Annotated in this window: 82 protein-coding genes (2 of these 82 cut by a window edge); 60 read left to right on the top strand and 22 right to left on the bottom strand. The window is 40.8% G+C overall.

Annotation, left to right across the window (positions count from 1 at the left end; translation table 11 throughout):
• The 7 genes from ACE01N_RS11965 to ACE01N_RS11935 form a co-directional block, all read left to right on the top strand.
• Positions 1-1,754, top strand: the 3' portion of a protein-coding gene (locus ACE01N_RS11965) for a malectin domain-containing carbohydrate-binding protein (RefSeq protein WP_380589010.1). Its footprint begins 1,750 nt before the window's first position; 1,754 of the gene's 3,504 nt are visible here — the last part of the coding sequence; its start codon lies beyond the left edge, outside the window; it ends in the stop codon at positions 1,752-1,754.
• A 32-nt stretch (positions 1,755-1,786) separates the two neighbouring features.
• Complete coding sequence (locus ACE01N_RS11960) at positions 1,787-2,947, top strand: 6-bladed beta-propeller (protein WP_380589008.1); 1,161 nt, start codon at positions 1,787-1,789, stop codon at positions 2,945-2,947.
• Between the two features lie 194 nt (positions 2,948-3,141).
• Positions 3,142-4,287 (top strand): 6-bladed beta-propeller, encoded by a 1,146-nt coding sequence (locus ACE01N_RS11955; protein ID WP_380589005.1) that lies wholly within the window; start codon positions 3,142-3,144, stop codon positions 4,285-4,287.
• Between the two features lie 261 nt (positions 4,288-4,548).
• Positions 4,549-7,269, top strand: a complete 2,721-nt coding sequence (locus ACE01N_RS11950; protein ID WP_380589002.1) for an FN3 associated domain-containing protein — start codon at positions 4,549-4,551, stop codon at positions 7,267-7,269.
• Between the two features lie 205 nt (positions 7,270-7,474).
• Positions 7,475-8,470 carry a LacI family DNA-binding transcriptional regulator gene (locus ACE01N_RS11945; RefSeq protein ID WP_380588999.1) on the top strand — a complete coding sequence of 332 codons (996 nt, stop codon included), beginning with the start codon at positions 7,475-7,477 and terminating at the stop codon, positions 8,468-8,470.
• 109 nt (positions 8,471-8,579) lie between these two features.
• The gene (locus ACE01N_RS11940; protein WP_380588996.1) at positions 8,580-9,584 is read left to right on the top strand and encodes a hypothetical protein; all 1,005 of its coding nucleotides are present in this window, start codon (positions 8,580-8,582) and stop codon (positions 9,582-9,584) included.
• Positions 9,578-10,360: a hypothetical protein gene (locus tag ACE01N_RS11935; protein WP_380588993.1), complete on the top strand. Its 783-nt coding sequence runs from the start codon at positions 9,578-9,580 to the stop codon at positions 10,358-10,360. Before ACE01N_RS11940 ends, ACE01N_RS11935 begins: the two co-directional genes overlap by 7 nt.
• A 10-nt stretch (positions 10,361-10,370) precedes the next feature.
• Here the strand turns inward: ACE01N_RS11935 and ACE01N_RS11930 are convergent, their stop codons facing one another.
• From ACE01N_RS11930 to ACE01N_RS11920, 3 genes are read right to left on the bottom strand one after another with little or no spacing between them, the layout of a single operon-like run.
• Entirely contained in the window at positions 10,371-13,205 is a 2,835-nt protein-coding gene (locus ACE01N_RS11930; protein WP_380588990.1) for a glycoside hydrolase family 95 protein, read from the bottom strand.
• 11 nt (positions 13,206-13,216) lie between these two features.
• On the bottom strand, positions 13,217-14,386 hold the full coding sequence (locus ACE01N_RS11925) for a glycoside hydrolase family 88/105 protein (protein ID WP_380588987.1): 1,170 nt from the start codon (positions 14,384-14,386) through the stop codon (positions 13,217-13,219).
• A gap of 16 nt (positions 14,387-14,402) precedes the next feature.
• Complete coding sequence (locus tag ACE01N_RS11920; protein WP_380588984.1) at positions 14,403-15,980, bottom strand: glycoside hydrolase family 28 protein; 1,578 nt, start codon at positions 15,978-15,980, stop codon at positions 14,403-14,405.
• A 647-nt stretch (positions 15,981-16,627) separates the two neighbouring features.
• Between ACE01N_RS11920 and ACE01N_RS11915 the strand changes: the two genes are divergently transcribed.
• From ACE01N_RS11915 to ACE01N_RS11780, 28 genes are all read left to right on the top strand, one after another.
• Positions 16,628-17,773, top strand: a complete 1,146-nt coding sequence (locus ACE01N_RS11915; RefSeq protein ID WP_380588981.1) for an iron-containing alcohol dehydrogenase — start codon at positions 16,628-16,630, stop codon at positions 17,771-17,773.
• A gap of 3 nt (positions 17,774-17,776) precedes the next feature.
• The gene (locus ACE01N_RS11910; protein ID WP_380588978.1) at positions 17,777-18,697 is read left to right on the top strand and encodes a dihydrodipicolinate synthase family protein; all 921 of its coding nucleotides are present in this window, start codon (positions 17,777-17,779) and stop codon (positions 18,695-18,697) included.
• Complete coding sequence (gene pdxA, locus ACE01N_RS11905) at positions 18,694-19,734, top strand: 4-hydroxythreonine-4-phosphate dehydrogenase PdxA (protein WP_380588975.1); 1,041 nt, start codon at positions 18,694-18,696, stop codon at positions 19,732-19,734. Before ACE01N_RS11910 ends, pdxA begins: the two co-directional genes overlap by 4 nt.
• Positions 19,735-19,745: 11 nt before the next feature.
• Positions 19,746-20,915, top strand: coding sequence for a four-carbon acid sugar kinase family protein (locus tag ACE01N_RS11900; protein WP_380588972.1), 1,170 nt, complete (start codon positions 19,746-19,748; stop codon positions 20,913-20,915).
• Positions 20,915-22,480, top strand: a complete 1,566-nt coding sequence (locus tag ACE01N_RS11895; RefSeq protein ID WP_380588970.1) for a sodium:solute symporter family protein — start codon at positions 20,915-20,917, stop codon at positions 22,478-22,480. The genes ACE01N_RS11900 and ACE01N_RS11895 overlap by 1 nt, the downstream gene beginning before the upstream one ends.
• Positions 22,481-22,564: 84 nt before the next feature.
• Complete coding sequence (locus ACE01N_RS11890) at positions 22,565-25,717, top strand: DUF6298 domain-containing protein (RefSeq protein WP_380588968.1); 3,153 nt, start codon at positions 22,565-22,567, stop codon at positions 25,715-25,717.
• A 7-nt stretch (positions 25,718-25,724) separates the two neighbouring features.
• Positions 25,725-27,113 carry a glycoside hydrolase family 140 protein gene (locus ACE01N_RS11885; RefSeq protein ID WP_380588965.1) on the top strand — a complete coding sequence of 463 codons (1,389 nt, stop codon included), beginning with the start codon at positions 25,725-25,727 and terminating at the stop codon, positions 27,111-27,113.
• A gap of 26 nt (positions 27,114-27,139) precedes the next feature.
• Positions 27,140-30,475, top strand: a complete 3,336-nt coding sequence (locus ACE01N_RS11880; RefSeq protein ID WP_380588962.1) for an MGH1-like glycoside hydrolase domain-containing protein — start codon at positions 27,140-27,142, stop codon at positions 30,473-30,475.
• Positions 30,476-30,493: 18 nt separating this feature from the next.
• On the top strand, positions 30,494-31,153 hold the full coding sequence (locus ACE01N_RS11875; RefSeq protein ID WP_380588959.1) for a DUF3826 domain-containing protein: 660 nt from the start codon (positions 30,494-30,496) through the stop codon (positions 31,151-31,153).
• A gap of 237 nt (positions 31,154-31,390) precedes the next feature.
• The gene (locus tag ACE01N_RS11870) at positions 31,391-32,476 is read left to right on the top strand and encodes a sialidase family protein (protein WP_380588956.1); all 1,086 of its coding nucleotides are present in this window, start codon (positions 31,391-31,393) and stop codon (positions 32,474-32,476) included.
• A gap of 7 nt (positions 32,477-32,483) precedes the next feature.
• Positions 32,484-33,893, top strand: a complete 1,410-nt coding sequence (locus ACE01N_RS11865; RefSeq protein ID WP_380588953.1) for an alpha/beta hydrolase family protein — start codon at positions 32,484-32,486, stop codon at positions 33,891-33,893.
• A 142-nt stretch (positions 33,894-34,035) separates the two neighbouring features.
• Positions 34,036-36,855, top strand: coding sequence for a glycoside hydrolase family 2 TIM barrel-domain containing protein (locus tag ACE01N_RS11860; RefSeq protein ID WP_380588950.1), 2,820 nt, complete (start codon positions 34,036-34,038; stop codon positions 36,853-36,855).
• 9 nt (positions 36,856-36,864) lie between these two features.
• Positions 36,865-38,880: a right-handed parallel beta-helix repeat-containing protein gene (locus ACE01N_RS11855; RefSeq protein WP_380588947.1), complete on the top strand. Its 2,016-nt coding sequence runs from the start codon at positions 36,865-36,867 to the stop codon at positions 38,878-38,880.
• Between the two features lie 46 nt (positions 38,881-38,926).
• Positions 38,927-39,625: an L-rhamnose mutarotase gene (locus ACE01N_RS11850; RefSeq protein ID WP_380588944.1), complete on the top strand. Its 699-nt coding sequence runs from the start codon at positions 38,927-38,929 to the stop codon at positions 39,623-39,625.
• 103 nt (positions 39,626-39,728) lie between these two features.
• Positions 39,729-42,440, top strand: coding sequence for an alpha-d-galacturonidase (locus ACE01N_RS11845; RefSeq protein ID WP_380588941.1), 2,712 nt, complete (start codon positions 39,729-39,731; stop codon positions 42,438-42,440).
• A gap of 261 nt (positions 42,441-42,701) precedes the next feature.
• Positions 42,702-44,972 (top strand): glycoside hydrolase family 31 protein, encoded by a 2,271-nt coding sequence (locus ACE01N_RS11840; protein ID WP_380588938.1) that lies wholly within the window; start codon positions 42,702-42,704, stop codon positions 44,970-44,972.
• A 398-nt stretch (positions 44,973-45,370) separates the two neighbouring features.
• Positions 45,371-45,757, top strand: coding sequence for a GxxExxY protein (locus ACE01N_RS11835; protein ID WP_380588935.1), 387 nt, complete (start codon positions 45,371-45,373; stop codon positions 45,755-45,757).
• A 363-nt stretch (positions 45,758-46,120) separates the two neighbouring features.
• Complete coding sequence (locus ACE01N_RS11830) at positions 46,121-47,185, top strand: uroporphyrinogen decarboxylase/cobalamine-independent methonine synthase family protein (RefSeq protein WP_380588932.1); 1,065 nt, start codon at positions 46,121-46,123, stop codon at positions 47,183-47,185.
• Positions 47,186-47,196: 11 nt separating this feature from the next.
• Positions 47,197-48,276 (top strand): Gfo/Idh/MocA family protein, encoded by a 1,080-nt coding sequence (locus ACE01N_RS11825; RefSeq protein WP_380588929.1) that lies wholly within the window; start codon positions 47,197-47,199, stop codon positions 48,274-48,276.
• Between the two features lie 73 nt (positions 48,277-48,349).
• Positions 48,350-49,093: a phytanoyl-CoA dioxygenase family protein gene (locus tag ACE01N_RS11820; RefSeq protein WP_380588926.1), complete on the top strand. Its 744-nt coding sequence runs from the start codon at positions 48,350-48,352 to the stop codon at positions 49,091-49,093.
• Positions 49,094-49,117: 24 nt separating this feature from the next.
• A complete protein-coding gene (locus ACE01N_RS11815; protein ID WP_380588923.1) occupies positions 49,118-50,791 on the top strand; it encodes a sodium:solute symporter in 1,674 nt (557 codons plus the stop codon).
• Between the two features lie 14 nt (positions 50,792-50,805).
• The gene (locus tag ACE01N_RS11810) at positions 50,806-51,708 is read left to right on the top strand and encodes a sugar phosphate isomerase/epimerase family protein (RefSeq protein WP_380588921.1); all 903 of its coding nucleotides are present in this window, start codon (positions 50,806-50,808) and stop codon (positions 51,706-51,708) included.
• A gap of 230 nt (positions 51,709-51,938) precedes the next feature.
• A complete protein-coding gene (locus ACE01N_RS11805) occupies positions 51,939-52,604 on the top strand; it encodes a DUF3826 domain-containing protein (RefSeq protein WP_380588918.1) in 666 nt (221 codons plus the stop codon).
• Positions 52,605-52,624: 20 nt separating this feature from the next.
• Positions 52,625-53,293, top strand: coding sequence for a cobalamin B12-binding domain-containing protein (locus ACE01N_RS11800; RefSeq protein ID WP_380588915.1), 669 nt, complete (start codon positions 52,625-52,627; stop codon positions 53,291-53,293).
• 1 nt (position 53,294) lies between these two features.
• A complete protein-coding gene (locus tag ACE01N_RS11795; RefSeq protein ID WP_380588912.1) occupies positions 53,295-54,638 on the top strand; it encodes a uroporphyrinogen decarboxylase family protein in 1,344 nt (447 codons plus the stop codon).
• The gene (locus tag ACE01N_RS11790; RefSeq protein WP_380588909.1) at positions 54,638-55,534 is read left to right on the top strand and encodes a CobW family GTP-binding protein; all 897 of its coding nucleotides are present in this window, start codon (positions 54,638-54,640) and stop codon (positions 55,532-55,534) included. Before ACE01N_RS11795 ends, ACE01N_RS11790 begins: the two co-directional genes overlap by 1 nt.
• On the top strand, positions 55,531-56,217 hold the full coding sequence (locus tag ACE01N_RS11785; protein ID WP_380588906.1) for a vitamin B12 dependent-methionine synthase activation domain-containing protein: 687 nt from the start codon (positions 55,531-55,533) through the stop codon (positions 56,215-56,217). Before ACE01N_RS11790 ends, ACE01N_RS11785 begins: the two co-directional genes overlap by 4 nt.
• A 218-nt stretch (positions 56,218-56,435) precedes the next feature.
• Positions 56,436-57,383, top strand: coding sequence for a glycoside hydrolase family 43 protein (locus ACE01N_RS11780; RefSeq protein WP_380588903.1), 948 nt, complete (start codon positions 56,436-56,438; stop codon positions 57,381-57,383).
• A 64-nt stretch (positions 57,384-57,447) separates the two neighbouring features.
• On the opposite strand, the gene ACE01N_RS11775 is transcribed toward ACE01N_RS11780, so the two are convergent.
• The 5 genes from ACE01N_RS11775 to ACE01N_RS11755 form a co-directional block, all read right to left on the bottom strand.
• A complete protein-coding gene (locus ACE01N_RS11775; protein WP_380588900.1) occupies positions 57,448-59,154 on the bottom strand; it encodes a S41 family peptidase in 1,707 nt (568 codons plus the stop codon).
• A gap of 193 nt (positions 59,155-59,347) precedes the next feature.
• Positions 59,348-60,649, bottom strand: a complete 1,302-nt coding sequence (locus ACE01N_RS11770) for a type II toxin-antitoxin system HipA family toxin (protein ID WP_380588897.1) — start codon at positions 60,647-60,649, stop codon at positions 59,348-59,350.
• A complete protein-coding gene (locus ACE01N_RS11765) occupies positions 60,643-60,996 on the bottom strand; it encodes a helix-turn-helix domain-containing protein (protein WP_380588894.1) in 354 nt (117 codons plus the stop codon). The genes ACE01N_RS11770 and ACE01N_RS11765 overlap by 7 nt, the downstream gene beginning before the upstream one ends.
• A 311-nt stretch (positions 60,997-61,307) precedes the next feature.
• Positions 61,308-61,760 (bottom strand): PaaI family thioesterase, encoded by a 453-nt coding sequence (locus ACE01N_RS11760; protein WP_380588891.1) that lies wholly within the window; start codon positions 61,758-61,760, stop codon positions 61,308-61,310.
• Positions 61,761-61,841: 81 nt separating this feature from the next.
• Entirely contained in the window at positions 61,842-62,387 is a 546-nt protein-coding gene (locus tag ACE01N_RS11755) for a hypothetical protein (protein ID WP_380588889.1), read from the bottom strand.
• A 236-nt stretch (positions 62,388-62,623) separates the two neighbouring features.
• Between ACE01N_RS11755 and ACE01N_RS11750 the strand changes: the two genes are divergently transcribed.
• Positions 62,624-63,226, top strand: a complete 603-nt coding sequence (locus tag ACE01N_RS11750) for a transposase (protein WP_380588886.1) — start codon at positions 62,624-62,626, stop codon at positions 63,224-63,226.
• A 67-nt stretch (positions 63,227-63,293) separates the two neighbouring features.
• Here the strand turns inward: ACE01N_RS11750 and ACE01N_RS11745 are convergent, their stop codons facing one another.
• From ACE01N_RS11745 to ribB, 8 genes are all read right to left on the bottom strand, one after another.
• Positions 63,294-64,244, bottom strand: coding sequence for a transketolase family protein (locus tag ACE01N_RS11745; protein ID WP_380588883.1), 951 nt, complete (start codon positions 64,242-64,244; stop codon positions 63,294-63,296).
• 40 nt (positions 64,245-64,284) lie between these two features.
• On the bottom strand, positions 64,285-65,139 hold the full coding sequence (locus tag ACE01N_RS11740; RefSeq protein ID WP_380588881.1) for a transketolase: 855 nt from the start codon (positions 65,137-65,139) through the stop codon (positions 64,285-64,287).
• 34 nt (positions 65,140-65,173) lie between these two features.
• Positions 65,174-66,589 carry an L-fucose/L-arabinose isomerase family protein gene (locus tag ACE01N_RS11735; RefSeq protein WP_380588878.1) on the bottom strand — a complete coding sequence of 472 codons (1,416 nt, stop codon included), beginning with the start codon at positions 66,587-66,589 and terminating at the stop codon, positions 65,174-65,176.
• 109 nt (positions 66,590-66,698) lie between these two features.
• On the bottom strand, positions 66,699-68,189 hold the full coding sequence (gene glpK / locus ACE01N_RS11730) for a glycerol kinase GlpK (protein WP_380588875.1): 1,491 nt from the start codon (positions 68,187-68,189) through the stop codon (positions 66,699-66,701).
• Positions 68,190-68,306: 117 nt separating this feature from the next.
• Positions 68,307-68,699, bottom strand: coding sequence for a HEPN domain-containing protein (locus tag ACE01N_RS11725; protein ID WP_380588872.1), 393 nt, complete (start codon positions 68,697-68,699; stop codon positions 68,307-68,309).
• Entirely contained in the window at positions 68,696-69,013 is a 318-nt protein-coding gene (locus tag ACE01N_RS11720) for a nucleotidyltransferase domain-containing protein (RefSeq protein WP_380588869.1), read from the bottom strand. The genes ACE01N_RS11725 and ACE01N_RS11720 overlap by 4 nt, the downstream gene beginning before the upstream one ends.
• A 72-nt stretch (positions 69,014-69,085) precedes the next feature.
• Positions 69,086-69,847 (bottom strand): DeoR/GlpR family DNA-binding transcription regulator, encoded by a 762-nt coding sequence (locus tag ACE01N_RS11715; protein ID WP_375729891.1) that lies wholly within the window; start codon positions 69,845-69,847, stop codon positions 69,086-69,088.
• A gap of 11 nt (positions 69,848-69,858) precedes the next feature.
• Positions 69,859-70,485 carry a 3,4-dihydroxy-2-butanone-4-phosphate synthase gene (gene ribB / locus ACE01N_RS11710; RefSeq protein ID WP_380588864.1) on the bottom strand — a complete coding sequence of 209 codons (627 nt, stop codon included), beginning with the start codon at positions 70,483-70,485 and terminating at the stop codon, positions 69,859-69,861.
• A 386-nt stretch (positions 70,486-70,871) separates the two neighbouring features.
• Here ribB and ACE01N_RS11705 point away from each other — a divergent pair, with 386 nt between their 5' ends.
• Positions 70,872-74,264: a glycosyl hydrolase 115 family protein gene (locus ACE01N_RS11705; protein WP_380588861.1), complete on the top strand. Its 3,393-nt coding sequence runs from the start codon at positions 70,872-70,874 to the stop codon at positions 74,262-74,264.
• Between the two features lie 124 nt (positions 74,265-74,388).
• Here the strand turns inward: ACE01N_RS11705 and ACE01N_RS11700 are convergent, their stop codons facing one another.
• From ACE01N_RS11700 to ACE01N_RS11685, 4 genes are all read right to left on the bottom strand, one after another.
• Positions 74,389-77,175, bottom strand: coding sequence for a LamG-like jellyroll fold domain-containing protein (locus ACE01N_RS11700; RefSeq protein WP_380588858.1), 2,787 nt, complete (start codon positions 77,173-77,175; stop codon positions 74,389-74,391).
• 256 nt (positions 77,176-77,431) lie between these two features.
• A complete protein-coding gene (locus ACE01N_RS11695) occupies positions 77,432-77,902 on the bottom strand; it encodes a heme-binding domain-containing protein (RefSeq protein WP_380588855.1) in 471 nt (156 codons plus the stop codon).
• A gap of 32 nt (positions 77,903-77,934) precedes the next feature.
• On the bottom strand, positions 77,935-78,327 hold the full coding sequence (locus tag ACE01N_RS11690; protein WP_380588852.1) for a heme-binding domain-containing protein: 393 nt from the start codon (positions 78,325-78,327) through the stop codon (positions 77,935-77,937).
• A 281-nt stretch (positions 78,328-78,608) separates the two neighbouring features.
• Positions 78,609-81,638, bottom strand: coding sequence for a LamG-like jellyroll fold domain-containing protein (locus tag ACE01N_RS11685; RefSeq protein ID WP_380588848.1), 3,030 nt, complete (start codon positions 81,636-81,638; stop codon positions 78,609-78,611).
• A gap of 513 nt (positions 81,639-82,151) precedes the next feature.
• Here ACE01N_RS11685 and ACE01N_RS11680 point away from each other — a divergent pair.
• From ACE01N_RS11680 to ACE01N_RS11660, 5 genes are all read left to right on the top strand, one after another.
• A complete protein-coding gene (locus ACE01N_RS11680; RefSeq protein WP_380588845.1) occupies positions 82,152-84,050 on the top strand; it encodes a fasciclin domain-containing protein in 1,899 nt (632 codons plus the stop codon).
• 103 nt (positions 84,051-84,153) lie between these two features.
• Entirely contained in the window at positions 84,154-85,989 is a 1,836-nt protein-coding gene (locus ACE01N_RS11675) for an NPCBM/NEW2 domain-containing protein (RefSeq protein WP_380588842.1), read from the top strand.
• Between the two features lie 55 nt (positions 85,990-86,044).
• A complete protein-coding gene (locus tag ACE01N_RS11670) occupies positions 86,045-88,876 on the top strand; it encodes an NPCBM/NEW2 domain-containing protein (RefSeq protein ID WP_380588839.1) in 2,832 nt (943 codons plus the stop codon).
• 38 nt (positions 88,877-88,914) lie between these two features.
• Entirely contained in the window at positions 88,915-91,338 is a 2,424-nt protein-coding gene (locus ACE01N_RS11665) for a glycoside hydrolase family 2 TIM barrel-domain containing protein (protein ID WP_380588836.1), read from the top strand.
• 333 nt (positions 91,339-91,671) lie between these two features.
• Positions 91,672-93,183: a DUF4301 family protein gene (locus ACE01N_RS11660; RefSeq protein ID WP_380588833.1), complete on the top strand. Its 1,512-nt coding sequence runs from the start codon at positions 91,672-91,674 to the stop codon at positions 93,181-93,183.
• A 219-nt stretch (positions 93,184-93,402) separates the two neighbouring features.
• Here the strand turns inward: ACE01N_RS11660 and tnpA are convergent, their stop codons facing one another.
• Positions 93,403-93,858 carry an IS200/IS605 family transposase gene (tnpA, locus tag ACE01N_RS11655; RefSeq protein WP_375729876.1) on the bottom strand — a complete coding sequence of 152 codons (456 nt, stop codon included), beginning with the start codon at positions 93,856-93,858 and terminating at the stop codon, positions 93,403-93,405.
• Between the two features lie 542 nt (positions 93,859-94,400).
• Here tnpA and ACE01N_RS11650 point away from each other — a divergent pair.
• The 18 genes from ACE01N_RS11650 (at position 94,401) to ACE01N_RS11565 (ending at position 113,579) form a co-directional block, all read left to right on the top strand.
• Positions 94,401-94,652: a hypothetical protein gene (locus tag ACE01N_RS11650; RefSeq protein ID WP_380588829.1), complete on the top strand. Its 252-nt coding sequence runs from the start codon at positions 94,401-94,403 to the stop codon at positions 94,650-94,652.
• 219 nt (positions 94,653-94,871) lie between these two features.
• Positions 94,872-95,705, top strand: coding sequence for a nitrogenase iron protein (nifH, locus tag ACE01N_RS11645; RefSeq protein ID WP_375729875.1), 834 nt, complete (start codon positions 94,872-94,874; stop codon positions 95,703-95,705).
• A gap of 27 nt (positions 95,706-95,732) precedes the next feature.
• The gene (locus ACE01N_RS11640) at positions 95,733-96,053 is read left to right on the top strand and encodes a P-II family nitrogen regulator (protein WP_380588825.1); all 321 of its coding nucleotides are present in this window, start codon (positions 95,733-95,735) and stop codon (positions 96,051-96,053) included.
• Between the two features lie 18 nt (positions 96,054-96,071).
• A complete protein-coding gene (locus tag ACE01N_RS11635) occupies positions 96,072-96,449 on the top strand; it encodes a P-II family nitrogen regulator (RefSeq protein WP_375729874.1) in 378 nt (125 codons plus the stop codon).
• Between the two features lie 25 nt (positions 96,450-96,474).
• Complete coding sequence (gene nifD / locus ACE01N_RS11630) at positions 96,475-98,118, top strand: nitrogenase molybdenum-iron protein alpha chain (protein ID WP_380588821.1); 1,644 nt, start codon at positions 96,475-96,477, stop codon at positions 98,116-98,118.
• A gap of 17 nt (positions 98,119-98,135) precedes the next feature.
• Positions 98,136-99,524 (top strand): nitrogenase molybdenum-iron protein subunit beta, encoded by a 1,389-nt coding sequence (nifK, locus tag ACE01N_RS11625; RefSeq protein ID WP_375729872.1) that lies wholly within the window; start codon positions 98,136-98,138, stop codon positions 99,522-99,524.
• A 102-nt stretch (positions 99,525-99,626) separates the two neighbouring features.
• Entirely contained in the window at positions 99,627-100,964 is a 1,338-nt protein-coding gene (nifE, locus tag ACE01N_RS11620; protein ID WP_380588819.1) for a nitrogenase iron-molybdenum cofactor biosynthesis protein NifE, read from the top strand.
• Positions 100,965-100,966: 2 nt separating this feature from the next.
• Positions 100,967-102,358 carry a nitrogenase component 1 gene (locus ACE01N_RS11615; RefSeq protein WP_380588816.1) on the top strand — a complete coding sequence of 464 codons (1,392 nt, stop codon included), beginning with the start codon at positions 100,967-100,969 and terminating at the stop codon, positions 102,356-102,358.
• A gap of 161 nt (positions 102,359-102,519) precedes the next feature.
• Positions 102,520-103,770 (top strand): radical SAM protein, encoded by a 1,251-nt coding sequence (locus ACE01N_RS11610; RefSeq protein ID WP_380588813.1) that lies wholly within the window; start codon positions 102,520-102,522, stop codon positions 103,768-103,770.
• A gap of 49 nt (positions 103,771-103,819) precedes the next feature.
• A complete protein-coding gene (locus tag ACE01N_RS11605; protein WP_375729868.1) occupies positions 103,820-104,125 on the top strand; it encodes a (2Fe-2S) ferredoxin domain-containing protein in 306 nt (101 codons plus the stop codon).
• Positions 104,126-104,466: 341 nt separating this feature from the next.
• A complete protein-coding gene (locus tag ACE01N_RS11600; protein WP_380588808.1) occupies positions 104,467-105,594 on the top strand; it encodes a homocitrate synthase/isopropylmalate synthase family protein in 1,128 nt (375 codons plus the stop codon).
• Positions 105,595-105,634: 40 nt separating this feature from the next.
• Positions 105,635-106,015 (top strand): hypothetical protein, encoded by a 381-nt coding sequence (locus tag ACE01N_RS11595; RefSeq protein ID WP_380588805.1) that lies wholly within the window; start codon positions 105,635-105,637, stop codon positions 106,013-106,015.
• Positions 106,016-106,171: 156 nt separating this feature from the next.
• A complete protein-coding gene (locus tag ACE01N_RS11590) occupies positions 106,172-107,734 on the top strand; it encodes a sigma-54-dependent Fis family transcriptional regulator (protein WP_380588802.1) in 1,563 nt (520 codons plus the stop codon).
• Positions 107,735-107,738: 4 nt separating this feature from the next.
• Positions 107,739-108,212 (top strand): GNAT family N-acetyltransferase, encoded by a 474-nt coding sequence (locus ACE01N_RS11585; protein ID WP_380588798.1) that lies wholly within the window; start codon positions 107,739-107,741, stop codon positions 108,210-108,212.
• 146 nt (positions 108,213-108,358) lie between these two features.
• A complete protein-coding gene (locus ACE01N_RS11580; RefSeq protein ID WP_380588795.1) occupies positions 108,359-110,842 on the top strand; it encodes a tetratricopeptide repeat protein in 2,484 nt (827 codons plus the stop codon).
• Positions 110,843-110,849: 7 nt separating this feature from the next.
• Positions 110,850-111,635 (top strand): LytR/AlgR family response regulator transcription factor, encoded by a 786-nt coding sequence (locus ACE01N_RS11575; RefSeq protein ID WP_380588792.1) that lies wholly within the window; start codon positions 110,850-110,852, stop codon positions 111,633-111,635.
• A gap of 239 nt (positions 111,636-111,874) precedes the next feature.
• The gene (locus tag ACE01N_RS11570; protein ID WP_380588789.1) at positions 111,875-112,885 is read left to right on the top strand and encodes a TolB family protein; all 1,011 of its coding nucleotides are present in this window, start codon (positions 111,875-111,877) and stop codon (positions 112,883-112,885) included.
• Between the two features lie 13 nt (positions 112,886-112,898).
• Complete coding sequence (locus ACE01N_RS11565; RefSeq protein WP_380588787.1) at positions 112,899-113,579, top strand: hypothetical protein; 681 nt, start codon at positions 112,899-112,901, stop codon at positions 113,577-113,579.
• A gap of 166 nt (positions 113,580-113,745) precedes the next feature.
• Here ACE01N_RS11565 and ACE01N_RS11560 read toward each other — a convergent pair whose 3' ends face one another.
• Positions 113,746-115,343: the 3' portion of a M61 family metallopeptidase gene (locus tag ACE01N_RS11560; protein WP_380588784.1), read on the bottom strand. Its footprint extends 4 nt past the window's final position; the window shows 1,598 of its 1,602 coding nt (coding positions 5-1,602); its start codon lies off the right edge, out of view; its stop codon occupies positions 113,746-113,748.

The following is a 115,343-nucleotide window of genomic DNA, read 5'->3' as shown; positions in this document are numbered from 1 at the left end:
GATCTTTTACTATCTGGGGAGAACCGCTCGATGTGTACTATATGTACAGGGCAAATTATGCACCTGAAGAAACTGATCCAATGGTTTACATTGTATCCCACACATGGCCGAACCGTTGGGAAAAACCAGGCGTAAAAGATGGTATTAATGTGTTCTCCAACTGTGATGAGGTTGAACTATTTAATGGGGTCAGAAAAAATTCACTGGGTAAAAAGAGAAAAGGGCAGGTTGGAACCCATTTTACATGGAATAAAGTTGATATTCGGACCAATGTGTTATACGCAGTTGCTTATGTGGATGGGAAAGAAGTGGCATCAGACGTTGTAATCCTGAACCTGTTACCGGCAGATCCGGATTTGCAAAAGCTTTCAGGTGATACGCAACCTCTGACAGAGAAAGATAAAAACTACCTCTATCGTGTCAATTGTGGAGGACCTGATTATAAAGATCAGGAAGGTAATCTGTGGATGGCTGATGTACATAAAGACTCTACTGGCTGGGGCTCGGTTTCATGGACGGATAATTATGATAATCTTCCGGCTTTTTATGGCAGTCAGCGGCAGACATGGGATCCGATCCAGGGCACCAATGAATGGGATTTAATAAGGACATTCAGATACGGACGACACAGGCTGGCATACGAATTTCCGGTGGCTGATGGTAGCTACCAGGTGGATCTGTTTTTTGTGGAGCCGTGGTACGGCACCGGTGGCGGACTGGAATGTGAGAATTGGCGACTCTTCGACGTTGCTGTCAATGATGAGGTGATGATTAAAGATCTGGATATCTGGAAAGAGGCTGGTCATGACCGCGTATTGAAAAAAACGGTGCAGGTGAATGTCGTAGGCGGCTTACTGAAGATATCATTCCCCAAAGTTAAATCGGCTCAGGCGGTTATTTCTGCCATAGCTATTTCTACGGACGAGAAAGACTTAAAACCGGCACCACCATCAAAGCGGTTAATCACAATTGAAAATGGAGTAGGTTGGAGATCAAATACCTGGTTGAATATAGGAGACCGGGTGTATTCAGATCGCGATATAAAGTTCGTTTCGCTTCCGCCGATACTTTACAGTGCAGAATGGATTCAGACTCCGGTTCATCCTGATACAAAAGGTGCCATCAGATTTAAGGAGGATGTGGATCTGTACATTGGGTTCAGACAAGACGTTCAATGGTCTGAATGGCTTGGTGATTTTCGTAAATTGAAAGATACAATCCGAACCTCACTGAATGGAGGAACAACATATAGTGTTTACAGAAAACGCATTTTGAAAGAAACAAGCGTTGAATTGCCATCGTCCGGTTCTGAAGAAATGTACATCATTGTTGCACTTCCGGTGACCAACCTCGATGTGCCCATCGATCGACGGCCAACAGTGAAGTATGAAGCTGAAGAAGCCTCGAAGGGAGGGAAAACTGTTAACACCGTAATTCTTGATGAACCCTGCACACTGGTTCCCGGAAAAAATGATGTGATTGAATGGCGGTTCTCAGTTGGCCTGGCTTCTAAATATGGGTTGCAGTTCAGATACATGAATAAAGGGAAAGAAGATGTGCCGGTAGAAGCAGAGATTCGGGCCTCCGACGGTCGGTTGATCTGGAAGGGAGAATATGTGTTTCCGGTTGCTGATGTGAAATGGAGAGGTATGCGTACCGATACACAAACCACGATAAACGCAGGAACCTATACACTTCGTCTAAAAGCTTTAAAGCAGGGGCCACTTTATTTTGATTACCTTAGGGTTCAGTAAAATATGCGGCAAGTTTGATAAATCAAACGCTTATGGAAATTATAAAAGGACTGAATATTATTATAATAGCTGTTTTGTTAATTAGCTGTTCAAAAGAAGAGAACAATGTAAAATATACGCCTATTGAAGTAAAATCTATTTCTGATGAAGTTCATGCAAATTCGTTTTTTGAAATGGATACATTTCTACGTTTATCAAATACTGCTCTATTGGGTAGAATTGAGAAAATTATTATTTCGGATAGTCTGATTTATGTTTTAGATAATATTCCAAAGTTAGTTTGTTTTGATTCTAGTGGTCGCGTAAAGTTTAACATTAACAAGACAGGGAAGGGTCCAGATGAGTTTTTAAAATTGATTGATTTCTCCGTTGACCCTATTCATAAATCTCTGGTTTTATTAGATGAAAGACAAATGAAAGTATTGTTTTTCAATTCAGAGAATGGCAAATTTATTAAAAATGCAGGAATCAAGTTTTACCCTAATAATATTAAAATGGTTCAAGATGAACTATATTTTTATAACCCATATACAAATGTCAGGGACAATAAATATCACTATAGCTTGATTATGACTAGTCTTGATAACTCTAATATAGAGAGGAAATGGATAAAGCACGACGACATAAATCGGCTTTATTTTACCTTTACGAAGCATCATTTTTTTACCGGAGATGAAGGAACATATTTCATCAACAGAATGGATAATAAAATTTATGAATTATCAGAAAACAACTTGAAATTAAAGTATCAAATTAGTGGTTTGGATTTTTTTGATATGAGCAATATTGATAAGAGTAAAAAAAATATTGAAGTGTTTGATGACATTAAGAAGAGTGATAAGTTTTACTCAATTCAAAATTTCAGTGAGTGTTCTGATTATATTTATTTTACAGTTCATAAAAAAAATAGAGCATATGTAGTTCTATATAATAAATTAAAAAAAGAGGTTGAATTTTGTTCCTCAATGTTACTTACCAAACCAACCAAAGAATTACCTCTTTTTACGTCAGACTTAATGGGAATTAAAAATGGTAAACTATTTGGCATCATTGAACCAATTACAATAATTGGGATGAAGAATCACCCCAAAACTCCAAAGTTAGAAATTTTTTCCAATTCGTGGTCCGATTTAAAAGTGACTGATAATCCAATATTAGTTTTTTATTCAGTTAAAAATGAAAAGATTAAGTAAAGTAGTTGTTCTGAGTCTATAAATTGGAATATTAACAAATGGATTTTTGTTATTTGAAAAAGACGTATTAAAAATTAATTGTGTATAAATTACTGACCCTAAATGATTTAAATATGAAATACAGAATTAAAAATACTAATCATCTATGTGAAGAAACAGATTTTATGGTCTAGAAACTATTAAATTAACAAAAAATGAAATTCACGGTCTTTTTATTCATTATCATCATGGCAACAGGCTGTAAAAATAGAGAGCCGAAAACACATAACGATATAAAGTTATTAGAAATCAATGTAACCCAATCGGATCTTCCCAAATTTATGGATCAGATAAAGGTGATTGATATCTGCCAGCTTGAAACAAATCAAAATATTTTACTTGGGTCTGTCAGGAAGGTAACTTGCAGGTTTGACCGGTATTTTATTCAGGATTTACAAACCCAGTCTTTGAATGTATTTAATTTGGAAGGTAAATTCTTAACGAAAATAGGCAGAAAAGGGAAGGGGCCGGGTGAGTTTACAGAACTACGGGATTTTTCAATTACTAATGATAGCATCGTGCATGTTCTTACTTATCAAAAAATAGTAAAATATGATATTAAGGGTAAGCTGATTGACGAAATAAAAATTAGTCATATTAATCACCTTAATCCTTTGCATTTGGCAACTGATGATGGCAAAACTTATTTTCTTTGGCAAGGGACCTTTTCAGATGATAGCGACAGAAAGTATATGCCATGCTTATTATATTCTTTTGATTTAAACGGGAAAAAGGTTAAAAACCAATATTTCCCAATTAAAAGAACTATTGTAGATGGAATACAATTTAATAATTGCTCTAACGGTATTATTCTCAGACCGACCTTTGGATCAAACACGATTTATAAAATAGTCGGAGATTCTCTGTTTGATTCTTTTACGGTAGATTTTGGGAAAGACCAACTGGATGAGAATTTGCTGGAGAACGGTTTTGGAAATAATGTGATACGACAATATATGAATTTGAGATCAAACAGTAAGTATTGTGTTGGAATTGACAATGTTTTAGAAACAGAAAAGTATTATTATTTTACTTTCTTCTATGATAAAAGAATGAAACAATTAATCTATTCAAAAAATACCCGAAATTACTGTATTGATAATGTAAATCCATTCACGTATATGATTTGTACTAATAATAATCAGTTAGTGAGTTTAATTGAACCCATTAATTTTTCGATGTTAAAAGAATTCTTTTCGAAAGGAAAAATTACAGAAGAGAGCTATAGTAAACTAGAAAAGATAAAAGTCGATAAAAGTTCAAATCCTATTTTAATAGTCTATGAGATAAATAGGTTTTAGAAAAGTTGAAGCCAATTAAGAGATACGGTGAATAAAACGCCTGACTTATAGGAAGATCACGTGCAGAAATCAGATATTTTGGAACTGGATGAAAACTAAATACAGGCACTAACTTTAATTCAGTTTTACATATTTGATTTCAAAAGGGTGTTAATTATGATTAATATATGAATATCTATGAAAACGTTTACATTTAATATTAATTCATTATCTTTGTTTTTCTTAATGGGTAATTGTTAGGTATTTATTGGTTGTTTTGATATGAAAAAAAATCTCTACGTGGAAGGCAGGCTCTGGACGGCCTTGATTATCGTTTTATTTATGTTATCCGGATTTGGTTTATATGCACAATCCGGTGTTATAATTTCCGAATTTATGGCGGTCAACGATAATACTCTCGCTGATGAGGATGGTGACTATTCCGACTGGATTGAACTGTATAATGCTGGTGAAACAGCGGTAAGCCTTACGGGCTGGTATTTAACCGATAAAGCCGATAACCTTGCCAAGTGGAAATTTCCGGTGATTACGATACAACCCGATGAGTATCTCGTGGTCTTCGCATCAGAAAAAGATAAAACAGATCCGGCGGGAACACTGCATACCAATTTTAAACTCTCCGGATCGGGTGAGTTTTTAGCATTGGTGAAATCCGACGGAACAAGCATTGCATTTTCGTATGGGGACTTATATCCCGGACAACGTTCAGATGTGTCGTATGGCATATATCTGGGGCAGCAAACCTTTTTCAAGGATCCGACTCCCGGTAGTGTAAACGTATTAACAGATCAGGTACTGGCACCTGAATTCAGTGTGAAACGCGGGTTTTATGATACCCCTTTTGAGGTTGAGCTTTCTGTTGCAGATGATGCCTTACAGATTTATTATTCAACAGATGGTACACGCCCTAATAAAACAGACGGAATTTTATATACAGGTCCGGTTCAGATTTCGACAACAACACCTTTGAGTGCTATAACTGTGAACAGTGAAAATGTAATCAGTGATGTGATAACCAATACCTATTTTTTTATAGATGATATTGTGAAGCAACCAGCTCAGCCAGTTGGATATCCGGATCACTGGGGACCTATGAAGTTCTCTTCGGATTTTGCGCCATCGGATTATGAAATGGATCCGGAAATTTGTGAGTCATCCGAATACAAGGATTTAATGGACGATGCCTTATTGGATATTCCTACAATAAGTATTGTTACCAATATCAGGTATATTTTCGGACTGGCTTCCGAAACTTTTGATCACGATAAGGATGGGATTTATATGTACACTGGAAATACAAGTCTGGGAAGTATTGGTATAGACTGGGAACGTCCCGCATCCGTAGAATTTATTGATCCGAAAACAGGACAGGAGTTCCAGATTAACTGCGGTTTGCATTTGCACGGTGGAAACAGCAGGGTTCCGGAGAATAGCCCGAAGCATGGATTTAGGATTGCGTTCAGAAGCTCATATGGTCCTTCCAAACTGAACTTTCGTGTATTTGATGAAGGTTCAGCTACAAACGAGTTTAACAACCTGGTATTCAGAGCAGGATACAATTATTCATGGCTTAAAAACAATCCGACGCAACGGTTGAATGCACAATATTTGCAGGATCCGTTTGCGAAAAATATTCAGCTTGAGATGAATCAGGAGGCTGCTCATGAGCGGTTTGCTCACCTATATATTAACGGACTGTATTGGGGACTTTACAATATTTCAGAAAAAATCAATAATGACTTCATGGAGGCTTATCTGGGTGGAAAAGAGGAAGATTATGATGTCGTGAAGGACCATAATGGAGTAGTAGATGGCAGTCGGTCAGTATTTAACCAGCTGATGAGTCTGGCTGGATCAGGATTCAGTTCTGATGCAAATTATCAGAAACTTATAGATGATGAATTACTGGATCTGAAAAACTTTACAGATTACATGCTTATGAATTATTACATTGGCAATGGGGACTGGGATGGTAATAACTGGCTGGCAGGCAGAAGTAGGGTCAATCCTAAAAAAGGGTTTCGGTTTTTCGCCTGGGATGCAGAAACATCCATGACAGATTTGAATACTAACAAAGTAACCATGGTGGATGGTGAACCAACCAAATTGTTTGATGCGCTCAAAAAGAATGATGAGTTCAAATTGTTGGTGGCTGACAGAATTCACAAATATTTTTTTAATGATGGTGCTTTGACTCCTGAAGCCACGGCATCAACTTACGCGGAACTTGCAGATGAAATTGATCTGGCAATTATCGGTGAATCTGCCCGTTGGGGAGATTACCGTAAAGATGTTCAACCTTCTGATAATGACAAAATACTCTATACCAGGAATGATCACTGGCTTGTCAAAAAGAACGAATTTACGAATGATTATTTCCCTGACAGATCAAACATTGTCTTTAATCAGTTGCGAAATGCCGGATTGTATCCAAACGTGGCAGCACCGGAATTTAATTATTACGACGGTACATATCAGCAGGCCATAGATCTGGAAATGACATCAGCAACAGGTCAGATATACTATACCACAGATGATACTGATCCGAGGGAAGCCTACACAGGAAGTGTGGCGTCAAATGCCAAAGTATACAGCAGTGCTGTTGTGATTAACAGCAAGCAGACTGTGCGTGCGCGTGCTAAATCAGGAAGTAACTGGTCTGCCCTTACTAAGGCAGATTATAAATTTGACGGAGCAACAGCTATGGAAGATGTTGTCCTTAACACGATTACTAACGCCGGTGCATTCCCGAACCCGTTCAGAGATTATACGACTCTTTTCTATGACATGGAACAAGCAGGAAATGTCACTGTCAGTATCTTTAGTGTCGACGGAAGAGAAATTGAACAGGTGTTCAGCGGATATCAAACACGTGGAGCATATCGGGTTAAGTGGAATGCTCCTGTTGAACTAAGTGGGGTATTTATTTTCCGCGTTTCCTCTGAATACGGTAGTTTCACCGGAAAAATTATAAAAGAATAAAAGATATTCTACTTACACCATATTATTTTTTCATTAATAAATGGGTTTTTGACAGGGGATAATAAGAGTTATTTGCTGAAATCGTTTACATTTGTTAATTGCAATTAAGTGTTGATTACTATTAAATTTTTATGTAAAAAAGTGTGCTATTTTCATGAATGAACATAGTTAAACATTTATTTTTGAAAAAAATTAAACGATCATTATGTCCAGCCTGAGTGATGTTGCCAAAAGAGCAGGTGTATCCATTGCAACTGTATCACGTGTAATCAACAACGGTACCAATGTGAATGAAGTTACTAGAGCAAAGGTACTTAAAGCAATTAAAGATCTCAAATATCAACCCAGTAGGGTAGCGAAGCGACTGCGTTCCAAAAGTGTTTCCAGTAACCTTATTGGCGTTCTCATTCCTGATATTCAGAATCCGTTTTATGTAGATGTATTACGCGGGATTGAGGATGTAACATATGAAAATAACTATGCCTTAATCATGTGTAATTTTCAACAGGATGAGAAAAAAGAGAAACTTTATCTGGATATTTTGCAATCGGAATCTGTTGATGGATTGATCGCCGCTCCTGCTCATGAAAATGATGCCAAGGTGATTAATCTGGTAAAGGAAGGTCTGCCCATCGTTTGTTTCGACCGTGGTTTACAGGGTGTTGATGTGGATGTGGTTTTAGTTAACAACCGTGATGGTGCATATAAAGCCGTGGATCATCTGGCGAAATCAGGTTATCAGCGTATTGCTCATATTTCGGGACTGGCACAATTGCCTTCTACACAATTAAGGGATAAAGGTTATCGCGAAGCGCTGGCTGATAACAACCTGGAATTTGATCCCGAACTCATTAAGCGGGGTGACTCCAAGCACGACAGTGGGGTACATTTATGCGATGAATTGTTGAGTCTTCCAAATCCACCCGATGCCATATTTACAGGTAACAACCTGATCACCTTAGGTGCACTTGAAACAATCCATAAACGGGGATTGAAGGTTCCTGAGGATGTAGCCATCATTGGTTTTGATGATATGTACTGGTCTATCTCACTGAATCCGCCTTTAACAGCAGTCTACCAGCCTGCATATGAAATCGGCAGACGGTGTGGGGAATTGTTGATCCAACGTATTAAAGACCCTAAACGCCCAACCATTCAGATGATTCTGAATACACAACTGATGATCAGGAGTTCGTGCTAAAATCATGTATTTATAAGTTTAATTTATTTGACTATTAGATTAATAACGTTATATTTGCATAATAACATATTTAGTGTTGTTGTGCTTTATTTGCGTTATTAAAGAGAAGATGAAAGCTTTAGTCAGATATATAAAGGATGTATTGGGTTTAGAAGTGACAATTAAGCCACTGGGGAAGCACAAAATTATTAAATTTCCAATATTCCTCAATGAAGGTTACAATTGGTATGAAGCAACGCTTGCAGGCAGACAATGCATTTTTGCTAAAATGAAAAAAAACAATGCTTTTAGTATTGCCCAAATAGAAAAACATTTTGAACTGGTAAGAACGATTCTGCAGTTGCCCATAATAGTAATATTTGATAGCATAGAGGCATATAACCGGAAGAGATTAGTTGAAAAGCATATAGCTTTTATGGTCCCGAATAAACAAATGTATGTGCCGGAATTTTTAATAGATCTTAGAGAATACGGTTTTTACGAGAAAAAGAAAATCTCTTCATTTACTCCGGTCGCACAACAACTTGTGTTGATTTATATTTTGAATAAACATGAAGGTTCTCATTTGGAAAATTTCACGTTTAAAGATTTAGCGACCTTTATTGGCGCAAATCAGATGGGGATAACCCGTGCTGTAGAGAATTTGAAATTTCATAAGCTAATTGATGTTACAGGTGAAAAGGAAAAATATATTCATTTTTTATACAACAAAAAGGAGATATGGAATAAAGCCGAAAAGCAGAATTTATTGATTAATCCGGTTTTAAAACGTATATATTCAGATCAAAAACCACAGGGAATTTTTATGTTGAGTAGTAATAGCACAGCATTAGCCGAATATTCTGATTTGAATCCTTCTTTACAGGAATTTTATGCTATTGATAAAAGTAAATTTTATGCGGCGCAAAAGAGCAATGTGTTTGTTAATGCTAATGAACACGAAGGAAACTATTGTATAGAAGTTTGGAAATATGATCCTGAAATAATAGTAAAACAGTTGTTTAATAAGTGCAAGGTGGTAGATCCGCTTTCTTTGTATCTGTGTTTCAAAAATAATACTGACGAGCGTATTGAAATGGCACTGGAACAACTAATTGAGCAGATAAAATGGTAAGAGGATTAAATATTTTTAAAAAATATTTTGAGGAATACCTTGATAACTATTTGATTATTGGCGGTGCAGCGCGTGACTTAATTATTGAAAATGCTGGGTTTGAGCCAAAAGGGACGAAAGATATTGACGTAATTTTAGTTGTTGAAGCCTTAACAGCGGCATTTGTCGAACAATTTTGGCAATTTGTTAAAGATGGTAATTATGAACATCAGGGAAAAAGTTCCGGCACTAAGCAATACTACCGATTTTATAATCCTGCAAATCAGGACTTTCCTTTTATGGTCGAATTGTTTTCCAGAAAACCGGATGAAGTTTTGCTAACCGAGCCTGCTCATTTGACTCCCATTCCTGTTGAAAGTGACTTGTCAAGTCTATCGGCTATCTTATTGAGCGACGATTATTACAACTACATTTTAGCCCACAGTTCTATGGAAGATGCAATACATTTTGCAAAAATCGAATCGTTAATTTGTTTGAAAGCCAAAGCATTTAATGACATGAATATTCGAAAAGCACAAGGAGAATCTGTTGATAGTAAAAAAATACAGAAACATAAAAATGATATATTCAGGTTAGCCGTGATGCTTACCCCTGCCCATATTTTTGAGTTGCCCCCATCTATAAGAACCGATTTGCAAGATTTTGCATCTGTCGTTGCGGAAGATTTACCCGGGAAAGATGTATTTAAAGCTTGGGGGATGGGAAATATCGCTCCGGAAAATGTATTCAATCAAATCCTTAAAAGCTTTCAATTAGATAAAAAGATTGAAAGTTGAAATACTATGTTTACCACTCATCAAACCTGTAAACCTTTCCTTTTTCAGTATTCTGTTCAATCAGTTTATTGCCATATCTTAACCGGAGCGGCAAACCGGCATTTGAAGTGACTTCTACGTGTTCTAATCTGCCGTCTTTCCATGAAAAATTTAGCTCAAACCCATCACGCGCGCGTAGTCCTTTAATTTCGCCGTGTGTCCATTCTTCAGGCACAGCAGGGAGCAGCTGAATATATCCCTGGTGGCTTTGCATCAGTATTTCAACCATACCTGCTGCCCCACCAAAATTCCCATCTATCTGGAAAGGCGGATGGGCATCAAACAGATTAGGATAAGAACCACCTGATGATTCCCTTTCCGGATCAGTAGCTGAACTCAATAGCATTTGGATCATCTTATATGCATGTTCACCATCCATAAACCGTGCCCAGAAACTGATCTTCCATGCGAGACTCCAACCGGTTCCGTCATCGCCACGGTAAATCAACGATTGTTTGGCAGCTTCCATCAGTTCGGGTGTGTCATCCATCGTAAATTCTTTCCCGGGATATACGCCCCACAAATGTGATACATGCCTGTGATGGTCTGTAGTGTCATCTATATCTGTCATCCATTCCTGTAGCTGTCCGTACTGGCCAATCTTGTACGGGTAAATCCTGACCAGTTTATCCTGAAGGACCTGTGCAAATTCATGGTCGGTATTCAAAATATCCGTGCACTGAATGGTAATTTTAAACAATGAACGAATGATCTCGTGATCCATGGTTGGTCCGGCCACCAGTCCGCCGTGTTCAGGAGAATTGGACGGTGTGCTGATGAGGTAACCGGATTTCGGATCTTTGATCAGAAAATCCACAAAAAACTGTGAAGCGCTTTTTATGAGTGGCCAGGCTTCTTTACGAAGAAATACAGTGTCCTGTGTGTATCTGTAGTGTTCCCATAAATGGTGGCCTAACCATGCGCCTCCGGTTACCCAGATGCCATGATTGGGATTGTTGATCGGCGCGGTTCCCCGCCACTGATCCGTGTTATGATGTAAAACCCATCCACTTGCACCATAGTGATGCTCTGCCGTTTTGCTGCCTTTTATGGCAACCTCATCTATCAGTTTAAACAAAGAGTTATGGCACTCTGCAATGTTGAGCGGTTCAACGGGCCAAAAATTCATCTCGCAATTGATGTTGGTGGTATATTTGCTTCCCCAGGCAGGATACATTTTATCGTTCCATATTCCCTGTAAATTGGGTGGATTGGTTCCATCCCTTCCGGATGACAACATCAGATAACGGGCATATTGCACATAAGTAGCTGCCAGATCATCATCTGGTTCTGTTTTCACATTGTTGATACGTTCATCGGTCGGAATTTTTCTTTTTTCTTTTTCCCCAAGATCTATGGAGAATCGGTCAAAAAGAGGTTTATAGTCTTTTAAATGAGACGTTTTAATGGTTTCATAATCCTTGTCTGCAACCGAAGTCAGATAGGTATTGCAGGATGCAACCGGATCACCGGAAATATCGTTGTACGTTATATAGTTTGTTGCAGCAACTAATTTCAATACTGCTTCGTCAGCATTTTTAACTACAATTCCATTATCACTGACGATAGCCTGACCACCGGAAGTTGATACCCGTAAATAAGCAGTGCCCGTCATCTCACCATCTTCCACTTTTAAAGAAAGTCCAAGCGTTTGATCATCAATCTTGTAAACGCTATGAATTTCGTGAGGCGAATTAAATTTGGCATTAAAACTTATCATTCCACTTTTATCTGCACTAAGCTTCATCGCAATGACTTCATCCGGGTGACTCGCAAGATATTCGCGCGAATATGTTACGCCGTTAACTTTATATGAAACATTGCTCAAAGCATTATCTAAATCGAGATTACGTCTGAAATCTGTGTAATTTTCATGTCCCGGAAATGTGATCATTACGTCACCGAATGGCTGGTAGTCTGCTTCATATTGCGGGAAGAAAGGTGGCTTTGTATCAATCACCTGGTATTTCCAGTCACCCTCAATAAACAGATAATCATCTTTTTGGCTAGTAGGGAGCAAGTACATTTTTTTTGGTCCTGTTCGTACACCGTTAAAACCACCAGTAGATACGTAATTATTAATCAGAACAGTAATTACATTTTTTCCCGGATGAACCAAATGCCTGGGAATAGCATAGGTACGTGTGGTGTTGTACTCATCTGTTGTGCCAATTAACACACCATTAATCCACGTAAAATCCTGATCTTTTACATGACCAAGATTGATACGTAGATTCTGTCCTTTCCAGTTTTCAGGAATATTCACAGTCTTTCGGAACAGGACACCGCCGTTCATATCGGGAAGACCTTTACGCTCCCATACACTTTTATAATCGATAAACATGGTAGGCCAGTCCATATCGTTAAAATCCGGTTTTATAGCCGCTTTTACTTTTTTAAGGTTAAGCAGGCTATCCACCCATATTTTTTTCTTTAGAGGAAACTCATCTTCATAAGCTTTTCTTCCCATGAATGTTTTACCGGCCAACGCTTCTGCTTCCGTCTGTTTCCCTTCAAACAATAATTGCCGGATCTTATCAAGGTATTTATAGGCATTTTCCCTGTAATATTGTCTTGGTGCGCAATCCCACAAGGTCTCTTCATTAAACTGTATGTGTTCAGCTTCGGGAATGCCGTAAACCATCGCCCCAAGCCTGCCGTTTCCAATCGGAAGCGCTTCCTCCCAAACCGTTGCCGGTTTGTTGTACCAAAGTTCTGTTATTTCAGGTTTTGAACCTGAACTACAGGCCGATACTATTCCGGCTAAAACGGCTATAATGAATCTGAGGGATTTTTTGCATCTCATGTCGGTAAAACTTAACGATTCAGCTCAACTGCGGCAAGAATAAACGGACCTACACCTTTGCAGTCGTTTTTTACAATTTTTTCTGTGGTATAGTATTCATAACTTCCATCACGGTATGGATTTCCTCCCAATCCGCAGCTTCCGCAGATATTCACCATACTGATCAGTCCATCATCATCAGTAACGATAAACGTTTTAACCATGTCATCAAAAGCATTGTTGGCAATGCCAATGTATTTTTTATCCAGATATCCTTTGTTGGCCCCTTTGGCAAAGGCATAGATATACATAGCAGTACCCGATCCTTCAGGGTAGTTGCCTTCACGGTTGCCCTGGTCTAGCACCTGCCACCAAACACCGCTTTCAGGATCTCGCACCTTAACCAGGGCGTCAGCTGTTTCCTGTAAGATGGTGATGATTGAATCTCTTTTCGGATGATCCTGAGGAAGGTAGTCCAGTACATCCACTATAGCCATCATGTACCAGCCCATGGCGCGGCTCCAGAAATGAGGTGACTGTCCGGTTTCAGGATTGGCCCATTTTTGCTGGTGACTCTCATCCCACGCATGATACAGTAATCCGGTTTTGGGATCAACCGTTTTTTCATGAACCAGAATGATTTCGTGTGCAGCCACATCAAACCAACGCGGATCATCAAAATCTTTGGCATATTGTGTAAGAAAGGGCATTCCCATATACACACCATCCAGCCAGATTTGCCACGGGTAGCGTTTTTTATGCCAGAATCCACCGGTTTTGGTTTTCGGATGGTTCTCCATCTGTTCAATGAATTGTGGCAGAGCCTTTTTATATTTTGGCGTACTATCTCTTTCGTAAAGGATAAGAAGATTGCGGGCAGGATTGATAAGGTCAATGTTATACTTGTCCATCTCATATCGTTTTACTGTTCCGTCTTCCTCTACCATGGCATCCATATAATCCGACATGTATTTAGAGTATTTCGGATCAATATTACCTAACTTATCAATGGCCATTCCTAGCAGAGCCACATCGTAGGACCAGCCCATCCGGGTTCTTCCATTGTATAAGCCTAATGTGTCGTTACGTTCCATAACGGCGTCAGCCATTTTCTGACTCCACTTGATGTCTTCAGTTTTCTTTTTTGGAGCGTTACAGCTAAATAGCAGGATTGCTAAGATGAAAATTACGGATTGCTTCATAAATATAATTTTGGTGTTAGTCATTATGTTTTACGTTATCAGTTTTTACTAATTTGGTTTTCACATTTGCAAAGTTGTTCTGATCCGAATAGATTGCCTTTGTGTTTTCACCTTCAAGTTTCAGAAATACATCTGTTTCTCTCGTTTGAAAGCAATTGTAAATGTATGCATTCTGAACGTTTACAAGTTCAATCACCGGAACTCCCTTTTTTGGGGTATCTGTCTTAACTGCATCAATTATCAGATTTTTAGAATTTTTGGCATATATGGGCGATCCTTTTTCAGTATCAATTTTCACATTATGAAATTCAATGTCGGATGCATCTTCAACGGTAAAACCAACTTTACTTTCCAACTGTATATCATTAAATGTGATATTGTTAATTTTCATTTCATCCAGACCCAAAAGGAAACCAGCCTGATAGGCATTCCCTGTGATGTTACTGAAATGAATATTTCTGAATACCGGCGTACGTTCTGATACCGGTTCCGGATCAGTTTTTGAATAAAACATATTCAGTTTAATAGCCTCCCGCCTGATATCCTTCATTATTATATTACTGACCCGGATATCTTCTACTACACCACCGCGACCTCTGGTCGATTTGATGCGGATGCCACGGTCGGTTCCTTCAAACACACAATTGGAAATGGTAACTTTCTTAACTCCACCCGACATCTCACTGCCAATAACCACACCGCCATGACCTCTGAGCATGGTGCAGTTGGTGATGGTAATATTTTCGCATGGTGCAGCCATTTTACGACCTGCCCGGTCTTTTCCTGATTTTATGGTAATGCAATCATCACCAACAGAAATGTGGCAATTGGAAATATGCACATAACGGCACGATTCCGGATTGATCCCATCAGTATTTGGAGATATGGGATTATTAATGGTCACATTCGTTACAGTCACATTTTGGCAGAACTCCGGATTGATTGTCCAGAACGGTGAATTGGTGATGGTTATGCCTTCGATTCTGATATTCTTGCAATACATGGGTTGAATAAAGGGAGGGCGTAAAAATCCCCGCTCAACCATACCAGGCTGATCCGGTAAAATGACATCTTTATTCTGCTTTGCAAATTCCGTCTGCCATTTCGATTTAAAATCCTTTGGTTGAGAATACAGCCAATGGTGATAGTCCCACCATTTCTTCCCCTGGCCGTCAATACGCCCTCTGCCGGTTATGGTGATATTAGAATCCTTAAAAGCATAAAACAACGGAGAAAAATTTACCACATCCGTTCCTTCCCATCGCGATTGAACCATGGGCAGGTAATCATCAAAGTCGTCTGAAAATTTCAATAAAGCACCCGCATCCAGAAAAATGGTGATATTACTTTTTAAAACTACAGGTCCCGTCAGATATTCACCAGCAGGGAAAAATATGGTCCCGCCTCCATTATCTGAGGCAGCTTTAATCGCTTTTGCGATGGCATCTGTAATTTTGGTTTTTCCATCTCTTGCTGCGCCGTAGTCATTAATGTTGTAAAATCCGGAAGCACTTAACAGCGTTGTTGAATAAATAAACAATGCCACTAATAACCCTGAAATTCGTTTATGTTTGTTTTGGATCTGTTGAAACATATTGACGTGTTTTAAATTAATTAAGGAGCAAAACAGTATAAAAAACCAAAAGTAATAAATAGAACTAAAATAAGATGAAGATTTCTGATTTGACCTCTTTTAAATGTGATTGCCACAAATATAATTTATAATCAGGGAAAAACAATGAAAACGATTACATAAAATATTGATTTTTGCTTGCTTAACACCGCAGATTTTTGCATAAACCTTCATCAAGAAATAAAAGAATGAATATTAGAAAGATTTTGGTTCATATGCATTAAATTTTAAGCTTTAAATATCCTTTTGGGGTAATTTCTGATGCAAAAACGGAATATCTGCACTACCATTTTTTTTACACATAAATGAGGAGAAATCAGGGGAGGCATGATTCAAATAAAAAATAACGAAATTGCATTATGTAATATGTTGTTATATAATTATATAGGAGGATTTTGTCATAATGCCAAAAGGGAATTACTTGCATAAAATTAAAAAAAGGCATAAATTGCGCTGTAAACGTTTACATATTTAACCTTTTATTTGTGCGAAGTTTGGTGTGGGATTCGGTGGTATTTGTAAGCGGATAAGCTGTTTTTTGTGTTCAGGGCATTGGATTTAGCGAGAGTAATATTTGTTACTTCTTAGTGCTTTAATGAAAAGTTTAAATGAATAAGATTCTGATACAACAACCTCCACGAGTCGTTTTTGGTGAAGGGGCATTACATGATTTTAAAGAGGATTTCATTGCGCTTTCGTTGCAATCCCTGTATATTCTTACCATTCCTCCTGTTTTACCGTTATTGGATGGCCTGCTAAGTGAATTCAAAAGAAATAATATTTCTGTACTTGTAAATACCACCATTGACGGAGAACCATCGTTTGCTGATTTTGAGAAAATTCTGAAAGAAGCGCGTCATTTTGAAGCAGACAGTGTTGTTGGTATTGGTGGCGGAAGCGTACTTGATGTAGCAAAATTTCTGGCCACGATGTTAAAGAATGAGCAGGAAATCAGGTCTGTTGTTGGTATTGGTTTACTGAAAGAGCGCAAAACATATATGGCTTGTCTGCCAACCACCAGTGGAACGGGAAGTGAGGTTTCTCCCAACGCCATTTTTCTGGATGAAAGGGATGGTGGGAAAAAAGGTGTCATTAGTCCCTTTCTGGTCCCGGATGCAGCTTATGTTGATCCCGCACTAACGCTTGGTGTTCCACAACAGGTTACAGCAGCAACCGGAATTGATGCATTGACCCATTGTATAGAAGCCTATATGAACAGATTTGCACATCCGGTAGCAGATGTCTGGGCGTTGGAAGGGGTAAAGTTGATAAGTAAAAATCTGATAGCAGCATGCAAAGATGGCAATGATATGGAAGCTCGGTCGGCAGTAGCTCTTGGTAGTATGTATGGCGGCATGTGTCTGGGACCTGTAAATACAGCAGCAGTTCATGCCTTGGCTTATCCGCTGGGAAGTGAATACAAAGTGGCACATGGGTTGTCAAATGCCTTGTTGTTACCTTATGTTCTAAAGTATAATCGTCCTGAAGGGGATGATCGACTAGCACATATAGCCATTGCTATGGGAATTTTTGAACATGGTCCTGTGGAGGAACAGGCAGATTCTGCAATTGGAAAAATTGAAGAAATTATCAAAGAATGTGGTTTGCCTTCAAGACTTTCGGAGATAGGTATAAAAAAAGGTGATATTGAGAAAATGGCAGATGGGGCGATTCAGGTTCAACGCTTACTGAAAAACAATATTAAAGAACTCAGTAAAAAAGATATTATTGAGATTTATAAACGTGCATTTTAACACATGAAAAAGAGATCTAAATATTGTGGTGTTATAGTGCCAATGGTTACGCCATTTAAGGTTGACGGTGGGGTAGACCGATATGCAGTTAAACGTATTGTGGAACTATTCAAACAAAATGGGGCACACCCTTTTGTTTTGGGTACAACAGGAGAGGGACCATCAGTAAGACAGAATCAAAAAGATATTGTGGTAGCTGAAACAGTTGCTGCAGCAGATGGGAAATGCACAGTTTATGCCGGAATATCATCAAATGCATTTGCGGAATCTGTAGAAATGGCAACGCGCTACGGTGATATGGGGGTTGATGTGGTCGTTGCAACGCTGCCTGCTTTTTATCCCCTGGATGATAACCAGATGTTACGTTACTTTGAAGCACTGGCTGATGCATCTCCTTGTCCTTTGATTATTTACAACATGCCGGCAACGGTTAAAATGTCCATATCACTGGATGTTCTTGATCAGTTGAGTCATCATCCTAATATCGTTGGGGTTAAGGATTCTGAGAGGGATATTTCACGGCTCGATAAATCCCTTGATCTATGGAGGGATAGATCGGACTTTGTTCACCTGATTGGTTGGGCGGCACAATCGTCATACGCTATGCAAAATGGTTCGGCCGGTATTGTGCCCAGTACCGGAAATTTTGCACCAGGATTTTATGAAGAATTGTTGAACTCTGTAGAAGCCGGTAATTTTGAACGGGGAGATGAACTACAGGATATCACTAATCAACTGGGTTTGCTATACCAGAAAGACAGAACACTCAGCCAGTCCATTCCTGCATTAAAATATATCATGTCAGTCATGGGATTTTGTGGACCGAATGTTTTACCGCCGATGTACCGGATGAGTGAAGAAGATGAAGAAGCTTACAGAATGTTCATCGAAGAAGAGTTGGTGAAATATGAATTGATAGTATGAGCAACAAAAATAATATACCGGTTTTAGCAGTTACTATGGGTGATCCTGCCGGGATCGGACCCGAAATTGCAGCTAAAACCTTTGCAAATACTGATGTCTACAGCATTTGTAAACCCGTTTTGATCGGTAACAGGCAAATCATGGCTAAAGCGATCAAACTGGTAGGTGTTGATTTAAAAATAAACAGTATTAAGGATATTGCGGAAGCAAAGTTTGAACCGGGAACCATGGATTTGTATCATCTGGAAGCAGAGCATGTAGCTGATATAAAATTTGGTGTAGTGTCTGCTGTTGCCGGCGATCTGGCTTTCAGAGCGGTAAAAAAAGCCATTGATCTGGCTCTCACAAAGGAAGTGGACGGAACTGTTACAGGTCCGATTCATAAAGGGGCCATTAATGCTGCGGGTCATCATTTTTCGGGTCATACGGAAATTTACGCATATTACACCAATACTGCAAAATATGCGATGCTGCTGGCGGAAGAAGATTTGAGGGTAATTCATGTAAGTACCCATGTGTCTTTGCGCGAAGCCTGCGACAGGGTGAAAAAGGACCGGGTAATTGAAGTGATCCAGCTGCTGGATGACAGCCTGAAAAAACTTGGGATCACACAACCTAAAATTGGTGTGGCAGGACTAAATCCACACTCAAGTGACAATGGGTTGTTTGGTTGGGAAGAAAAAGAAGAGATTGAACCAGCTTTGGAATATGCCAAAAGTATTGGCATTGATGCCGTCGGTCCTGTGCCTCCGGATACATTGTTTGCCATGGCGAAAGGTGGAAAATTTGACGGTTGTGTAGCCATGTATCACGATCAGGGACATATTCCGTTTAAGGTAGTTGGGTTCAACTGGGATAAGGAAAAGAATGTGATGAAAAGTGTAAAAGGCGTGAATATAACGCTTGGATTGCCGATTATTAGAACGTCTGTAGACCATGGAACGGCATTTGAAGTGGCCGGAAAAGGAGTGGCAAGCCCTGATGCCTTACATTTAGCCATAGAATATGCCACAAAATTATATCAGTCAGAAACATAAGGGAAGAATAGATGATAGCTGTAATTGCAGATGATTTTACGGGTGCTGCTGAAATTGGAGGGATAGGATTACGACACGGTCTCCGGGTTATGATAGAAACCAGGGTGGAGAAAGTAAAGGATGTGGATCTCTTGATTATTGCAACCAATACACGTGCTCTGAGTAAAACAGAAGCTGCAAAAGAAATTGATAAAATAACACGTAAACTTTTAAAGCTGGAGCCGGAATTTATTTTCAAAAAACTGGATTCTGTTTTAAGGGGAAATGTGGCTGCTGAGTTGCACGCGCAAATGAAGGCATCTGCAAATGATATTGCTGTTATTGTAGCCGGTAATCCGTATTTCAAGCGTATCATAAACAAAGGCATATATTATGTGGAAGGAATACCGCTTGCTCAGACATCATTTGGGAATGATCCGGAATATTCCATAAATTCTTCACATGTCACGGAAATTATAGGTAATGAGTTCTGTGAGGTCAGTTCAATTGGGGTCGATGAAAGAATGCCCACAAATGGTCTCGTTGTTGGAGATATTACAAACGATGAGGAGATGACCAGGTGGACAATGCGGCTGAATAATCAAATGGTGATTGCTGGTGGAGCAGGATTCTTTAATGCCATACTCTTTAGTAGTCTTAAAAACGGAAAGATCCCTGGTGAAATCAAAAAGGAATACACATTCGGGTCAAAAACATTGTTTATTTTTGGAAGTGCATATCCTAAGTCTCCCGACATGGACAGAATGACGCTCGACAATAATATTTCTGTAGTAAATATGCCGGCAGAAATATTCAATAGTGCCGATTTTGAGCCCGATGTTATGCGACGTTGGGTGAGTACTGTTTCGGATCATCTGAGGGCAGATAAAAATGTTTTCGTTTCAATTAAATATAAATATAAAAAGGAGAGCGGACTGTCAGTTCGATTGAGTAAACACATAGGAGAATTTGTTGCACAGGTCAATAAATCTGTTGCGATTGAGGATTTGTTTATTGAAGGAGGGGCAACGGCTTCGGCTGTGTTTAAAAGTCTTGAAATTAACAGGCTTATGCCATTCTGTGAACTGGATGCAGGAATCATCCAGATGAAAGTGGATAAGTTTCCCAATATGAAAATTACAACAAAACCCGGAAGTTATAAATGGCCGGTGGATAAAGTAAGGATAAAAACCCACGTCTGATGCAAACAAATTCCATCCATCTTATTGACTATATCATCATCATTTTAACGTTGGTCGTATCGCTAGGTGTTGGGGTAAGATTTGCAAGACAACAAAAAAGTACAGGTAAGTACTTCACAGGAAGCGGAAAATTACCTTCGTGGGCTATTGGAATATCGATTCTGGCTACATTAATCAGCAGTATAACATTTTTAGCGTATCCTGGTGAAGGGTATGCCACAAACTGGATTAGACTGGTACAGGGACTTATGGTTCCAATCGTACTGATTTTTGCTATTGGCTTTATTGTGCCATTGTTCAGGCATGTCATCAAATTGAGTGCGTATGAGTATTTCGAAAAGCGCTTCGGCTTCGGTGCACGGCTTTACAGCTCGCTGGCTTTTGTACTGACCCATTTTTCAAAGATGGGGACCGTATTTTATATCATTGCACTCGCCATTGGTAAAATGATGGGACTTGATACAGTCACTGTGATTTGGGTGATTGGGGCTGCTGTTATTGTTTTAACTATGTTAGGCGGAATTGAGGCAGTTATCTGGTTGGATGTAATCCAGGGATTTATGTTGATTGCAGGTGGAATTGTGGCTCTGGCGATCCTTTTATTTAGTACACCGGGAGGTCCGTCAGAAATTTGGACAGTGGCAAAAGAAAACGGCCGCATTGGATTTGGTCCTTTCGATATGGAATTTGTCCATCTTACCTTTTGGGTTATGGCTTTGAACGGTATATTTTATGCCATTCAGAAATACGGAACTGATCAGACCATTGTGCAACGGTATCTTACTGCTAAATCAGATAAAGAAGCGATTAAAGCTTCACTTATTGGTGTGTTGTTGAGCGTACCGGTTTGGGCTCTGTTTATGTTTATTGGAACAGCTTTATTTTCATATTACCATATCTCCGGCGATGTTTTGCCGGCAGGCATTAAAAACGATGAGGTATTTCCCTTCTTTATCATGACCAAAATGCCGGTTGGCGTAGTTGGGATAATAATATCAGCGTTAATCGCTGCTGCGGTTTCCAGTCTGGACTCCGATCTGAATTGTCTTTCGGCTATTGCCCTCGAAGATTATTATTTAAGGTTCAGGCCCAAAAGTTCAGAAAAGGAACAGGTGATGCTAAGTAAAATCTTTATTGTACTGGCCGGTTTGGGAGCAATCGCAGTAGCCATGTTCTACGTAAAAGCCGGCGGAAAAGGAGTACTTGGCATCGTATTTACATTATATGCTATCTTTTCCGGAGGAATTGCCGGGATGTTCCTGTTGGGAATCGTCTCTAAACGACCCAATAAAAAGGGCTTGTATTTTGGCATCGCTGCGAGTGTCCTGTTTACAACCTGGGCTTTGTTAACATCAACACCGATTGGCAGTAGTAGCAAAGAAGTATTACTGCTCGATTTTGGAAAATACAACTTTAACCAGCACAAATACATGATTGGCGTATACAGCCACGTTATTTTGTTTGTAGTTGGTTTTGTAGCAAGTTACTTTTACAGAACCAAAGAAATTGATGACCGTCTTACCTATAGAGGATGGTTGAAATACAAAAAGAATAATCTCAATTAATCTGGTGTGAATCAGTAAATTTGTAAGAATTGTGGCATGATTCATGTTTTGTCACAACACGAACAACATTAATTAATACCCAAAATGATTGAAAAAACGAATGTAGAATACAGTTCATTTTTAAAAATTTGTTTGGCTCTTGTTCTGCTGATTTCTTCTGTTACAGGTTTTGCGCAGAATGCTAAACGACCACTCATTATTGGCAGAGATGGAAAACTGAATTATCAGCCTGACGAAAAAGGTGACAGGATTCCTGACTTTTCGTATGCCGGATATAAAGCATCAGAAGAAGAAATACCATTGATTAATTCAGAAGTTTTTGTTAAGAATACTGATGCAGATGCTACACGAGATATTCAGAAAGCGATTGACTATATTGCCACATTGCCACCGGATCAGGATGGATTCAAAGGAGCAGTTTTACTGGATACAGGGGCCTTTCATGTTAATGGAAGACTGGTTGTCAAATCCTCCGGCATTGTGATTCGTGGCAGCGGAACGGGCAGGAATGGAACAACACTTATTGCAGGTGAAAAAGACAGACAAACCTTTATACGTGTTTTGGGGCAAAACAATTTGGTGTATTCTGAACCTGTAAAAATAACCAGTCAATATGTACCTGTAAATGCATTTGAACTTCAACTTGAATCCACAAAAGGATTGAGTACAGGAGATAAGATTTTTATCCGTCGGCCGTCAACCAAAGCCTGGATTCAGGAACTGGATATGAGAGAGTTTGGTGGCGAAGAAACCGGTTGGATCGGATGGAAAGAAGGGACCAGGGATATTATATGGGACAGAACAATAACAGCAATTAACGGGAATACAATTTCGGTAGATGCACCTTTGACAACAGCTTTGGACCAGCAATGGGGTATAAGTACAGTCGCGAAATATAACTGGCCCGGGCGAATAAAAAATATAGGGATTGAGAATCTGAATTTAAAATCAGATTTTGATGTTTCCAATCCAAAAGATGAAGACCACTGCTGGTCTGCCATTACCATAGAAAATGCTCAGGATGTATGGGTAAGACAGGTGCAGTTTACCCATTTTGCAGGTTCGGCAGTCGCCGTATATGAAACAGCCAGAAGGGTAACAGTCCAGGATTGTATATCGAAGGAACCGGTTTCAGAGATTGGTGGTCAGCGGAGGTATACCTTTTTTACCATGGGCCAGCAAACTTTGTTTCAGCGCTTGTATTCAGAATATGGATACCATGATTTTGCAGTAGGATTTTGTGCCGCAGGACCTAATGCCTTTGTACAGTGCGAAACACATCTGCCGTACGAGTTCAGCGGAACCATAGACAGCTGGGCTTCGGGTGTTTTATTTGATATTGTGAATGTGGATGGAAATATGATCTCGTTCAGTAACCAGGGACTAAATAACCAGGGATCAGGTTGGACCGCAGCCAATTCCATGTTGTGGCAGTGCGCTGCAGCCAGGATCAATAATTATGCGCCACCTACCGCTATGAACTGGGCTTATGGCGCCTGGAGTCAGTTTTCAGGCAATGGTATTTGGGTTGATCAGAACAATCATATTAAACCACGAAGTCTGTTTTATGCTCAGCTGGCAGAACGGCTCAAAAAGGATGCTGCAGCATATGAAAAAGAGGTGATGCCATACAGCAGTAATTCGACCAGCAGTCCAACAGCTGATGAAGCAAAGGTCTATTCAGAACAATCCTTTCAACCGGCCTTAAGACTTGAGGACTGGATAAATGAAGCATCTTCGCGTGACCCGGTTTTAGTAGATAACACTGGCGTTAAATCTGTTGAAAAAATAAAAGAGGCTTCAGGCACTTTGTCAGAAGAAAAGCATCTTATTTCGGTTCAAAACGGGAGACTGGTTGTTGATGGCAAACTGGTGACCGGAATGCGGTTTACAGTGCCCTGGTGGCGTGGCGTAGCAAGACCTTACACCACTGCAAAAGCCACACCGGCTGTGACACGTTATGTACCAGGAAGAAATGGATACGGTTACACCGATAACCTGAATGAGGTGGTTGATTGGATGAACCGGTATAATATGGTTGGACTGGAACAGAATTATGGCCTGTGGTACGAACGTCGCCGCGATGATCATGAACGGGTGAGGCGCATGGATGGTCAGGTATGGGCTCCATTTTACGAACAACCATTTGCACGTACAGGTCAGGGAACGGCCTGGGACGGACTTAGTAAATATGATCTGACTAAATACGACTTTTTCTACTGGAACCGGTTGAAGCAGTTTGCTGATCTGGCAGATCAAAATGGAAAGCTTTTGGTACATCATAACTATTTTCAGCACAACATTCTGGAAGCCGGCGCCCATTGGGTTGATTGTCCATGGAGGCCAGTGAATAACATCAACAATACAGGTTTTCCTGAACCGGTGCCCTTTGCCGGCGACAAAAGAATTTACATGGCGGAACAGTTTTACGATGAAACAGATCCGGTAAGACGTCCGTTGCACCAGGCTTTTATTAAGCAGTGCATGAATAATTTTGCCGGTAATTCCAATGTGTTACAATTAACCAGCGCCGAGTATACAGGTCCGTATCACTTTACAGCATTCTGGCTGGAAACTATAAAAGACTGGGAAAAGGAAACTGGGAAAGATCAGTTGATCGGGCTCTCTACTACAAAGGACGTGCAGGATTCAGTATTAGAGAATCGGGACCTGGCAAAACTGGTTGATGTTATCGATATCCGTTACTGGGCCTACCGTGAAGATGGTTCATTATATGCCCCGCTGGGAGATCAGCAACTGGCACCACGTCAGCATGCAAGGCAGATAAATGTCGGAAAACGGTCTTTCAATTCAGTGTATCATTCGGTGTATGCTTATACTTCAAAATATCCGGATAAGGCTGTGATGTTTTCAGAAGGACGATATAATGTATACGGTTGGGCTGTATTAATGGCAGGAGGTTCGCTGGCTGTTTTGCCGGAAGGTTTGCCGGATGAGTTTTTAAAGGATGCGGCAAGTATGCGTCCTGAAGATCCGGGATCAACACCGGATAGAACATGTATTCTGAATGGTGAAACCGGCATGATCGTTTATTGTAATGATAAGCGAAGACTTTCTGTCGATTTATCAAATAAAAAAGGAAAGTTCCATGTTCAGTTTATCAGGCCATCTGATGGAACAGTATCAGATCAGACTTTGACAATAAAAGCCGGAGAGGTCACATCAATTGACCTTCCTCATAACGGAACCAATATTGTATGGATCAGAAAAAAATAATAAACACATGATACGAATTAATCTATTACTGCTTTTAGCCGGTGTTTTATGTTTCAGTTGTGCTCCACATAAGAAAACAACGGAGGAGTTGCCGATATTAAAAGTTTCTGAAAACGGACATTATATGGTAACATCCGGTGGTGATCCGTTTTTCTGGCTTGGTGACACCGGCTGGTTATTGTTTACCAAACTGAACCGTGAGGAGGCAGAGCAATATCTTGAAGACCGCCGGGAAAAAGGATTTAATGTGATCCAGGTGATGGTTCTTCATTCTTTGGGTGCCGTGAATGTATATGGCGATTCCGCACTGATTGATCATGATGCTTCCAGACCCCTTGTTACGGCGGGTAATTCCTTTTCAGATCCTGAACAATACGATTACTGGGACAATGTAGATTATGTGGTAGACAAAGCCGCTGAAAAAGGTTTATACATGGCGTTGGTGCCAGTTTGGGGTGGAAACGTACGAGGAGGTTATGTATCCCGTGAGCAGGGGAAATTATATGGTGAATGGCTGGCCAAACGTTTCAGGGACCGGTCTAATATTATATGGCTCAACGGCGGTGATACCTTTGGAAGCGATTCCACAGCCACATGGAATGCCATTGGAAATGCCTTAAAAAATAATGATCCCAACCATTTAATCACCTTTCATCCAAGGGGAAGGATGCAATCATCCGATTGGTTTGAGAATGAGCCATGGTTGGATTTTAATATGGTCCAGTCAGGACACAGAAGGTATGATCAGGATGATACGGAACGAAATTACGGAGAGGATAACTGGCGTTATATTCAGACAGATTTTAATTTGAAACCAGCCAAACCAACCATCGACGGTGAACCATCGTATGAAGGGATTCCCCAGGGGCTGCATGATACGACTCAGCCTTACTGGAAAGCTGAGGATGTTCGCCGCTATGCCTACTGGTCAGTGTTTGCAGGTGCCTGTGGGTTTACGTACGGACACAGTGCCATAATGCAGTTTTACAAACCCTCGGATGAAGAACCGGCCTATGGTGCGCGTGAATACTGGACACAGGCTCTGGATGCTCCCGGTGCCAAACAGATGGTATATCTGAAAGACCTGATGTTGTCACGGCCATACCTGGAACGCGTTCCGGATCAAAGTCTGATTGCAGGTGATAACGGTGAAAAGTACGATCATCTTCAGGCGACACGTGGCAAGGGTTATGCATATATTTATACATACACAGGGAGAAATATTCCCGTAAATATGGAGAAATTCAATTCAGAAGTTAAGGCCTTATGGTTTGATCCGAAAACAGGTGAAATTACTGAAATCGGTGAGGTAGAGAATAGTGGAACCCATGAATTTGATTCTCCTGGAGAAAAGGAAAACGGAAACGATTGGGTTCTGGTACTTGAAGAAAAATAAGCTAGGTGGAATAAAAACTGGAGTAGATGTTATTTAGAAATCAAATCAGATTCATATTTATTGTTTGTTTATCACTTATTGTTGTTGTGGTAAATGCACAGGAAACAGACATACCACATTATACGGGAGAAACACTCAATAATCCGGATTATCATCACGGACAGTTACCACCTGCCATGGGTGTGCATAACATACAGGTAATGCGGGCAAACCGTGAGTTTCCGGACATAGCTGATGGCTACGGCTGGACATACAACCATGCACCAATGCTGGCTTACTGGAACAATACATTTTTTCTGGAATACCTGAGCGATCCGGTTGGTGAACATATCGCACCAGGACAAACGTTTTTAGTAAGCTCACAGGATGGGAATACCTGGTCTGAACCGGATGTGGTTTTCCCCCCATATCCTATACCGGATGGAACCAGAAAAGATAACGGAACAGAGGTGGCTAAGGATCTGATGTCGGTGAATCACCAGCGCATGGGATTTTATGTATCAACGGACAACAGGTTGTTTGTGCTGGCATATATTGCCATTTCCATGAATGCAAAGGATAGTCCGAATGATGGGAATGGAATAGGTCGTGTTGTCAGGGAAGTTTACAAGGATGGTACATGGGGACCAATCTATTTTATCCGCTATAATCATGGATGGAATAAAAAGAATACAGATTATCCGTTTTATACAGAAAGTAAAGACAAGGGGCTGAGGAAAGCTTGTGAGGAAATGTTGTCGAACCCGCTGGTTCAGCAGCAGTGGAATGAAGAAGCAGACCGTAATGATCCCCTGATTCCGATACAAAAAGATTACAAGGCCTTTTGTTATTATCACCTGCCGGATGGAAAGGTTGTCGGCTTGTGGAAACACGCGCTTACAGCCATCAGTAATGATCAGGGACATACATGGACACAACCTGTGAGAGCCCCCGGATTTGTAAACAGCAATGCCAAAATCTGGGGACAGGAAACCTCAGATGGCCGGTATGCTACGGTCTATAATCCGTCAGATTTTCGCTGGCCACTGGCCGTTTCTGTAAGTGATGACGGATTGAAATATACGAACCTGTTGCTGGTCAACGGAGAGATATCCACCATGCGCTATGGTGGGAATTATAAATCGTACGGGCCACAGTATGTACGCGGAATCCAGGAAACAAACGGAACACCTTCGGATGGAAATCTGTGGGTTACGTACAGTATGAATAAGGAAGATATCTGGGTATCTGAAATACCGGTTCCGATAAGGTCTGAAGCAACAGAGCAGGCTGATGATGAGTTTACAGCAACAGGATCCGGATCAGCTTTTAAGAAGTGGAACATTTACAGTCCGGTTTGGGCACGTGTTGCAGTTGAAAAAGACAATCAAGGGAAGCAATGCCTGACGCTGCATGACAAAGATCCGTTTGACTATGCCAAAGCCACTCGTTTGTTTCCTCAACAGAAAAATGTGAGCGTTGAATTTGCAATCAAACCGGAACAGAATAATCATGGAATTCTGCAGGTTGAATTGCAGGATAAAAAAAACACCGGAGCGTTGCGGTTAATATTTGATAATGACGGTTACATAAAACATAAAGCTGGTTACCGACTGAGAAATATTATGCCTTATGAACCCCGTGAAGTTTACGATATCCGCATTGAGGCTACCGTAGATAACCGCTTTTACGATATTTATGTCAACGGGAAGCACAAAACAAAAGGTCTCTGTTTTGAACCGGTTCATGAGGTGCAAAGTATTGTGTTCAGAACAGGTGAAATAAGACGTTTCCCTAATGTAGATACGCCAACTGACCAGGATTTTGATGTAAAGCAGGACGGGAAACCGGATAAAGAAGCCGTTTACAGGATTTATTCCCTTAAAACAAAAACACTGTCTGTTGATCATCAGGGCTATGTACTGGATGTGGATGATTTCAAACATTACGTGGACTATTTCAACCGCATGGAAGATGAAAACATTGTACAGTTGATCCCGAATTCCGAATCGTGGGAATGGATGAAGGCCAATATTCCCTTGTTTGAATGTCCACAGGATAATTTCGAAGAGATGTTTTATTACCGATGGTGGACCCTTAGAAAACATATTGAACAAACGCCGGTAGGTTATGCCATTACTGAATTTCTTGTGCAGCGATCCTATGCGGATAAATATAACCTGATTGCCTGTGCCATAGGCCATCATACCTATGAATCACGCTGGTTGCATAATCCAGAATATCTTAAGCAAAATCTGGAGGTCTGGTATCGTGGCAATGATGGCAAACCCATGAATAAGTTGCACAAATTCAGCAGCTGGACACCCGATGCCGTTTATAACTATTACCTTCTGACAAAAGACAGTGCGTTTATTGTAAATATGCTGCCTGATCTGGAAGCGGATTATCGGCGTTGGGAAGCAGAACGCCGTAAACCGTCCGGCATGTTCTGGCAGGAAGATGTGAAAGACGGGATGGAGGAACAAATATCAGGTGGGCGACGTGTAAAAAATGACCGTCCAACCATTAACAGTTATATGTACGGTAATGCGGTTGCCATTTCAAAAATGGCAGAACTTGCAGGAAATAAAGTATGGGAAACACTGTATGCTGCTAAAGCGGATACCTTAAGACAGCTGGTGGAGGAGAATCTATGGAACCCTGAAGCCGATTTCTTTGAGACCGTGAAGGAGGAGGGTGGATTTGCAAATGTCAGGGAAGAGATTGGATTTATTCCATGGTACTTTAATTTACCGGAAAAAGGTTATGAGAAAGCATGGGCTCAGATAACTGATCCGGGAGGATTTCTGGCTCCCTTTGGTATTACAACAGCAGAACAGCGGCATCCTGATTTCCGTACCCACGGTTGTTGCAAATGTGAGTGGGATGGTGCCGTATGGCCGTTTGCCACTTCACAGACCTTAACAGGAATGGCGAACCTGTTGAATAATTATGACCAGAGCGAGGTGAATGACTCGGTATATTTTGACTTACTTGAAACCTACGTGGAATCGCAATATTACCGGGGTCGGCCGTACATTGGTGAATACCTGGATGAAGTAACCGGTTACTGGCTGAAAGGAGATCAGGAACGAAGCAGGTATTATAACCATTCCACGTTCAATGATCTGGTCATTACCGGATTGGTTGGACTTCGCCCAGGGGCAGATGATCAGGTGGAGGTGAACCCGCTGATCCCAAAGGATAAATGGGACTGGTTCTGCCTGGACAGGGTCAATTATCACGGCAAAAATCTCACCATTATCTGGGATAAAACAGGTGACAAATATAAGCTGGGGAAAGGATTAATTGTGCTGATCGATGGAAAGGAAATTGGCAGAAGAACTGATCTGGGACGCTTAATATGTGATATGAATAAGTAATTCTAAAATATAAACGAAATGAAAAGTACACGTTTAAGAGTGATTTTTTTTATGGGATTATTTTTAATTCTGGGGCTTAGCACAAAAGGCCAGACAGAGAAGAAAATGACAGACCAGGAAAAAAAGGCAACAGAGTGGGTTCAGTCACTTGAACTGAATGATAAAGCCAAAGAAGACCGGGTTATAAAAGTTGTGGCTGATCATCTGACAGCAATCCGAACCTGGCATAACGAACATCCGTTTTCTACGGTTCCGGCTGGTGTCAATCCCCGAACCGGTGATAAACTGACTGATCAGGACAGGCAAATGATAGCCGATTCAGCGCAGCCTTCGTCGTATCATGAAGACCTGATGAATGGTTTACGTAAAGACCTGACTGAGGAGCAGGTGGAGGCTATTCTGGATAAGTATACCGTTGGTAAAGTGGCTTTTACCATGAAAGGTTATCGTGCTATTGTTCCGGATCTCACCGATGAAGAAGCAGCCAAGTTGCTGAGCTATCTTAAGGAAGCCCGCGAAATGGCAGTGGATTATAAAAACATGAAAGAGATCTCTGCCGTGTTCGAGATTTATAAAACCAAATGTGAGCAGTATCTGATCAGCAATGGTCGTGACTGGCGCGCATTGTATAAGGCTTTCGTGAAGAGAATAAGGGAAGAGAAAAAGAAGCAGCAGTAAAATATAAGATGTAAAACATAAGATGTAAGACGCAAGACATATGATACGTCCTACTTTGTAAGAAGCTGGTCCCGATATTAATCGGGACGGAGGATTTAAATTTGAAAAGGATCAAATAATAACAATAGCAAGTGCCTTTTGGTTACTGAATAGTCCCGTTTCTTCGGGATATAACATAGTATTAAGGAGGTGTGCTGACCCAGCAGGCGTCTGTACAGAGGATTTAAAATTATTTGTATGAGCAGAAAAATACTAACACTGGCTTTACTAACAATAATGAGCTTGAGTTTACAGGCCAGGGAAGGAAGGTGGAAGAAAGGCATCGTGGATGCACAGTTTTTATACGAGAAGGATGTGTATCCGTCCTGTCATGCCGGTACGTTGGCCGAAACACCGGATGGTCTGGTTGCAGCCTGGTTTGGTGGTACATACGAACGGCATCCTGATGTTACCATTCGGTTCAGCAAGTATAAGAATGGAAAATGGAGCAAATCCGTGGAGGTGGCCAATGGTGTCATCAACGATACCTTGCGCTATCCGACCTGGAATCCGGTATTGTATCAGGTGCCTGGCGGTGATTTGCTGTTGTTTTACAAAGTGGGGCCTAAACCATCGGAGTGGTGGGGTGTAATGAAACGCTCTTCTGATAACGGTGAAACCTGGAGTAAGGCTCAGAAATTGCCGGATGGTTATATCGGTCCGGTAAAAAACAAGCCGGTATTGCTGGAAGACGGTACCCTGATATGTCCCTCCAGTACAGAAGGAAATGGCTGGAATGTTCATTTCGAATTTACAAAGGACTGGGGAAAAACCTGGGATAAGACCGACGCCATCAATAATTATAAGGTGCACAGTATTATTCAGCCAAGTGTTCTGACATACCCGGATGGCCGGTTGCAGATTCTTTGTCGCAGCAAAAATGCGGTACTTGTCACGTCGTGGTCAGATGATAACGGGAAAACATGGTCATTGACGCAGCCTTCAGGTTTGCCAAATAATAATTCGGGTACCGATGCAGTAACACTGGCTGATGGACGACAACTGGTAGTATACAATCATGTTGCAACACCAATCAATGCTTCAAAAGGGCATCGTACGCCCTTGAATGTGGCCGTGTCCAAAGACGGAAAAACCTGGTATGCCGCACTGGTTCTTGAAGATTCCCAGATAAGTCAGTATTCGTATCCTGCAGTGATCCAGACTTCAGACGGACTCGTACACATCATTTATACATGGCGACGGGAAAAGATGAAACATGTGGTAGTGGATCCGGATAAACTGAAACTGTCAAAAATTGTGGATGAAAAATGGCCTGAGAAATAAACGAAGCATGAAAAATTTAGCATCTATACTTGCATTTTTAGTTGTATTGCTTACGGCAGCGGCTCAGAATTCTGATTCCAGATATGCAGAATCCCTTGACCGTGTTTTACAGGAGATTTCCAAACAATACCATGTTGAACTGAGTTATGCAGGAAGTAAGGTAAAAGGCAAAACACTCACCTATGCAGAATGGCGGTTTCGTCCTTCTCTTGAAGAAACTTTAATACGGGTGCTTTCTCCGTTTGATCTGACCTTTGAGAAACAAAACGATAGCTTATACCGGATCACTGATTATAAATATTACAGGACCAGCCTGGAGGATGGTGTTGAAAAGCTGGACTACCTGAAAAAATTGTATGACAACAAGGATGAATGGGAAACCCGAAAGGCAGAATTGCGGCGGTGTTTCCTGGAAGCCTTAAGAATATCACACAGACCGGATTGGCCGGATACAAAGCCGGTAATCGTCAACAAGCGAAAATATAAGAACTACCGCGTGGAGAATTTTGCACTGGAAGTTTTGCCTGGCGCTTATGTCATGGGATCCCTATATAAACCTGTGAAAATATCGGGAAAAGTTCCGGTGATATTAAGTCCCAACGGACATTTTTCACACGGTCGATATAATAAGGATATGCAAACCAGGGCAGCGATGCTGGCACAGATGGGCGCAATTGTAGCGACTTACGATCTGTTTGCCTGGGGAGAAAGTGCGTTGCAATATGGCGATGAAAGCCATCGGCGCAGTCTGGCGCAAACCATGCAGGTGCTCAACAGCCTGAGAATTTTGGATTATTTGTTGTCAATGAAAGAAGCTGATCCTACGAGGGTAGGTATTACCGGTGGATCCGGAGGAGGCAGCCACACCATGCTGATGGGTGCCATTGATGATCGTTTTACGGTAAGTGTTCCTGTCGTGATGCTCTCCTGTTATTTCTACGGTGGCTGTCCCTGTGAAAGCGGACAACCGGTTCATCTGTGCGGAGGCGGAACCAATAATGTGGAGATGGCCGCTATGTTTGCACCGAAGCCCATGCTGATCATAAGCGATGGAGGTGACTGGTCGAACCATGTACCGGAATTTGAATTTCCTTTCGTTCAGAGGATTTACGGATTTTATGGCAAAACGGATAATGTGAAGAACGTGCATCTGCCGGATGAAGGCCATGATTACGGCATTTCCAAACGCCTGGCCATGTACAGTTTTATGGCAAAGTATCTGAATCTTGATACATCTAAAGTGAAGAACGCAGACGGCAGTTTTGATGAATCCGGTGTTGTGGTGGAAGATGAGAAGGAGTTGTATGTTTTTGATAATAAGGTAGAAAAACTACCGCATGACGCACTGAAAAGCTTTGACGCACTGGAGAAAGTGGCAAATGAGGTTTTAGGTTCTCATGAAAAGAGTGAAAAATAAATATCGTTATTTTACCCGAAGTCCTCTTGCTCCTCCGCTATAGCTTCGGCAACACGCGGAAAGAGGAAGTTGCGTGGGCAGATCCCTTCAGGGAAAAGAAGGGTGAGTGGGGAGATTTATAAAAGCTGTAAAATATTATAAAATGATGCGTGTAAAAAAGCCAATACTGTTGACTCACATTTTCCTGTTATGCATTCTGATAAACTCAGTAGCGCAGGAAACAGAGCAGAAGTACCTGTCCGGAACAGGTGTTGATAATACAGTGGACTGGCAGTTTTTTTGCACCGAAGGGCAGAACTCAGGTGAATGGACAACCATTCCGGTGCCGTCGAACTGGGAGCAGCAGAGATTTGGGAACTATAATTATGGCAGAGATAAAGTTCAAAGTTCGGAAAAGGGACTGTATAAATACACATTCACTGTACCGGCAGACTGGAAGAAAAAGCAGGTAGAGATTGTTTTTGAAGGTTCCATGACGGATACGGAAGTTAAGATTAACGGCACATCAGCCGGACCAGTGCATCAGGGAGCTTATTACGCGTTTCGCTATAACATCAGTAAATTGTTAAAGTATGGACTTGATAACTTACTTGAAGTTAAGGTGTCAAAACAATCTGCCAATGAATCCGTAAATAAAGCTGAACGCAAGGGAGACTACTGGATTTTTGGCGGTATTTTTCGTCCGGTATACCTTGAAGCCAAGCCACTGCAAAACATTGAACGCGTTGCGATAGATGCCCAGGCGGATGGAGTTCTAAAAGCAGATGTTTTTTTGAATAATGTAACAAAGGCGGATAAGATTTCAGCCCGTGTTTATACGCTCGATGGCAAAGCGGTGGGAGAGCCTTTTTCTTCAGAACTAACCAAAGGGATTAATAAGGTTCAACTGTATACGCTTTTAAACGACATTAAACGCTGGAATCCGGAAGATCCAAATTTGTATAACCTGAAAATTGAACTGAAATCCAATGGAAAAACCGTCCATGAAATGATGACCCGGTTCGGTTTCCGGACTATAGACATTCGGCCAAGAGACGGGATTTATGTGAACGGGGTTAAAGTGAAATTTAAGGGTGTAAACCGGCATACGTTTCGCTCACAATACGGGAGAGCATCCAGTAAAGCTATTAGTATTGAAGATGTGGAGCTGATGAAATCCATGAACATGAACGCAGTCCGGATGTCGCACTATCCACCGGATGGCCATTTTCTTGATGTGTGTGATTCCCTGGGGCTTTTTGTGCTGGATGAAATTGCAGGATGGCATGCTGCCTACGATAATGAAGTTGGCGCCAAACTGCTGAAAGAGATGGTCGTGCATGATGTGAATCATCCTTCCATTGTGATGTGGGATAATGGCAACGAGGGTGGCCACAATCCTACATTTGATGCTTTGTTTGCCAGATATGATATACAAAAGAGACTGGTGATTTATCCCTGGATGGAACACAATGGCATAGCCACGCAACACTACCGCGGATACGACTACGGTGCTGATACGTACTGGAACGGACGACTGATCACCTTTCCAACCGAATTTCTGCATGGCCTGTATGATGGCGGACACGGTGCCGGATTGTACGATTTTTGGGAATATATATGGAAAAAGCCAAAAGCCGCAGGAGGGTTTCTCTGGGATCTATTCGACCAGGGCATTTTGCGGACCGATAAGGAAGGTGAGGTGTATGATACGGATGGAGAACATGGTGCTGATGGTATTCTGGGACCTAAACTTGAGAAAGAGGCCAGTTATTACGCCATTAAGGAGATATGGTCGCCGGTTCAGTTGGAACCGTTGGAAATTACACCATTATGGAATAAAAAAATGGACATTGAAAACCGGTATCTTTACACCAACCTGAATAAATGTACGTTTAACTGGAAACTGGAGACTTTGCCAGACCCCAAAGGAAAGGATACCCACATAGAACGTTCGGGAAGCATTCCATCTCCTGATCTTGAACCAAATGAGAAGGGCATCCTTGAAATCCCTGTTCCGGAAAACTGGAAGGAATTTGATGTGCTCGGGATTACGGCAACTGACTCACGAGGCAAAACATTGTATACATGGAATTACCCCTTGGTTATTGCTGCAGATGTTGCTGAAAAACTTATAAATAAAACGCCTGTATCGGATCATCTGAAACTTACAGAAACCGGTAGTGCCTATTTGATTCATGCAGCTGAGATTCAGTTTACTATTGGTAAAGCGGATGGTCTTCTTAAAAAAGTGGAGAACGAAAATGGTGTCATACCTTTTACACAGGGGCCGGAACTGAGCGCCGGAATAGCTGTATTCAAGGATATTACCGTTGAAACGTTCCGGGATAGTATCCTTTTACAGGTAAATTTTGACGAAAAAGAATCGCGCATAAAGCAGTTTACCTGGACCTTTTACCCGAATGGCTGGGCAAAGGTGCATATCTATTATATGCCTGAAAAATACGATGTCCATTTCGATATGATGGGTGTGAATTTTTCGTATCCCGAAGATTTGGTTAGAGGTGTTAAGTGGCTGGGAAACGGGCCTTACCGTGTATGGAAAAACCGGACACAGGGTGTTGAATTTGGCGTCTGGCAAAAGGATTATAATAATACCATTACATCGGTTGAGCCCATTGTGTATCCCGAATTTAAAGGTTATCACGCAAATATGTACTGGGCAGAAATTCAATCGAAAGAGCAGTCGTTTACTGTGGCAACTTCTACCGATGATGTTTACCTGAGGCTATATACACCGTCTAATCCGGATCCGGTTGTTGAGCGGGTGACACCGGTATTTCCCGGAGGTGATATCTCATTTATGCAGGCTATTCCACCGATTGGAACCAAAACAAATGCCCCTTCAAATCTTGGGCCTTCAGGTCAAAAGAATAAATTCTTTGATTACGGGCCTTTTGATGACTGGCGAACCAGAAGTCAGCAGATGACCCTGTATTTTAATTTTTCGTCTAACCAGTAAATGTATTTCATGAAAACCTTTCATTTCAAATTAGCCACATTATGTTTTGCAGTGCTGATCTTTTTTTCGGCTTCAGCGCAAAAGATCTGGGTGTCGCCAAATGGAAGCGATGCTGGTGCTGGGACTGAAAATGATCCGCTGAAATCTATCTCATCAGCGTTAGGAAAAGCACGGGAACTCAGGACATCAAATATTGAAACCATAAAAGACGGAATACAGATTATATTAAAAGCCGGTGATTACTGTCTGAAAAAGCCGCTTGAAATCAAGCCCGAAGATTCTGGAACAGAAGCATCCCCGACAATTATTATGGCAGAAAAAGATTATTGCGTCAGAATTAATGGCGGCGTAAAGGTAGAAGGCTGGCAAAAAGTAAAAGACCATATTTACAGGGCTAAACTGGATAGGGATGAAAAACTGCGTACCTTATTTATTGATGGTAAACGGATGCACATGGCCGGAACAGATATTCCTGTGCCTGGTATGGGAGAATGGGGTAAATTTGAAATTAAGGGCAATGAACCCTGGGCATTTGGACCCGGTTCAGCCATTGACGGAATAAAATTCAGTGCCGATGATGTAGTACCGTATAAAAATCCTGAAGATATTGAATTGGTTCAGTTTAATGTCTGGACGGAGAAAATACTGTGCGTAAGAGATATGGAAGGATCCGGGGATACTACGATTGTTAAATTTCAACAGCCCTATGGAGCTATTGCCACTTCTATGGCCTGGGCCGGAAATATAAATTTTGAAAAGGATTTTGTGATTCGGAATGCTTACGAATTGCTGGACGCACCGGGAGAATTTTATTTCAATACAAAAAGCAAACTGCTCTATTGCTACTACGATAAAGGAGATATTAATGGTGCTGAAGTCATAGCACCAGTGTCGGAGGGTTTGGTTACCATAAAGGGTAATTCAACCGATAATAGGGTCAGCCATATTCAGTTTAAAGGCATTGTTTTTTCTTATGACCACTGGCAATTAATGGAGGTTGCAGGTTCTCATGGATTTGCCGGAATACAGAGTCTGGGGTTGGCTGTAAGATATATTCCTGATGGCAACTGGCATCCAACAAAATACAACAGTACCGACGTTCCGACAGGTGCCATTCAGATTGAGAACGCAGCAAATATTTCCTTTATCCGGAATCGGTTTCAGGGAATCAGTTCAGCCATTGCTATAAATTTGGTTAACGACGTGAAGCACTGCACTGTTGAAGGGAACTTTTTTAACGACCTTCTTGGGAATGCTGTTAATATCGGACACCCGCAACACTACGAAATTGGAGATGGTGCCTTATATAAAAAGGGTGTGGAAGGACTTTGTGAATACAACCTGGTTTCCAACAACTACATCCGCAATGTTAGTCTTGATTTCAGACAGGTAGAGGCCATTACCTCATTTTTTGTAGCCAATACCAGGATAGAACACAACGACATATCGGGCACGCCATACGGCGCTATAACTTGCGGATGGTGGTGGGGAAACGCCAACATTCCACCATCCAAAGTAGCCAGAAACAACAGCATAAGCTATAATAAGGTTGGCAATACACATCAGGTGCTTGACGATGGTGGTGTCATATATTTACTTGGAGAACAACCTGGTACTAAGGTTGAAGAAAATTATATATTTAACGGACCAAGGTGTATCTATCCTGATGATGGTTCTGCTTATCTTACCATTGCAAGAAACGTTGTAGATAATCCCAGTTATACACAGTTGTGGTTGCATTTCTGGACGAAGCGCTGTCACGATAATTTCATCACAGGAAATTACGTTAAGAATAACCTGTTTATGGATAATGGAACCAACAACACAATTGAAGATACCCATTCATTCAGGGAAGATGAGTTTTCGGGTGAGGCATTGGAGATTATGAATGAAGCCGGAATTGAAGATGAGTTTAAAGATATTGTTCCCGGTACCGTAACGGAAATGAAAGGTGTATCTGTGATAGAACCGGGAAAAATAAGTATTCACCCCAAAGATTTTAAAGAACGAGATGTATTCCATTAATTCATACTTTATACGGAGGAAGATAGTTTCAATTAAATTCTATCCCTTGTTTCTCCTTTTGCTTCTGTTAATGGTGGCCTGCCGTAATTCAGGCAATAAAGCAAGTGAAAAGGGGAACGGAGAGTCTGATCAGTATCGAATGGCCGTAGAGGTTGTTCTGGAAGATGAAGCGGATATGAACCGCTTGTTAAGCCAGTTTGCAGAGATTAAATTAGAAAAATATGCATGGAAGAATCATGTGGTTCTGTTTGGTGATAAAAGCGATACAGCCGGCATTGGAGAAATAATACGTACATCTGATATTCCATATGAAATAAAGTGGTATCTGCATCCTTTTTATATATTTGATAAACTTAGCTGTTGTGCTGATACAACGGTAAGTTCTTCCTGGAACGACTATATTTTAACAGCAAATTTAGTGGAAGACACTGTTTTGCAAAACGAATATATGGCCTATCATAAAACACAGTTCACGAAATGGCCGGAGGTGGCACAGGGGTTTTGTCATGCAGGTTTTCAGCAGCTTCTGGTTTTTAGAAGTGGTCGGCAGTTGTTGTTGGTTATATCGGTTCCTTCAGATAAAACCCTGGACGAACTGGATCCAAAAACCGTAGAAAATAATCCGCGCATGGTTGAGTGGAACAACCTGATGTCCCGATATCAGGAAGGCATTGAAGGAACTTCGGATGATGAAACATGGGTTTTCCTGGATAAAGTCAGTACAGAGAAAGATTTAAAACGTTAACATAAAAGTTTTAATAATTTTTTATGAAATACTTTGTTTATAAAGTTTTAAACAATGTAAACGATTACATATATTTGCGTTTTATACAAAAAATGATGTTCTTATGAGGCTATTTTCAAATATATTTCTGTTTTTGGTTTCGCTGCTGATTTTGGCCACATGCCAGTCTGGTGAAAAAATTACAATTTTTACTCAGCAGGATTCAAAAAGAGAGGCTTATGCCATAGAAAAATTGAAGTCAGCTCTTTCCGAAAACGGTTACGCCGTCACTGTAACCTCCGATACCACAGGAATAAGAAACAGGATTATTATTATTCGACCATTGTCTGAGGGTACTTTGAGTTCTACAGATCCTGAAAAGCAAATTGCTGTACCCATTTCAGATGAAGGTTTTATCATTGATTCAAAGGGAAAAAATATAACAATCAGAGCCAACGGGAGTAGTGGAATACTCTACGGTTGCCTTGAACTGGCAGAAAGGATTAAGGCTCAGAAAGAACTGCCGGATCTGATCCACGTGGCAGATCAGCCGGAGATGGTCATGCGTGGGACCTGTATAGGTTTACAGAAAACAACGTATTTACCGGGAAGAACAGTATATGAGTATCCGTACACACCGGAAAGCTTTCCTTGGTTTTATAACAAGGAACTTTGGATTAAATACCTCGATATGATGGTGGAGAACCGGTATAATTCACTATACCTCTGGAATGGCCATCCGTTTGCATCCCTGGTTAAACTGAAGGACTATCCCTATGCCGTGGAGGTTGATGATGAAACGTTTAAAAAGAACGAAGAAATATTTGCCTTTCTGACTGAAGAAGCCGATAAACGTGGTATCTGGGTGATCCAGATGTTTTACAATATCATCGTTTCCAAACCATTTGCTGAAGAAAATGGCATTAAAACACAGGAACGGAGTCGGCCAATCACTCCGCTGATTGCGGATTATACACGAAAATCCATCGCGGCATTCATCGAGAAATATCCTCATGTGGGCCTGTTGGTCACCCTGGGAGAAGCCATGAATACAATTGATGACGATGTGGAATGGTTTACCAAAACCATCATCCCCGGGGTTAAAGACGGTCTGGATTCATTAGGCATCACCGAAGAACCACCCATTGTTTTACGCGGACATGATACCGATGCCAAACGGGTGATGGAAGCAGCATTGCCCATTTACAAAAACCTGTATACCACATATAAGTATAATGGTGAATCATTGACAACCTACAGACCAAGGAATTCATGGGATTCTATTCCAACCGCATTAAGCAGGCTGGGATCGGTTCATATATCTAATGTTCACATATTGGCTAATCTGGAGCCATTCCGTTATGGTGATCCCAACTTCATTCAAAAGTCCGTGATTGCCATGCATGAACGTCAGGGAGCAAATGGCTTACATCTCTATCCACAGGCATCATACTGGGACTGGCCGTATACCGCGGATAAAACGGAACCACGATTGTTGGAGATGGACCGGGACTGGATATGGTATCAGGCATGGGCCCGCTATGCCTGGAATTCAGATCGCGACAGCATGAAAGAAGCTATGTACTGGTCTGATCAGCTGTCCGGTTTTTATGGATCAGGCGGAGAAAATATTCTGCAGGCTTACGAGGAAACCGGTGAAATTGCGCCAAAATTGCTCCGTACATTTGGTATATCTGACGGGAACAGGCAGACATTATTGTTGGGTATGTTTATGGGACAACTGGTGAATCCGTATAAATATAATGTATATCAGAGCTTTTTAAATTCTAACGGACCGGAAAGTGAGATTCTGGTGGACTACGCCCGTAAGAAATGGGAAGGAGAACCTCATGTCGGTGAAACACCCCCACAAATTGCACGTGAAGTGGTTGAGCATGGTGAAAAAGCTGTCAAAGCCATAGATAAGGCAGAGTTATCGGTCACAAAAAATAAGGCAGAGTTCGAACGTCTGAAAAATGACGTCTATTGTTATCAGGCCATCGCCAATTGTTTTGCAGAAAAAGAAAAGGCGGCGGAACTGGTGCTGAGATATAAATATTCAAACGAGGTATCTGATCTGGATAAAGCCTTACCCCATCTGGAAAAAAGTCTCGACTTTTACCGTAACCTCGTCAAGCTGACAGAAAATGCATATCTCTATGCCAACAGCATGCAGACGGCACAAAGGCGCATTCCAATAACAGGCCGGGACGGCACCAACAAAACATGGAAAGAACTGCTGCCTCACTATGAAGCTGAACTGGATAATTTCAAACGTAACCTGCAGATGCTGAAATCCAAGGGCGAAAAAGGTAAAAAATTTGAAGTGTTGCAACCGCTTAAGGTAGATATTTTAAAGGCTGGAGTTCAGCTTTATCCATTGGTTCCGGGAGAACAGGTGTTTAGCGACAATAGGGCGAAGATAAAAGCTGTAGCACCGGAGCTGAAGAACCTTTCTGGTGTGCAGTTTTCGGATAACGGACAACGGCAAAACGGAACGGTTTTAAAGTTTAAAACTGATCAACCTGTTAAAATTCTGGTAGGCTATTTCAATACCAACTCATACACCACACTTCGTCCGCCAACACTTGAAACCAATGCACAGGCGAATGATCGGGGTCAGGCCGATATTAAGATTGCCAATGCGTTGGATATTCCCGGGTTATATCCTGTGAATATTTATACGTACAAGTACGATGCTGGTGAGCATGAGCTGGTATTGGGCAAAGGCCGGGTACTTGTTCTGGGATTTATTGACGGAAATGCAACCATTCCCATTCATGATGCAGGCATAGGAGCTGAAGATGGCGCCTCTGTGGATTGGTTGTTTTATTAGTGAGACCCGGATTTCAGAAACGAAGTGAACTGAAATCTGATGGACGAACTAATCCCGATCGTGTATCGGGATAGTGAGACGTGAGGTTATAAGTATTGTTAACATGAGAAACGAACACATCCCGATCGTGCATCGGGATGATGAGAATAAGTCTATCCGTATGGTCAGGACTGAAAAATGTGCTATTCCCGATTATACATTGGGATAGTGTATTATGAAAGATTTGACATATAAGTAGGAAATAGTAACGTAAGGCAATTAATGAAACAAACCAATTATCAGTTGTTTGATTTTCTGGATTTTGATCCGGCTTTAAATGGTGAGGAAGTCCTTTGGAAAGCCTGTGCCCCAACAAAAATTATAGCGGAAGGAACAGATGTGGTGCTGACAGTTCCCTTTCAAAAGCAACTGATAAGCAATGATATTACACCCGATACAAGTGGAGAACGGATCAATACTCAACTCAGATTAAGGGCTTATGGTGATAACATACTCCGGGTAGCCTTTGGAACGAATGTGGCAGAGATGAATGATTCGGTGATGCTACAGGTGAGAGAAGGATTGGAAATAACACCACTTCAAATACAGCAGAATAAACATGAGTGGTTGGTTCTGGATCAAAAAGGATCAGTTCGTGCAAGTCTGAACCGCAAAGCACATTCTACAGACTACTGGAGTGACTTGCTGCCGGCACCACAGGAATCCCTTGAGCTCACCTTTTTCCCTGAAGCGGACAAGGAAATCAAAATCAGTGCCTTTGATCAGTTTTTTCCGGCCAGGCATGATGCTTTTGCTTTAGCACTGGTTGAAAAAAGCGGCAAATTCAATCGTACGACAGTATCCTTTCACATTGATCCCGATGAAAAGTTTGTGGGTACCGGTGAACGATTTACCAAAATGGATTTATCCGGGCATACTTTTCAGCTGAAAAACCAGGACGGACAGGGCGTCAATAACAGACGTACCTATAAGAATATTCCGTTTTACATGTCCAGCAGGATGTATGGTGTATTCATGCATACAACAGCTTATGGTAAATTTTCCCTGGGAGATCATTCCACTCGATCGGCACAATTGCTGGTGGAAGAACCTGAACTGGATCTGTTTCTGCTTGGCGGTCAGACACCGGAAGAAATTCTGTATAATTACCGCAGTCTGACAGGTTTTCCAAAGATGTTACCAAAGTGGAGTTTTGGTACATGGATGAGCCGGATGACCTACTTCTCGGAGGAGGAAGTCAACGGTATATGTAAGCGCTTGAGGGATGAAGATTATCCCTGTGATGTGATTCACCTGGATACCGGTTGGTTCAGAACAGACTGGCTCTGCGAATGGAAATTTAATCCGGAACGGTTTCCTGATCCAAAACGGTTCATCGGAAATCTGAGGGATAAAGGGTTTAAAGTCAGCCTTTGGCAAATGCCATATATTGCAAAAGATGCGGAGCAACATGACGAAGCCAAAGCTAACCGATACATGTGCGAATTGAAAGAGGCTAAACAACAGGGCGGCTCTAACTTCAGTGCACTGGATTATGCCGGAACCATCGATTTTACCTATCCCAAAGCCGTGAATTGGTATAAAGGATTGTTGAAGGAATTGCTGGAGATGGGCGTTGTTTGCATCAAAACCGACTTTGGTGAAGACATTCATATGGAGGCAGAATACCATGCCATGGAGCCGGAGAAACTGAATAATCTGTATGCCCTGCTTTACCAGAAGGCTGCATTTGAGATTACCAAAGAAATGACTGGTGATGGTATTGTCTGGGCACGTGCCGGTTGGGCGGGCTGTCAGCGGTATCCTTTACATTGGGGAGGTGATTCTGCCTGCTCATGGGATGGGCTGGCCGGTTCATTAAAGGGAGGCCTGCACATTGGTCTTTCCGGGTTTGGATTCTGGAGCCACGATGTACCCGGCTTTCACGGAGTTCCTGATTTTATGAATTCGGTGGTGCCCGATGATCTGTATGTCCGCTGGACGCAATTCGGGGTATTCTCGTCGCATTTGCGTTACCATGGCACCTCAAAGCGGGAGCCTTATGAATATCCTAATATCAGCGGCATTGTGCGACAGTGGCTCAAACTGCGCTATGCTTTGATTCCATATATTCTGGAACAAAGTAAAAAAACAACACAAACAGGTTTTCCCGTTCTAAGGGCATTGATCTTTCACCATCCTGAGGATAAGATGTGCTGGCACATTGATGATCAGTATTATTTTGGAGATGATTTTCTGGTGGCTCCGGTTATGAACAGTGAAAACAAACGGGATATTTACCTGCCGAAAGGATCATGGATCAATCTTTTTAACGGTAAAAAATACACTGGTCAACAATGGTTAAACGGTTTTGAATGCCCGTTGGATGAAATGCCGGTATGGGTCAGAGAAAATGCAGAAATTACGGTGTATCCTTATCCGGTAAGCAATACAGATGAAATTGATTTAGAGAAGACTATAAGACTTAAGTTTAACAAAACCTATAACGGTTTAAGTAAAACAATAATAGGAAAACGGACAGGATTTAAATGAATTGGATATAACCACAAAGGACACAAAGATATCACGAGGAGCACAGAGAGACATTAAAACTTTGTGACCTTAGTGCCTTCTTGGAGACCTTGGTGGTAAAAATAAGAGAAGTAAATATATAACCACAAAGGACACAAAGTAATCACAAAGAGCTCAGAGAAAAGCAAATCATTGTGACCTTGGTGCCTTCTTCGTGATCTTGGTGGTAAAAATAAGAGAAGTAAATATATAACCACAAAGGGCACAAAGGAATCGCAAAGAGCGCAGAGAAAAACAAATCATTGTGACCTTGGAGCCTTCTTAGTGAACTTCGTGGTTAAAATGGAAGAAGTAATGGATTTAACTACAAAGGGCACAAAAGAAATTAATAAGGAAGTAGAGTAAACTTAGTATAAATTATGACTGAAAATCAAATTGCTACAAAAATAGTTAATGAAGCTTTAGTAGTTCATAAAGCACTTGGTCCGGGTTTGCTTGAGAGCGCCTATCAGGAATGTCTGGCCTATAAACTTTCAGAGGCAGGCTTATATGTCCAGAAGGAGAAACCAATGCCTCTAGTGTTTGAAAATGTGAAAATGGAGATAGGATACAGAATTGATATTCTTGTGGAAAATAAAGTTGTTATAGAAGTTAAAAGTGTTGAAGCGCTTAATGATGTTCATCTTGCACAAACATTAACGTATATGAAACTAGGTGAATATAAGCTTGGTTTACTAATTAATTTTAACGTGGCCTTGCTTAAAAATGGAATTAAAAGAGTAATTAATGGAGAATTGTCCCAATAATAGTGGAAGAGATAAACGTATCAGGCTTTGCGACCTAGGTGGTTAAGAAAATAATGGATTTAACCACAAAGGGCACAAAGAAATCACAAAGAGCTCAGAGATAAACAAATCATTGTGACCTTAGTGCCTTCTTCGTGATCTTGGTGGTAAAAAATAAGAGAAGTAAATATAGCCACAAAGGACACAAAGTAATCACAAAGAGCACAGAGAGACATTAAAACTTTGTGACCTTGGAGCCTTCTTAGTGAACTTCGTGGTTAAAATGGAAGAAGTAAAGTGTATAACCACAAAGGACACGAGGTAATCACAAAGAGCGCGGAGAAAAGTAAATTATTGTGACCTTGGTGGTAAAAACAAAGAAATATGAATACCTGGAAAAATAATATGGAGGAATCAAAGCAGCGGTACCTGGACTGGTGGAACGGTAAGGGTATCGTGCTGAGCATGTGGGAACATCTGTACAAGGATGGGAAACCGCATGCTGATATTATCAAACCTCCTGAACCAAAGGATTTAAAACAGTACTGGTTCGATCCGGAATGGCGGGCTGACAATCTGAATTACCAGTTGTCGAGGAGTTCATTTAAGGGCGATATTCTTCCCGTTGCCAACACACACCTGGGGCCCGGTTCACTGGCAGCCATGATGGGAGCTGAACTGGACGGTGGTGAAGATACCATCTGGATCAAACACAGGGAAGGAACACCGTTAAAACTGGAGCTGGATGAGAATGATCCCGCCTGGCAACTGCATCTCGATTTGTTGAAAGCCTGCAAAGCCAGGGCAAACGGCAACTATTATGTAGGCTGTCCCGATCTGGTGGAAGGGCTTGACGTGCTGGCCAGTATCCGTGGAACGCAGGACACCTTGATGGATATGATCATGGACCCCGAAGGTCTGGAAGAGCAACTGCAGAAAATTAATGATGTGTATTTCCAGGTTTTCGACCGGATTTATGACATCATCAATGAGGATGGCGAAATGGCCTTTTGTTATTTTTCACTGTGGGCACCCGGAAAAGTTTCCAAGCTGCAATCCGATATTTCCATCATGTTTTCTGAAGACGACTATATCCGTTTTGTGCTGCCATTCATAAAAGAACAATGTCAGAAAATCGATTATACCTTGTATCATCTGGACGGCGTGGATGCTCAACGCCATCTGGATGCCATTCTGAGCATTGAAGAACTGAATGCTGTACAGTGGACACCGGGAGTAGGAGAACCGCAGGGTGGTGATCCGCGCTGGTACGATTTGTATAAAAAGATTCTGGCTTCGGGAAAATCCATCATGGCTAACTGGGTCACCCTCGATGAGCTGGAGCCCCTGATTGATAACATTGGCACGCAGGGTTTGCACATTAATGTGGATTTTAAGACAGAAAAAGAAATTGATGCGGCATTAAAAATTGTAGATAAATACAGGTAATTGAAAGGCGTATGATAACGTTAGGAATTTTGGGACTGGGAGAAGGCAGAAGCACGATTTCTGCAGCGCTGAACAGTAAGAATATCAGGTTAAAAACCATTTGTGATATCAATGAGTCGCTCTGTCAACAACGGGCCAAAGAATTTGATTTTCATCACTACACTACCGATTTTAACGAAATGTTGAACGATCCGGAAATTGACGTGATTGGCATTTATACACCGGATCATTTACATGCAGAACATATTAATCTGGCACTGAGTCACAATAAGCACGTAGTGTGTACCAAGCCTTTGCTGGATGATCTTTCAGTTGCAGTGGAATTACTGGAATTGAGCCGTAAGACCGGTAAGAAGCTGTTTGTTGGGCAGAGTTCCCGTTTTTTTGAACCCATGAAAAAACAGCGGCTCGACTTTGAAAACGGGGAAATCGGTGAACTGATTACCATAGAGGCCAACTACAATGCTGATCACCGGTGGTTCCTTGGAAAGGGCTGGTCGTTGCAGGATAGTTTTAAATGGCTTTTTGGTGGCCTGAGCCATCCGGTGGATTTTATTCGCTGGTACCTGCCGGAGATTGATGAGGTCATGGGATACGGCATGCTGAGTCCGAATGGTAAAGCTGGCGGACTGAAAAACGAAGATACCATGCATTTTATTTTTAAGGCTATGGATGGTCGCATTGCCAGTGTGAGCGGATCGTATTCGGGTCCGGTTCAACCCTTTATGCGCGAAAGCGAGATGACCTGTATTTTGCGTGGAACTCAGGGATGTAGTCAGGCAGATTACATGGATTTACGCTATACCATCTCGAACAATTATGGTGAGGACAAACAAATTACTTTTGATCACATGCTGAAATATTACTTCCGGTTTGAAGGAAAATCACATCATGCCGGGGAATACAATAACTACCTGGAGCATTTTGCAGAAAGCATTATTCATGATTTTACAGCCTATCCAGATCTTAAAGAGGGTATCGGCACCATTGTGCTGTTAAAAACAATGGAAAAATCGTTGAAGTCGGGAAAGCCTGAAAAGGTGGCAAATACTATAAAAGAATACGGACTGGAAGACTATTTGAATGGATGAAAAGAAGCGAATAGTAATTCATCAATGATACAGGTTTTCGACAGAGAATTTGTAGGTGCAAAAACGAAATATTATGAAAACACCCATAACAAAAGAACAAATCGAACAATACAACCGTGACGGCTTTGTCATATTGCGGAACGTCATTTCACCTGAAATGATTGAAAAAATTCAGGACGAATGTGAACGGTTCATCAGGGAAAAAGATGCCGAAATGGATTCCAAAGGCGTGGAAGTGGATGAGATTAACCACAAAGGCAAACGTTATTTTATTGCCATGCGCAGTGGCGATAGTAAGCCGATGCAGGATTTGATCTTCGGAAACGAAATGGAGCAGATAACCCGCAGTATTTTGGGTGACGATGTTTACCTGTTTCTGGAACAGTATGTGGTAAAAGCTGCAGATAAGGGCATGACCTTTTCCTGGCATCAGGATTCGGGATATGTCACGGAAAAGCATGAACCATACCTGTCGTGCTGGATGCCACTGGATGATGTGACAGAGGAGAACGGAACGGTGTATTTGTTGCCGTATGATGAAGCCGGAACAAAAACACGAATCGATCATACCCTGCAGGAAGGCACGAATGACATGGTCGGTTATTTTGGCGATAATCCGGGTATTCCTGCTATTCTTAAAAAAGGGGATATTGCCTTGTTTTCAAGCGTTTGTTTTCATCGCAGCGGATCAAACAAAACCAGTAAATCACGCCGGGTATTGTTGATGCAATATTCAAAACAACCCATTAAAAAGGATAACGGAGAGGTGTTGTATATGGCCGAACCTTTTATTGTTAACGGCAAACGAATGAAATAAATCCCAATATAACCACTGATACGCATGGAACAGATTCACGAATTTTTAAAAGCTCCCGATTTTATTATAGTTGGTATTTACCTGCTGGTGCTTGTTGGCATTGGCTATTGGGTTAGTTTTGTGAAAAAGGACAAGACTCAAAAGGAAGAAAACCTGTTTCTGGCAGGGAGGTCGCTGGGTTGGTCCAGCATTGGCCTGACCATGTGGGGAACCAATGTGGGACCGTCCATGCTGATTGCTTCTGCAAGCATCGGTTACACCACGGGAATAGTAGCAGGAAACTTTGGTTGGTATGCTTTTGTGTTTATCTTTCTGCTTGCTGTAGTATTTGCCCCACGTTATCTGGGCGCCAATGTGCAGACTCTTCCTGAATTCATGGGGAAACGTTTCGGTCAGTCCACACGGACCATCTTAGCGTGGTATACACTGGCGACGATCCTTATTTCATGGCTGGCACTTACGCTCTTTGCCGGCGGTATCCTGGTGAGCCAGATTCTTAATCTGCCTCTTTGGATGTCGGTAATTATTCTGGTGATTATCGCGGCTTTTTTTACGATAGCCGGCGGATTGAAAGCTATTGCCTACACCAATGTGTTTCAGATGATATTACTGATTGTTGTTTCACTGGCTCTGACTGTAATTGGCGTAATCAAGGCCGGCGGACCAATGGAGATTTTTCATGCCACACCGGGTGAATACTGGAACCTGCTTCTGCCGCGTGATAATGCCAACTATCCATGGCTGGCAATCGTGTTGGGCTATCCGGTTATGGGCGTGTGGTTCTGGTGTACGGACCAGTCCATGGTGCAATCCGTACTGGGTGCTAAAAATCTGCAGCAGGGACAGCTTGGTGCTAATTTTACAGGATGGTTGAAAATTCTGGATGTGGCACTGTTCATCATACCTGGAATAACCTGTTTTGTATTGTTTCCAAACTTAAGTAATCCGGATGAGGCCTATATGACCATGGTAACACGCCTGTTACCAACAGGCATGGTGGGCATGGTGATGGCCGTTTTGATTGCGGCGCTCGTCAGTACCATCGATTCTGCTTTGAATTCACTGAGTACTGTGTTTACAATGGATATTTACATTAAAAAATTCAGGCCCGAAGCCTCACAAAAGGAGATTGTAACTATTGGTCGTGTGGTGACGGTAATTGGCGCTGTCATCGCAGTTTTTCTGGCTATTGCTTTTGAAAGCGTCAGCGGACTGAACCTGTTTGATAAGTTCCAGGCCGTACTTGGCTTTATCGCACCGCCTATGTCTGTGGTCTTTTTATTTGGTGTACTCTGGAAAAAGACAACACGGCGGGCTGCGAACTTTACTTTATCTGTAGGAACGGTGATTAGCATTGGTATTGGCATCATTTACATTTTTATTAAGCCGGAATTATTTGAGGGCTTGAATCCAGCTACAAATTCAGAAATTATTAATAAAAGTTTATTATTGCTTATCAACGCGGGGTATAGTATTGTGGCTTATTTGCATTCCGTTCACTTTCTGTTATTGTCATTTTACATTTTTGTGCTTTTGGCAGTTTTAGCTTTTTTAATTACCATGGTGGATCCAAAATCAGAAAGCCAGAATGAACTGGATTACGGAAAGTTGCCCACTCCAACAAAAAAGGTATGGATCATGTGGGGCGCATTGATTTTGGTGATGGTAAGCATGTATATAATTTTTAACGGCCACTGAAACAGATAAATTCAATGATTGAAAAACGTAAAATTGGTATTTGGTTTGCACTGGTTTTGATTGTTGGAATAACAGCGTGTCAACCGGCCCAAAAAGAAACAAAAGAACAACGTTATAAGGTCGGAGTAGTGGATCTGATGATTCTGAAACGTCAGAAACTGAGTGCACTTCCCTTAAGTAAAGAACTTGGTGCAGATGGTGTTGAGGTGGATATGGGAGGCCTTGGCAGCCGACCCACGTTTAATAATAAACTGGTTGATCCGTTAATAAGAAAGCAGTACCTTGATACGGCCAGGCAACTGGGTATTGAGATCAGCTCGCTGGCCATGTCAGGCTTTTATGCCCAGTCTTTTCCAACCCGTGAAGGCGCAGTGGAAACTGTTCAGGATTGCATCAATACCATGGTGCTTATGGGCGTTAAAGTAGGATTTCTGCCACTTGGAGTGGAGGGGGATCTGATTCGTTATCCGGAACGTCGGGAAGCCATTATGGAACGCTTAAAGGAAGTGGGAAAGAAAGCGGAAGCTGCGGGCGTGGTCATTGGCATAGAAACTGCATTGGATGCAAAGGGGGAAGTGGAACTGCTGAGTGATATCGGTTCACCGGCCATTCAGATTTGTTTTAACTTTTCGAATCCCATCAAAGCAGGTCGGGATGTAAGTGAAGAACTAAGGATTTTAGGAAAGGACCGGATATGTGAAATCCATGCCACCAATAAGGATGGCGTCTTGCTGGAAAACGATCCGCAGGTTGATATGCAAAAAGTAAAAGCCACACTTGACGACATGGGTTGGAGTGGCTGGCTGCTCGTGGAGCGTTCACGGGATGCCGGTAACCCGAGGGATGTGCGAGGCAACTTCGGAGCCAACGTACGGTATCTGAAGTCTGTCTTTCAAAATTACCCCTCGGTCCCCTAAAGGGGAAGAGAGTCATGCGGAGTTCCTTTCTTTGTCCTCGCGTAGCTATAGCAGAGCAGGGTAGGGAATAAAAGGGCAAGTGAAGGATAAATTAATCAGCGATAATTCGCGAAAACATCTGCGATAATCTGCGAGAAAATTAAATGAGGTTCTCGCTGATATACGCAAATCAATTCACCGAGTTACGATGATATTAACGAATTAAGAAAGTAACATAAAAACATATAATGATGAAACAGAAAATTAGTATTTTATTGGTATTGATCTTTGGATTGGGGATGTTTGGTTCAACCGCTAATGCAAAAAAACACAAAGATCAGGAATACTGGGGTGTTGTCAGCCAGCGGGCAGAAAAGATCGTTAAAACACTGAATATTAAAGATCAGGAAAAGTTTGACAGGATCAGAGACATGATTGCTCAGCAGTATTACGATCTGAATAAGACCTACGATAAACGTGATGCATCAATTAAAACTATCAAAGAAAGGACGAAGGATGAGGAAAAAGAAGCTGCAAAGATTAGCAAGTTGAGAGTAAAAACGGAGAAAAAGATTGCAAAGTATCACGATGCCTACATAGAAAATCTGTCCGGAGAGTTAACACCTGAACAAGTGGATGCAGTTAAAAATGGGATGACCTACAGCGTACTGGTTCACACTTATAATGGCTATCTCGACATGTTACCAGATTTGACGGAGGATCAGAAGAAATATATTATGGATGCCCTGGTGGAAGCACGTGAAAAGGCTATGGATGCCGGATCATCGAAAGAGAAGCATGCCTGGTTTGGCAAATATAAAGGCCGGATCAATAATTACCTTTCAAAAGAGGGATATGATCTGAATAAAGCCAGCAAGGAGTGGCATGAACGTTTGAAAAAAGAACAGGAGAAATAATCACAACATTACGGATAACTATGAATGAATTATTGACAAAACTGGCCGAGTGTGTGGAATTCGGAAAAATAAATAAAACCTCGCCATATCCTCCGCAGATGAAGGATCAGGATGGTGCAGATGAGTTGGCAAAACAGGCCCTCGATGCCGGTATTGGTGCACAGGAGATCTTATCGGATGGACTGATGCCGGGCATGGAAAAAGTAGGTATAAAATTTCGCGAGAATAAAATATTTGTACCGCAGGTATTGATGTCGGCAAAAGCCATGAGTACAGCCATGGTTCACCTGAAGCCTTATTTTATTTCGGGAGCTGCCAAACAGAAAGGTACATTCATCATTGGCACAGTTCTGGGCGATTTGCACGATATTGGTAAAAACCTTGTATCCATGATGGTGGAAGGAAACGGCTACAAAGTAGTGGACATTGGAACAGATGCCAATACCGATAAATTTCTGGCCGCATTGGAAGAAAATCCGGGAGCATTTGTGGGTCTGTCTGCATTGCTGACCACAACCATGGCCAACATGGAACGGATTACAAAAGAGATAAAGGAATCACATCCTGATACATTGATTGCTATTGGTGGTGCGCCGGTAAATAATGACTTTTGCAAAAAGATTGGTGCCGACAATTATTCTCCTGATCCTCAGGCATTGGTAGAGTTTTTAAACAGTAAAGTAGCTTAACATGAACGGATTAAAGTTACTGGAGCAGGCGTTTAAACTCCAGGAGGTAGAACGCATCCCATGGGTGCCTTTTGTGGGTGTTCACGGCGGAAACCTGATCGAAGTGGATGCTGAAGCCTATCTGAAAAGTGCTGAGTACATTGTGAACGGGATCAGTAAAGCCATTGAATGGTATAAACCGGATGGCATTCCTGTGGCTTTCGATTTGCAGATAGAAGCTGAGATACTGGGATGTAAACTGGCCTGGAGTAAAGATAATCCGCCTGCTGTGGTTTCACATCCATTGAATGAGGGCGTTGCACTGAGCGATCTTAAACTTCCGAATGCAACGGATGGTCGAATTCCTGTGGTGTTGAAAGCTGCAAGACAATTGAAAAGCAAACATCCTGATATGGCTGTATACGGCCTTATTACCGGACCCTTTACCCTGGCCCTGCATCTGTTGGGAACCGATATTTTCATGAAGCTTTTTGAAGATCCGGACTATGTGAACGAGCTGATGGAATTTTGTGCAAAGGTTGGAATCTGGCATGCTGAACTGCTTATGGAAGCTGGCTGTGACGTGATTGCCGTGGTTGATCCGATGACGAGCCAGATCGATCCTATCTCCTTCGAAACCTTCGTAAGTCCTTTTGCGACGAAAGTATTTGAGGCCATACGGGCAAAGGGAAAATACAGTTCCTTTTTTGTTTGCGGTCATGCACAGCAAAACATTGAAGTAATGTGCGACTGCAAACCGGATAATGTTTCCATAGATGAAAATATTCCATTGGATTTTGTAAAGGATATTGCGCTGAAAAAGGGCATTAGCTTTGGTGGTAATATGAAACTGACCAGCGTGCTGTTGCTTGGTAATGAGATGGATTCCAAAAAGGAAGCCGTAACCTGTCTCGATCAGGGCGGGACAAAAGGTTTTATTCTGGCGCCTGGATGTGACCTGCCGATGAATACACCGGTTGAAAATCTTAAGGCTGTCACCGAGGTGGTGTATGACGATTATGTCCGCCAGGTGACCCGTGAAATGGAGCACAGTTCATCCTTACAACCTTTGAGCCTGGATGGCCATTTTGTGGATGGTAAAGTCATAGTGGATGTCATAACCTTAGATTCATCCTCGTGCGCGCCATGCCAGTATATGGTTGAAGCTGTAAAACATGCAGCAACTGAGTTTGGTGATAAAGTAGAAGTAATTGAACACAAAATAAAAGACAAGGAAGGCATTCAGATGATGCTGGCGCTGGGTGTGCAAAACGTACCCACAACCTGCATCAACGGGAAGGTGGAATTCATCAGTCAGATTCCGCCTCGAACCGCTATAGTTGAAGCCATAAAGAAACAGTTCTGATGAGCATTCCCCTGCATTTGGTCACCGGATTTCTGGGAAGCGGTAAAACATCGTTTCTTACGCACTACCTGAAAAAGGCCGGTGCAGGCCAGCATATTGCCATCATTCAGAACGAGTTTTCACCGGTTAATATTGATGGCCGGCAATTTACACGGCATGGTGAATATAATGTTCTGGAGATCAATAACGGATCGGTGTTTTGTGTGTGTTTGCTGGGTTCATTTGTTGGTTCATTGCTTAAATTTATTGAAAAATATAACCCGGATTTATTGTTAATGGAGACCTCCGGACTTTCGGATACCATTGGTGTTGGTCAGATTTTTCAGTCGAAAGAACTGGCGGGGAAAGTATATCTTGATCATGTGTGGTGTATAGTTGACGCCAAACATTTTGACAAAGTTCCTGCTCTTAAGTTGCGTTTGGATCACCAGTTGAGAAGTGCCGATACCATTATTCTGAATAAAGTGGATCTGGTGGAAAACACGGATGAACTGATGGAACAAATCAGGACCATAAATCCCTTTGCAAGAATCATGAAAGGGACCTTTGGACAGATCAGTCTGGATACGCAGAAAAAGGCATTGAACCTGTTTCCGTCGGATCAGAATGAAGCCCTGGGAAGGCCGGATGTTGGTTCGTATGTAATACGGAGTAATCAACCCATTAACAGGGAGAAGTTGACGGCTTTTTTTGACCGGTTCAAAACAGATTGTATGCGGTGTAAAGGTTACGTGAAAATGAATGATGGAAATACGCTTATGATGCAGGGTGTGATGGGAGATTTGAATACAGAACCGATCCGTGACTATAGTGGAAATACCGAGTTTGTAATTATCGGGCATTTCAGGAAAGATGAGAATCTTCAGGTGGTATTTGACGAATATTGTAAAGCATGATAACAGAACGACAGTATACATTTGAGGAACTGGAAATCGACCGGTTATCCATCATAAAAGATTTGGGGTATGATGCCGATTCTTTTTATGAACCATTTCCCACTTATCTGGATCAGGCTCTGGCGGATTGTTTTATGCTGAAGGATATTAAGGGTGCTTTTGTTATTGCTGATGCTCCGGATTTTGAAAGCAGCCGGATATCCGTTGGCATAAACGGTGAAGTATTTAAACTTGGAAAAACCATAAAAAAGGAACTGGAAGGATCAGACAGACTGGCATTTTTTGTATGTACAGCAGGAAAAACGATCAGTCACAAATCGGACAGCCTGCTGAAGGGTGATGATCCGGTTCTGGGGTATATATACGATGTAATTGGCAGTGCTATTGCAGAAGCGGTGGGCGATAAGTTGCAGGAAGAGGTCAGAGCGAGAGTTGAGAGTGATGGTGAGAAGATCACCAACCGCTACAGTCCGGGCTATTGCCACTGGAATGTGAAGGATCAGCATCAGTTGTTTGATCTGTTTGGCGGTACGGTTTGTGGCGTGTCTCTGACACCATCGGCATTAATGATGCCGGTAAAATCCATCAGCGGTGTATTTGGCATTGGACGGAATGTGGAGTTTCATGATTACCAGTGCAGTCTGTGTAATCTGGAGAATTGTGTATACAGGGATAAACACTGATAATCATTAGCTTGCGATAGATCCAGGTGTTTATCGATTACGTCCCGGAAGGGACTCGTGAAAATAGGTGTAGATCTGGTTTTACCAATATAAAGTCCCTATGAGACTGTCATTCTGAGCGTAATAAAATGAGGCGAAGAATCATTAACTAATATTGGTTTTTAACCGGACAAGAATGAATATAAATTAAATTTTTAATAAAAACTGTAAATACCATCATGAAAAACACCGTATTGCTATCGTTTTTGTTGCTGCTGATGTTTGCATCCTGCAAACCCGAAAAAGAATATTACATGTTTAGCACCTTTCGTGAACCGGCTACAGAAGGCCTGTATCTGGCGTATAGCGAGGATGGCTACCACTGGAACGACCTGGGCGGACCATGGTTGAGGCCGGAAGTGGGTACCCAGAAGGTCATGCGGGATCCGTCGGTAGTGAAAGGGCCGGATGGTACTTTTCATATGGTGTGGACGTCTTCATGGCGTGGGGATTATGGTTTTGGCTACGCCAGTTCAAAAGACCTGATCAACTGGTCGCCTGAAAAACACATTATAGTGATGGATTACGATACATCCACGGTAAATGTGTGGGCGCCGGAATTGTTTTACGACAGTGACAGTGACCGGTATATTATTGTGTGGGCTTCCACAATTCCATATAAGTTTGAAAAGGGGATAGAGGAGGAGCGCAATAATCACCGCATGTATTATGTGACCACCAAAGATTTTGAAACCTTTTCGGATACCAAACTGTTTCTCGATCCGGGCTTTAGTTGCATAGATGGTACCATTGTAAAGCGTGGTAAGGAAGACTATGTACTTGTATTTAAAGATAACACCCGTCCAAACCGGAATATTCTGGTGGGCTTTGCCAAAAATCCACTGGGGCCATATTCTGATTTCTCGGAACGCTTTACGGCTTTTAAAACCGAAGGTCCCACTGTGGCTAAAGTAGGCGATAAGTACCTGATCTATTTCGATCAGTATGGCGACTATAAATACGGAGCAGTCAGCACGACTGACTTTAAAACCTTCACCAATATATCCGATCAGGTATCCTTACCCAAAGGCCATAAGCACGGCACTATTTTTAAGGTAAGCCAAAAAGTGTTGAATGGGTTGAAAGGGAAAGTGAAAACGGATCAATCAGAAGAAACGAAACAGTAGAGCCACCGATTTATCGCTTCTCTATTTCTATGTAATTTGGCAATTAACTTTTAGCCTTATAATATTACCTATCCTCGGATATAAGCTCAATTGCTTTGTTCAGTACTTCATCTCTGCCCTCTTTGATGCCCTGGATAGTTGGCTTTACTTCAATATCAGGAACAATGCCAACTCCCTGCGTTTCCCTGCCATCAGGATAATACACACCTGCTCCAGTAAACATGACTTTAATGCCTCCGGGCATTTTAAGGGATATTACATCTCCATCAGCACCAGCAGTAGTACTGCCAATAATAATTGAATTTTCTGCAACGCTGTATTTCATTGCTATAAACTCTGCATGACTTTGCGTAACTTCATTTACCAGGATTATCTTTTTACCGTTATAGGCATTGGGATTTTCCGAGCCTGCAGTTAGTTCACCCAAGTATTGGAATAAGCCCGGAAATTTGGAATTGCCCATTGTAAACTTGACAAATACTTGAGGTTTTGTATAAAGCAGAGCGTAATCCATATATCCCCCAATCTTATCATATACCGGATAACATCTTAGATCAATAATTAAACCTTTGGCATCAATGGTTTGAGGTACTACACCACCGTTGGTACTTCCTAAATACAGGTATCCAATGCTGTCACCAATTGTTTTAAAAAGCGTTTCCTTTCTTTGGATTCTTGATGTAATGTTTACCCGGTTCATAGTGTAACATGAAACGACAGTATTTAATTGTATTCCGTCGTGTTGATATTCTACATACATTTTTTTCTCATTGGTCCTTAAAATGAAATCTGCTATTCTACGCAACTGTGCAGTATAATTTGATCCGGGAGTATATTTGATTTTTTCGGCGATAATGTTTTCCACTGGTGTTTTGTTTATTGAAAGAATAACATCTCCAACCTGAATAGAATGATTTGTATTAATTGTGTCACGTACGGCGTAAACACCTGTAACTACAAGTTTCCCCTCAACAAATGAAACCTGATAAGGAGCTATATTTTCTCCTTTCCACTTTTCAATTGTGTTGTTCCATCCCATTCCGGCATGTGTATCATTAAGCTTTGTTATAAGTTCTAAAATAGCCAGCTTATATTCAAGTTCATTTCTTGCATCAATAAACTTAGGAATGAATTCTATAAGGTCCTTGTGCCAGTTTTCACTGATTAGATATTTGTAAGGATAATAATACTGAATAACATTCCAGAATCGAAATAAAGCAAGAAGGCGGTATTCCGTTACCGGATATGCAGGGTCGTTATACTCTGCTTCACCGCTTATGGTGTTATCGGAATACTGGATAAATTTATCTTTTTTAAAGTTTCTTTTTGCCGTTTTAATTCGTTCAAGTTGATCTGAAAGAGTCCCTAATTCTGTTTTATCTGTTATCCAATCCAGATCAGGATACATTCTTACGCTGTCTGGGTATAATTCCGGCAACGTTTCCTGTTCAAAATTCTCCAGTGAGGCAAGCCATTCAGACAACATCAGATTTCTTTCATCTTTGTTGTGAGATTTCAAAACTTTGGGCATCATGTTTATCAGTTCATCATCCCAGTTATATTTTCCTTCAACAACAGAAGGATGATAATACTTTACGAAACCCCATATCTTGCACAGTACAGCCAAATTGGAAATATCGGTCGAATTATAATATTTTACCCCTGCAATTTGTCTGTATTCATTTTTCTTCTGGATATAGAAATAACCCAGCATTGAAGATAATACAGTAAAAAGAACAAGGATAAAGATGAACCAGTATTTCTTTCTCATTTGAAGTCTCGGCTTTGTAATTACTGTAAACTAAGATATTGATTATTTGTGTATTGTGCAATAAGGTAGAGACGGCGATTTATCGTGTCTCTACGAATTAAAAAGCTTTTATTCTTTCAATCGAATCGCAAGCATTTCTGCCGTGGCACAGGTTTTTCCAAATTTTAGGCATGAATTGATCATTATGTCCCTCTTACAATGTATTTAGATTTTGTTGAATTCTATTTTTTAAATCATTTCTTACTCTGGCTTTCTCAGCGTATTTGGGCCAGAATGTCACTATCGAGTTAATTTCATCTATTGTTTTTTCTGCTTTTTTAATGTTATTGTCTATGGCTATAGTCATCAAATCTTTTTTAGTTATTCCAAGTCTTTTCCCGTTGACACTTAATGTTTGTTTGTTAACCCAGTGATTGGCAGGATCAAAAGAAAAGCATAAGTCGTAGGCCGGAGCCAGCTTCCACTTCTCATCTTTTTTTAAAATAAAAGAAAAATTCTTTGTATGGTCATCAAAGTTGGTCGCCAGTACATTAAATACCATTCTCCGAAACATTTGCTCAGCCTCTGGATAAGTCAATTGTAATAACCGCATGGTTTGAAAGATCTGTTCATAACTGTATCCATACATGTCATTGAAATCATAATGTTGCAGGCCACAAAGTGATTGGATGTGATGCTTCACGTTTTCTTCTCTGTCAAATCGTTTGGTCATGAAATGCGCTCTTCCGTTTTCTTCCAGTAACTGACATTCGCTCATCTCAATTTTACAGTCAGTTGCCATGAGATAATAGGCATATTCTATCCGCCCCCAACCAGAGCTTTCTCCAAACTGTTCTCCACTTACACCGTCTAATTTAAGCAACCAATGTTCAAAGCCTTTGGGTACATTCCCCTGACCTGATCTTACTTCTTTTGTTTTTGGATTATATGCAATGACGGCCTTTGGACGTGCTCCACCGGCTGAAGTTCCTATTTTTAATATTTCCATCATTGATTTTTCTTCATCCTGTCGCAAATTGGTTAAAAAAGCCTCACGTTTATTGAGCATTTTTTTTGCAACGTCAACCAGGCTGTCCAACTCTAAAGAGAAACTTCTTATTCCTGTTTTTATTTGTACTGGTTCGAATTCTATCGCGCCCATTCCTCTCTTACCTATAAAACACAGTTTTTCAACGGGGTTCATGCTGTTCTCTAACCTACCTTGTTGGGCTAGCCATATATTAATCAGCCTGTTTCCGTACTTGTCTGGTAAAGAGTCAGACAATAATCCGGGAAGCCCTTTAAAGGCATCTTCCGTTTCATTGCGTCCTTTTCGTAGTTCGGGGAAACTATAAATTCGAGAACCTTGAGCGATAGGCATTTTAATCGGTGACAAATTCCAACCTTTTTGAATAAATTTTGAATCATATTGAAAATATCCTAATTGCTGCGATTCATCCCAGCGAATTGCCCCTATCAATTCGCCCCAGATTTTGATTTCTGCTACATCTACCATCCTATATCTTCTTTGTCGATATTGTTATTTCTTTTGGGAGAAGCTTGCTTTCTTTGTTTTTTCTTAAGCTTAGCGTATTCAATCGGACTGATTTGATCCTGAACCTTAAATATATCCATTATATACAGTAAATCCAGAACCCTTAATGCCTGGATAAGACTATCTATTCTTACTTTTTCTCCTCTTTCCAGTAAGCTTAATGTAGAACGACTCATTCCTGCTTCTGATGCAACTTGATCTTGCGATTTGTTTTGTTTTAAGCGATGTGATTGTATGAAATTTCCAATGGTCTTCATTAGCGATTTATCTGACATTGCTTTCCAGTCTATAGATGATTTATCATTCATAAAAGGCGATTTTATTTGTATTTGAATGTTATGTCATACAAATATACATAATAATTTCAATAAGAATAATTATAGAATGATATATCATGCATATTTTGTTATAAAATAGTATTATGAATGATTTATCATTTATTTGATATTTTAATATTCGCTATTATATTATCAGATTTGATATGCAAATTAAATGTGCAATTTACTTTTAACTTCAAGACAGGTAAATGATTCTCAGGAAATCAGGGTATTGATAGTTTGTGTAATGTGCAATAAGGTAGAGACGCGATTAATAGCGTCTCTATAACATTTCAATAATTTTATTCTTTCAATCGAATGGCGAGCATTTCAGCAGTGGCACAGATTTCTCCATTGGCGGATAAGGTCATATCCACCCAAACCTTTCTGCCTACCATTTTTTTAAGATGCCCTTTTAATTCAAGTTCAGCACCCATCGGTGTCATGGCTTTAAAGTCCACTTTTAGGGAAGCAGTCACGCAACGCACAGGGATGGGCAATTCAAACGGAATACCTTCAGTCTGGCAGATGAAAGCTGCAGCAGAACCGGTGCCGTGGCAGTCCAGTAATGAGGCGACCAATCCACCGTACACACTGCCCGGAATGGCGGTATACTTAGAATCAGGTGTAAAATGCGCAATTGTTTCATTGTCCACCAGGTAGGTCTTCAGGTGCAATCCCTGTGGATTATTTTTTCCGCATCCGTAACAATGGGCAAGGTTTTCCGGGTATAAATCCTGTATGGCTTTTGGCATGATTGTAAAGTTTGAGGTAAAAATACAATAATCCGGCAAGCCGGAACCGATTCGATGATTTCAAGTCTTCAGATTGGCCTATTAATCAGATGTTTTTTTATTAAAAAGAAGATACTTGAGTGATAGTTTGTATCCTAACTTAAAACTCATATCTTCTCTGAAACCCCAAAGATCCTGCCACGGACCAACACCAAAGCTGGTGTCGATACCGATAGCAAAGTTTGGTTTTATATAATATTCTAAACCAGTGCCAATATTTACATGGTAGTGATGTGATGCAACATATGAAACAGGGGTGTGATGATCTGTTAACCAGCGGTAACTTAAAAATGACTGGTAAAATACTTTTAATTTTCTTTTATTTTGATGGGGATAAAAATAAATACCGCTGGAAAGACCATTACTGGATGAGAATTTATATTCGTCATATTCGAATCCTGCAAAGAATATAACCTTGCCGGTTTTATAACCAGCAATTGAAGCCAACTGAACCTCATTTTTCAGTCTCATGGCCAGTCCGCTAAAAACAAAGCCTTTTTGCTCATTGAAGGAAACATCCTGACAGTAAGCTTTTACAGAAAAAATGAATATGAAAACTGAAAGCACAGTTAATAATCGCTTTGTCATAATTATGAATGATTAGCATCTGAAAACTTTGCTTTGGAAGTTATAATAAACAGGTACATCACAAACGTTTCAGGTTATAAATCCAGACCAAGATATTGATTCTTTAGGTAATTAGCAAGAGTTTAACTGATCCGATGACTCGAAGTCATCGGATCAGTAGATTGTTTTTAGAATTTTTGTAACTTTGGTTGCCTGCTAAACACAATTTGTTATCTGGATTAACTAAACCTAATATTATGTATTTTGAAAAAGGTCATCTTTACCATGTTTTTAATCAGGGAAATAATAAACAGCAGATTTTCTTTAATAGTGAGAATTACAACTATTTTCTGAGAAAGATAAGGAATTACATTTTGCCTTATGCGGACGTTCTGGCTTATTGTTTAATGCCGAATCATTTTCATCTTATGCTTAAAATTAGCGATATAACGCTGTGTAAATCATCAGATGACTCGAAGTCATCTGATGATTTATCGTATAGAACTTTAAATGATTCGATTGCAATTATGTTACGATCTTATACCCGTGCAATAAATAAACAGCAAGAAACCAGCGATGCATTATTCAGACCTAAGACAAAGTCAGTATGTCTTACGAATAATGAAGGCGTTAGCCCATCTTATTTTAACTCATCTTTTGGAACCTATTTGAATATTGATTTACCAGAGAAAAATTATCCTCAGCAATGCTTTGATTATATTCATTCTAATCCGGTTAAGGCAAGGTTAGTTGAATTTCCTGAAGAATGGGAGTTTTCTTCATATGTCGAATATAAAGGTTTGCGGAAGGAGTTTTTAGTTAATGTTGATGTAGCAAAGGAAGAAGACCTGGAATGGTAAGTTACTGATCCGATGAACTATCATAACTGATCCGTTGACTCGAAGGTCATCGGATCAGTATTTTATTTCATCCTAACAATTCAATGGCTGTTTGTGATAAACCCTCACCGCAGATACCGTAATGGTTAAAGATTTCCACCTGCGATCCGGTTACGGTATCTTCATCCGGAATACCTACAATTTTGAATGGTTTATATATCTGGTTCTGCATTAAAACTGCTGCAGTAGCCTCACCCAAACCGCCGTGTACGCTGTGCTCTTCCACTGTAATAACAGCTTTACATTTTTTGGCAGAACTGATAATTGCTTCCGTGTCCAGCGGGCTGATGGTATGCATACTGATGATTTCTGCGCTGATCCCTTTTTCTTCAAGTAATCGGGCCGCTTCATAAGCAGGAGCCACAGTTTCACCACAGGCAATAAATGCTACATCGGTTCCTTCACATATCACTGATGCTTTGCCGATTTCAAATTTCTGCTCTGTACGCGGTAAATGCGGCATCGGCTTCTTTCCGAATTTCAGAAAGACAGGTTTATCGGATTTCGATGCAGCAATTACAGCTTCCCGGGCTTCAAAGTTATCGGCCGGTACCACAATCTGAATGTTGTTGATGGCTCTCAAAGCCGCAACATCATGGAGTGAATGATGGGTTGAGCCCAGGGCACCGTAACTCACACCGGCGCTAATACCCACCAATGTGACCGGAATATTGGAATAGGCTACATCGTTTTTTACCTGTTCCAGGGACCGGGTTGCCAGAAAACATGCAGGAGACGTGGCAAACACACTTTTCCCGGTTGAACCCAGACCGGCAGCTACGCCAACAAGGTTCTGTTCCGCAATACCAACTTCCACAATTTGTTCCGGTAGCTGGTCACCAAACGGGCCCAGTTTTCCGGATCCGCGTGAATCACTGGTCACAGCGTATATGTTTTTATCTTTTTTGCCCAGCTCAATTAACGTGGCAGAATATATTTCCAGGTTTGCTTTTCCTGTTTCTAATGGTTTTAAACTCATGTCATTTAGAATTAAAGACTGAATCTGTGATTCAACTTACTTAGCTTTCAATTAATTGGTTCGATAAGGCATCTTCTGCCAGAGTCAGTTCTTCGATGGCCGCCTTGTATTCCTCATCTGACGGTACCCCGTGATGCCACTTTTTGACATGTTCCATGAAGCTTACCCCTTTCCCTTTGGTGGTATTGGCGATTACAAATGTTGGCTTGCCGGTTTTGGCAGGAATGTTATGGAGCGTCTTTCTCAACTCTGATATGCTGTTGCCGTCAATGGAAACCACTTCCCATCCAAATGCAGCGAATTTTTCATCGATGGGATTCGGGTCACATACCTCATGGTTGTGCCCCGTAATTTGCAGGGTGTTATGATCGAGTATAGCCACCAGATTATCCAGCTTGTAATGTGCCGCCATCATGGCTGCTTCCCAGTTTGATCCTTCAGCCAGTTCACCATCACCCAGCATAGTAAATACATTGTAGGGTGCCTTGTCGCGTTTTGCTGCCAGCGCTATCCCGGCACTTATCGGTAAGCCGTGGCCCAAAGCTCCGGTATTAAATTCAATGCCCGGTATTTTCCGGGTAGGATGCCCCACATACTTCGATTTGTACTGGCATAAAGTCTGCAGATCGCTTTCAGGATAAAAGCCCTGATCTGCCAGAACCACATAGAGTGCTTCCACAGAATGTCCCTTGCTTTGTATATACCGGTTCCGGTTCGGATCCGAAATGGTATCAGGCGATACATTCAGAACATCGTTATACAAAACATTCAGAATATCCGTACATGACAAATCACCTCCGGTATGCCCGGCTTTTGCCAGTTTGATATATTTGAGGAGTGCTTTTCTGTATTTTATAGATTTCAGCTGTAACTCCAGATCTGTATATTGCTTCATTTCTTTTAATTTTCCGTCCCTGCTGTTTCAATGCTTATTTATGTACATAAAGATCCCAACCCAGATAGTTTCCAATGGCTTCTTCCAGAATTTCCTGTACACTGCCGCGAACCATGGCCACATGATGTTCAAAACCGTTTTTGCACATATATTTCATTAAATCCTGAAGATTCGGGATTTCAGTTACTGCAATTCCCCCATCCATTCCATAGGGATCATCCGTCATGGTTCCTTCACCCAGGTATGATTTTACGATGCCCTTATTATCGTCTGTTGAAATACGGAAGTAGGTCATATCACCTGCTGCCACTTTTCCTTTTACAGCTCCAAAGGTATCTTCACTACCCAGAACAGTACCCAGTACATCAAGGCTGCCAATTTCAATATCACTCTGGAAGAATGATTTCGGGTAGTTACTGCAGTGAGTACATACAACCTTGTTACGGTCCTCGCCAAAGTTATTGTTCCAGTCGAGGATGGCAGAAGGTGTTTTTGCTGCAAGTGCCAGAGCATACATCGAAATGGTTCCGGCCACATCAACCTCACAGGCCGACGGCATCAGCTTTTCACCCATCATACTCATGGTCACGCAGGCAGCACATCCATAGTTTTTTTCGATGGATTCCCAGCACTGTAATGCAGAAATATCGATGTCATTCTCATTGATCCAGTGTTCAACGGCCAATCCGAAACGGGCTTGTTTGGCAATTTTGGTTTTAGCGCCGATCTCGCATGCTCCGTACTCCTGAATGGCAATCACTTTTTCCTTTACAGCCGGATCATCATAATCAATTTTTTCAGCGGCAGCAATAATTTCCGACATGTCAACCGGAACTATTGTTATACCATATTTCTGTAATAGTTTCTCGCTGTAACGCATGGTCTGGAAACCAATAGGACGTGTTCCGATGGCACCTACGCGAAGGTTGCTTAATCCTTTCACTACCCGGCAGATTCCTGCAAATTTTTCAATATCCAACGTGAATTCCTTGCCGTCAAGACTGTATGTATGGTAAATGGTGTCAGTAAATTTTATACCATACTGGTAGAAGTTGTTACAAACAGACAATTTCCCGCAGAATGCATCACGACGGCTTTTAACATCAACCTTATCGTTGTCGTCGTCCACGGCCTGAACCAATACCGGTACATTTAATCCTGATAATTTAATGGAGTTTACCACGCCAAGTTCATCGCCAAAGTTTGGAAGTACTACAATGATACCTTCAATGATGTCACTGTTTTCCTTGAAAAGCTTAGCACATTTTACGGCATCTGCATAACCCTCAATATTGCCTGTTGGTGTTTCAGATTCCGGAAGAATAACTGTTCCGTAACCCATTTTCTCAAACTTTGCCAGAACTTTCTGACGCGCTTCAACCGCAAGTTTGTAGTTAAAAATGTTGCGTGTGGCTATGATCACACCAAACGTTTGTTTCTTTAGTTTCATGATTGCTATATTTTATATTCTTTGTTTTCTTTTGTAAAAACGTTCACTAAAGCATTAATTCTCACCTTTAGGGAGATGTCTGTGATAGCAGACAGAGAGGCGGTTATTATTACAACCGGGCACGCTCAACAGCTTTTTGCCAGCCTTTATATAAATTCTCAGTCTCGAACTTTTCCATCTTTGGTTCAAATATCTGAGCCTTTTCACGGAGGGCTTTTATCTCTTCAGTATCTTTCCAGAATCCGGTTGCCAGACCTGCCATATAAGTTGCACCCAATGCAGAAACTTCTTCAATTTCGGAACGGACGACCTTATGGTTCAGCATGTCGCTCTGAAACTGCATCAGAAATGTATTCCGGGTCGGACCGCCATCCACTCTGAGTTCTTTAAGGTTGATACCACCTTTCTCTTCCATCAGGCTGATCAGATCTTTTACCTGGTAGGCAATGCTTTCCAAAGCGGCCCTCACGATGTGAGCTTTGGTTGTATTTCGTGGCATCCCGGATAAACAGGCTCTGGCCTGATTATCCCAGTATGGAGCTCCTAAACCCACAAACGCAGGTACCAGGTATACTCCGTTATTATTTTCAACAGACCTTGCAAGAGGCTCTGTTTCTGAGGCATCGTTAATTAGCTGAATTTCATTTTTTAGCCAGTTTAATGTGTCACCGGTACAATGAATATTTCCCTCATACACATAATATATTGTTTCGTCAATGCCATAACCAATGGAGGTGACCAGACCATCAGGCGCATTTAATGGTTCGGTTCCAATATTCATCATAATGGATGAACCGGTTCCGTAAGTAGCCTTTGCCATGCCCGGCTCAAAACAGTTCTGTCCAAACAGGGCAGCATGCGAATCGCCCAGCAACCCTGCTATGGGAAGCGATTCTTTGAAAATGATTTCAGGATCGGTATAACCGAATATATCGGTGCTGAATTTAACTTCAGGAAACATGTTTTTCTGTAAGCCAAACAGCGCGATCAGCTCATTGTCCCATTCTAATGTGTGGATGTTAAACAACATCGTGCGGCAGGCATTGGAATAGTCCGTAGCATGGACTTTACCTCCTGTGAGTTTCCACAGCAACCATGTATCCATGGTTCCCATCAATAGCTCGCCCTTTTCTGCCTTTTCCTTCAGTCCTACCACATTTTGCATGATCCAGTGAAGCCTGCTTGCTGAAAAGTAGGGATCAATGATCAGACCGGTTTTTTGCATGATCATATCACCGTAACCTTTTTCTTTCAACTGATCACAATACGGAGCTCCTCGCTGGCATTGCCAGACTGTAGCATTGTAAACCGGTTTACCGGAATTTTTATCCCATATCATTACGGTCTCACGCTGATTAGTGATGGCTAAAGCATCAATTTCATCCTCACGGATATTGACCTCTTTTAGTGTTTTAAAAATGCCTTCCAGTGTATTGTCAAAAATTTCCTCAGGATCATGTTCCACAAAACCGGGTTGTGGATAGTACTGCTTATGTGGTACTGTAGTTCTGTATACCAGTTTCCCTTGTTTGTTAAAAAGAATGGTTTTAGTAGCCGAAGTACTTTGATCGATGGCTATTATGTAGTTTTTAATACTCAAAATAAGGCGATTATGAGGTTTTTAATGTCAGTTAATTAATGAATTATTTTCGAAAACAAAAATAAAAGAAAAAAATCGAAAATAAAAGAAAGAATATGTGTGGTTTAAATAAAATCTTTAAAGCTTAATAATATTAATAATCTCTTCGATTAACTGATGGGCAGGTGCTATCATGCTTCTTATTTCTATTTCAGTAAAAACGACGAAATCATCGTAGTCACTTGTTTGCCTTTTATCGAAAATATCAGTGTAAAATTTCCCGGAATCTTTATGGATCAAACCGGTTTTAATAAAATGTAGTCCAAACATTTGCCTGACACCGGCATGCGTTTGGGTATTTATACCGGTATATATCAACAGAGCAGTAACAGCATAATAACAAGCATAATATAATCTATTTACAGAAGTATTCCAAAGTTTATTTTCAACAAGGATATCAACTTCTTTTAAAGTTTCCTTAGCTCGATCAATTCTGTACTTAACGAGTTCTTTTTTATCCTGTTCATTCATAAAACAATTCCTTCACGCATAACATTCTGATAAAACGGAGTAATTTTATGCTTTGATTCCCATACCGATTTAGACAGTACCAGAGGGCTGATAATTTTACCGATTTCAAATTCAATATCATATAGCGGGTATTTCACCCTTTTTTCATCCTCCATTGTTACAATGTCCTTATTAAGAAGAATTAGAATATCCACATCAGAATTTTCATTAAAATCACCGCGTGCCATTGAACCATAAAGAATAACAGTAGCTTCAGGAGCTATCTGGATTACGGTATCCTTAATCAATTTTTCTATGTCAATTTTCACTGCCATACTTCAAAAATACAGAAAAATTTAATAATGAGGGAGTTTGAGAATGCTACTTAAAGTTGCACGCTGATTAAATTATGCAATAATCAGTTTTATATCGTTCTGATTAAATATTTCCACTTCATCTTTTTCGATACTGGAATCTGTAATTATGTAATCAATGAGTGATAAGGCGCCAAGACTGGCAAAAGAGCTTTTACCAATTTTGCTGGAATCTGCTACAAGAAATACTTCATTCGCCGATTCAATCATGGCGCGTTTTACAACAATATCGCTTATGCTTGGGTAAGTGAGTCCTGATTTTAAAGTGATGCCGGCAGTGGCCAGAAATAGTTTATCTACATGAAGGTCGTTGAAAAAAACGGCTGCTTTATCACCTGTCAAAGAGAGCGTTGGTGCCTTAAATTCACCGCCTGTGACCACCAGGTTAATTTCCGGATCAACGCCAAGTATGAGCGCAATATTCAGTGCATTGGTGATCACTGTAAGGTTTTTATAGCCTTTTATCAGTTTGGCAATCTCAGTTGTGGTGGATCCTGAATCGAGAATGATAATATCTCCATCGTTGATAAATTCCACGGCTTTTACAGCAATGGCTGCTTTCTCCAATAAAAATTCCTGATTCTGAAGGGCGAAGTTTTTTACGTTCAAACCAATGTTTTTCAGATAAGCACCGCCATGTTCCCTCTCAACAAAACCTTCTTTTTCAAGTTTTTCAAGGTCCTGGCGAATCGTAACTTCCGTTACCTTGAAGATCTTGCTCAGCTGCAATACTTTGGCATGTCCGTCTTCCCGGATCATTTCAAGAATCTTTTCGCGGCGTTGATTAGGAAGCATGGTTAACTTTATTAGGAGTTATGTGATTTGAGGTATTTAATCAGATGTTTGATCGTGATAATTTTAATTCCCAGCTTTTCAGATAATTTTACTAAATCAGGATAACGTGCCATGGAACCGTCAGGATTCATAATTTCAATCAATACACCTGCTGGTTTTAAGCCGGCTAGTCTTGCCAGTTCAATGGTAGCTTCAGTATGTCCGGGTCTGGCCATAACGCCTTCGGGATGCGCCTGTATGGGAAACACATGACCGGGACGTCCAAAATCTTCCGGTCTGGTTTCGTCTGCGGCCAAAGCGTTAATGGTTTTAGCCCTGTCATGAGCCGAAATGCCCGTTGTACAGCCGTGTCCCAGCAAATCAACTGATATTGTAAAATTTGTATTGTGCAACGCGGTATTTTTTGTGACCATCAGGTCCAGTTTTAGTTCCCTGCATCGTTCTGCTGATAGTGGTGCACAAATCAAACCGCGTCCTTCCTTACTCATAAAATTGATAATTTCGGGCGTGATGACTTCTGCAGCAGCAATAAAATCTCCTTCGTTTTCACGGTTTTCATCATCGGTTACAATAACCACTTTCCCGTTTTTTATCTCCTCAATAGCCGCTTCTATATTACGGCGTTCTAAATCTGTCATGTGCGTATTTTAATTAGGACGCAAAGGTAACGAAATTAAAAGGAAGCAAAAAGAAAGTATTCGAAAATGGCATTATTTTGATCATATGCATCTTATGTCTTTTTTTCATGTGGTCTCATCCGATTAGGTAAAATAGTTCATTAATAACTGGATGTATAAATTTTGGTTAATTATTGAATAAAAGGCTATAATACCCAACTGTTTTAGGATTAATTCAAAAAGAATATGACCTTTGCTCAGGCAAAGAGGTGACTCTTATTACGTACAATGGAGCCGATAAATGGCAGGCTGTGATAATGTATTTGTATAATCTGATATGAAATTTATGCTGAGGTATATTAATTTTACAGCGTATAATCTTTTGTATAAAAACTAATAGAAATTATATGTTTAAATCCTATTCATTATTAACATTCGTTCAATTCAAGGAGAACTATCTGGTAAAAAGAGTTATTTTTCTTTGCGTCTTGGTCTTTTTCACTTTTTATGCGTTCGCAAATAACAATCATGAACCTGTAAAAGTTACAAATTCAGGGGCTGCCGGGGATTTTCCTCTTGTTGATAATTCTAATGTTGCAGCTACTGTAGTGATTGATTCATCAGATGCTGAGGTTGTTGCTGTTGCAGCTTCTGCTTTCAGTCATGATGTAAATTCGATAACAGGAATTCCGCTGGATATAACGCAAAAGCTTGATGACATATCATATCCTGTAATCATAGGAACCCTGGGACAATCAAAATTAATAGACTCGTTGGCGTCAACTGGTAAAATTTCCATAGATAATGTACAGGGCAAATGGGAAACATTTTGCATTTCAGTAGTAAGCAATCCTTTTGAAGGCTTTGAAAGTGCGTTAGTTATTTTTGGTAGTGATCCGAGAGGAACAGCTTTCGGTGTTTTTGAATTATCACGAATGATGGGTGTCTCTCCCTGGGTTTGGTGGGCCGATGTTACTCCGGAACCAAAATCCTCATTGTATGTAACGGCAGGAGAAAGTATTTTTGGTCCGCCTTCGGTAAAGTTCAGAGGTATGTTTCTTAATGACGAAGACTGGGGATTAAATCCCTGGGCGGCAAAAAATATGGATACCGGTATTAAGGATATTGGCCCGAATACTTATGCGAAAATCTTTGAACTGATGTTGCGTTTGAAAGCCAACTACATTTGGCCTGCCATGCACGATTGTACGAAAGCATTTTGGTATTATCCAGGGAATCCTGAGATGGCGCGTAAGTATGACATTGTTTTGGGGTCAAGCCACGCCGAACCCATGTTGAGAAATAATGTGGATGAATGGTTAAATAATCTGGGTTATCCTGCTTCTAACTGGAACTGGGCTACAAACAGCGCTTTGATAACGGATTACTGGAAAACACGGGTTGTTGAATCAAAAAATAACGATGCTGTCTATACTACAGGAATGCGGGGTGTACACGATAGTGGTATGACCGGTTATTCCACTAATCAGGATAAGGCAAATGCATTAAAGGATATTATTGCGACTCAGAGGAATCTGCTTACAACCTATCTGGAGAAACCGGCCTCAGAGGTTCCACAGATGTTTTGCCCATATAAGGAAGCGCTCACTTTATATAATATTGGGCTCAACTTAGCAGATGATATTACTTTGACCTGGGTGGATGACAATTTTGGATACATTCGTCAGTTGTCCAATCCGGCAGAGCAACAAAGAAGCGGTGGTGCAGGTGTGTATTATCATTTGTCTTATTGGGGAAGCCCGGAAGATTATCTCTGGCTATCCACCACTTCACCTTCTTTAATCAGCTTTGAGATGAGTAAAGCCTACGAGTTAAATGCCAAAAATCTTTGGGTGTTTAATGTAGGAGATATTAAGCCGGCGGAGATGGAGTTCCAGTTTGCAATGGATATGGCATGGGATAAAAGCAGTTGGACTCCCGATAATGCCTGGTCTTATTCTAAACAATGGGCAGCCGAGACATTTGGAAACGAATTTGCTGATAAGATAGCCGGGATTAAAGAGGAATACTATCGTTTGGCATCATCGGGAAAACCTGAGCATGTAGCGTTAATTTCGTATTCTAACCAGGAAATGGAAAAGCGTTTGGCTGATTATTCAAAACTCGTTGAAATGTCAAAGAATGTGGAGGCTTCCATTCCCGAAAGGCTGAAAGATGCATATTTTCAGTTGATTGCTTATCCTGTTGAAGGAGCAGCCAGCATGAACGAGAAGATTCTATATGCCAGAAAAAGTCTTCAACTGGCATCTGAAGGTAATACAGATGCACTGATTTATTCAGATAAATCCAGGGTAGCTTATCAGAATATCATTTCATTGACCAATAAATACAATACGGGAATTTCCGGTGGTAAATGGAACGGAATGATGGACTATGCGCCACGTAAGCGGCCACAGTTTTACCAACCTACGGTAGCCACCGCGGATAACATCAACACTAACGGCGTGTCGCTGGTTGAAGACAGCACCATCATCATTCCAGCCCAGAATTTCGTTGCCAAATCGGGAACAGATATTAATACCATTAACGGACTGGGCGAAAACGGCTGTGCCGTTACCGTTTGGCCAATGAATATGACAACTTATACAGCATCTAATATCAGTTCAGCGCCCTATGTGGAGTATGATGTTCCTGTGGTAAAAGGCAGTAATAATATTAGCGTTAAATGTCTTCCTTCATTCCCGTTATATCCCGGAATGCAGTTGCGCTATGCCATATCTGTTGCGGGGAAGACACCTGCGTTTGTAGATATTGCAACAGCTGCTACATCGGGTCAGTGGTCCCAAAACGTCATTAACCAATATGCTGTGGGAACGAGCGAATACCAGAGTAATGCTGATCAGACCATCAAAGTTCGGATTTATTTTTCTGATCCGGGATTGGTGATCAGTTCGTTATCAGTGGTTACAATCAGTGAGAGTCCCTATACAGCCTATCTGAAAAATCCGGGTTTCGAGTATAAATCTGCAGGTGTGTTAAACGATGGAAGCGTTGTAAGAGGAACACCGTATGCGTGGAGTCAGACTGGCTACGTGCCGGGTAATTCTTTTGGCATCAACAACGATGCAACAAATTTTGAAGGGGCGAATATGTGTTGGTACAATGTGAATCAATCGCCATATGCCATGCCTTCAAAGTTTGAGCTTTATCAGGTTGTAGATGAATTACCGGCAGGAACTTATATTGTTCGGTGTAAGTTGGCTGCGATGTCAGGATACATTACAAACGTCCGGTTATTTGCCAACAATAATGTGCAGTATTATGGAAATGAGGCCGATTACGTGTCGAACCTGACGGAAGGTGAAACCAATACGTTTGCTGGCAATACGCCGGTTTCCGGTATGTCGAAAGCACTTTTAAGCGAGATGGCTGTAAAGGTAACGCTGAATGAAGGTGATTCTTTAAAGCTCGGGATTCGATCCGGCAACTTAAAAAGCGATGGGACTGCCGGTACAGGAGCAAGTTCATCGAGGGTTTATGGTGGTTTTAAAGCCGACGACTTTCGTTTGGAACTTGTAGGAGGTAATACAAATACACCTGTAACAAAGGTGGTGGTAAATCCATTGATTCAGATAATTGGAATGAGAGAAAAAGTGAGGGTGACGATCGATGGCGAATTCAATGCCGGATTTGTGAAAATTTATTCGTTAACCGGAAACCTTATAACCGAGCATGATCTGCACAACAGATCAACATATATTGGAATGCATTCCGGAGCATATATTGTCAGAGTAGTGGTTGACGACGGGATAATCAACTCGAAAGTTGTAATTATATAACTCCAGATTTAACAGTTGAAATTTATAACGGATTTGTATATCCGGCGATAACAGTAAGTTGGTGTAAAGGAAAAAAGTCCCGGTCGCTTAACCGGGACATTGGAATATTTGTCGCTTCTATTGTTTAATGCCTTACTACCAGCTTTTTTACAAGTGTAGTTTCATTGTTACTGTATTTAAGCATGTAAATCCCTGAAGGCATATCGGATACATTCAGTTCATCGTCCTTTAGTATTTCAGTCTTCACAAGTTTTCCGTTCAATTGGTATATGGAAACTGTAGCATTTTCTGAACCTGACTTATAGCTTAGATATACAAGATCATCAGCCGGTGTTGGGAAGATGATCAGGGTATCTGAATTGTGATCTACTTTTTTAACCGCATCATAACCGCCTTCAATGGCAGCAACCTCATCAGAAGATAGTGCATAATTGTAAATTCTGAAATCATCAATATAACCACCAAACATAGGATAACCTGCAAACTGACTGCGACCAATGTAATTCAGTACCGGTTTAAAATCCATGGGGCTAATGGTCACTGATGTCGATTCTGCCACCTGAACGCCATCAATATATAAGCGTGTGCTGTTAGATCCAATTGTTATCGCAATATGTGTCCACTGACGATAGTTTAGTCTTCCGATATCAATAGTTTGTTCAGTCCCCCCTTTTTTAATGGCAAACCGCATCTTGCCTGTATTGGTCAGAGGTGTTAAAAACATGTATTCATCCTCGCCATTTCCAAAATCAAAAATGCGCTGCCACAGGCCTACCATTCCCCAGTATACCCATGTAGTAATTGTTATTTCCTGCTGGTTGACTATGGTCGCCGACATCTGTATAAAGTCATCATCACCGTTTAACACCAGGGCCTGTGTTCCAACTTTTCCATCTGTATATGAGACATCACTGTAAGCTGCAAGGTTGTTCATGTTTTCAGATTCATCCCTGATATTGCCATCGAATTCATATTTAGCCACCAGTGCTTTCTGATCTGAAACAGTAGCTGAGGCTACATTTGAATAGTCGGAGCTGTTCAGTGAATTATCAACCGCTTTGATCTTGTAAAAATATTGTCCACTTATTGTTGCTGTGTTATCCACAAACGACGTGGTGGTTACATTTTTGGCAATGGTGTTATATTCACCATCCGATGTTTGTGCACGTAATACAGCATAACCTGCTAAGTCAGTAGCCGTGCTTGCCGACCAGTCTAGCCGAACCGATTCAGACTGTGGCGTAGCGACCAGATTCTGCGGATTATCGGGAGCGGTAAATTCCACCGGTGAGCCAACCGGAATGAAACGCCATTGCTGGGCAGGTTGTCCGTTCTTTTCCCACTGCATAATATTGGCTCCGGCAGAAGAACTGGCGTTTGCTACATGCAGGCATTTGGCACTGTGTCGGCTACGGATATAGAACCAACCATCCTCAGCATATTCCAGGTACCATTGCTGGTTAGCACCTTTGGTATCGTCCCACAAAGCTATATTGCCACTATTATCAAGCGACCAGTTGTAAATATCTGCAGATTTACCGCTGTTAGCAACAGTAAAGGTGAAATAACTGAAATCACCACCTATGCGTGTATCAACAGGTGTTACGTTCCACTGCTGGTAAGTGGCACCAGTGCTTGTTCCCTGCTGTATATTTGCCCCATTGCTGGTTGATCCACCAGCCACTTCCATGACCTTTTTGCTATTTCTGTTCACGATAACATAACGCCCGTCAATTATCGGTTGAATATCGGCTCCCCAGGTAATATTCACCACGTTTTCTGCATTGGTCTGGCCTTGCTGGTACCCGGTTCCTCCAGGTAATTCCATCGTATATTCACGTTGTGGACCATAGCCATTATAATACACATCTCTGTCCTTTGAAACAAAGCGATATGAGGTTGTTACAGCCTGGCGTTCAGAAGTCCCTCCGAAGGCCTGTACCTTTCCATCCGGTCCCCTGTATACTGAAGCTGCCGTCCAATTGGGTCTGTGTTCAGCATAACCTAATCTTGTGCCGTCGCTGGCTTTTACAAATTCACTACGTGCGTATTCAGCAGTTCCCCACCAGATGCCGGTTTGCATACCATATTCAACGCCAACCATGGCCTCCATTACATTATGTAACTCATCAGCAGTAGCGTGATCCCCGTTAGTTCTTACTGCCTGAAAAAAACTGGCATACTTATCGAAACTACCGGCAAGCTGATGGGTGTTTCCCTCTGTTAATCCGGCAGGATTTATGTAATTATACCAACTCAGAGCCTCATCACAGTTTAAAGTATTACCACCGGAAATACGGATATTAGTGAACCGTGAATTCTTTTTAAGTTCAGTAACGATATTATAAAAATCTGACATTCCGTTTGATCCTGTATATTGGCCCCAGCCATAATCCGGTTCATTGAAAGGTGAAACAGAAATTACTGTTCTGCCTCTTTCCTGATGCATTCTTGTGGTAACATCAATTAGTGATGCCCAGTTAACGGCATTCCCCAGATACCATGAGTCAACGCTGGGATGATCGCAATTAAGCACTACCTGCGTATTTGTCCCCAGATAAGTATCAATGATATTCATGCGCTGATTTGTGTTTGTGAGTGCTTCTCCTTGCAGCTCCCCGTTTAGCAATGGACTGGTCGGCATAAAGGAAGATCTTACTACATCCACCCGGTCAGACCCCATAAAGGCAACACCGCGCCGGATATTATCTACACTTAACCATGCAAGATCCAATCCCCACGTAATGGGTAATGAAACTCCTTCATCCGAAAGATTATATAAGACTATTCGGTCGGTTACCGGTTGTGTCACCAGATTATCGCTGGCACTGCTTACAGGCTGAGCGCAAATATGGTTCAAACCAATGATTGAAAGAAGGATGAAGAGTGAGGTTAGTTTTGCTTTTCCCATTGGATCGTATTTAATTTAACGTAGTTGCTTCGGGAATTAAATTCACGGAACTTATTAGTCAACTGCAAAATTAATAATTGTTATCGAACGCATGTGTCATTAATCAGGCAAATTGGAATCATAAATTCGTTATGCAAATTTAAGTATGTCTATTTAGCAGAGTATAATAGCACTAAAATTAAATGTTTAGGTTTTAATAGATCCTTTATTGCAGAACTGTTTTGTGTCTTGATTCTTGTATCTGATGTCTTAAAAATTATTTTTTCATTTCCATCAATAGTTTATTCGCGTAGGAATCGCTCCATGCAATTATAGTGTTTCGCTGATCCTGGGTAAGTCTGGCTTTTCCATGCATCATGGTAAACGAAGTTAATGGCATGGACTTATCTTTCATAACATCAGATATATCTCCCAGATCACTGATGAGATCAAGTGTATCGGTTTTAGCCCAATTTGAAAAATTTAAATGGTGCTTGCCTTCTTTGATATGACTGCTGACCAGCCAGGACGCCGGAGCTATTTTATCGAACCACAAGTATGTGGTTTGATTAGAGTGGCAATCAAAACATGAAGTCTTCAGAATGGTTTTAATGTCAGAAGGTATATCTTTCTGATTGATAAAATGATCACTGGTAATTTCACCTGCATTCTTTTTGGGTTGGATAAACTGAATGACTATAAAAATTACAAAAAGAGCTATAAGTAAGCTTTTTACGTAACGTTTCATATAATATTTATTTAAGTGAGTAAAAGATAAGCTTATTTATTTAAGACTGCTTTTGCTTCTTTTTGTGCCCATTCTTTAAGTTCTAACTCTTCTTTTTCTGTCAGTCCTTTATCCGGGTGCATTTTAAGAAACTTTTCAGGGGGCATTTTCTTTTCATCAAGTACTTCCACAATATCCCGCAGGGTCTTGATTTTTTTTACATCCTCCAGTTCAACAAATGTTGTAAAATTCAGTTTTGCTTTGGCTTTTTCACTTCTTGAGTCTGAATTATGGCATCCCATACATGATTTATCAACAATTGCTTTAATGTTTTCAGGCATGTCAGATTTTTTATCTTCATTTTCAGGCATGTTTGATCCCATTAACATGAATCCAAATACAGCGATCAATAATACGGGAATTGAAAAGTTTCTGATGTTTCTCATAATTAATTGTATTAAGATATTTATATAAGGTTTTTAATGATATCGCAGTCTTTAACTGAGGGGCGGTTCCATTTTGACTCCCGAAAACCTAAATTTCCGGTTTTTATTCCGGGGTAAGAAATTATCAGATAGTATAACACTTAGAATGGTGAATAGGTTTTATAGTTTTTGCATATTTTTCATTTTTATTATGCTTATGTACTAGATGTTATATTTAACTCTGATAAAAAAGTAAGGCTGCCATTTACAGCAGCCTTACATCCTTTGATATTTTGTTATAGTTATTTTACAAAAACTTTCTTAACCTGAGAATTAACTTTTACAATGTAAATGCCACGGTCAACTGAAATGCTTTCAGCATTTTTAACAGAGACCTGACGTCCTACCAGGTTGTACACATGAACACTTTCGTCACCCTTCAGATCCAGAATTCTGATCAGACCAGGTGTTGATGTATCAATACGAAGATTATTTTCTGTACGTACTTCTTTTACAGGTACTGATAACAAATAAGCTGTTTGAAGTTCATCAGTTAATCCATTCATTGTACTAACTTCTTCTGGAGTCAGCGTCTTTTTGAATAACTGGAAATCATACATCATGGCTTTTGAAAGGTAAACATCACTCCAGAAGTTTGATCTTCCTAAGAAGTTATAGGTGGTTCCAACCAGTCCGGCCTTAGGAATGTCAGTATTAGGCCATTTTTTGATGGTGGATGTGTCAATTGCTACTCCATCAACATACATAATTCCCAGTGTATCATCTTGTGTGTAAACATACTGATGCCATTCTCCCTGAACTGGTGTTGCACCACCGGTTGTTCCTACCTGATCGGATCCCCAATACTCTGCTGCTATATTATAAGTGGTGGCAGTTGCACGTCCAAAGAGGTATCCATTCCGTTTTTCTGAAGAAGAATCACTGTTTGAGAAGGCATACAGGAAGTTACCGTTATCCGCAAAATTGGTCTTTGTAGCATCAATCAGGAAGTAAGTACTGATTGAGAAATGTCCTTTCAATGCATAAATTACCTTACCAACTTCATCACCCATATCAAAATAAGACGAGTCACCTGCAAGGTTCAACACACCAAAATCTGAAGTACCTTTCAGTATTCTGTTTCCTGCACCATACATAAATGTACCCTGGAAGTGCTGTTCGGAAAGGTCTGTTACAGTGTTACCACTAATGTTAGCATCATCAAAATTAAAATGGATTAAAAGGTCTGATGTATATTTAGTGGCTTCATTTGCCAGTATCGTAGCAATAAATGTGGTATCAACCCTGTATCCGTCTTTGGATAAAGTAGCGGTTAAACGCACATCGGTATCCAGATAATCAGGTCTGGTAACTGTACCGTCAGGTGCAATTAACCCGGGGGCACTACTCCACTTAATGGTAATGGTATTATCTATACTTCCCTGAGTAGGCAAAGTAAGATTTGATGTCACTCCGCTTAAGTCGCCCATTGACAAAGCTTCTTTTTCAGTATCCAGTTCTGTTGGGAATCCGGCATTGTTGTTTTCATCCCATGCTGTATTCAGTTCTTCAATAATGGTTAAAACATCCAGACCAATTCCAAACGGGTTACTGAGTTTAATCTCATCCTGAGACAGCGGAATGGAGTATAATCTGAAGTCATACATGGCTGTATTCTGCAAATAATCATCCGAAGGGTATGGTGATCGTCCCAGCCAGTTATATGGCGTCCCGTTTATCGCTACACCATCAGCACTGTCTCTTGCAATTACAGAGTAAGGAAAGTATGTGATCGAAACATCCGATAATACATCTCCATCAAGGTATAATGTTCCGTTTCCACCTTCCTGAACATAGGCAATATGATGCCATGCCCCTTGTGGTGCGGTGCCTTTCCCCCCGGTGCTTTGTTGTGTATTGTAGTCAGTTTTCATAATGGCAAATTCCATGTTCCGTCCCATCCAGTACATGGCGCCACCACCATTGTAAATGTCTTCTGTATTACAGAACGACCAGAAGAAGTTTCCGTTATTTCCAATTCCTGTGTAATCTTCACTTACCCTGAAAAACATGCTGATGGTGTATTCACCCAGTTGATGAATATGTTCACCCAATGCAGCGCTCATATCAAAATAACCAGTTCCTTCACCCATATCCAGCACATCGTATTGCGTAGTTTCCCCTATGGTACGGACCCAGGCTTCATTTTCCAGTGAGCCTACAAACCCGTTGCCGGATATATCATCGATACTTACACCGTCTTCTTCCATGTTTTCCCTTGCAAAATCCCAATGGGCAACCATATCCTGACCCGGGTTAGTGGCACCTAAATAAGCCGTAAATTTTTTCTCCATTTGATAGGTTAAACCATTAACGTCCCTTTCCAGTGAGGCCGTCAGGATTACAGGGATAGGATACATTTCAGGATAACGGAGTACATGACCAGTAGTATCAATATAGGATGTATCAGAACTGGTCCATGAAACAGTTACATCTGTACCCATTATTTCAGGAAGGGTTAAATCAGAACTTACATTAGAAAGATCACCCAGGTCTAACGCAGATTGCTGTGAAACCAGTTCAGGATCACTACCCAAGGCCAAGACTTCATCTTCGGTAAGAGCGCGGTCGTAGATGCGGAAATCAGAAAGCATGCCCTGCAGGTATGGATCTCCACTCCAGTGCGACCTTGCTATCCATAATTCTGTTGGTGTCTGATTCATTGTAGCTGGTGTTGTGGCCATATTATTATTGGTATTGCCAATTTGTCCGTTCAGGTACAATTTGCCAACATTTCCGTCGATGGTAACAGTGAGATGATACCACTGAAAGGTATTCATTACTTCTGTTCTCCCTACTGCCGGCCATCCGTCATCACCGCTGTGTACCGTAAATCTTGGTCCTCCGCTGGAAGAATGGTCACGGGGAGATAAGAATATGATGTGATCGGTTGTGTTGGCAAAGTCAATTACGTGTTCATTTAATTGATCTACTTCTGTGTAGATCCAGAATGAGATACTGAATCCACCAGCACCCAGAAACTGATTTGCAAATTCAGGAATTATACTTACATACCCTGAATTACCGTCCAGCATTAAGGCATTTCTGCCATCGTCCGCTACACCGACTGAAGCAGTTTCCATTAGTGTACCGTCGTTTCCATTACCTGATACATCAGGGATCACTCCGTCAGGCGCAGATTCAAAAGTATAATGTAAAATCAGACCCTCATCCAGATTCTGGGCACTGAGATTTACATTAGTTAATAACAAAGCCAGCAAACATGAAATACCTGCTAACGTTTTGATTTTGGATTGTAAAAAATTCATCATAACCATATTTTAATTAGTATTAGAATATATTTTGAAAAATTACATTCTTTAACTATCAAAATTAAGGCATTTTGTAGTTCTTTTTCATAAGAAATTTTGCAGATTATATAACTTTCTCGTCATCAGCAGAAAAATATAGGATTATTTCAGTTTACCCCAAAATGGTTATTAGGCAAGTTGAAAATTGAAATTTTCCTTTAACGCTGTTATGAAAATTAGCAGTCCTGTATTTTTTAACTCTCTTTTTTTTAATCGTTTAAGATGGGAGGCTTTTGTGGATATATGGGTCAAATTAAAATTTTGATGACGATAATATTATCTGATTTGACCGAATAGGACAATCAAAAATGGCTTAAATATCATTTATTTGTTCTTTAAAAAACGTTTTATCCAAATCATACTAATATTGACAATTATTTGAACATATATGGGAGAATGTATTTAGAGTGTATTTTAAATTAGCCGACCATAAAATAAAAAATAACTTTCCTGAAATTTAAAATTTTTTAAGGCATGAAGATGAATTCTTATCGCATTATAATACGTGGATTATTTGTTTTAATCGCACCTTTTTTTGTGCTTTTATATTCCTGTGATAGTGATAAAATTGGAAAAGAGAGCTATTACACATTTACCGGAGATTTAGTTGGAGGCTATTTGGAATCACATCAGGATGAATTTTCCGAATTTGTTAAGTTGCTGGATACTACCAGGGTTATGGGGCTTTTAAATGCATATGGTCTGTATACTTGTTTCGCTCCTGATAATGGGGCGATGTTAGATTTCTATGCAGATAAGGGAAAAAATTCCATGGCTGATTTTTCGATGGATACGTTGAAAAAAATCGCATATGATCATATTATTCAGGGTTTTTCACTTGGGACTAACGATTTTATAGAAGGCAGGCTTAGCCAGAAAACAATGAGTGACAGGTTTATTGCTGTGTCCTATCAAAGTTTTTCAGAAGGGGACTTAACCATTAGAATAAATAAAACCTCTCCAATTATTAAACCCAATATAGAAGTTCATAACGGAATGATACATAAAATTGGAGAAGTATTACATCCAAGTGAAAAGACTTTGGTGGAGGCACTCTCTGAAGATAAAAAGTTTTCGTTGTTTTTCAGCGCTCTGCTGGCAACCGGTTTAGACAAAAGCCTGAATAAGATTGAAGATAAATCCTATGATCCTTCCAGATATTCAACGAATGATGATTTTACTGATGTAGGATCGATAGTTAAAATTCCGCAATCCAGAAAATTTGGTTATACAGCTTTAGTAGAGAGCGATTCAACGTATGCCCTTTACGATATTGTTTCACTGGATGATTTAGAAGCCTATTCAGCTCAGATTTATGATCAGGTGTATCCTGAGGATGCCGGAATTTCTGATGTTACTGATCGCAAAAACAGTTTAAACCGGTTCATTGCATATCACTTAATAAACAAGCAGATTAACTATTCAAAATTTATCATTGATCTTGATAATACCGGACACTCGATAAAAACATACGATATGTTTGAGTACATCGAAACAATGTGTCCGAATACGTTAATGGAAGTAAGAACAAATCGTGCAACCAGTGAGTATAACATATTCAATATGGTGGAATCGGCAAATGATGCGATCAGGATTGTGCCAACAAATTATGATAATGATGCTTTAAACGGGGTTTACCACGAGATTGACAAAATTCTGGCTTACGATTTTGCTTTTGCAAGCCATATTTCGGGTAAGCGACTGCGAATGGATGCAGCCAGCTTTTTCCCTGAGCTTACCAATAATAACTTAAGAGGTAATCTGAATAAGGAAGGCTACCCTTCGGTTTTATGGATACTCCCTCAGGGCTATATTGACAGGGTGACAACTTCGGAAGGTACTGAATTTGCCTATTATGATTTTGATCAGAGATTTCTTGACTTTCAGGGTGATGAGGTTTATTTAAAAGGCTTATATGATTTCTCGATTACCACTCCGGCAATTCCGGCAGGAACGTATGAGGTACGTTTTGGCTGGAAAGTTGAGAGTAAAAGAGGAGCAGCTCAACTCTACTGGGATGGTATACCCTGTGGAATCCCGTTGGATCTAACCATATTTGCAAACAATCCCAATATCGGATACGTGCGACCCGGTGAAGATCCTTCGGATCCTAATGGATATGAAAATGATAAGATGATGCGGAACCGTGGATATATGAAAGGACCGGCAAGTTTTCAGCCTGCACTTAATACTTGGTTTGCAGGTAATGCACGAATTAATGACGGATACCTTCGGAGAATTCTGGGGATTTATACCTTTGACGAAGCTGGAACACATACATTCAGTGTAAAAGCGGCACGTACAGGTGAATTTATGTTCGATTTTCTTGAATTTGTTCCGGTGGAAGTGTTGGAGAGTGAAGGTATCGATTAAAAAGTAATTAATCATAACAATATTCTTATTTTTACAGAATTGAATATTTTATTACAAATAATTCGGTTACATTAAGAATAAACATATAACTAATTAATTTTCTATGAAAACCTTTAGACTTGTACTTTTAGCAATAGTTCTGTGTGGTTCTGTAAACGCACAGACTGGTAGCGATTTTCATGATTGGGCACTGATACCTCCCATGGGTTGGAACAGCTGGGACTGCTTTGGTCCTTCTGTTGTGGAATCTGAAGTCAAAGCCAATGCCGATTATATGGCTGATAATCTGAAAAAATTTGGTTGGCAGTATATAGTGGTTGATATTCGCTGGTATGTTGAAAATCAAACCACGGGGCATTACAATGCCTACAGAAACTCTGACTTTGTTTTGGATAAATACGGACGATATTTGCCATCACCTAAACGTTTCCCTTCTGCAGCTAACGGAGCCGGATTTAAACCACTGGCTGATTATGTGCACGGATTAGGATTGAAATTCGGTATACATATTATGCGTGGGGTTCCAAAGGAGGCTGTTTATAATAAAATGCCGGTTTTGGGTACTGATGTAACGGCGGATCAGATATATTCCAATGAATTGGAATGTACCTGGTTAAAGGATAATTTTACGGTTGTAAAAGGGAAAGCAGGGGCACAGGAGTATTATAATTCTATTCTTGACCTATACGCATCGTGGGGAGTTGATTTTATTAAGGTTGATGATTTATCCAGACCCTATCATGCCGATGAAATAGAAATGATTCGCAATGCTATTGATCAGACCGGCAGACCAATTGTGTTTAGTATGTCACCGGGTGCCACACCACTGGATCAGCATGAACATGCAAAAAACCATGCCAATATGTGGCGTACCATTGACGATTTTTGGGATAACTGGACGCAGCTGAACTATTCCTTTGGTAAATGTGCCGAATGGGCGCCTTATATATCCCCCGGCGCCTGGCCGGATGCAGATATGTTGCCTTTGGGACATTTATCAATTCGCGGTGAAAGGGGAGCAGACAGGTACACCAATTTCACTAAAGACGAGCAGTATACACTGATGACCTTATGGACTATGTTTAAATCGCCGCTTATGTTCGGTGGTCACTTGCCTGATAACGATGATTTTACAAATTCGCTATTGACTAACAAGGAAGTTCTTTATGTGCATAATGCTTCAGTAAACAATAAAGAATGGTTTAACCGGAACGATAAAATTGTCTGGACTGCTGACGATCCTAAGGGTAAAGATAAATTTGTGGGCTTATTCAACATAGGTGGAAATGAGTTTGTGAGTTCCAATAAACTATTGTACCGCAGTGGAACAGTATCAAGGCTTACAGATGGTTATGGTGAATATATCGATATTAAATTGCCGGAGGGAAGCAAGGAATTATATCTGATAGTGGATGATAATGGTGATGGATATAATTATGACCATGCTGACTGGATAACCCCGGTGATATATCTGTCTAATGGCGATTCTGTTCAGCTAACCGATCTTTCGTGGGTTTCAGCAAAAGCAGGATGGGGCGAAGTGCATAAAAACAAAAGTGTTACGGCAAGAGCCTTAAACGTTAAAGGGACAGAATATAAAAATGGCATCGGTACACATTCGCAATCAATTATAAAATACCTGATTCCTGAAAACAGTGTGCGGTTTAAAGCTTTTGGCGGTCTTGATATTGGAGGAACAGGTCATGTTGGTGATGGCTCTACTGTGGAATTTATGGTTTCTGTTGTTGATCCGAAGCCTGATATGGAAACGTACGCAGTACCGATTCCTCTCGATTTAAACAAACTAGGCTATAAAGGTAAATGTAAGATTCGTGATTTATGGCAACAAAAAGACCTTGGTACCTTTCGCGCATCTGAGTTTCAACCTGTAATAAATGCGCATGGTGCTGGCTTGTATCGCATTACTCCGGTTAAATAAATATTGTCTTCAATATCAAATCTGCATAACTACAAATAACTGAATTTATATAATTATGAAAACGTTAAAACTTATAATTCTTTTAGTTCTCATTTCTCCTTTTACTTTTGCCCAGACAGGGAAAGAACTTCCGTTTCAGAAGTGGGCTGTAACTCCACCAATGGGTTGGAACAGCTGGGACTGTTTTGGACCGTCGGTTGTAGAATCTGAAGTAAAGGCAAATGCAGATTATATGGCTGAAAACCTGAAGGATTATGGTTGGGAATATATTGTTGTGGATATTCGCTGGTATGTAGATAACCAGACTTCAGGTTCCTATAACAGCTTTGATAATTCAACTTTCATTTACGATGAATACGGTCGGTATATGCCTTCTCCAACACGATTTCCTTCAGCAGCCAATGGAGCCGGGTTTAAACCACTGGCAGATTATATACATGCTAAAGGATTGAAATTCGGAATACACATCATGCGTGGCGTACCGAGAAAGGCTATAACAAATTCTTTGCCGATAAAAGGGTATGAGTCAAAAACGGCAGCCGATATTTACAACACAAATACATTGTGTACCTGGTTGCAGGACAACTATACGGTTGATGCCACTAAAGATGGAGCTCAGGAATACTATAATTCTATTTTTGAATTGTATGCTTCGTGGGGTGTGGACTTTGTAAAAGTAGATGACCTTTCACGTCCATACCATTCAGATGAAATTGAGATGATCCGTAATGCCATTGATAACAGTGGCAGACCAATGGTTTTGAGCATGTCACCGGGAGCAACACCCCTGGACGAGCACGATCATGCAAAGAATCATGCCAATATGTGGCGAACAGTGGATGATTTCTGGGATAACTGGAGTCAGCTGAATTATTCTTTTACAAAGTGTGCAGAGTGGGCACCATATATCTCACCGGGCGGATGGCCGGATGCTGATATGCTTCCGTTAGGAAAATTTATTCGCGGCGAACGTGCTACCAACCGGTATACCAATTTTACTGAACCGGAACAATATACCCTGATGACCTTGTGGAGCATTTTTCGTTCGCCACTGATGTTTGGTGGTAATCTGCCGGATAACCAGAGTTTTACAGATTCGCTCATTACCAATAAAGAGGTACTGGGAATGCACAAATTGTCAGTCAACAACAAGGAGTGGTACAAGGAAAATGAAGTGGTGAGCTGGACTGCTGATGATCCGGTAACGGGTGATAAGTTTGTGGCCTTGTTTAACAGTGGAGGTGATGGCTTTGTCAGTACAAAAGATTTGCTGTACCGCAGCGGTACGATATCCACATTAACGGATGGCTATGGTGTGAATATAGATATCAGTATTCCCGCCGGGAGTAAAGAATTATACCTTATTGTTACGGATGCGGGAGACGGTTACGACTGTGATCATGCAGACTGGATCAGTCCGTATATTTATTTTGATAACGGTGATTCAGCATTGCTTTCCGATATGGACTGGGAATACGCCTCGGCAGGTTGGAATTCGGTTCAGAAGAATAAAAGTATTTCAGGTGGTACATTAAATGTGAAAGGAACTACATATGCAAAAGGTCTGGGGACGCATCCTCAGTCCATCGTGTTATACAGTATTCCTGAAAACACAGTAGGCTTTAAAGCTTTTGCCGGACTTGATATTGGCGGTACAAGCCAGGCTTGCGGTTCTACAGTTGAATTTATGATTGCCAACCAGGATCCTACGGTTCGGGAGGTAAATGTGCATACGGCACTTGCTAACAGCGGACGAATCAGCAGGACAATTGGCCGTGAAGGAGATACACTGACGGCTGATATTACAGGTGCGGAAAAGCTCTATCTGGTGGTGACTGATGCCGGTGATAATTTTAATTATGACCATGGTGACTGGATTAATCCTGCTATTTATATGGAGAACGGAGATTCATTGCTGCTGACCTCATTAAACTGGGTAAGTGCTACAAGTGGCTGGGCCAGTGTCAGGAAAAACCTGAGCCTGGATGGTAATACGCTTAAGGTGAATGGCAAAAGTTACACAAATGGGTTTGGAGTCAATTCGTATTCAATCATAGAATTTAATCTTCCGACCGGATACACAACATTTAAAACATTCTGTGGATTTGATGATGAAGTTCTGAATGCTCCTGATGGTGTTACAATAGAATTTTTGGTTTATACACAGGATCCCTCAGTGAAAGACAGCCTTAGTATTCCATTGAATCTGGTTGATTTGGGTTTTAATGGATCATGCAGTATCAGGGATATGTGGGCTAAGGAAGATTTGGGAACTTACTCAGGTTCTGAGTTTGCTCCTTCCATGGCAACTCATGGTGCAGGCTTGTATCGTGTATCTGCAATTGGCAGGTCAGCTGATGTTGAAGCTAATTTGTCGGCATCGGCAGCAGAAATTATGGAGGATGAAAATCTGACACTCACAGTGGATGTGAGCAAAACAGCTGAAACAACAGATACAATAAGTGGTTGGGTACAGATCTATCAGAATGATTCGCTTATTGCAAACATTGAGTTGAATGCTTCAGGGGTGGCCGAATATAGTACCGTGTTACTGACAGAAGGTAACTATACCTTTACTGCTAACTACGGTGGTAATACCTTGTTCATCCCTTCCGTAACCAACCCGGTATCTGTAACTGTAACAAAGAATCATACAGCTCTTAGCGGAGAAACAATAACCCTGAAGTTATGGATTACATCTATGGGCGGATTGAATTATCTCAATGGTTTACATCAGGGAGATAAAGTAGTTGTATATAATATAAACGGTCGAAAACTGGATGAATTTACGGCATCTTCTGATGTGGAGAAAATCAGTGCAAAGGGTACAGTTTTGATTGAGGTTATAGCTAAAGGAAGTATAAAGCAACTGAAAGCAGTTCTCTAAGTTTTGCGGGAGGATAAAATAAGATTAATAAAATGATGATGGCTAAAAGATTCTTCAGTCTGCTGCTCACAGTTTTAATTATTTCTGCATGTAGCAATGCATCAGAGCCGCAAAATGGAAATCCTGAAAGGAAACAATTGTTCGATTTCGATTGGAAATTTGCATTGGGTGATTATCCTGATGCCGCAAAACCGGATTTTGACGATTCCGGATGGCGCCATCTTGATTTGCCACACGACTGGAGCATTGAGGGAAAATCAGATATCAACAACCCTTCAGAAGGGGAAGGCGGCTTTTATCCGATGGGAGCAGGCTGGTACCGCAAAACATTTCAAATGCCGGAAGACTGGAAGGGTAAACTTGTATCCGCATATTTTGGCGGTGTTTATATGAATGCCCGGGTATTTATCAACGGACAGGCACTTGGGAGTCAACCCTACGGATATACCTCATTTTATAGGGACCTGACGCCCTACCTGAAAGAAGGTGATAATGTGCTGGCCGTTAAAGTGGATAATTCAAAACAGAAGAACTGCCGCTGGTATAGTGGGTCGGGCATATACCGACATGTGTGGATGGTGGTGACAGACTCAGTTCACATAGGTCAGTGGGGGATCGCTGTTACAACGCCTGATGTTAGTGAAACGAAAGCAGTAGTAAATATCCGGACATTGGTAAAAAATGAAACAAATGAGGATCAGAAAATTGTTTTGACAACACGGATTTCAGATAAAAACAAGAAGGAGTCAGGCGCAAATGATGTCACAGTAGTACTTCAGGCAAATTCGGAAAAGGAAATTGAACAGGAATTGAATGTAAAGGATCCGTTATTATGGACTACGGATGAACCAAACCTTTACAGGGCACAGATTCAGATTAAAAAAGCTGATATCATAACGGATCGGGAAGTTCAGAATTTCGGGATTCGTTCAATCAGTTTCAGTGCTGAAGAAGGCTTTTTATTGAATGGCGAGAAAGTTTTACTCAACGGTGGTTGTGTGCATCATGACAACGGTTGTCTGGGAGCCAAAGCATATGACCGTGCCGAAGAAAAAAAAGTTGAATTATTAAAAGAGGCTGGATTCAATGCTGTAAGAACGTCTCACAATCCACCTTCACAGGCATTTTTGGACGCCTGCGATCGTTTAGGTTTACTTGTTATTGATGAGGCTTTTGATGGTTGGAGGACTGCAAAAGCACCACAGGCTCCGTATGATTATTCCATCTATTTTGATGAATATTGGGAGCATGATCTCTCATCTATGGTGCTGAGAGACAGGAACCATCCTTCAGTTATTATGTGGAGCATAGGGAATGAAATTATAGAACGCACCAAACCGGAAGCTGTTGAAACAGCAAAAATGCTTGCAGATAAAGTCAAAGAGATTGATCCGACACGTCCGGTAACTTCGGCTATGACCACATGGGGACAGGGATGGAAGATTTTTGATCCATTGATGGCAGTTCACGATGTGTGTGGTTACAATTATCAACTCCATATGGCAGAGTCTGATCATAAGCGTGTGCCGGATAGGATTATTGTAAATACTGAGTCCTATCCCCGAAATGCATTTAATATCTGGAGCCTGGTCAGCAAGCACAATTATATCATCGGTGATTTTGTTTGGACTGCCATGGATTACCTTGGTGAATCCGGGATAGGCCGGTATTATTATCCGGGAGAACCACGTGGAGAACATTGGGAGGCCAATCTTTATCCGTGGCATGGTGCCTATTGTGGCGATATAGATCTTACCGGATGGCGTAAACCTATTTCGCATTATCGTAGCATGCTTTACAATGATACCGAAAAGCTTTATATGGCGGTAAAAGAACCAAATCCGGATAACGGGCAGATCCGATTAACTATGTGGGCTGTATGGCCTACCTGGGAAAGCTGGACCTGGCCGGGACATGAAGGAAAGGACATTGAGGTTGAAGTGTATAGCAAATTTCCATCAGTAAGGCTGTATCTGAATAATTCTTTGATTGCAGAACAAAAAACTTCGGTTGATCAGCAGTTTAAAGCAACGTTTTCAGTACCGTATCAGGCGGGGACACTTAAAGCAGTTGGCGTAACAAACGGTAAAGAGGTAGAAACGGTTGAACTGAATACGGCCGGACAGGTTACGGGAATTCGTTTAAATCCGGATCGCGCCACCATTTCGGCTGATGGTCAGGATTTATCCTACATTATTGTTGAATTAACGGATGACAAAGGATTTGTTGATCCCAATGCAGACAATGAAATGGTATTTAGTATTAAAGGTCCCGGAGAGATTATAGGCGTGGATAATGCTGACCTGAAGGATACAACATTATACGTTGGGACGATTCGAAATGCATGGCATGGGCGTGCAATGGTAGTCGTTAAGAGTCTGCGAAAATCCGGTGATATAACATTGACAGTCAATTCTGAAGGCTTAAACAGTGCATCAACAACAATTAAGACTATTAATTAGATTCTGATTGTACATCAGTCAGCTCTTCATTCTGATCCGGCGTCCTATTTCTTTATACACACACCCGTTAAAATAGTTCAGTTCTTCGGATTGTTTTTTCAACGGGTATATTATTTAATTTGAGGCTGAAAGCCTCTCTGCACCGAACCAGACATGCAATGTCAGGTTGATGAACGAAGTGAATATCCACGCTGAAAGTGTGGTTGAAAGATTAATATAAATAGCGATCCGGTTTTATCAAACATTTGAATAATATATCTTTGTATCCATAACGAATTGAATCGCTTTTTTTAAGCGATTTCTTAATTATTACCTCATAAATTTTTTGACAACATGGAATTTGCTCCGCAGGATTTGGCTCAGATAAAAGCACTTGGTAAACAGCCGGAAGAAGTAACCTCTCAATTGGATCGTTTTGTAAACGGGTTTCCCGATATTAAATTATACAGCACTATTTCAGAGGGAAACGGACTTTATAAACTATCCGCTGATGAATTGAAACAATATATTGCAAAATATGAAACTGAAAGTGAAGGCAGGCAACTGGTGAAGTTTGTTCCTGCATCAGGAGCTGCAAGCAGGATGTTTAAAAACCTTTATAACTTTCTTGAAGGACAGGTCAGCAGTGATGACAAGGATGTGCAGGCTTTTTTTAGCGGAATTGGCCGTTTCGCATTTTCAGAAGAATTAAAAGCTCTGTTGGGAGATGAGGCAGATAATCTCATAAAAAACAAGGATAAGAAAGTAGTTGAACTTTTATTATCGGATGATGGACTTAGTTACGGAAACTTACCTAAAGCTTTATTGACGTTTCATAAGTATACCGATGGGAATACGTCTAAAGCCATTGATGAACATTTGGTAGAAGGTTCGTTATATTGTTCCGGATCAGACAATAAGGTTTCCTTACATTTTACGGTTTCAGAGGAACATATGGATCTCATCAAATCATATCTGGCAAAATCAGTTCCCGTACTGGAAAAACAGTTTAATAAGCATTATGAGATTACTTTTTCCATACAGGATAAGGTTACGGATACTATTGCTGTTGATCTTGATAATCAACCGGTCAGAAAAGAAAATGGAGAATTATTATTCCGTCCGGGAGGCCATGGCGCACTGTTAAAGAATCTGGATGCTATTGATGCAGATATCATCTTTATCAAGAATATTGACAATGTTGCTGCACAGTGGCTAATTCAGGATACCATTGATTATAAAAAAGCTCTGGGTGGTGTATTGATTGACATTCAGGGAAAAATATTTGACTATTGCAGGATACTTAATAATTCCCAGTCAATTGAGGGAGACATGGAAAAAGAAATCCTGCATTTCATGGATACAAAACTGGGGTATAAAATACCAGGTTTATTTAATGAGTTGAGTGAAAAGGAAAGGGCGGCTTTTTTGTACACTAAACTTAACAGGCCATTGAGAATTTGTGGGGTGATCCAAAGCAGCAATACCGGTGGTGGCCCGTTCTGGGTGAAGCATCCTGATGGTTCAGAAAGCCTACAGTTGGTAGAAACAGCACAGGTTAACCTGGATAACCCGGCACAGATAGATATTCTGAGATCGTCGCAATATGCCAATATTACGGACCTTGTTTGTGGGGTCAGGGATTTTAAAGGAAACAAATTCGATCTGATGACATACAGAGATCCTGATACGGGTTTTATTGCAGAGAAATCTCAGGGCGGAAAAGTCTTGAAAGCGATGGAGTTACCCGGATTATGGAATGGAGCTATGAGTGACTGGAATACGGCATTTGTTGAAGTACCTGCCACAACATTTAATCCTGTAAAAACGGTTCTTGATTTGCTCAATAAAGAACATCAGGGATAATAAATTAGTATATGGTTTCAGTCAGCCCTACAGGCTGATCCGGCACGCCAGCCAACACCCGGCACTGCGTACCGGGTTAAGGTCGCTTAGTCCTTCAGACTATGCTTTGAACTATAGAATGTGTATAATTGAGGCTGAAAGCCTCTCTGACTTCAACCTGACATGCAATGTCAGGTTGAAGAGCGTAGCGAATACCCACGCTGAAGGCGTGGTTGGAATTCAGTTCCAGAAGTATTCAGGATCGTAGTTGATAATATTGAACTGTTTAACGAATTCCTCAACTTCCTCTCTAAACGATTTGTATTTGTGGTGGCTCTCCTGATCTTTAATGTAATTAATAACTTTTTCCAGATTCATGTAATTCACCGAGAATGCACCATAACCTCTTTGCCACGTAAATGTAGAATAATCACCTCCAAAGTCCTTTAGCCATTTTGATGAACGCGCTTTTACCTCCTTAATTACATCCGTAAGGGCATAATTTTTTGAAAGTTTAAACAGTATGTGAATGTGATCTGGCACGGAATTAATTATGACAGACGGAGATTCCTGTGATCGTAATATTCCGCCGATAAATTGATGTAATCTGTGTTTTACCTGATCCTTGATATAAGGATGCCTTTCTTTAGTGCCAAATGTAAGATGAACATAAATCTGTGATAATGACTGACTCATGGTTTAGAATTTTAAGGTGTTTTTAAAGTTAATACATTCAGGTGAAGTTGTCAAGTTTTTCAGTCAGCCCTACGGGCTGAATTGGCGCACGGGCCATCAACCCCGGCACTTCGTGCCGGTTTAAAGTCGCTCAGTCCTTTGGACTGGGTTGTTAACAGAAAGAAGGAATTATGCAGGATGCATACTTTAACGTAATGTACTAATTTGTTTAATAGCTTGCTCTTTCAGTTATCCCTACAGGCTGATCCGGCACACCAGCCAGCACCCGGCACTTCGTACTGGGTTAAGTCCGCTTAGTCCTTCAGATCGGGTTGTTAACAGAAAGAAGGAATTATGCAGGATGCATACTTTAACGTAAGGTACTAATTTGTTTAATAGCTTATTCTTTCAGTCAGCCCTACAGGCTGATCCGGCACACCAGCCAGCACCCGGCACTTCGTACCGGGTTAAGTCCGCTTAGTCCTTCAGACCGGGTTGTTAACAGAAAGAAGGAATTATGCAGGATGCATACTTTAACGTAATGTACTAATTTGTTTAATAGCTTGCTCTTTCAGTTATTCCTACAGGCTGATCCGGCACGTCAGCCAGCACCCGGCACTTCGTACCGGGTTAAGGTCGCTCAGTCCTTCAGACTTGAGTTGACCTGTAGAATGTGTATAACTGAGGCTGAAAGCCTCTCTGACTACAACCTGACATGCAATGTCAGGTTGATGAACGTAGTGAATACCCACGCTGAAGGTGTGGTTGAATATTGCCGGTCCGATGAAATTTATATCATCGGATCATTAGTTTAATAAGCCTACATTTTCGTATAACGACCCGTTGTATCCTACAATTATGTAGGATTTTTTGTTTGTGGGATTTCCTGTGCCAAAAAAGTTGAATAAAAAATATTCCCCAATATATCAGTCGTTTGAGCGAATAAAAACATGCTAAAAAACATGTTTTTATAAAATATGGCATGCATATCGCAATGGAGGTTCGCAAATAAAAAATTTCTAAAAAGAGTTGACATGAAAAAAATGAGAAAGATTGCGATTTACGGTAAAGGTGGTATCGGAAAATCAACCACTACTCAAAACACAGTTGCAGGCTTAGTTGAAATGGGCAAAAATGTAATTGTTGTAGGATGTGACCCCAAAGCAGATTCTACCCGATTGTTATTGGGCGGATTAGCACAAAAAACAGTTTTGGATACTCTACGTGAAGAAGGTGAAGATGTGGAATTGGATGATATCATCAAACTTGGTTACGGAGGAACAAGATGTGTTGAATCAGGAGGTCCTGAACCAGGTGTAGGATGTGCCGGTCGTGGTATTATTACATCTATTAACCTGTTGGAGCAGTTAGGAGCATGGGATGAAAAATTTGAAACAGATTATACATTCTATGATGTACTTGGTGATGTTGTATGTGGTGGATTTGCAATGCCAATTCGTGATGGTAAAGCACAGGAAATTTACATTGTTGTTTCAGGTGAGATGATGGCAATGTATGCTGCCAATAACATCTGTAAAGGTATCCAGAAATATGCACAGAACGGTTCTGTTCGTTTAGGCGGTTTGATTTGTAACTCACGTAAGGTTGACAATGAATCGGCAATGATTGAGGAGCTGGCCCGCCAGTTAGGCACTCAGATGATTCATTTTGTGCCACGTGATAACATGGTTCAGCATGCGGAAATTAACCGTAAAACTGTGATTGAACATGCACCGGAGCATCCACAGGCTGACGAATATCGCGCGTTGGCAAAAGCCATTGATGATAACGAGATGTTCGTTATTCCAACGCCATTACCAATGGATAAACTGGAAAAATTATTAATCGACTTTGGAATCGCTAACTAATAAATATTGGAGGAACCGGATATGTTAATGATACGTGCAATTGTAAGACCAGAGAAATCATCTAAAGTGATGAAAGCACTCTTTGAATCAGGTTATGTGGCTGTGACTAAAATTCCTGTTGTAGGACGTGGTAAACAGCGTGGTATAAAAATCGGTGATGTTACATACGACGAGTTGCCGAAAGAAATGTTAATGATTGTGGTTAAGGACGATGATAAGGAGTTTGCGATCAACACCATCATGGAATCAGCCCGCTCAGATGGCGGTGGCGCTTATGGTGACGGTAAAATATTTGTGATGCCGGTAGAGGAAGCTTATACCATCAGCCGCGGAACCAAGGAATTATAACCATTAAACTGAACAACTATGAAATCGGTAATGGCCATAATTCGCATCAACATGATGAATAAAACAAAGAGAGCACTCTCTGCAGCCGGCATTACATCAATGACGGCTACAGGAAATGCCTTTGGAAGAGGTAAAGGATTCTGGGATGCTAAAGTAATGGACGCTGCAAGGAAAGATGTTCCTGAAGCCATCGAGCACCTCGGCAAAGAACCACGCCTCAGACCCCAGAGGGTGCTTACAGTGACAGTGCCCGATAACAAGGTAAAACTGGTTGTCGATACCATTATGAAAGTTAATTGTACCAAATCTCCGGGTGACGGAAAAATCTTTGTGACACCGGAAGTGGATTCAATTAGGATACGAACAGGAGAACGGGGCGATTCGGTCCTGGATTAACACTTCACCATAAAAAACAGAAGTTATGTCAAAAGATGAAATAAAAAAATTAGACAAGGTAGTGCTGCCAGACCCAGAGGAGTTGAAAGAAGAGATATTGAAAAAATATCCGAGAAAGGTAGCCAAGAAAAGAGCCAAAGGATTTGTCGCCAACGATCCTGATAGTGTACCCGAAGTGCAGGCTAACGTTCGTACCGTTCCGGGTATCATTACGCAGCGTGGTTGTACCTATGCAGGTTGTAAAGGGGTTATTCTTGGACCTTCGCGCGATGTGGTAAATATTGTTCACGGACCGATAGGGTGTAGCTTCTATGCATGGCTGACTCGCCGTAACCAGACCAATCCGCCAACACCGGATGATCCAAACTACATAACATATGCTTTTTCTACCGATATGCAGGATTCCAATATCGTATTCGGTGGAGAGCAAAAACTAAGAGATGCCATTCGCGATGCTTTTGAATTGTTTCATCCGCATTCTATCAGTGTATTTTCAACCTGTCCTGTAGGTTTGATAGGTGATGATATTCATGCTGTATGCCGTGAGATGAAAGCAGAACTGGGCATTAATATTTTCGGGTTCTCCTGTGAAGGTTATCGCGGTGTAAGTCAGAGTGCCGGTCACCATATTGCCAATAACAAGATTTTCCAGGAAGTTGTCGGTATTTCTGATAAGACTGAACGCAAAGGTAAATTCCAGGTGAACCTGATGGGTGAATATAACATTGGTGGTGATGCCTTTATTCTGGAAGATTATTTTGAAGAAATGGGTGTTTCTCTGATGGCAACATTTAGTGGAAACTCAACCATTGAAAGTTATGAAACATCGCATCTGGCAGATTTGAACATGGTGATGTGTCACCGATCCATCAACTACATTGCCGATATGATGGAGAAAAAATATGGTATTCCCTGGTTCAAAGTCAATTTTATTGGAGCTGAAGCCTCTGCAAAATCCTTGAGGAAACTGGCTGAATATTTTGGTGATAAAGATATGATAGCTGCAACGGAAGCACTTATAAAACGTGAAATGGCGAAAGTTAAAGCTGTTTTGGATGAGGTTCGCCCGAAACTGGAGGGTAAAACAGCCATGATGTTTGTAGGTGGTTCAAGGGCTCACCACTATCAGGAACTGTTTGCCGAAATGGGAATGCGTACAATTGCTGCCGGTTACGAGTTTGCTCACCGCGACGACTACGAGGGTCGTTCGGTAATACCGACTATAAAAATTGATGCCGATACACGAAACATCGAGGATTTGGTAGTCAGCAAGGATGAAAAGATGTACCGCGAAGAGCTGCAGAAAAGAAAGGAAGAGCTTGCGGCCAAAGGATACGAATTCCGCGATTACAATGGAATGATGCCTGAAATGGATAAAAATGCCATGATTATCGATGATATCTCACACCACGAAACAGAAAAACTGCTCGAGATGGTTAAACCGGATATCTTCTGTGCCGGTATTAAGGAGAAATATGTGATCCAGAAACACGGAATCCCAATGAAGCAGCTTCATAGTTACGATTATGGAGGACCTTATGCCGGATTCGAAGGTGCCATCAACTTCTATCGTGAAATAGAACGAATGATTACTACTGACGTGTGGAAACTGATTGATGCGCCATGGAAACATGAGCCGGAGATTGTGGGAAGTGTTGTTGTAGAATAATTTAAAAATCAGAAATCATGTTATTAAGACATACAAAAAAAGCATCGGAAACGATAGAGCGGAAAGGGTTAACTATTAACCCGGCAAAGACCTGTCAGCCTGTTGGGGCAATGTATGCTGCACTTGGAGTGCACGGTTGTCTGCCTCACAGTCACGGTTCTCAGGGATGTTGTTCATATCACCGTAGTGCCCTCACAAGGCATTATAAAGAGCCTGTCATGGCATCTACCAGTTCATTTACCGAAGGTGCCTCAGTGTTTGGAGGCCAGGCAAACCTGCTACAGGGGCTGGATAATATCTTCACCATTTATGAACCGGATATTGTAGCTGTTCACTCTACATGTTTGTCGGAAACAATTGGTGACGACCTTGCCCAGATTGTTGGAAAAGCCAGAGACGATGGTAAAGTGCCCGAAGGAAAACATGTGGTTTATGCCTCTACGCCAAGTTATGTGGGATCGCACGTTACGGGTTACGCCAATATGATAAAGGGCTTTATAGACTATTTTGCCTATAATACCGGAGAGAAAAAGCGCCAGGTAAATATTATACCGGGCTGGTGTGAACCGGCTGATATGCGTGAGATAAAACGTATGACAGGTATGTTGGGGGTAAAATCGGTAATGTTGCCGGATACATCCGATGTACTGGATGCACCGATGACCGGTAAGCACATTATGTATCCTGCCGGTGGAACCACAATTCCGGAAATGGCATCCATGGGCGACTCTATGTTTACCGTTGGCCTTGGGGAATGGAGTACACGCGATGCGGCCATCCATCTTGAAAATAAATGTAAGGTGAAATTCACCGTTGGCGATTTGCCGATAGGTATAAAAGCTACGGACCGTTTTATCCAGGAACTTTCGAAAGCTGCCAAGGTTTCCATTCCTTATACTGTTTCAGTAGAACGTGGCCGGTTAGTTGATATGGCTGCCGATATGCAACAGTATTTATTTGGAAAACGAGTGGCCCTCTGGGGTGATCCGGATCAGCTAGTCCCGTTAACTGAATTCCTTGTTGACCTTGGAATGAAACCGGTTTACATTGTTTCCGGAACACCGGGAAAACGCTTCAAAAAACGGATGGAAGATATACTTTCTGAAAAAGTACCTGAAGCAAAATATCTGAACGGCGAACGTGCTGATATGTTCCAGATGCATTCATGGATTAAGGATGAAGGTGTGGATCTGATTATCGGTAATACCTACGGGAAATATATTGCCAGGGACGAGAATATTCCTTTCGTTCGTTACGGATTCCCTATCATGGACCGTGTAGGTCACAGTTATTTCCCGACAGTAGGCTATATGGGAGGTATCAGGTTGCTGGAGAAAATACTTCAGGTATTAATGGACAGACAGGATGCAACCTGTGCTGAAGAAAAATTTGAACTCGTAATGTAACAACGATAGTTATGCAATGCGGTTTGTTTGCCGGGCAGGGTTCAGGGGCTATAGACCCTGCCTGGTTTTCAAACAAAACATAAATCACATAAATCACACACAATGGCACTATTAGAAGAAAGGAAGCGACAGGTTGCCACTATTGAACGCACCAGAGAGGTTGACCTTGAATGCGGCAAAAAAAGTCTGGAAGGTTCAGTTAGTCAGCGGGCGTGCGTATTTTGCGGATCAAGGGTAGTGCTTTATCCAATTACAGATGCCCTGCATTTAATCCACGGTCCGGTAGGCTGTGCAGCCTATACCTGGGACATTCGCGGGGCGTTGTCGTCCGGGCGTGAAATTCACCGGTTAAGTTTTACTACAGATTTAAGGGAAAAAGATGTAGTGTTCGGTGGTGAACCCAAACTTTATTCCGCACTTATTGAATTGATTGACGCGTATAAGCCAAATGCAGCATTTGTCTACAGTACCTGTATTGTCGGCGTTATTGGCGACGATGTGGAAGCTATTTGTAAACGGGTTTCCAGAGAAAAGGGTATCGATGTGCTTCCGGTTCAGTCCGAAGGTTTTAACGGAACTAAAAAAGACGGTTACAAAGTGGCCTGCGATGCACTGGCTAAACTGGTGGGAACCATGGATGAAGAGGTTCCTGAATTCAGCATTAACATACTTGGAGATTTTAACCTGGCAGGTGAACTATGGATACTGCAGGAATATTACCGCAAAATGGGTGTGAATATTGTCGCAACCATTACTGGCGATGCACGGATCGATCAGATCAGGAACGCGCATAAAGCCTCTCTTAATGTGGTTCAATGTTCCGGTTCCATGATCCATCTGGCAAAACATATGAAAGAAAAATACGGCGTGCCGTTTATGAAGGTTTCGTATTTCGGAATCGAAGATATGTCGGACGCACTGTATGAAGTTGCAGGCTTTTTCAAATCGGAACAACTGATGCAAAACGCACGTCAGGTGGTTCGGGATGAACTTAAGGACCTGCTGCCTGCTTTGCAGCCATACAAAAATGCTTTGCAGGGAAAGAAAGCTGCCATTTACGTCGGTGGTGCTTTTAAAGCTATTTCGCTGGTAAAAGCGCTTCGCCTGATTGGTATTAAGACCGTGGTGGTAGGATCGCAAACCGGCAACAAGGAAGATTACAATTTACTGAAGGAATTATGCGACGAAGGAACCATTCTGGTGGATGATTCCAACCCGGTGGAGCTTTCTGAATTCGTGAAAGAAAAAGAGGCTGATATATTTATCGGCGGTGTTAAGGAACGGCCTATTGCCCATAAACTCGGATTAGGTTTTTGCGATCATAACCACGAGCGTAAAGAGGCACTGGCCGGATACGAAGGAATGTTGAATTTTACCAAAGAGGTTCATGCCACTGCTATGAGTCCGGTTTGGCAGTTTACTAAAAGAGGGAGGAAATAATCATGGAAACACTGCTGAAAAAAGATTCGTTTGTAGCCACACGAAATGCTTGTAAAATGTGTGCGCCACTTGGCGCAAGCCTAGCATTTAAAGGTATTGAAGGCTGTGTTCCACTCATTCATGGTTCGCAGGGATGTGCCACATATGTAAGGCGCTATCTTATCAGTCATTTTAAAGAACCAATGGACATTGCCTCGTCCAACTTTACCGAGGAATCAACCATATTTGGCGGTGGGCAAAACCTGAAACGTGCTTTGGATAACATTAAAAAACAGTATCATCCAAAAGTAGTGGGAATTTCCACAACTTGCCTCAGCGAAACCATCGGCGATGATGTGGACGGTGCGCTTCAGGATTATGCCCGCGAATGTGGTGAATCAGATAAAACAACTTATATCCATGCTCAAACGCCCAGCTATCAAGGGAGCCATGCAGATGGCTTCCATGAGGCTGTGGCAGCTGCCGTAAAGCAATATGCCGTAAAAGGTGAACCCAATGGCAAAACGGTGCTTTTGGCAGGTTTTATGTCTCCCGGCGATTTGCGCTATATGAAAGAGGTAATGCGTGAATTCAGGATGCCATACGTGCTGTTGCCTGACTATTCTGAAACCATGGATAACCCGCATTGGGATGAGTACAAACTGCTCCCTGAAGGCGGAACTAAAATTGCAGACATCGCTGATGCCGGAAGTGCCAAAACATTCATTCAGTTTGGAGAGGTGCTGAATAAAGGACGCTTATCAGGGAGGGTTTCCGGCGATCATTCGGTGACATCTGCCGGTGATATTCTCGAAAAACAATTTGATATTCCGGGATTCAGAATTCCGTTTCCCATAGGCATTAAAAACAGCGATACCTATTTTGAAACACTCAGGCAGATCTCGGGTAATGATATTCCCGAAGAAATCGCCAAAGAAAGGGGTCGTTTAATTGATGCATACGTAGATGGACATAAATATCTGTTTGGCAAAAAAGCCATGATTTATGGTGAAGAGGATTTTGTAATTGCACTGACCGCTTTTCTGACCGAGATCGGAATAGATCCTGTAATCATTGCCAGTGGTGGAGAGAGTAAGTTATTCGAAAAGAGGGTAAGGGAACACAAGGGAACCGAAAACTCTCTGGTACTTACTGGTGGCGACTTTGAAACCATGGCGGAACGAGCGCGTGAAATTAAACCGGATATCATCATTGGTCATAGCAAAGGTTATTATATCGCCCGGGAACTCAGCATTCCTATTGTGCGGATTGGTTTTCCGGTTCACGACAGGGTAGGTGGACAACGTATACTGCATCTTGGTTACAAGGGGACACACAATCTTTTCGATTTGATCACTAACGCAATTATAGAGTACAAACAAGATAACAGTCCGGTGGGCTATAAGTATATGTAATGCAATTTTGAAAATGATTAAGCTATTAGAATATCATTTTAAGAATGGGATTATGCCGATATAGAATTTGTAAGTCATAATAAACGAAGCGAAATGATGACTCTGACAAATTCATAATCGGTATAGAAGCTAGATTCATTAACAGGTAAAAACGAGCAGAAATGAACGAAAAACATCCATGTTTTAACAAAGAGGCCAAAGGAAAGTACGGGAGGGTACATCTGCCGGTGGCACCAAAATGCAATATTCAGTGTAACTATTGCAACCGCGACCACGACTGTGTGAATGAATCACGTCCGGGGGTAACATCATCGGTTTTATCGCCGGCTCAGGCTGTTGATTATTTGAAGGCATTAACATCCAAACATCCGCAAATAACTGTGGCAGGTATTGCCGGTCCGGGTGATCCTTTTGCCACACCGGAACTCACCATGGAAACCCTGCGTTTAATGAAGCAGGAATTGCCTGAAATGATTGCCTGTCTGTCATCCAACGGGTTGAATATTTCACCTTATATTGATGAGCTGGCTGAGCTTGGAGTTGGTCATGTAACAATTACCATTAACGGTATTGATACCGAAATTACCGAACCGGTTTACAGTTGGGTCAGGCATGAAAAAAGAATTTTCAGGGGAAAACAGGCTGCAGAACTTTTGTTGGAAAAACAGCTGGAGGCCGTCAGGTTATTAAAGGAGAAAGGTATAACAGTAAAGATCAATACTATTGTCATGCCTGGAATGAATGATTTTCATATTCCTGAACTCAGTAAACGCATGGCTGAGATGGGGGCTGATACGCAGAATGCCATTCCTCTTTATCCTGTTAAGGATACGCCTTTTGAAGATATGGAAGAACCTTCAAAAGAACTGATGAGGGATGTACGTAAAATGATCGGCATGTATCTGAAACCTATGACACATTGCGCGCGCTGTCGTGCCGATGCTGCCGGATTACTTGGAAAAGATATTGCAGAAGCCACCCAAATGATTCGTGATTTCGCCATGAAACCTAAAGAAGATAAAAACCGCAAATATGTGGCTGTGGCCTCGCATGAAGGTATGCTGGTCAATCAGCATCTGGGTGAAGCATCAAGCCTTTATATTTTCTCGGAAACACCGTCAGGATATCGCATGATTGAACAAAGAGTAACCCCGAATCGTGGCACAGGTATTCAACGCTGGACTGATTTAGCAGATACGCTTTCTGATTGTAGGGCTATTCTGGTTGGTGGTGTAGGATCATCACCCTATAAATACCTGAGTAAATCAGGATTGGAGATCATAGAAATGAGTGGTTTAATTGATGAAGGATTGGATTCTGTTTATAAAGGGAAAGAACTTAAATGCGTTAAAAAACGGGATGCATTTAGCTGTGGTAGTGAGTGTGCCGGAACAGGAACCGGTTGTGGTTGATTTTGAAAAAGATAATAAAAAATAAATAACACGATTTAAAGCTTATAAAATGAAGAAGCCTGAATATCAGATTTTAGTGTGCAACTCATACAGGGTAGCAGGAGATGCACAGGGATACTGCAACAAAAACGGTGCGAAAGATTTTATACCGTACATTATGGAAGAATGTGCTGACAGAGGAATTGATGTGGCTATTACATCTACCGCATGTTTGAATGTTTGTTCTCAGGGACCGGTAATGGTCATACAGCCAATGAACCTTTGGTATGGCGGAATTACCGAAGAACGTATTGATGAAATACTGGACGCTTTGGAAGAAGGGGAAGCAGTAGAAGAATATTTAATTGCCGATTAAAATTGTGATTTATGTGAACCGGAAAGCAAAGGAGGCTTTTAATATTATGGACAGCCGTTTGATTAATAAATCCCCCGCTTCGCACCCCTTTTCTAAAGGGGGAATCGAAGCAAACTAATGGAATTGTCCTCCTTTGAAAAAGGAGGTGGTTCCGATGGTTATCGGAATCGGAGGATTAAATTCATATTCCTAACTATTTGTTATTATCAAACGAAATGACATTAGTGATTGAACTGCTTGGCTAAATGATATTGAATTAGAAATTAAGAATTTAAAGTCTCTTTTGCTGACCGGATTTTACAAGGTCACAGTACATGAAAATCAATCATAAATCACAATCAATGGTTAAGGAGAGAAAATACCTGGTTGATACCACGCTACGGGACGGTGAACAGGCTCCCGGAGTTGTTTTCTTTCAACCGGACAAACTGGAAATAGCAGCAAAACTTGATGCTTTAGGCATTGAAGAGCTGGAGATCGGAACACCTGCTATGGGAGATGAAGAAGTTGCGGATATGCAGGCGATAGTGGCAATGAAACGGGGATTCATTAGCATAGCATGGTGCCGTGCCATGAAGTACGATATAGATATGGCTGAAAAATCCGGAGTGGATGCAGTGAATATTTCATTTCCTGTATCGCACCTGCATTTAATGGCTATGGATAAAAGTCCTGCCTGGGTACTCGATTCTATGGACTATCTTTTACCCTATGCTTTGAATAAATTTGACAGAGTATATATTGGTGCACAGGATGCATCAAGGGCTGAGTATCCATTTCTGCAATCGTTCGTTGAAAAAGCGTTTAACCTTGGAGCAGAAAGGGTTCGGATTGCAGATACTGTTGGCGTGATGAATCCCGTAATGGTGAGTGAATTATTTGGAAGTTTGAGGGAAACATTTCCATCTGGAGATTTTGAATTCCATCCACATAATGATCTGGGAATGGCAACAGCTAATGCTATAACTGCTTTAATGAGTGGGGCAAACAGCATAAGCGGAACTGTTAACGGATTGGGTGAAAGGGCCGGAAACGCAGCAATCGAAGAGGTAGTAATGGGGATGAATCAGGCATTAATACCTTCAGGACCCTATAATTTTTCAGTCATAAGTGAATTATCGCAACTGGTAGCTGAACGTTCAAATATTCAGCTCCATCCTTCAAAACCAATCGTAGGAGAAAATGCATTCTCGCATGAAACAGGCATTCATACCAGATGCATATTAAAAAACAAACTGACATATCAGCCCTTTGATGAATCGGTAGTTGGGAAAAAACAAAATCGTATTGTATTTGGAAAACATTCAGGAAAGGCTTCAGTGGAGAGTTTTTTTAAAGACAGGGGAATTATCCTGAATTCTATTCAGCTAATGATGATTATGCGTGGTATCCGTGACATAGCGATGAGCACCCGTACAATTTTAAGCGATAATCATGTCATGAATGTATATCATAATCTTTTTACTTAAGAGGTTGTAAATAAGGATGTAATGTTTTAAAATAATTTGTATGGACAATATAATTTCTGTTTATAGAGAAGGGGAAGCATACCTGCATAAGCTTCAGAAAATGGATTTTGATAAGGCAAAACTTGGTCCCGAGGTGGCGTATAATATGATTTGTATGTCTGCAGAGGCTATGTTATCCGCTGTATTGATGAAATATGACGAGGTTGTGGAACATGGTTCGATTTCAGCGATGCTCAGAGCGACTTCCATTCATTTACCTGTACGTCTTGGATTAATTGATGAAGGCAGATTTATTAACCGGTTCCATACATGGTGTTCACTGGAGGCCATTAAACCTAAAAAAATAGAACCTGCTGACCTGAAACGAATGGTAAAATGTGTGGAAGAGATTGATGAAATGGTAAAATGCCAGTTTCAATAATAAAAACACTGAATAAAATATCAAAATAACATTGAAAATATAATTATAATATAAAAATGATACCATTTAAAATTATATTAAAATAAAATGATGTCTCTATAGAAAGTATTTGTAAAAATTGATAACTTTGCATCAGGTGAAAGATTCTTGATTGCTATGGAAGTTAGACGTTGCGTGAAGACGCACAATGAGTGCTATGGATATAAGGAGTTGACTCTTTTGTTTGACATCAGTACGCAGTTAATGCGTAGCCGGGAGATAACAGAAGAGTTGCCCCTTATTTTGAAGAAAATGTGTGAATACCTGCACGGAGAAAGTGCCTTCCTTAATGTGCTTGAACGTGAGAGTTCAAAGATTTACATTGAGGTAGCTCATGGGCTGAGTCCTGCCCAGACTTCCCGTGGTAAATATGATTTAGGAGAAGGTATTATTGGCAGGGTTGTTGAAACTGCCCACCCGGTTGTGGTGCAGGAAATTTCCAAATCGCGTCTTTTCCTAAATAAAACAAAGCAGGATTTAACAGTCGATGGAAAGGAGCTTACCTTTATATGTGTGCCGATTATGCAGGATAGCAAAGTCGCGGGTGCACTATCTATGACCCGGAAATTCAATCCGAGAATTACCATTGAAGAAGATAAACGCTTATTGTCAATTATTGGCTCTCTTATCACACAGGCTGTGAGGGTACGCCAGGACAGACTGGAAGAAATCGAACGTCTGAAAAAGGAAAACCAGGTGTTGCACGAAAGGGTTGGATCAGACAGTAAACCCAGTAATATGATTGGCAATTCCTCAAAAATGCAGGATGTTTATTCCTTAATTGATATGGTTTCGCCGACGAATTCTTCGGTACTTATCCGTGGTGAAAGCGGTTGTGGTAAGGAACTGGTGGCCGATGCCATCCACAGGGTGAGTCAGAGAAAAGAAAAACCTTTTATAAAAGTGAACTGTTCCGCGTTACCAGATTCTCTTATTGAAAGTGAACTATTCGGGCACGAAAAAGGCGCTTTTACCGGTGCTGAAAAACAACGAAAAGGGCGCTTTGAGATGGCCGATGGCGGTACCATATTTCTGGATGAGATAGGCGATATCCCTTTAACCACGCAGGTTAAAATTTTAAGGATTCTGCAGGAGAAGGAATTTGAACGTTTAGGTGGAACCGAAACCATAAAAGTGAACGTAAGAATTATTTGTGCCACCAATAAGAACCTTGAACAGGCCATTCTGGAAGGAACATTCCGTGAGGACTTGTTTTACCGGATTAACGTGTTTCCGTTGTTTCTTCCTTCATTAAGGGACAGGAGAAACGACATCCCGCCGCTTGTGGATCATTTTATTTCCAAGTTCAATAAAGTCAATAAAACATCCATTAAACGTATAACCACATCTGCCATAAATATGCTGATGGTATATTCATGGCCGGGTAACGTGCGCGAGCTGGAAAACGTGATTGAGCGGGCATGCATTTTAACCACTGATAATGTGATTCACAGTTACAATTTGCCACCAACATTACAAACTGCGGCATCGTCCGATACGCATTCGAAAGGTGGACTTTCGTACGTGGTTGAAAAAATTGAAAAGCAGCTGATTATTGATGCGTTGATTGCTACCAAAGGTAATATTGCAAAAGCTGCTACGGAATTGCTGATTACCGAACGAATGTTAGGATCAAGAATACAAAAATATAAACTCGACGTCTGGCGATATAAAGTTTGAGCTTATGGATAAAGAACTAACTTTTGAACTGATTGACTTAAAGCGAATGTCACACATTACGGCGTTCAAGAAGCTGTTAAGCGAGTATATGATTGACGAAATGGGCAGCAAACGGCAGCTCTACCCGGAACAATCCTCCAAGGTAGTGCAGGATTTAATGAAGCAACCCAATTATTGCGGTTTTCTTGTAAAAGCAGGTAATGAGTATATTGCCATGGCTAATTGCTTTATAAATTATTCCACATTCCGGGGCAAACAGCTGCTGAATATTCACGATTATATTGTTACACCGGTATACAGGCAAAAAGGTGTTGGCAGTTTTTTAATGGATGAAATTATTTTCTATTGTGAATCGCAGGGATATTGCCGAATCAATCTTGAGGTACGTGAAGACAATATTAAGGCACAGGGTCTGTATGAAAAATCCGGATTTAAACCGTGTGATCCCAATATGTTTTTTTGGGAAAGAAACCTGTAACTTTTTTATCCTTAGTAAGCTTATTTATAATTGATAAAAATTCTATTATAATCATGACTAATGTAAGTATTATATCAAATTGATAGCTATCTTTATCATGTAGAAAGAAAATTATTTTAAAACCCCATTTTATCTGACTTGAAATTGTGAAATCGTTCTGTTTTCATAACGTATCTCTGTTACGATTCGTTGTGTGTATTGCTCTGGAAATATCGTTAGGGGCGAGGTTTACTCTTCGTGCCAGCACAAATACGGATTCATTAATCGCTGTTATACAGGAATGTAGCGATAATGTTAAGATAGCATCACTCTATACCGGGTTAGGTGATGCAAATAAAGGAGACAATCCGGATACTGCTATTTTCTATTATAATAAAGCCTGTACCTTTTATTCCATTGTAAATAATGAGCCCCTATATAAACAGAAGGAAGCACTTATCCATAATAAGATAGCTTCTTTGTACTTAAACCAGGGTAAATTTGATGATGCAGTAACAGAGAACAATAAGGTAGATTCTCTTTCGGATAAGTATCATTTAGAGAGCCTCAAAGCTTATACAGAAAATATAAGAGGGCTGATTCATTACAACAATGGTGATTATGATGATGCACTCCAACACTATAATAAAGCTTTGGAAATCGCTCAAAAATCAGCAGATGAACTACTTGAAGCCAGGATTTATTCAAATATGGCTATTATACAATACTTCAAGGGGAATTTTGAAGATGCTACAACCTTGTTTAAAAAGCCCGTAAGTATAGGCAAAAGATTGAATGATAAAGAATTATATTCCGGAAGTCTGATGAATGTTGGACTGATCTGTTTTTATCTGGGGCAATTGGATTCTTCGGCATATTATTACAGGCTGGCATTAGATCTTTACAGGCAGATAAAAGGTACCGACGGTATTATTTTGTGTTATAAGAACCTTGGGAATATATATTTTACCCAAAGCAATTATAGCGAAGCACTTGATATTTATTACCAGTCCCTTGATCTTGCACAAAAAATTGGTGATCAAATGAGTGAAGCCAAAGACCTGCATAATATTGGAGAGGTATACAGCAGATTAGGAGATTATGAGAAAGCATTAAAATTTTATCTTGAAGCAATTAAGATAAAAGAAAAGCTTAATAATAAACAATCCATTGCTGCAACCTATAAGGGTATTGGTAATTTACATTTACAGTTTGAAAGCTACGATAAAGCACTGGATTATTTTAATAAATCCCTTAATATTAATAATGATCTTGATGTAAAATCTGCAATAGCATCTGATTATGAATCCATTGCTTCGGTATATAATTATACGGGAAAAAGAAAGGAAGCGCTAAGGATGTATGAGGATGCTGCAGATATATTTAAAAAAATTGGGGAGCAAATTTCCTTGTCCGATGTATATGTAAATGAAGCTATGCTTTACAGAGATATGGGAATGACAGAGGATTCAAAGCGTAGGTTGGTAGATGCTGTAAAGCTGAAGGAAAATACAGGAGATAAGGAAGGAATGGCAGTTGTTTATTATAATCTCGCTCAAATAGAAAATGAGATAGGCAATATTTTGGATGCAGAGAAGTATAGTTTAAACGCAATGCAATTGGCTGACGAAGTAAATGCGATGCCTACCAAGGCGCTTATCGCTAAGTTACTGGGCGATCTCTATTACAGCCGGGGCAATTACAGAGAAGCTTTTAAAAACGAACGTCTTCATGCTGAGTTGCAGGATTCAATAATTAATAAGGAAAAGATGGCAGCCATAATGAATGCAGAAGCAAGATGGCAGGCAGAAAAAAAGCAAAATCAGATTGACATTCTGGAAGCAGAAAATAAATTGAATAGTCATATATTGGAATTGAAAGATGAAAAAGTGAGGCGTCACAGAACTGCGTTGATTTCTCTAATCGTATTATTTATACTGGCTGCGCTAATTGTGCTCCTGTTTTTGCGAAATAAACGGAGAAAGAATGATTTGATTTATGAAGAACAAAAGAACCAAACTTTAAAAATCAAGATGCAGAATATTCAAAACAGGTTTAGCCCGCATTTTATTTTTAATGTTCTCAACAGTGCGTCATTACCACTAAGACAGTTTCCTGATTCGCAAAAAGTTTTCGATGATTTGGCTATGGTACTTAAAACGAGCCTACAAAATGCTGAACTGTCAAGTGTATCATTAGCTACAGAATTGAATATTGTAAATACTTATCTCAGGCTTCATAAAATAAGCCAATTGTCAGCCTTTAAGTATATTGAGGAGCTGAATACAAAAAATGCTGATGTCATTCAGATACCCGGTATGTTATTACAGATTCCGATAGAAAATGCGATAAAGCATGGATTATCATCAATGGAAGGTGAGAAAAGATTGTGGTTGAAGTGTGACAGGGTGGAGAACAAAACTGTGCTGGTCGTTAAAGATAATGGAATAGGGCGAAAAAATTCCTCATCAGCCACGTCTGGAACTGGTACGGGACTTAAACTTCTTATACAAACTATTTATCTTCTGAATACTAAAAATATAAATAAAATAACATACCGGTTTGAAGATGCTTTCCCTGAAAGGAATGAGAATAAGGGAACTTTGGTGGAATTCTGTATTCCGGACAATTTTAATTACGATGTAATTTAATAATGAAATGAAACCCTCTCTATCTAAAATAAATACGATAATCATTGATGATGATCCACTTGCAATAAAGACTTTAACTCAGATGCTGAGTGATTTTAATGAAATACGGATAGTGGATACGGCAACAACATATCCTGCTGCCAAAAAAGTAATATTGGATAATCAGCCGGATTTACTGTTTTTGGATATTGAGATGCCGAATAAAACAGGTTTTGAATTATTAATGGATATACAACCCGGAATAGAAAAACCTGTGAGTATTGTTTTTTGTACAGCCTATGAAAAATATACAATTCAGGCGTTACGGGAGTCTGCCATAGATTATTTGCTAAAACCGGTGAGTAAAGATGAATTAAGTGCAGCAGTAAACCGGTTCAAGCAGAAGAATAAAAATGATGAACGAAATGCAGTACGCCATCTCGCTGAGACAATAAACGACGATATTATTACGCTTCCCACTTCCACAGGTATAAAATTTCTGAAAAGGAACGAAATTGTTTTGGTAAAGTATCAAAGAGAAAAAGGATGGACAAAAAGTTATTGGTACGTAAGACTATTTAACGAAGAAATAATGCGTCTCAGATCAGGCATGAATGCTGCAACTATCATGCAGTTATTCGGGGAAAAGCATTTTTTGCGTGTCAATCAGTCTGCAATAGTCAATTTAAATTATCTGAATACCATTGAAATAAAAACCCGGCAATGTGTATTACTGCCGCCTTTTGATACCTACCATTTGTGTGTTTCCCGAAATTGTATGACACATATAAGGGAGCGTTTTGATTCTCTGTAATACTATAATTACCGTTTATTACATAAAATGCACACTTTATTCCTGAATTCTGCAGGATAATACTCTCCTGTAATATACCCGATTGCATTTGGATGATATAATCAAAATCTTTGTTGTGTGGATCAACGCAGACAGGAATATCCCTGTTATATGTGATAATTCTTTTAATCTGTAGTAATTCTCTTCAGGTAATGATGCAAAGTATTTAAGTACAGGCTTAATAATTAAACATAAAATAAATGAAACGATTTCTCTATTTAACCCTATTGGTAATGTTGTTTGGGAGTTGTAGTACCATTCAATATTCTGTTCAGTCTGTTCCTGAGGAAGGAAGCACTCAGTTTGTAAAATACACCGAGGATGAAGATCATGTAGTTGGTCCTCATATTATGAAGTATGGCTATTTATTCTGGTATGCACCGTCATGCATCGCAGTATCAAACGATGGCGCAAAATTAGCGTATATAGCTAAAAACAATGATTTTATGAATTTATACATCCGGAGTGTAGAAGGAGGCAGGTCTGTTGTACAGCGAACATTTAACAAAAATATTTATGACATGTCCTTTTCTCCAAATGATAGTAATATTGTTTTTACCGGAACAAATGAAAAAAATCTTTATCTGCCCAGTACAAATTCAACGGTTGTTTCAACAATAATGAATATTCACAGGATTAATACAGTAGGAGGGTCTGCGGTTCAACAGCTTGTTTCAACCTCTCAACAGGAACTGGGAGGTGTATATTCACCGGATGGAAAAAAGGTTTACTTTTCCCGTGAACAGGGATCACAGTACTATATTTGGTCAATCGACCTGAAATCATCGTTAATGACACAATATTGTGAAGGATTCACTCCGCAGGTAACCCGGGATGGGAAGAACCTGGTAATTACCAGAAATAGCAAGGATGGTAAATACAGGGGAGAAATCTGGATGGTAAATATAGAAAACGGAACAGAAACATTAATCTTAAGTGATCCTGAAATGGGATTTTCTACGCCTCAGCTTTCCTCTGATGGTAAAACAATAGTGTGTGTGGGATCAACGGCTAAACAGTCAAATAAACCTATGAATCTTGATATATACGTTGCTAACATTGATGGCACCAATCTTAGACAACTGACTTTTCACCCTGGTCATGATGTTTCTCCACAATGGTCTCCTGATGGGAAGAGCATCTTTTTTATTTCCCAGAGAGGAGGTAAGAACGGCCAGTTTAATGTATGGAAAATGAATTATAACAAATAAACGAGAAACAGCGATGAAACTTAAAATATTAACACTGATCAGCTTATTTTTTACCGTATTTGAACTTTCTTACGGACAGTATACAAGTAGTGGTTCATCTGTCAGATCAACAGCCGGTTCATTTGTTACCATGGATTTAGGCTTTTCATCACCAACAGGTGCTGCGGCTAATTTTGATATGGATGATTCATGGGAAAATGCACTGGGAGTTGCCGGCGGAATTTATTTCGGCATGTCTCACAACAGCACTCTTTTTTCAATATCTTCTGCTAGTGTGGGTTTTTATGGCCAGTTTGGTGTACAGGCCTATGGAATGCAAAAGGAATACGAAGACTATGGATATGAGGTTGGAGGATTGTTCGATAATGTAAGAATAGAATATGAGATAGGACCTTCCATGACATTTCCTATAAATGAAAAAATTAATGTTGATGCCTACCTGAAGGGCGGTTTGGCATGGGTAAGTGCACCTTATTTATCTTATTCCTATGATTATAGTTCAAGTATTGACCTTGGGGAAGCTTTTGGATTTGTATATGGCCTTGGGGCAAAAGTAAGGTTGTCATCCTTTGTTTTTGGCCTCGATATCAATCCCGGTAAAATGGAATTTAATGGTGATTATACAAACGATTTGTCCGTTTCAAATATCAGGTTTACGGTTGGTATGGATCTGCTTGCTCTTAAAAACAGATAGACTGATAAAATACACATCAAATACATCAATTTAAATTTTGAACCAGGTGAGTCTGCCAAGATTGACCTGGTTCTGTGTTTTTGGGTTAAAACCATAAGTCAATATTTGAAATGTGATAACGAATAAGCAGAAAACCAGGCGAATATGGTTCGACTTAATCTGCTATTTAAAGTCCACTGATCCAGGAATTGAAAACCTCATTCTGTAGTTTGTCTGGTTGATCCATCCGTATAATTCTGTAATGCACATTGTTTTGATCCTTCTCCTTTTTAAGCTGCAGACCGGCATATCCCAGGGAAGTGGCATAATCAGGTTCCTTAGTCGTGCAGATATATTCAAAAAAGGTACGTAAGGATTGTCCGGCAATTTCTTCACATACCTGCTGAAATTCTGCCTCGGTGAAACCGCGCTGCTTATCCTGGTAAAATTCACGGTACAGGTAACGCATGACATCATCAAGTGATTTTTTATTCTGTGTGGCATGGCGAATGGTAAAGTCGAGCAGAAGTCCCATTACCGGACCTTTCTGATAATAACTTATTGACTTGTCTTCTGTCCCTTCAGGTGTTCCAAACGGCCCGTCTTCCCATGTGTAATAACTGGCCTGAGCTAAGGACTGGAAATGTCTTCCCGGATCATTTTCGGTGGCATTAATGTCATTCTCAAGATTGGAAAACAGTGTGCCGGTATCAATCAGACCTGCCCGTTTAAGAATCAGGTATTCATAGTATACGGTAAGTCCTTCACTTATCCACAGTTGGTTGGTTCTGTTTGCTTTGCCGTAATCGAAGGGGCCCAGCTCATATGGTCTGATGCGTTTTACATTGTAGTTATGAAAATATTCATGCACTAAAAAATTCAATGTTTTATTAAGGGCTTTTTCAGAAACCAGATCATCCCCGTTAAAACTTACAATAGTATTGTTGAGATGTTCTATTCCTCCTCTTCCAGATCCAATTCCAATAAAGATGTAGCTTTCATAGGGTATGTCTCCCATAAGTGTAGTGGCATATGTGATCGCTTTTTGTAACTTTTGCATTAAAAGTTTTGCATTAAATGTTCCTGGTTTATAGGCTGTGAACCGGTGTTCAATACCGTTAACTTTGAATGATGGAAACGAATCAAGATTCCCGGCCAGTATTGGACAATCATAAAGTATATCAAAATCAGAAGCTGTAAATGTGATTGGATCTTCTGCAATCTTTTTTAGTCCTGTTGCAATGTCCCTGTAAGCTGACATAAATGTTACAGTAACCGGTGAGCTCAGATTGTTTTCAGCATACAGAAACGTATTTGACGGAACAATGTAAGCGTGTTCTTCGTCAACATAACTGTTAGCTACGAATCTGCGATAAGTTTCAATGTTGTAATCCAAACTGAAACGTTTGTTTTTCACACCGGTTAAAGTCCATGAACTCTTACCGCTTCCAATTATTTTTAGTTCCTGACCATTCGCTGTTTTTGCGGTCATATCTGTAACTGACCTCGCGTAATCCATCACCTGGTAATATCCAGGCATCCAGACCGGTAGTTTCAACTCCAGGGTGTCAGTTTGCCAGCCCGATGTTTCAAGTGTTACATGATATCGGTGTGATCCGGGATTATCGATCGATATCTGATAGTTAAAAACCGGTCGTTGTTCTGCAAATACGGCATTTGATGAGAGAATCAGAAAAAAGGTCAGCATGCTGAAGAAATACCTTGCAGTTTTAACTGCCGTTCCTTTGTGTTTTGATCCGGAAAATATGAGCAGGCCTAGATATG

This window comes from Quyinboa ferrireducens (assembly GCF_042436675.1).
GTDB lineage: Bacteria > Bacteroidota > Bacteroidia > Bacteroidales > UBA5342 > JBHJHP01.
The sequence above is the reverse complement of the archived record's forward strand: the minus strand, read 5'-3'. Positions and strand labels throughout refer to the sequence as shown.

Coding starts and splice junctions, on each gene's coding strand:
- ACE01N_RS11720 (WP_380588869.1), bottom strand. CDS start 69,013: ATGGCAGTGAAAATTGACATAGAAAAATTGATTAAGGATACCGTAATC.
- ACE01N_RS11820 (WP_380588926.1), top strand. CDS start 48,350: ATGAAAACACCCATAACAAAAGAACAAATCGAACAATACAACCGTGAC.
- ACE01N_RS11635 (WP_375729874.1), top strand. CDS start 96,072: ATGAAATCGGTAATGGCCATAATTCGCATCAACATGATGAATAAAACA.
- ACE01N_RS11910 (WP_380588978.1), top strand. CDS start 17,777: ATGAAAAAGAGATCTAAATATTGTGGTGTTATAGTGCCAATGGTTACG.
- ACE01N_RS11870 (WP_380588956.1), top strand. CDS start 31,391: ATGAGCAGAAAAATACTAACACTGGCTTTACTAACAATAATGAGCTTG.
- nifK (WP_375729872.1), top strand. CDS start 98,136: ATGTTATTAAGACATACAAAAAAAGCATCGGAAACGATAGAGCGGAAA.
- ACE01N_RS11700 (WP_380588858.1), bottom strand. CDS start 77,175: ATGGGAAAAGCAAAACTAACCTCACTCTTCATCCTTCTTTCAATCATT.
- ACE01N_RS11680 (WP_380588845.1), top strand. CDS start 82,152: ATGAAGATGAATTCTTATCGCATTATAATACGTGGATTATTTGTTTTA.
- ACE01N_RS11750 (WP_380588886.1), top strand. CDS start 62,624: ATGTATTTTGAAAAAGGTCATCTTTACCATGTTTTTAATCAGGGAAAT.
- ACE01N_RS11960 (WP_380589008.1), top strand. CDS start 1,787: ATGGAAATTATAAAAGGACTGAATATTATTATAATAGCTGTTTTGTTA.
- ACE01N_RS11760 (WP_380588891.1), bottom strand. CDS start 61,760: ATGCCAAAAGCCATACAGGATTTATACCCGGAAAACCTTGCCCATTGT.
- ACE01N_RS11845 (WP_380588941.1), top strand. CDS start 39,729: ATGAGGCTATTTTCAAATATATTTCTGTTTTTGGTTTCGCTGCTGATT.
- ACE01N_RS11830 (WP_380588932.1), top strand. CDS start 46,121: ATGAATACCTGGAAAAATAATATGGAGGAATCAAAGCAGCGGTACCTG.
- ACE01N_RS11695 (WP_380588855.1), bottom strand. CDS start 77,902: ATGAAACGTTACGTAAAAAGCTTACTTATAGCTCTTTTTGTAATTTTT.
- ACE01N_RS11930 (WP_380588990.1), bottom strand. CDS start 13,205: ATGAGATGCAAAAAATCCCTCAGATTCATTATAGCCGTTTTAGCCGGA.
- ACE01N_RS11790 (WP_380588909.1), top strand. CDS start 54,638: ATGAGCATTCCCCTGCATTTGGTCACCGGATTTCTGGGAAGCGGTAAA.
- ACE01N_RS11765 (WP_380588894.1), bottom strand. CDS start 60,996: ATGAATGATAAATCATCTATAGACTGGAAAGCAATGTCAGATAAATCG.
- ACE01N_RS11800 (WP_380588915.1), top strand. CDS start 52,625: ATGAATGAATTATTGACAAAACTGGCCGAGTGTGTGGAATTCGGAAAA.
- ACE01N_RS11865 (WP_380588953.1), top strand. CDS start 32,484: ATGAAAAATTTAGCATCTATACTTGCATTTTTAGTTGTATTGCTTACG.
- ACE01N_RS11895 (WP_380588970.1), top strand. CDS start 20,915: ATGCAAACAAATTCCATCCATCTTATTGACTATATCATCATCATTTTA.
- ACE01N_RS11825 (WP_380588929.1), top strand. CDS start 47,197: ATGATAACGTTAGGAATTTTGGGACTGGGAGAAGGCAGAAGCACGATT.
- ACE01N_RS11860 (WP_380588950.1), top strand. CDS start 34,036: ATGATGCGTGTAAAAAAGCCAATACTGTTGACTCACATTTTCCTGTTA.
- ACE01N_RS11890 (WP_380588968.1), top strand. CDS start 22,565: ATGATTGAAAAAACGAATGTAGAATACAGTTCATTTTTAAAAATTTGT.
- ACE01N_RS11810 (WP_380588921.1), top strand. CDS start 50,806: ATGATTGAAAAACGTAAAATTGGTATTTGGTTTGCACTGGTTTTGATT.
- ACE01N_RS11935 (WP_380588993.1), top strand. CDS start 9,578: ATGGTAAGAGGATTAAATATTTTTAAAAAATATTTTGAGGAATACCTT.
- ACE01N_RS11775 (WP_380588900.1), bottom strand. CDS start 59,154: ATGAGAAAGAAATACTGGTTCATCTTTATCCTTGTTCTTTTTACTGTA.
- ACE01N_RS11605 (WP_375729868.1), top strand. CDS start 103,820: ATGAAGAAGCCTGAATATCAGATTTTAGTGTGCAACTCATACAGGGTA.
- ACE01N_RS11705 (WP_380588861.1), top strand. CDS start 70,872: ATGTTTAAATCCTATTCATTATTAACATTCGTTCAATTCAAGGAGAAC.
- ACE01N_RS11915 (WP_380588981.1), top strand. CDS start 16,628: ATGAATAAGATTCTGATACAACAACCTCCACGAGTCGTTTTTGGTGAA.
- ACE01N_RS11955 (WP_380589005.1), top strand. CDS start 3,142: ATGAAATTCACGGTCTTTTTATTCATTATCATCATGGCAACAGGCTGT.
- ACE01N_RS11715 (WP_375729891.1), bottom strand. CDS start 69,847: ATGCTTCCTAATCAACGCCGCGAAAAGATTCTTGAAATGATCCGGGAA.
- ACE01N_RS11615 (WP_380588816.1), top strand. CDS start 100,967: ATGGAAACACTGCTGAAAAAAGATTCGTTTGTAGCCACACGAAATGCT.
- ACE01N_RS11755 (WP_380588889.1), bottom strand. CDS start 62,387: ATGACAAAGCGATTATTAACTGTGCTTTCAGTTTTCATATTCATTTTT.
- ACE01N_RS11805 (WP_380588918.1), top strand. CDS start 51,939: ATGAAACAGAAAATTAGTATTTTATTGGTATTGATCTTTGGATTGGGG.
- ACE01N_RS11665 (WP_380588836.1), top strand. CDS start 88,915: ATGGCTAAAAGATTCTTCAGTCTGCTGCTCACAGTTTTAATTATTTCT.
- ACE01N_RS11685 (WP_380588848.1), bottom strand. CDS start 81,638: ATGATGAATTTTTTACAATCCAAAATCAAAACGTTAGCAGGTATTTCA.
- ACE01N_RS11575 (WP_380588792.1), top strand. CDS start 110,850: ATGAAACCCTCTCTATCTAAAATAAATACGATAATCATTGATGATGAT.
- ribB (WP_380588864.1), bottom strand. CDS start 70,485: ATGACAGATTTAGAACGCCGTAATATAGAAGCGGCTATTGAGGAGATA.
- ACE01N_RS11735 (WP_380588878.1), bottom strand. CDS start 66,589: ATGAAACTAAAGAAACAAACGTTTGGTGTGATCATAGCCACACGCAAC.
- ACE01N_RS11675 (WP_380588842.1), top strand. CDS start 84,154: ATGAAAACCTTTAGACTTGTACTTTTAGCAATAGTTCTGTGTGGTTCT.
- ACE01N_RS11565 (WP_380588787.1), top strand. CDS start 112,899: ATGAAACTTAAAATATTAACACTGATCAGCTTATTTTTTACCGTATTT.
- ACE01N_RS11940 (WP_380588996.1), top strand. CDS start 8,580: ATGAAAGCTTTAGTCAGATATATAAAGGATGTATTGGGTTTAGAAGTG.
- ACE01N_RS11745 (WP_380588883.1), bottom strand. CDS start 64,244: ATGAGTTTAAAACCATTAGAAACAGGAAAAGCAAACCTGGAAATATAT.
- ACE01N_RS11880 (WP_380588962.1), top strand. CDS start 27,140: ATGTTATTTAGAAATCAAATCAGATTCATATTTATTGTTTGTTTATCA.
- nifH (WP_375729875.1), top strand. CDS start 94,872: ATGAAAAAAATGAGAAAGATTGCGATTTACGGTAAAGGTGGTATCGGA.
- ACE01N_RS11740 (WP_380588881.1), bottom strand. CDS start 65,139: ATGAAGCAATATACAGATCTGGAGTTACAGCTGAAATCTATAAAATAC.
- ACE01N_RS11585 (WP_380588798.1), top strand. CDS start 107,739: ATGGATAAAGAACTAACTTTTGAACTGATTGACTTAAAGCGAATGTCA.
- ACE01N_RS11640 (WP_380588825.1), top strand. CDS start 95,733: ATGATACGTGCAATTGTAAGACCAGAGAAATCATCTAAAGTGATGAAA.
- ACE01N_RS11770 (WP_380588897.1), bottom strand. CDS start 60,649: ATGGTAGATGTAGCAGAAATCAAAATCTGGGGCGAATTGATAGGGGCA.
- nifD (WP_380588821.1), top strand. CDS start 96,475: ATGTCAAAAGATGAAATAAAAAAATTAGACAAGGTAGTGCTGCCAGAC.
- ACE01N_RS11780 (WP_380588903.1), top strand. CDS start 56,436: ATGAAAAACACCGTATTGCTATCGTTTTTGTTGCTGCTGATGTTTGCA.
- pdxA (WP_380588975.1), top strand. CDS start 18,694: ATGAGCAACAAAAATAATATACCGGTTTTAGCAGTTACTATGGGTGAT.
- ACE01N_RS11945 (WP_380588999.1), top strand. CDS start 7,475: ATGTCCAGCCTGAGTGATGTTGCCAAAAGAGCAGGTGTATCCATTGCA.
- ACE01N_RS11920 (WP_380588984.1), bottom strand. CDS start 15,980: ATGTTTCAACAGATCCAAAACAAACATAAACGAATTTCAGGGTTATTA.
- ACE01N_RS11595 (WP_380588805.1), top strand. CDS start 105,635: ATGGACAATATAATTTCTGTTTATAGAGAAGGGGAAGCATACCTGCAT.
- ACE01N_RS11875 (WP_380588959.1), top strand. CDS start 30,494: ATGAAAAGTACACGTTTAAGAGTGATTTTTTTTATGGGATTATTTTTA.
- ACE01N_RS11925 (WP_380588987.1), bottom strand. CDS start 14,386: ATGAAGCAATCCGTAATTTTCATCTTAGCAATCCTGCTATTTAGCTGT.
- ACE01N_RS11885 (WP_380588965.1), top strand. CDS start 25,725: ATGATACGAATTAATCTATTACTGCTTTTAGCCGGTGTTTTATGTTTC.
- ACE01N_RS11725 (WP_380588872.1), bottom strand. CDS start 68,699: ATGAATGAACAGGATAAAAAAGAACTCGTTAAGTACAGAATTGATCGA.
- nifE (WP_380588819.1), top strand. CDS start 99,627: ATGGCACTATTAGAAGAAAGGAAGCGACAGGTTGCCACTATTGAACGC.
- ACE01N_RS11815 (WP_380588923.1), top strand. CDS start 49,118: ATGGAACAGATTCACGAATTTTTAAAAGCTCCCGATTTTATTATAGTT.
- ACE01N_RS11590 (WP_380588802.1), top strand. CDS start 106,172: ATGGAAGTTAGACGTTGCGTGAAGACGCACAATGAGTGCTATGGATAT.
- ACE01N_RS11670 (WP_380588839.1), top strand. CDS start 86,045: ATGAAAACGTTAAAACTTATAATTCTTTTAGTTCTCATTTCTCCTTTT.
- ACE01N_RS11795 (WP_380588912.1), top strand. CDS start 53,295: ATGAACGGATTAAAGTTACTGGAGCAGGCGTTTAAACTCCAGGAGGTA.
- ACE01N_RS11855 (WP_380588947.1), top strand. CDS start 36,865: ATGAAAACCTTTCATTTCAAATTAGCCACATTATGTTTTGCAGTGCTG.
- ACE01N_RS11950 (WP_380589002.1), top strand. CDS start 4,549: ATGAAAAAAAATCTCTACGTGGAAGGCAGGCTCTGGACGGCCTTGATT.
- ACE01N_RS11570 (WP_380588789.1), top strand. CDS start 111,875: ATGAAACGATTTCTCTATTTAACCCTATTGGTAATGTTGTTTGGGAGT.
- ACE01N_RS11610 (WP_380588813.1), top strand. CDS start 102,520: ATGAACGAAAAACATCCATGTTTTAACAAAGAGGCCAAAGGAAAGTAC.
- ACE01N_RS11660 (WP_380588833.1), top strand. CDS start 91,672: ATGGAATTTGCTCCGCAGGATTTGGCTCAGATAAAAGCACTTGGTAAA.
- ACE01N_RS11835 (WP_380588935.1), top strand. CDS start 45,371: ATGACTGAAAATCAAATTGCTACAAAAATAGTTAATGAAGCTTTAGTA.
- ACE01N_RS11785 (WP_380588906.1), top strand. CDS start 55,531: ATGATAACAGAACGACAGTATACATTTGAGGAACTGGAAATCGACCGG.
- ACE01N_RS11690 (WP_380588852.1), bottom strand. CDS start 78,327: ATGAGAAACATCAGAAACTTTTCAATTCCCGTATTATTGATCGCTGTA.
- ACE01N_RS11900 (WP_380588972.1), top strand. CDS start 19,746: ATGATAGCTGTAATTGCAGATGATTTTACGGGTGCTGCTGAAATTGGA.
- ACE01N_RS11840 (WP_380588938.1), top strand. CDS start 42,702: ATGAAACAAACCAATTATCAGTTGTTTGATTTTCTGGATTTTGATCCG.
- ACE01N_RS11600 (WP_380588808.1), top strand. CDS start 104,467: ATGGTTAAGGAGAGAAAATACCTGGTTGATACCACGCTACGGGACGGT.
- tnpA (WP_375729876.1), bottom strand. CDS start 93,858: ATGAGTCAGTCATTATCACAGATTTATGTTCATCTTACATTTGGCACT.